We start from the raw sequence: 113,926 nt of genomic DNA on the forward strand, positions 1-113,926 counted from the left end.
AGTTGATGGGGCGCTCCTTCTCGAAGTCTTCGGCAATCTTCTCTAGATTGACGTCCACCTCGGCTTCAGCGAGCCCGGACGTTCGGATCAGCTTTTCGCGGGTTTGAGCATCGACGTCACCCGTCTCACTGCTAACGATCTCGCGAATATTCGTGAAGTCGAAGATTTTCCTGACACGCGACGTCGGCTTCTCGCCGGACGTCATGAACGCGTCGTGATTGTTTTGAATACCGGAATCAAGAACTGCCCAAACGATGTTCTTGCACTGGACGTTGAACAGCGACCTCGCAGCGTCGGCCTTGACCGCTGGCACCGACCGATCGAGCGCGGGAACGGCCGATCGGTTGAGCGATACCTGGAAAATACAAGTTGGTCTCTCTTCCGCCGGCTCGCTCCTGGTATCGACGCCGTCGTTCTGCTGCCGAGCATTCTCGTCCGCTTTGACTACTTCATAAAGTGCGAACATGCCGGAGAGAATCTCGTCAGCATAGTCCCGGTATCGTTCCAATGCCTGCTCAAAGGTCAGTGGCTCCAGTGGTTCGTCCCAACCGACGGGACGTTCCAGCTTGCAAATCCAGTAGATCAATCCGGCGAGCGCGATATACCTTTGGAGCGACGTGGCATTGTCCAATGTGCGTTCGCGCAGCGCGTTGGATCTCTTCGGCCCTTGCTGGAGCAGCTTTTTGATCGTCCCCTGATTATCGCCGGCATCCACGCCTTCGATCCTTTCGGCCACCTTCGGCTCGCGCCACCATTGTGTCCGCGGCACCAGGATGCGCAGCACTTGGTCGAAATAGAGCCGCGCACCGACGAGCCCCTGCAAATAGGCGACCTTGGCCTTTGTTGGAGGCCGGCCAGGCGGCGCAGATTCGACCGGCACTTTCAGCGCGCCTGCGATGGTACGGGCCACGCTCACCGCGGTCGCATTCTTGTGCGGCGTAATCAGAACGTCCTGGGCGATGCCCGGATCGAGAGCGTAAGCCGCCCAGACATCGCCGAGCAGCGGCGAGTCCTGCAGCACGCGCCTGTCGTCGCGGGGACCCAGGAGGATATGTTCGACCACTTCGGGCGGAACGGAGAACTGCTTGGGTCTTCCGTCGGCCGAGACCGGCCAAGTCGGCCCGCGGCTCTTGGGTGTGCCGCTTTGCGGTTTTGCACGCCGCTTACGCCCCTTGTCGTCCGCCATTGTCGTCTTCCTCAGACACCAGACTCCGGATAGGGAAAGGTGGGCGGCGGCCCGACCGCCGCGAGATGCTTGCGCAGGGCTGCATCACACACGGCGTAGCCCCAGTTGATCAGTCTTTCCTGCGTCGTCGCGTCCAACCGCTTCAGACGTGTCGGCACTTCCGCAAGTTGCAATGTACGCTCGAAAGGACACGGCAGAGCATCGGCCAGCCCGTAATTCGCGATGTCGGTGCGGATGCCCCAATAGGCGCCCTTGCGCGTTCCCGATTTGAAGGAGTCGATGACCTGGCGCTTGCGCAGCGAACGCACCTGATTGTCGATCAGATTGAGGATCCGGTAGGAATGCCGCGGCCAGTCCGTCTCCGGCTCCTCCTCAGCCTCGATCTTGCCGCCGGCGTCGCTGACCAGAACGGTCTGGTGGCGCTTCCATGCGGTCTCAAGGCCGAGATTGTCGTAGGCGCCGCCATCGCTGAGAACGACGCGCGTTGTAAATGGAGGCCGCTGCAGGTCGAGCCCGGTACCGGGCACGAAATCGCTGTCCTTGAGGCGCAATTCGAAGGGAGAGAGGACCGGAGGAAAAGCTGAGGACGCCGCCACGGCTTGCGCCAGCAGAATTTCTGGATTCTTCACCTCGCCGACGCGGTAGTCGCGCATATAGGGCTTCATGAAGCGCCAGAGCGCGCCTGACTGCACGTTCGTCGCATTGATCACGAAGCGCGGCTCGTCAGGCATATCCTGCAGAGTTTTGCCGCGAAACAGGTGATCGTCATACGCCTCGGCAATCCGATCGCCGATGCTGCCTGGTAACAGCGCGCCCAGGATGACCGACTCGGCATCGATTGTGATGCCGGCGAAGGCGCGCAACGGCGCGACGAATTTCGGAATGAAATCGCTGTCGACGCTGTCGGGTGTGAAGCTGAGGCCCGGCCACGCCAGCGCCAACATGCCGGCAGTGATCGACCCGCCGGAAACGCTCGATATGCGCCTGACGTTCTTCAGCAGTCCTGTTTCATATAGGCGCCACAGGACGCCGACATGAAACACCATCGCGCGATATCCTCCGCCGGAAAGGCAGAGCGCAGTGGTTGGTTCCAGCGGCTTGTTCTCGTCGTCGGTCGGTATCGGGTGAACCGGATCGGAAATCATGGGGCCCCCAAAAATCCTAGGGTACCTTCAGCAATTCAAAACAACCTGAATATAGCCATAGCAGAATCTACAACCAGCTTAGCACCTCAACCCCTGAATGTGAAGCGCATCTGCATGCGACCGCTGCGCACAGCTGTTCAAGGTCGCTTCTTCAGACGCGCCCGCTTCGGCAAGGTCGCCGGCCATTGCACGATGTGGTCCTCGAGCTCCTCGTCCGGGACCTCCTCCTCGCTGCCCTCCACGCGGCCGCGCACGGAGACGCCGGCTTCGTGCACGGTGTTGGGGTCACCCGAAACCAGCGGATGCCACCAATAGAGGTCGCGCCCTTCGGCGACGAGCTTGTAGCCGCAGCTCGGCGGCAGCCAGTTCAGGGTGCGGACATTGGCCGGGGTCAGGCGGACGCAGTCCGGAACCTTGTCGGAACGATTCGGATAGTCCTTGCAGGCGCAGCTCGTCCCGTCGAGCAGCTTGCAGCCGATATGGGTGAAGTAGATCTGCCCGGTATCCTCGTCTTCGAGCTTGTTCAGACAGCAGCGGCCGCAGCCGTCGCACAGGCTTTCCCACTCGCGCTCCGACATCTGTTCCAACGTCTTGGTTTTCCAGAAGAATCCTTCCTGGCCTTGAGATCGTTTGGGAGCTGCGGTCATGCGCCTCAACAACAGTTCGAAAGAGCTACGGCAACGCCATCTAGGGCGCGCGGCGGCAATGGTGCAAGCGAGGCCCCTTTGAGGCCCGTAATGAACCGGGGGTCAATTAGGCCTGTTGTTCAAAATAGCGAGCGTGGCCATTGGTTTATGAGCCCCGCTCGGCTAGAAGGAACAGCAAGTCCCTCGGATGCTGGCCGGGCGCCTTGGGTTTGCCGCAACATACCCGCAAGACGTCTCGATGCCGCCCCGGCCGGGTGCTTGAACGGTTTCGAAGCAAGCCGCAAGGGTTCTAGGTGCGCCAGATCATACCACCGCATTGGAAGCAGAGGATCCGGAATTTCTTCCTGGATCTCGATGCGCGCATCGACTCCTCGCTGTTCTCCTCGGCCAAGGGCATCCGCGAGCTCTACGAGCGCTACTCGACCTTCATGGACCGCTTCTATGTCGGGCGGTGGAAGCGCTGGGTGTTCATCGAGCCATTCTCGGAGGCCGCAACCCTCGGGCTTGGCGGCCTCGTCGTGATGCTCGCCCTCGCCATTCCGGCCTTCCGCGAGACCGCGGACGAGGACTGGCTGAAGAAGTCCGACCTCGCGGTGAGCTTCCTCGACCGCTACGGCAACCCGATCGGCAGCCGCGGCATCAAGCACAACGACTCCATTCCGCTGGAAGACTTTCCGGACGTGCTGATCAAGGCGACGCTGGCGACCGAGGACCGCCGCTTCTACGAGCATTTCGGCATCGACATCGCCGGCACCGCGCGCGCGCTCGTCACCAACGCGCAAGCCGGCGGCGTGCGCCAGGGCGGCTCCTCGATCACCCAGCAGCTCGCCAAGAACCTGTTCCTGAGCAACGAGCGCACCATCGAACGCAAGGTCAACGAGGCCTTCCTCGCGATCTGGCTGGAATGGCGCCTGACCAAGAACGAGATCCTCAAGCTCTATCTCGACCGCGCCTATATGGGCGGCGGCACCTTCGGCGTCGACGGCGCGGCGCATTTCTACTTCAACAAGTCCGCGCGCGACGTGACGCTGGCGGAAGCGGCGATGCTCGCCGGCCTGTTCAAGGCGCCGACCAAGTACGCCCCGCACATCAACCTGCCCGCCGCCCGCGCGCGCGCCAACGTCGTGCTGGACAACCTCGTCGATGCCGGCTTCATGACCGAGGGCCAGGTGTTCGGCGCCCGCCGCAACCCGGCCTTCGCGGTCGACCGCCGCGACGAGGCCTCGCCGAACTATTATCTCGACTACGCCTTCGACGAGATGCGCAAGCTGGTCGATACCTTCCCGAAGTCCTACACCGAGCGCGTCTTCGTGGTGCGCACCGCGATCGATGCCAACGTGCAGAAGGCGGCCGAAGACGCTGTCGAGAACCAGCTGCGCCAGTTCGGCCGCGACTATCACGCGACGCAGGCCGCGACCGTCGTCGCCGATCTCGACGGCGGCATCCGCGCCATGGTCGGCGGCCGCGACTACGGCGCCAGCCAGTTCAACCGCGCCACCGACGCCTATCGCCAGCCCGGCTCCTCGTTCAAGCCCTACGTCTACACCACCGCGCTGCTGAACGGCTACACGCCCAACTCGATCGTGGTCGACGGCCCGGTCTGCATCGGCAATTGGTGCCCGCAGAATTATGGCCATTCCTATTCCGGCTCGGTGACGCTGACGCAGGCGATCACCCGTTCGATCAACGTCGTGCCGGTGAAGCTGTCGATCGAGATCGGCCGGAAGAACGAGCCCAAGACGCAGAACCCCGCCAAGGTCGGCCGCGCCAAGATCGTCGAGGTCGCGCGCCGCTTCGGCATCAAGGCGCCGCTGCCCGACACGCCGTCGCTGCCGATCGGCTCGGACGAGGTCAACGTGCTCGAGCACGCGGTCGCATACGCGACCTTCCCCAATCGCGGCAAGGCGGTGACGCCGCATGCGGTGCTGGAAGTGCGCACCGGCGCGGGCGACCTGGTCTGGCGCTGGGACCGCGACGGCCCGAAGCCGCGGCAGGCGATCCCGGCTTCCGTCGCTGCCGACATGGCGGGCATGATGAGCCACGTCGTCAGCGAGGGCACCGCGCGCCGCGCCGCGCTGGACGGCATTCCGACCGCGGGCAAGACCGGCACGACCAATGCCTATCGCGACGCCTGGTTCGTCGGCTTCACCGGCAATTTCACCTGCGCGGTGTGGTACGGCAACGACGATTACTCGCCGACCAACCGCATGACCGGCGGCTCGCTGCCGGCGCAGACCTGGCACGACATCATGCTCGTGGCGCATCAGGGCGTGGAGGTCCGGGAGATTCCCGGCATCGGCATGGGCCAGAAGCTGCCGCCGCAGCATGTGAGCAACGCGCAGGCCAACGCGGCGCCGAAGGTGCTGGAGACCAAGCCCGGTCCGCCGCCGGTGCTGACCAAGCGCGGCGCGGACATCCTGGTGCGGGTCGAGAAGCTGCTGGATGATGCGGCAAAGGCCGCGAACAAATCGACGGCGAATGACAGCAAGCCGGCCAGGCCGTCCTCGTCGACGAGCGCGCTCGCCTTCCCGCAGAACTATGCGGAAGACAACGCCAACACCTCTGCCCCGCGCAAGAACTGATCGAAAGCAAGTGCGGCTGATCCTGACCACATTGACGGCGCTTCTTCTCGCGACGGTCGTCGGCGTCGGCGCGACGTGGATGACCACGACGCGCGGCACCGAGATCGGCGCGCTGACCATCGGCCCCTGGACGGCACGGCCGCGCACCGGCACCGCCGACGTCGATCCCTATTCGCGCGCCACCATCGTCCGCAACGGCGAGCTGCCGATCGGCACCGGCGACGGTGTCGCCTTCACCGCCACCACCGACGACAGGAAGAAGGCGCTCGACGGCCGCTGCGACGTGGTCGTCTCCGGCGTGACGCCGCCGGCGCGGTTCTGGACGCTGACGCTCTACGACCGCAAAGGCCATCTCGTCGCCAATTCGCTGCAGCGCTACGGCTTCACCAGCCAGGAGATCGTGCGCTCCTCCGACGGCTCGTTCGAGATCCGGATCGCCTCGCGCTCGCGCGCCGGCAATTGGCTGCCGACCGGCGGCATCGAGCGCTACGCCTTGATGCTGCGTCTCTACGACACGCCGGTCGGCGTTGGAACGCGCACCCAGCGCGATGCGCCGATGCCGAGCATCACCACGGTGGGCTGCTCATGATCCGGCTCGTCTTCACCGTCGTCGCCGGCGTGGTGCTGGGCCTCGTGGTCCATCTCGTCAGCGTGCTGGCGCTGCCGCGGATTGCCACACAGGATGCCTATTCGCGGCTGACGCCGATGACCAGGGTGAACGCCGTCACCCAGCTTCCCCTCGCCGATCCCAACAATTCGCCGATGCCGTTCATGGATCCGGCCTTCGCGCTGGCGATCTGTCGTTATGATCTGTCTGGCGGGCCGATCAAGCTCACCGTGCCGGTGAGCCAGGCCTACACCTCGGTGTCGTTCTACACCCGCAACGAGATCGCCTATTACGCCATCAACGACCGCTCCGCGGGCCGCAAGGTGATCGAGCTCGATCTGATGACGGAAGCGCAGCATAGCGAGCTGCCGGAGGACGAAGAGGTCACCGCGGCCGACCGACTGATCATCGATTCCCCGACCACGACCGGCCTGATCCTGATGAAGGCGCTCGCGCCCGAGCCCGGCTTGATGCAGCAGGCGCAAGGCTCGCTCCAGGCTGCGACCTGCGCCCCGCAGACCGAGCCGCCGGCCAAGGCCGAGGCACCGCGCAGCCGGCGGTGAGCGCGGCCGCCAACAAAAAGTGCGAAAACAACCCCATGCACAGTAGCTGGGCGTTGAAATCATTACGCTCTTCCGCCGACCGCAACGATACCGCCGGGGACGCCTGCGTACCTTTGACTCGTCGGGCAAAACAGGGGCATACTGGCATCATCGAGAGTTGATCACACCCGCACGGAGCCGTCCGTCGCGGGTGTTGTCTTTGGCGCATCTTTCCGTGTCCATGCGAAACAATCCTGCCGCGTTCGGCTCGGGCACAATCATCGGCACTCTGGGCGGCTTGATCGGTCTCGGCGGTGCAGAATTTCGGCTGCCCCTGCTCATCAGCCTGTTCGGATTTCGCGGCCTCGAGGCCGTGATTCTGAACAAGGCGACGAGCCTGATCGTGGTGGCGAGCGCACTGCCGTTTCGCGCACGCGCCGTTCCGTTCGCGGAGATACATGCCCATTGGCCGATCATCCTGAACCTGCTGGCGGGCAGCCTCGTCGGCGCCTATGCGGGGGCATCCTGGGCGACGCGTCTGGAGTCCGGGACGCTCTACAGGATCATTGCCGTCCTGCTGCTCCTGATCGCCGGCATGCTTCTGTTCGCACATGGCAACGAGGCGGCAACCCCACCGGCGCTGACAGGCGTGAGCCTGATCGTCGCGGGCATAGCAGCGGGCTTTGCGATCGGGATCGTGGCATCGTTGCTCGGCGTTGCCGGAGGGGAATTCCTGATCCCCACCCTGATCTTGTTGTTCGGCGCGGACGTGAAGCTCGCGGGCAGCCTCTCGCTCGCGGTGAGCCTGCCGACCATGCTGGTGGGATTTGCGCGCTATAGTCGCGACCAGAGCTTTTCGGTGCTCCGCGCGAATTGGCAGTTCATGCTTGCAATGGCCATCGGGTCGGTCGTCGGGACATTCATAGGCGGCCTGCTTCTCGGCGTCGTCCCGAATTCGATTCTTCTGCCGGGATTGGCCGTGATCCTGGTCATTTCGGCGGTGAGAATCTGGCGGCATGAGTAGGCTGGTTCGAAACAATGCCGCAACCGGCGATGCGCCCTCGATCGGTTCGCAGATCGAGACGGATCGCTAGAGCATGATCCGGAAAAGTGTGAAGCGGTTTTCCGAAAAGATCATGCTTCAAACAATAACCTAATGCGCGATGACGATTCATCCTAATCGCATCGCGCTTTAATGGATGATCTGGCCGAGGAAATCCCTCGCCCGCTCCGTCCTCGGCGCGCGGAAGAAGGTTTCGGGATCGGCTTCCTCGACGATCGAGCCGCGATCCATGAACACCACCCGGTCCGCGATCTCGCGGGCAAAGCCCATCTCGTGCGTCACGCAGACCATGGTCATGCCGTCTTTCGCGAGCTCCACCATGGTGTCGAGCACCTCCTTGACCATCTCCGGGTCGAGCGCCGAGGTCGGCTCGTCGAACAGCATGATCTTCGGCTGCATGCACAGCGCCCGCGCGATGGCGACGCGCTGCTGCTGGCCGCCGGAGAGCTGCCCCGGATATTTGTTCGCCTGGTCGTGGATGCGCACCTTGCGGAGCAGACCGATCGCGCGCTCATGCGCATCAGTGCGGGACAGGCCCCGCACCTTCATCGGCGCCAGCATGCAATTCTCGACGACCGAGAGGTGCGGAAACAGGTTGAAGCTCTGGAACACCATGCCGACCTCGCGACGAACGCCGTTGACGTCGGTCATCCGGTCCGACAGCTCGATGCCGTCGACGACGATGCGCCCCGCATCGTGCTTTTCGATGTGGTTGATGCAGCGGATCAAGGTCGACTTGCCCGAGCCGGAGGGGCCGCACAGCACGATCTTCTCGCCGACCGCGACCGTGAGATTGACGTCGTTCAGGGCCGTGAAATGGCCGAACCGCTTCACCAAATTTTCAACGGTGACGATGGACGCCCGATTCCCCTCAGCGAACTCAAGCATTTTTCCTCTCCAAAGACTGGGATGACCGTGCGCAGCGCTAGCGGCGTAGTCCCGCGATCGCATATCGCTTGCGCAAGGACGCCACGCATTGCGATGCCGCCGAACTGATCGCGAGGTAGACCACCGCAATCACCAGATACATCTCGACCAGACGGCCATTGAGCTGCGCCAGCTTCGAGGCTGCGCCAAGCAGATCGGTGAGCGAGAGCACGTAAACCAGCGAGGTATCCTGGAACAGGATGATGGTCTGGCTCAGGATGATCGGGCTGGCGACGCGAAGCACCTGCGGCAGGATCACGGCGCGATAGGTATCGAAGGTCGACAATGCGAGGGCCTGACAGGCCTCGAACTGACCCCGGTTCACGGCGCGCAATCCGACGCGGATGATCTCCGAGTAATAGGCCGCCTCGAAAAGGCCGAAGGTGATGAAGGCGGTCCAGGTGGCGCCGATCGGGACCGGTCGCCCGCTTCCGCCGAGATGACCGAGCACGATCGGCACCAGGAAGAAGAACCAGAACAGGACCAGGATCAGCGGGATCGAGCGCATCAGGGCGACATAGCCGCGCACGAGCTTGCCGAGCACGGGCACTTCGAAGTGCTGCACGAGGGCCAGGCAGGTGCCGAGGACCAGGCCGACCACGAAAGCAACGGCGGTCAGCGCCAGGGAAAACAGCAGGCCCGACCAGAGGTAAGGCCACGCCTGAAGCACAACGGAGAAATCGAGGCTGGTCACTTCACGACCTCCATCGCGTCAGGCAGGGAATCAAGCGGTTGGATGGCGTGCGTCGCGCCCGGCTTGACTGCATCGTCCGCAGGGCTCGTCCCCGGAATGCGCACGGCCCTGTCGATCAACGCCATCCCCTGATAGGCGATGAGCGCCAGCGCGAGGTAGACAAGCGTCGCGGCGCCGAAAGCGGTGAAGGTCTGGAATGTCGCTTCGCTGATCTGGCGGGCCTGCGCCGTCAGCTCCATCAGCCCGATCGTGAGCGCGACCGAGGTGTTCTTGTAGATGCCCATCACCTCGCTGGTCAGGCTCGGAATGATCAGGCGCAGCGCCTGCGGCACGATGACGTAGCGATAGGTCGGATACCCGCTGAGCCCGAGCGCGCTTGCCGCTTCGACCTGACCTTTCGGCAGGGCCTCGATCCCGGCACGCACCTGTTCGGCGATCCGGGCGGCGGTGTAGAGACCGAGGCACACCAGTGCCGGAAAGAACGATCCCCAGGGCGGCGGAATCTGCTTGATGGCGTTCCCGAGCGAGGCGGGAAGAATCTCCGGCAGGACGAAGTACCAGAGAAACATCTGCACCAGCACGGGGATGTTGCGGAAGATCTCCACATAGAGGCGGGCAAGTGCCGCGACGGCTCGGTTCTGCACAGTGCGGCCGATGCCGACGACGATCCCGACCGCGAAGGCAATCCACCAGCCGAAGAACGCCAGCGCGAGGGTCCAGCCGAGGCCCGACACGAGCCAGTCGATATAGCGCTGGCCGTCTGCGGTCTGTTCAAGAAGCACTGCAAACATGGCGAACCTCAGGGCTCGGTTTGCGGGACACTCTCCGCCGACGTCGCAATTAGTCCACCGCGTCGCTGGGACGCGCGATCCGTTCCGTGAGATCGACCGTCAGCGGAAACGCCAGGTTCTCGTTCTTGGGCGGAATTGGCCTGGTGAACCATTTGGCGTAGGTCTTTTCGAACTGGCCCGATGCCATCTGCTTCGACAGAACGTCGTCGACCAGCGCCTTGAAGCCGGTATCGCCCTTCGTGAACATCAGGCCATAATAGATCTTGGCGTAACCCTCGGGGAGAAATATCAGCGCATCCGGCTTCGGAGCTGCGGCCTTGAGGCCGGCGAGCAGAATGTCGTCCTCCATGAACGCGGCCGCGCGGCCGGTGTTCAGCATCAGGAAGGATTCGGCATGGTCCTTTGCCTGGACGATGTTGAAGCCGAGCTGCTCCTTCGCATTCACGCCTTGCGCGAAGCCGACGGCATTCGAGCCCTGGGTGACGACGATGGTTTTGCCCTTGAGATCGCCGGCCGTCTTCAGGCCGCTGTCCGCTTTGACCAGCCAGCGCGGCTGACTGACGAAGGTGGCGACGGAAAACGAGACCTGCTCCTGCCGCTTCCTGTCGTTGGCCGTGCCGCCGCACTCGATGTCGACGGTGCCGCTCTGGATCAGCGGGATGCGATTGGACGAGTTCACCGGAACGTAATTGACTTTGAGATTGGGTAAGGCGGTCTCCGCCTTGATGCGCTCGACGATGGCCGCGCAGAGGTCGAGCGAGAACCCGATCGGCTTCTGGTCGGGACCGAGATAGGAGAACGGGATCGAGGCCTCGCGATGACCGATGGTGATGGCGCCGTTCGACTTGATCCTGGCCAGCGTGGGGCTGTCGGCGGCAGAAGCGGCGCTGCCGAGGCCGCCAATGACCGACAGAATGCTCAAGACACATGCAAACTTCGTCATGTACGTCTCCTTGCTGGACAGCCTATGCGGCTCTCGATGATGGCTTCACGCCGCGCCGCTGGATGACCTCGATCAGGCGGTCGACGTCGGCAATCGTGTTGAACATCCCGAACGACACGCGAATGCCGTCTCGCTCCGGCGACACGCGGACGTTATTCTCCTCGAAATGGCCGAGCCATTCGGCCGCGGGCAGCGCAATGACGTAGATGTGCGGCGCGCGATGCTGCCGCGTGCGAGGGCCGACCAGGCGAACGCCCAGCACATCGAGCCGGGCGATGAGATGATCGCCGAGATCGAAACAATGGTTCTGGATGTTCTCGACGCCCAGCGCTTCGATCATGTCGAGCGAGGCATCGAGGGCATGGATCGCCGGAAGATTGAAATTGCCGAGCTCGAAGCGGCGCGCGCTCGGGGCCGGATCGAGCCTGTCAGGCCGGGCGATCAGATCGGCCGGGACTTCAGCGAGGCTCGCGGCCGCAAGATAGGTCGGCTCGAGCTCAGCCCTCGACTTGTCCCAATAGAGCAGGCCCAGCCCTTGCGGCACGAGCAGCCCCTTATGGCTGCCCGAACCGATGAAGGTCGCGCGCATGGCTTTCGCATCGATTGGCACGACACCGATCGCCTGCATCACGTCGACGACGAAATGGAGCCCCTTCTCCGCGCAGAGGGCGCCGATGCTTTCGATGTCGAAACGATGGCCGGCATGGAATGTCACCTGCGAGATCGAGATCGCCCTCGTGCTCGCATCGATGTAGGGACGAAGACTGTCGGCGTTCACGATCTCCGTCATCGGCACGAATGCGACGGTCACACCCTTGCGCCGCAGATTGAGGAACGCGTAGGCGTTGTTCGGATGATCGCCGTGGATCATCAGGACCTTGTCACCGGCGCGCAGCGGCAGCGCATTCGCGGCGATGTTCATGCTTTCCGAGGTGTTCTTGGTGAAGGCGATCCCGTCGCCCGATACGCCGAGAAACCGCGCCAGCTTTTCGCGCGTCTGCTCGACGCGATCGAGCCAGACGCTCTTCGGGCCGGCGGTCTCGAGACCTTCGCTCAGAAAACGATCGATCGCCGCTTTGACGGGGCGCGCAAGCGGCGTCTGGAAGCCGGAATCGAGATAGGTGATCCGCTCGGCAGCCGGAAACTCCCTCCGCACGGCATCGACGTCGTAATGGCCTGACATCCCGATCTCCTGAAGCACTTCCCCGGTGGCTCGCACTGCACAAATCCTGTTCACCACCGAGCAGCGCCAACGATATGGGCACGACACAAAAGTGCCTATACAAATTTTCATATTCCAGTATATTTCATTCCGAAAAATGATAATTTGTACTTCGGGTGGAGACTGGCGAAATGCAGCAGCCGAGTACCGACGGGCCATTGGACCGCGCCTTCGCGATCATTGGCTATGTCGCCAGCCAGACCAGAGCAGCCTCGGTCGCGGACATCGCCGCTGCGCTGTCCCTGCCGCTGCCGACTGCGCATCGGCTCATCGGAAATCTGGAACAGCGCGGGCTGCTTCAGAAAGCCGTGGGAACGAAGCGGTACGTGGTCGGCAATCAAATGGTCACGCTGTCGGCCCGCGTCATCGGCGCAGCTTTCCGTACCGCCCGCCGGCACGCGGTGCTCCGCGCCGTCGCCGCCGAAATCGGCGAGCAATGCGAGATCGGCGTCGTGCGGGACAACGTCGTTGCTTACGTCGACAGCGTCCGCGTATCGCAACCTCAAGGCCTGCAATTCAATCCCGGCGAAGCGGCCCCGCTCCACTGCACGTCGACCGGCAAGATCTACATGAGCCGGCTGCCGGAACGCGCGCGCGAGAAGCTGTGCCACGCGCTCACGCTGACGCGATACACCGAAACCACGATCGTGGACGTCGAGCACCTGATGAAGGTGCTCGATGAGACCCGCAAGCGCGGCTGGGCCAAGACCAATGAAGAATATGTGCGAGGCGTGGTCGGCTGTGCCGTTCCCATCCTCTCACCGGATCGCGAGCTGATCGCGTGCCTGGGTGTGTCTGTTCCCGTGGCACGGGTGAGCTTCACCGAGCTGGATCGGTTCATAGCTCCCCTGCAGAAGGCCGCTGCGCTGCTATCGGAGACGATCCTCGCGGACAATGAGGACGGCGTAAGCGAAGCCGTGTCGGCAAGCTGATGCTGCTCGAACGTCGTCCACAGTCACCGAGATTGTCCTCGCCCTGCAAGCCGGATCAGGCCTTGGTCAATATCTCGGGCGGTGCGACTTCGCCCACTCGCGGGCATGTGCGATGGGCTCTTGCGGCGGCAGGATGGCGCGCAGCTTCTGTATCGCCGGCTGGCTCTCCATGGGTCCCGCCATCGACAGAAGGCCGGAAATTTCGGACCCTGCCGGCGCTGTTCCTGCAGGAGCGTCGTCAAAATTCAGGCTCTCGGCCATGGCGTTTCCTCCCATCAGCACAGCCAGCATAGGCGGCCAGGACGAGACCGGCCCGTGCCGACGCCCGCGACGCAAAGGCCAAAGCGGCGCGCATCGTCGGCTGCCCCAACACGTCAGACATTCAATCATTGAAACGCCTCACGGTGCATTTTCTGTGCCTTGGATCAGCTCTTGGTGCTGGCGGTCTTGTCGATCGCCGCGCGCAAGCCTTCAGCAAGCTTGATCGCGTCGTCATTGGCCCAGAAGTGCATGAAGAAGAGTCGCGGCTGTTCGTTCAGCATATGGCTGTGCAGCGCCGTCACCTCGATGCCATGCGTCCGCAGCGCCGCGATGACTGGATTCACCTCGTCGCTGGTCAGCACGAAATCGCCGGTGATGGCGGCCTTGCCGCCGCCGGTCGGCTGGAAATTGATGGCGGTCGCGACGCCCATTGGACCGACGGGGGTTAGCAGCATGCCGTTCTCCGTGATCGGGTCGCGCCGTTTCACATTGAACTGGTAGACGCCGCCATTGCCCTGCCCCTTGACGCCGATGATCTGATCGAGCTTTGCGGTGTCGAGATCGATAGAGGGCGGATTCCCGGCTGCGGCGACCGTCAGGGGCGTCTTGCTTTCGGCGAGCGCATCACGGATTGCCGACGCCAGCTTGATAGGGTCGCCGTGTCCGGCGACGTGCATGTAGAATGTCGCCGGGCTTGCGCGCAGCAGATGGTTGTGCACGGCGGTAATCTCGAGACCGCTCGCCATCATCTTAGCCATCACTGGATTGATCTCGGTCTCAAGCAGCACGAGGTCACCCATGACCATGGTTCCGCCATGCGCAGGCTTGAACGCCAGCCAGCCGCCAAGCGCCAGCGCCGGCTTGATCGTGACGCCATCCAACGTCACGGTGAGATCGGTGCGCGGGAAGCCGTAGCGATGGACATCGTCCGCAACGGTTGGCTTGCGGCCCAGTGCCTCATCGACCTTTTGCCAGTCGATGCCCTGCGCGTGAGCGTTCGTGATGAAGCAGGCAGCGACGCCGATCAGTGCCGAAACCGTCTTATGCATGGATCAGCTCCCTTGAGCTCTGGGTGTGTCCCTGCCCCAATCGGATAAGTGAGGCCGCTCCGGCCGTTCCGCCACACACAGCGGACTCGCCGCGGAGGCGCATGCCATGGCGGTTCGGATGCCGGCAAGCCGAGAGGGTCGTGGAATGGAGTTGCGGTGTGTGAACATGCTGCGCCCTTGGTGATCAGGACGCGATGCTTGGGCATGTCGCCTCGCGGGGAGATCGCACATCCCCGTCGCGCTGACTAAAAACCCGCAGGGCAGAACTGTCAACCGGCGCACGGCCGCGTCACGTCACGAAGAGTTCACCCTTTGAAGGAACCCGCCAGCCGCCATCTTGAAACGACGAGGCGGTTTCACATACATTGTCGGCGTGGGGACGATGCAGACTCCCCGTGAGACCCAGGTCCAAGCTCTGCGCAGCACGCAATTCCGTGGAGCTTGCGCATGGACACCGAACGTCACTCCTCTCCCCTCCGAACCATCGCCATCCTCTCGCGCGGCGACATTGTCGCGCGGCGCGAGGCGACGGCGCAGAACAGCCGCTTCGTCCGCGTCTTCGAAGCGCTCGCCGCCGCGGGCATCGACGCCTTCCCAGTGATCTATGACGAGAGCTTTGCGGGCGCGGTCCGCGACCAATTGCTTGCAGCCGACGGCGTGCTGGTCTGGGTCGATCCGATCCACCAGGGCAAGACCCGCGCCGAGCTCGACGCCCTGCTGCGCGACGTCGCGGCGCAAGGGCCATGGGTGAGCGCGCATCCGGACATCATTCTGAAGATGGGCGTCAAGGAGGTGCTCTATCGGACACGGCATCTGGGCTGGGGCGCCGACACGCACCGCTATGACACCGCCATAAGCTTCCGCAGCCAGTTTCCGGCGCGCCTTCGTGCCAGCGGCCAGCGCGTGCTGAAGCAGAACCGCGGCAATGGCGGCCAGGGGGTCTGGAAGGTTGAGGCCCTGCCCGATACCGAAGGCATGGTTCGCGTGCTGCACGCGCAGCGCGGCAGCACGCCGGAGGACATGCCGATCGATGCGCTGCTCGCACGGTGCGAGCCCTATTTCGGTTGGGGCGGCTGCATCATCGACCAGGCGTTTCAACCGCGCCTGCCCGACGGCATGATCCGCTGCTACATGAGCGGCGCCAAAGTCGCAGGCTTCGGACACCAGAAGATCAAGGCGCTGATCCCGCCGCCGCCGGAGGGACCGGAGGCGCCTGAGGCGCAGCCCGGGCCGCGGATCATGCACGGGCCTGATGCTCCGCCATTCCAGGCGCTGCGAGGAGCGATGGAGGACGAATGGACGCCGCAGATGATGGCAACGCTCGGCATCGATGAGTCGTCATTGCCGGTGATCTGGGATGCGGACTTCCTGTACGGGCCGAAAGATGCGGCCGGCGCAGACACCTACGTGCTCTGCGAGATCAACGCGAGCTCGTGCTTTGCGATCCCCGAGGAGGCGCCGGCTGCGATCGCCCGGACGGTGAAGCAACGGCTGATGCGGACCGAACGTACACGGGCGCGAACTTAGCCTGGTCGCGCTCGTCGGAAATGGCAGCAGCTGTCAGGCGACAGTAGGACGCAATCTCGAATTGGTTGCGTTGTTGAAGCCAAAAGGCTCGAGAGCTATCGATCTGAATTCATCTTCGATCGGAGGAACGCATGAGCAAAATCACGGGCGGCTGTCACTGCGGTGCAATCCGCTACGAGGTCGAGGGCGAGGCGATCGTGCACGCGCTTTGCCACTGCCGCGATTGCCGGCTTCACGCCGGGGCTCCGCTCGTCGGCTGGACGATGTACCCCGAGGGCGCGGTCAAGGTGACCAAGGGCGAGCCGAAGGTTTACCGCTCCTCGGAACACGGGCGGCGGCACTTTTGCAGCGCGTGCGGAACCGGGCTGTTCTACGTCAATGCCAACATGCTGCCGGGGGTCATCGACATCCAGAGCGCGACCTACGACGACCCTGAGGTCGTGCCTGCCACGATGCAGATCCAGGTCGCCGAGCGCCTGCGCTGGATGGAGCATGCGCACGAACTGCCGGCCTTCGAGCGCTATCCGCCGCAGCCGTAGTGATGGCTAGGCGGAATGACCTTAGGTTGAATCGATTGCCACGGGCTCGGTGCAACCTCTCCCGCTTGCGGGAGAGGTCGGCGCGAAGCGCCGGGTGAGGGCTTTCTCCTCTTGGGGATTGTCCCATTGCGGAAGCACCTCTCCCCAACCCTCTCCCGCGAGCGGGAGAGGGAGCGCACCTCCGTCGTTGCGCGATCAGGGCTCATGTCATCGCACTCTAGCCTCGCGCAGCACTCTCAATCAATTTCCTGCGCGCCGATGAAGCGCATGAACGGCTTCTGACCGTCGGCACCGAACAGCACGACCTCGTAACGCTGCGGCTTGCCGCCTTCCATGCCCGGCGATCCGACCGGCATGCCCGGCACGGCTATTCCCTTCGCGTTTGGACGCTCCGCGAGGAGGCGTCGCACGGCCGCGGCCGGCACGTGCCCCTCGACGACATAACCGGCGACCTCTGCCGTGTGACACGCGACCAGGTTCGAGGGGACGCCGAGACGCGCCCGGATCGGCTCGAGGTCGGGAGTCTCCTCCACCTGGGCGGTAAATCCTGCGTCCCGCAGATGCTGCACCCAGCCGGCGCAGCAGCCGCAGCTCGGATCCCGGTGCACCGTGAGCGCGGCTGCGTCGGATGCTGCCGCGGCGGGCCTTGCAAAAGCTGCCGCGGCCATCAGCCCGACAAGGGACCGGCGGGTCATCAGATATGCGCGTTGCTTCATCTTCGGCTTCCTCTTCTGTCACTCCGTCGCCCTGACATATGATCGTGCGTCACGGCTCGCCTCATCCGGCCGGCTCCACGACGCGCAATCTGGCGCCGATCGGCTTGGGCATCTCAGCCGGTTGTTCTCTGTCCTCGCGCGTGGGCGGCAGGCGGACACCCTTCACCAACCCGAAGATCGCCGGGATCACGATCAGCGTCAGCAGCGTCGACGATATCATGCCGCCAATCATCGGCACCGCAATTCGTTGCATGATCTCCGACCCGGTTCCGGTGCTCCACATGATCGGCAGCAGGCCCGCCATGATGGCGACGACCGTCATCATCTTGGGACGGACGCGCTCGACCGCGCCCACCATGATCGCCTCGTGGAGATCCTGCCGGGTGAGGCCCCTGCCCTCGGCGCTGCACGTCGCCTTGATCTCGGCCAGTGCATGCTCGAGATAGATCAGCATCACGACGCCGGTCTCGGCGGCGACGCCGGCAAGCGCGATGAAGCCGACGGCGACGGCGACCGACATGTTGAAGCCGAGCCACCACATCATCCAGATGCCGCCGACCAGCGCGAAGGGCAGCGACAGCATCACGATCAGGGTTTCGGTCATGGCCCTGAAATTCAGGTACAGCAGCAGGAAAATGATCGTCAGCGTCACCGGCACCACGATCTTCAGGCGCGCCGCGGCGCGCTGGAGATATTCGTACTGACCGCTCCAGACCACGTAATATCCTGATGGGAACTGGATGCTGTCAGTCACGGCGCGTTGCGCATCGGCGACGTAGCTGCCGATGTCGCGATCGCGGATGTCGACGTAGACGTAGGTCGCGAGCTGGCCGTTCTCGGTCCGGATCGAGGTCGGCCCGCGCGCCGGCTCGACCTTCGCGACCTCGCCGAGCGGCACCGCGCCGCCTGCGGGCATCGGCACCAGGATATCGCTGGCGATCGCCTTGGGATTGTCGCGCAGGTCGCGCGGATAGCGCATGTTCACCGTGAACCGCTGCCGCCCCTCCACCGTCGTCGTGACGGTCTGGCCGCCGAGCGCCGCCGCGATGGTGTCCTGAACGTCCTGGATCAGGATGCCATAGCGGGCGAGCGCCTCGCGATCCGGGACGATCTCGAGATAGTAGCCGCCGATGCCGCGCTCGGCATAGGCCGATGAGGTGCCCGGCACCGTCTTGATCACCCGTTCGACCTGCTTCGCCAGCCGGTCGATCTCGACGAGGTCGGTGCCCATCACCTTGACGCCAACGGGGGTGCGGATGCCGGTGGACAGCATGTCGATGCGCGCCTTGATCGGCATGGTCCAGGCGTTGGAGACGCCCGGAAACTGCAGCGCCTTGTCCATCTCCGCGATCAGGCCGTCGATGGTGACGCCTTCCCGCCAAAGCTCCTTCGGCTTCAGACTGACCACCGTCTCGAACATCTCGGTCGGCGCCGGATCGGTCGCGGTCGCCGCCCGCCCCGCCTTGCCGTAGACCGATTCGACCTCCGGGAACGACTTGATGATGCGGTCCTGCGTCTGCATCAGCTCGGCCGCCTTGGTCACGGAGATGCCGGGCAGCGTCGTCGGCATGTAGAGCAGCGTGCCCTCGTTCAGCGTCGGCATGAACTCGGTGCCGAGCTGCCGCGCCGGCCAGATCGTAACGGCGAGCACGACCAGCGAAGCCAGGATCACCGGCGTCTTGGCACGCAGCACGCCCTTAATGACCGGGCGGTAGATAAAGATCAGGAAGCGGTTGATGACGTTTTTCCTCTCCGGCACGATCCTGCCGCGGACGAAGATCACCATCAGCGCCGGCACCAGCGTGACGGACAACAGGGCCGCGGCCGCCATCGCGAAGGTCTTCGTGAACGCCAGCGGGCTAAACAGCCGCCCCTCCTGCGATTCCAGCGTGAAGATCGGCATGAACGACACGGTGATGATGAGAAGGCTGAAGAACAGCGCCGGGCCGACTTCGGATGCCGCGTCGATCAGGATCTGGACACGCGACTGACCGGGCTCGGCGCGCTCAAGGTGCTTGTGCGCGTTCTCGATCATGACGATCGCGGCATCCACCATGGCGCCGATCGCGATCGCGATGCCGCCGAGGCTCATGATGTTGGATCCCAGGCCCAGCAGCTTCATGGCGCCGAACGCCATCAGCACGCCGACCGGCAGCATCAAGATCGCGACCAGCGCGCTGCGGACATGGAGCAGGAACACGATGCAGACGAGCGCGACGACGATACTCTCCTCGAACAGCGTGTGCTTGAGCGTGTCGATCGCCGAATAGATCAGGCCCGAGCGGTCGTAGACCGGGACGATCTCGACCGATTTCGGCAGGCTGCTCGCAATCTCCTTGAAACGCTTCCTGACGTTTTCGATGACGTCGAGCGCGTTGACGCCGAAGCGCTGCAGCACGATGCCGCTTGCGACCTCGCCCTCGCCGTTCAGCTCCGCAATGCCGCGCCGCTCGTCGGGTCCGAGCTCGACATTGGCGACGTCCCGCAGCAGCACCGGCGTGCCGTTGCTCGTTTTCAGGACGATGTTGCCGAGATCGTTGATGCTCTTGATGTAGCCCTTGCCACGAATGACGTATTCGAACTCCGACAGCTCGACCGTGCGGCCGCCGACGTCGGCATTGCTGGCACGGATCGCCTCCCGGATCTTCTGCATGCTGATGCCGCGGTCGCGCATGCGCTGCGGGTCGAGCACCACGTTGTACTGCTTGACGAAGCCGCCGATGCTGGCGACCTCGGCCACGCCTTCGGCCTTGGCGAGCGCGAATTTCAGATTCCAGTCCTGGATCGTGCGCGTGTCGGCGAGGTTCAATTCTTTCGACATCACGGCGTATTGGTAGACCCAGCCGACGCCGGTCGCATCGGGCCCGATGGTGGGGGTGACGCCGACGGGAAGCCGCGACGTGGCGCCGTTCAGGAACTCCATCACGCGCGAGCGCGCCCAATAGATGTCGGTGCCGTCCTCGAAGATCACGTAGACGAACGACACGCCGAAGAAGGAGAAGCCGCGCACCACCTTCGATTTCGGCACGGTCAGCATCGCCGTCGTCAAGGGATAGGTGACCTGGTCCTCGATCACCTGCGGCGCCTGGCCAGGATATTCGGTGTAGACGATGACCTGGGTGTCCGAGAGGTCGGGGATCGCATCCAGCGGCAGATGCAGCAGCGCGTAGAAGCCGGCGGCCGCCGCAAAGCCGGTGCCGAACAGCACCAGCAGCAGGTTGCGCGCCGACCAGGCGATGATGCGGGCGATCATTTGTGCTCTCCCGTCGCATGGCCGGCGTCGGAGGCTTGAGGCGCAGCCTCGGCAAAGCCTTTGAGCGCGGCCTTCAAATTGCTTTCCGCATCGATCAGGAAGTTGGCTGATGTGACCACCGCTTCGCCTTCGGCAAGGCCGTCGCGCACCTCGATAAAGCCGCCGCCGCGCCGGCCGAGCTTCACTTCCCGCGGCTCGAAGCGCCCGTCCCCCTTGTCGACGAGGACGGCCTGCCGCGTGCCGGTGTCGAGCACCGCGCTGTCCTGGATCGTCAGGACAAGCGCGCTATCGGCCGTGTCGACGTCGGCATCGACATACATGTCCGGCAGCAGCAACGCTTCGGGATTGGCGAGCTCGATGCGGACGCGAACCGTCCGGGTTTCGCGGTTCACCTGCGGATAGATCACCGCGATCTTGCCGGTGAAGCTTCGGCCGGGGAAGCTGCGCACGCGCACCGCGACGGACTGCCCGACCGCGATGTTGCCGAGATCGCGCTCGGCGACGTCGACCAGCGCCCAGACCAGCGAGGTGTCGGCGATGCGGAACAGCACGTCGCCGGGATTGGCGCGCATGCCTTCGATCGCGTTGCGCTCGAGCACGATCCCGTCGCGCGGCGCCGACCAATGGATGGTGACGGGCGCGACACGCGTTCTCTCCATCTCGGCGATCACCCGCTCGGGAACGTCGAGATTGATCAGCCGTTGCCGCGAGCCGCGGCCGTAGATCTCGACCCCGCCGACGGTCTTGGAGGTGATGGTCGCGAGATAGTCGGCCGCCGCGGAGGCGACCGCCGAGCTGTAGATCTCCATCAGCGGCTGGCCCGCCTTGACGCGGGAGCCGGTGGTGACGTCCGCGATCTTCTGCACGAAGCTCTCGGCCCGCATCGCGATCACCGAGACGCGGCGCTCGTCCAATTGGATCGTACCGGGCGCCTTGACCAGGACTTGGACCGATCGCCGCGCCACCGGCTCGGACTTCACGCCGCTGCGCTGGATCTTGCCGGGCGACAGTTTCACCGTGCCGTCATCGGCGTCGTCGCCTTCGTAGACGGGGACATAGTTCATCCCCATCGGATCCTTCTTCGGCACCGGCGAGGTGTCGGGCAACCCCATCGGATTGCGGTAGTAGAGGATTTTTCGCGATGAAGCCGCCTGCGGTGGCTTCGGCTCTGCCTGGGCGGCCTTGTCGTCATCGTAGACCGGCAGATAGTCCCGCCCGCGGTCGTCCTTCTTTGGCCCGGCGGACCAAAGCGGCGCGCCGCTCGGATCGCGATAGTAGAGCGGAGTCCGGTCCGCTGGCGCCGCAGCCGGGGTCACCTCGGCATGGACCGACCAGCGCCCCTCGTTCGAGAACCAGTACGCGCCAAGGGCGAGGCCACTGCCGAGAGCGAGAGTCGTCAAGAGACGCAACGTCTTCATGGTTGTTTCGCGCGCTCGGAGCGCGCGTCCATGTGAATGGGAAAGAGAAGTTCGGGCGCCGTCCGACGGCGCCCGAAAGCTCACTTGATCGCCTTGACGATGACCTTGCCGGTGACCGTCTCAGGCTCGCCCTGCACCTTCGCCGAGAGCGTGACCTGATAGCGGCCGGCCATCGGCAGGTCCGTCCTGAAGGCGTAGACGCCCGGCTCCTTGGAGGGCAGTGGCGCGACCGCCGATTCCATCTCGGCCATGCCGTCCGGAGCCATGTCGACGCGCGTCTTGAAGATGACGGCGTCGGGCACCGGCTTGCCGGTCTGCTTGTTGGTCAGGCGAACGGCGAGCGTGACGTCGTCGCCCTTCTTCATCTCGGGATTGACCGGCTCGAAAGCGTAATCGCCGGCACCCGCCAAGGCGACTGAAGCGGCGAGCGAAAGGGTGGCGGCAACAGCCGCGGTGCTGAACTTGGAAAGCATTGTCCTGTCCTCATGAATTGATCTCGACCGCGACGCTTGAATGCGCACATCAGTCATCGCCGCGCGGGGCGTGCCCGCGCGCGTCTTGAGAGATCAGATTCGAGGAGGCCGGAAGGGAGGACTGCCGCCGCGCGAGTCGACGACTTGATCGGCAGGAATAGCGGTTTCCGCTGCCGCGACGGCAAGGAATTCGAACGCCAGGGGACGAATGTCCGCCAGTGCGACGGTGCCGCCGACACAGCAGAAGCCCATCCCGCATTGGTAGCCGGTGTCGGAGCCCGTTCCCTTCATGTCGGGACAACAATCGTGCACCGACATATCGTCGTCGCCGCCCACCTGCATGGCCGCCTGCATGTCACCCGATGACATCGCGACGCCGGAAGCGGACACGCCAGCCGGCAGCATCGCCAGGGAGATGGCGATGGCGAATGCCAGGATGGTCCGAACGATCCGCATGAAACGTGCTTTTAACCTTTTGGATACCTTTGGGAACCGCAACGTTGCCTGAGTACCATAGTCTGCGGCCGAATGCATTCTTTGATCAAAGTCAAGCATTCGTGACCGAGGCTCCGAGGCCTGTCAGGCCGACCGCCCGCATCCTGCCTCGCCTATCGCGACTTCGATACCAGCTCGTCGGACCGCGCCGTCCGCGACCATAGCAGCGCGAGCGGGCCGAGCGCGATCCCGGCCGCGAGCACGATGAAGGCCAGCAGCCAGCCCTCTGCACTCTGGGGGCCGCCAGCGGCATCGAGGGCAACCCCGGTTCCCCAGGCTCCGATCGCCGATAGGCCGAACCCGGCGGTCGAATGCAGGGCCAGAGTCGCCCCGCGATGCTCGGAGACAGCCGCGGCCGACATCCCGGCCGTCAACGCACCGGAATCCGCCGGCACTGTCAGGCCATAGATCATCAGCAGCAGCGCCAACACCCATGCCGGAGCCGTCGCATTCAGGCCGATGACGAGGGCAACGCAAGCCGAGGCGATCATCACCACCGTGATCGCCCGATGTCGCCCGAATTTCAGTGCGGCCTCGTTGCCGAGGATGCTGGCCGGCATGGAGATCACTGCAAAGCAGAAGCTCATCAGGACCGGGCTCAGCCATGAGGGCGCACCCTGATGCGCGACGACGTAGGTCCAGAACCCGACCAGCCAGGTGCGAATGCCGTAGAGCTCGAAGCAGTGCGCGCCGTAGCCGAAGATGTAACCGAGCGCCTCGCGGTTGGCGAAGACGGGCGCAAAGTTCAAAAGGCGTCCTGCTCTTGGAGCGGGACGGCGGCTCTCGATCAAGAGACACGCGCCCACCATCGCGATGGGACCGATGCCGGTCACGTAGAAGGCGGTCCGCCATCCCCAGCCGTCGGCGAGGACTTGGGCGATCAGGAACGACAGGCCGACGCCCACCGAGAAGCTCGACGTGTAGAGCGTGACCGCCCGCGAGGTGTCGCCGGTGGGCAACCGGTCGGTCAGTGCCTTGAGCCCCGGCATGTAGGCACCGGCAAAACCAAGGCCGGCCAGCGACCAGATGATGGTCCCCGACCAGAAGCCTTGCGCGAAGATGCCAAAGGCGACGGTCGCAAGTCCGCTGACGACAGAGCCGCCGAGAAGCACGAGCCGAGCGTCGATGCGATCGGTCAGCGTCGTCAGCACGGGCACCGCCAGCATGTAGCCAAACGCGTAGCCGCTCGCCATCATCCCGCCTTCGGCGGCGGACAATCCCCACACCGGCATCAGATGCTGGGCGAGGTTCGCGGACAAGGTCACGTGCGGCAGCAGATTGCCGAGCTGGCCGATACACATCACCGCAATCAACGGCCAGCCGCGCAAGCTACGAATGTTCTCCTCCCGTCGGACAGCGACTCATGTCGTCTGATCCCCACGAAGCAGCAGAAGCGCGAAGAATGCAGAGACCGAGGCCAGCGCGCCGATCCAGAGCGCGCTGCTGCCGAGATGCTCCACCATCAGTCCCAGCGCAAGCGGCGCGAAGGCGCCCGTTGCCCTCGAAGGCAGCGAAATCATCCCGACCCGTCTACCGAACCCGACCGGCCCAAACAGCGCCAACGGCAGCGTACCACGGGCAATGGTGATGATGCCGTTGCCCGCGCCATACAGCACCGTGAAGAGCGGTGCGAGCAAAGGACCGCCCGCGACCAGCGCAAGCACCCCGATCGGATTCATGAGCATGGCGAGCCGCGCCGACAGCAGCGGATGAAACCGGCCAAGCCATCCTGCTTCCAGAAGGCGGGCGCCGACTTGCGCCGGTCCGACCAGTGCTCCCGCCAGCAACGCCTGTGCCGGCGTGGCGCCGAACGCAACCAGCATGGTGGGCAGGATGGCCGAGACGCCGGAGCTGACAAAACTCGCGGCCGCAAACATGTACGCCAGCAATATCATTGCGAAGGTTTCGCTCTGACCGCCGGATTGCTGGCTTGCGCCCGTGCTCGGTCCAGCCTCCTGATGCAACGGAGCGGCACGGGGCAGCGCAAGGTTGAGCGGCAAGGCAAGGCTGATGTGGATCACCGCCCAAAGCTGGCAGGCCGCGCGCCAGCCGTACTCCGTGGCGAGCCAAGTCGTGAGCGGCCAGCCGAGCGTGCTGGCGAAACCGGCGATCAGGGTGATGCCGGTGATCGTTCGTCGCGCATCGGCGCCGTAAATGCGCGCAAGCGTCGCGAACGCGGCTTCATAGAGGCCCATGCCCATGCCGATGCCGAGCAGGATCCAGGCTGCGATCAGCACCGCTATGCCATAGGCCACGGACAGCAGCAGCAAGCCCGCCGCGAAAACGAGGTTCGAGACGGCAAGCAGGCCGCGCCCACCGAACGTATCGATGGCGTGCCCAACGCGCGGACCAAGCAGGCCGGAGATGACGAGCGCTCCCGACAGCGCGCCGAACACGTAAGTCGGCGCAAGACCGAGATCGCCCGCGATCGGCGCGGCCAGGATCGCAGGAAGATAGTAGCTCGACGCCCACGCGATGGTCTGCGCGGTGCCGAGGGCGATGACGACGGTGAGCGGGCCTGCAGTGCCTCGACTCATGAGCAGCCGCACCCCGCACCGCCTGCCTTCTTCGCGGATTCATCGGCGGCACAGCAGGCCGAAGGTTCGGCCTTGGCCGGACCGCCGCAGCATCCCGCCGCGGCGGCGGACGCCACGCTGCCGCGTGTGCAGACGCCGGTCTCCGGCAGCACGAGCTCGACCCGTGCCGCGGCCTTCTTGTCGCCGGCAATGTCGGCGACGATCGAGCGGACCTGCTCGTATCCGGTCAACATCAGGAAGGTCGGCGCCCGGCCGTAGGATTTCATGCCGGCCAGATAAAAGCCCGGCTCATCATGCGCCAGCTCGCGCGCGCCGTGAGGCCGCACCGTTCCGCAGCTATGCTCGTTGGGGTCGATGAGCGGCGCGAGCGCGAGGGGCGCCTCGATCGCCGGATCGAGCCGCAGCCGCAGCTCGGACAGAAACGAGAGATCAGGCCGGAAGCCGGTCGACACCACCAGCTCATCCGCAATCACACTCCGCGCAGCCGAGCCGGCGCCTGCCGAAATCCTGAGGCGGCCTTCGATCTCCGAAATGTGAGTGACAGCGAAGCCGGTCTCGACCGCGATCTTTCCGGCAGTCACGAGCGCGGCGAAGGCTGAGCCCAGCTCGCCGCGCGCGGCAAGCTTGTCGTTGCGGCCGCCGCCAAAGGCCTTTGCCGGATCGTCCCCGCGCAACAGCCAAACGGGCCTGGTGCCGGGCGCCCACTCGGCGAGCTGCGCGAGATCAATCAGCGTGCCCAGCGCGGAATGGCCCGCACCGAGCACGGCGACGGTCTTACCGGCGTATCTGCTGCGAGCGGAGCCGCGCACAGCCGGCATGCCATAGGCGATGCGGCCGGCGCATTCGCGTTCGCCGAGCGCCGGCAGACCGTTGCTGCCGGCGGGATTGGGCGAGAACCACGTGCCGGAGACGTCGATGACGGCATCGGCGCGCAGCACTTCGTCGCCTTTGCCGTTCTGGTAGCGGATTTCGAACGGCGCCTGGTCCCGCCCCTTCGTCTTCGCCTTGTCGAAGCCGGCGCGGCTGATCGCCGTGACGCGGCTCGAGGTCCGGATCGTCTCGCGCAGCGGCGTTCGCGTGGCCAGCGGCGCGAGATAGCGCTCGATCAGCTCGCCGCCGGTGGGATAGGAGCTTGGGTCCGGCGAATTCCATCCCGTCGGCGCAAGCAGGCGCGCTGCGGCCTTGTCGACATTGTATTCCCACGGCGAGAAGAGCTGGACGTGCTGCCATTGCCGCACGGCATGCCCGGCCTCGGGCCCGGCTTCGAGCACGACAGGGGACATGCCGCGTTCGCGCACATGAGCGGCGGCCGCGAGGCCGACTGGCCCCGCCCCGATGATGGCTACCGTCTTGTCCATTCCGAATCCTCCATCTTTCTAGAATTATGGAATAACTGGCCAAATCAATCAGGCTGCGGTCTGCGCAGCCTTGCATCCCGCTTCTTCCGCACAGCACTCCGCGGCCAGGAAATCGACCAGCCCGCGCATGGCGTCAAAATTGGCGCGGCAGATCAGGGTCGTCGATTCCCTGATCTGACTGACCAATCCGACCGAGACCAGCGTCTTGATGTGGTGCGACAAGGTCGACGCCGGAATCTTCAGCTTGTCCTGCAGGCGGCCGACCGGCATGCCCGCGTGCCCGGCCCGGACCAGCGCCCGGTAAATCTGCAGGCGGGTCCGATTCCCCAGGGCTTCCAAGCGTGCTGCTGCGTCGTCGATCTTCATGCGCGACATGATGCGCCTGTGCAGCCCCGCTGTCAAACGATAATTCTAGAATATTGGAAATACGAGGTCGCCTGGATTTCGGGTTGACATGTTGCCGGAAATTTCCATAAATCTGGATATATGGAAACAGAGCAAGCCGTCCTGGCGCTCGCCGCGCTGTCTCAACCGACCCGTCTGGAGGCGTTCCGGACGCTGGTCAGGCACGAGCCTGACGGTCTTGCGGCCGGCGATCTCGCCCGCCTGTTGGAAGTCCCGCAAAACACGCTGTCGGCGCATCTGTCGATTCTGAGCCGCGCCCGCCTCGTGTCCTCCGAGCGGCACAGTCGCTCGATCGTCTACCGCGCCAATCTCGGCGAATTCCGCGACGTCGCGCTCTTCCTGCTGCGCGATTGCTGCGGCGGACGGCCGGAGGTTTGCGAGCCCGTCGTCGAGACCTTGCAATCGTGCTGCTCGCCAAAACGAAAGGAGCGAAGCCGTGTCTGATCACAGGTTTAACGTCTTGTTCCTATGCACCGGCAACTCGGCGCGATCGATCTTGGCTGAGTCGATCCTGCGCAAGGACGGCGGCGGCCGCTTTCAGTCCTTCTCCGCCGGCAGCGCCCCGAAAGGCGCAGTTCATCCGCTGGCGTTGCGCACGCTGGAACAGACGGGCTATCCCACCGACGGAATGCGCTCGAAAAGCTGGCTGGAGTTTGCCGCTCCGGATGCACCGGTGATGGATTTCGTCTTCACCGTCTGCGACAACGCAGCGGGCGAGTCCTGTCCGATCTGGCCGGGCCAGCCGATGACGGCACATTGGGGCATCGAGGATCCTGCCGCGGCAGAGGGTTCAGAACTGGAGAAACAGGCGGCATTCGTCACCGCGTTTCGCTATCTGAGAAACCGCATCGCTACATTCGTGAACCTCCCGCTGAGGAGCATCGACAAGCTTTCGCTCGGCATCAAGCTGCGCGAAATCGGCCGCTCCGAAGGTGCAACCGATTTGGCGCCGAAGGCCGGCTGATGGACAGTTTCGATCTCCCGCGGCGCCTCGCGGCTGAAGCGCTCGGCACGGGTATTCTGGTCGCCACCGTGGTCGGCTCCGGCATCATGGCGGAAACGCTGACCAAGGACGTCGCCCTTGCGCTGCTCTGCAACACCTTGCCGACCGGGGCCATTCTGGTTGTCCTGATCACGGTGCTCGGTCCGATCTCCGGCGCACATTTCAATCCCGCAGTGACGCTCGTCTTCACCGGCAAGCGCGAGCTGCCGGTCAACGAGGCCGCGCTTTACGTGATCGCGCAGATCGCTGGCGGCATCGCGGGAACGCTGGCGGCGCATCTGATGTTCGGCCTGCCGCTGCTCGACCTCTCGACGAAGGTCCGAACCGGAGGGCCGCAATGGTTCGCCGAAGCGGTCGCTGCGTTCGGGCTGGTCGCGACGATCCTGGCCGGCATCCGGTTTCAGCGGACGGCCATCCCCTGGCTGGTCGGCCTTTACATCACGGCCGCCTATTGGTTCACGGCTTCCACGTCGTTTGCCAACCCTGCGGTGGCCATCGCAAGGTCGCTGACGAACACGTTCGCCGGCATTCGCCCCGCTGACCTGCCCGGATTCATCCTCGCGGAACTCTGCGGCGCCTTCGCGGGCATGCTGCTGATGAACTGGTTGCTCGGCCGCTCACGCGCGTCCGCCTCGGTCGCAATCACGGAGACAGTTCGATGACCGTCACGATCTATCACAATCCCGCCTGTGGCACCTCGCGCAACACGCTGGCGATGATCCGGCAGAGCGGCGTCGAGCCTGATGTCATCGAATATCTGAAGACTCCACCCTCGCGGGACAAGCTCAAGGAACTGATCGCGACCATGGGCATTCCGGTCCGCGCGCTGCTGCGCGAGAAGGGAACGCCTTACAAGGAGCTCGGCCTGGACGACCCCAAATGGAGCGATGAGCAGCTCCTCGATGTCATGATCGCCCACCCTATCCTCATCAACCGGCCGATCGTGGTGACGCCAAAGGGCACGCGCTTGTGCCGGCCGTCGGAAGCCGTGGTCGATCTCCTGGACAATCCGGTTGGCCGGTTCGTGAAAGAGGACGGCGAGGTGGTGGAAGCGCGCTAGGCCTGAAGGCGCGCCGTGAGACAGATGCAGTCGAGCTAGCCCAGCAAGCCCTTCAACCCCGCATAGATCGAGCCGATACCGGTCGCAGCAACGCCCGCGAGCGGCCCGACGGTCTGCATGAGATCCTGAATCAAGCGGGCACGACGGCGCAGCTGTTCCTCGCCGACATGCTGCCCGAGCAGCCGCGCCACCCTGAATGCGAAAGCGTTCGGCTTGCCTCCCTGCGTCAGCACACGCGGCAGGATCTGGAAGATCACGACGCTGAGAATGTTGCCGGAGACGAAGGCGAGCAGGATGCTCGCGCCATATTCGAACACTTCACGCCATTCGATCCAGATCGTCGGAAGGATCGGAACATGGTCATGGATCCCCGTAACCGTCAGCATCGATAGGACGCTGACGGCCGCTGCCAGGAACGCCAGCACGAACGCCGTCAGGGCGGACACCCGGTGCAACGGATAGGCCACGAAGCCGAACAGCAGCGGTATGGCGATCGATGCAATCCGGAGCGGGATGGGGGACACGTTGAAGGTGATGGTCACGAGCACGTGCGCGATCACCAGCAGCAGGGCTGGAATGACCACATAGAGCACCGCATGCGTTCCGTAATAGCGCAGCGGATTGTTGTAGCGCTCGAGACGGACGTTGACGCGATCGAGATCCCGCCTGAGCTTGTCCAGCTCGGCAACGATCTCGTCGATCTCGAGGAGCGTCGGTCGCACGACGCGCAAGTCGCGCGAACAATGCTTGCACGCGATGGCTTCGTCCTTGATCGTCTCGGCGCAGAACGGACATTCCATCGCTAGCGCGACTTCCCTCGCCTCATAATGGCTTCGATCTCGCCTCTGGCCCGCTTCAGTTCATCGCGCAGATCCTCGCGCTTGCGCAAGAGATCGTCGCGCTCGGCAAGCAACGTGGCGGGAACGGCGATGTCGCGCCCGCACGAGGCGCAGACCAGCGCACCCTCGGCATTTTCCGACCGGCAGTAGAGGCACGCCACTTGCGAGTTCACCTGCGAGCTCACTTGGGCGCAACCTTCAGGGTGAAGACGGTCGTGCCCGGCCGGCCATCGCTGTCCTTGATGTCGACACGCATCGTGTACTCCCCCGGCGGCAACTCCGCATCCTGCATGTTGATGCCATCTGGCTGCACGAAGGGCCTGACCCGAGGCGTCAGGTCGACGTTCGGCGTTCGGAGGAAGATCACCTTGACCGATTCCGGATCGATCTTGGCCCCGCCATAGGACTGGAATTTCAACACCAGCCGCAGAGGAGAATTCGCGGGAGCGCCCGGCGAGACGAACTCAATTTTCGGGCCGCGCATGATGCCGCGCTGATCGACGGCGACCGCGCCTTTGGGAGGCGGCAGCTTGGCCTCCTCTTCCGTGATCAATGGCGCGGCGAGCGAGGATCCCGCGGCCAACAGACCCGCAACCACCAGAGCCAGTAGAGCATTCCGCTTCATTTTCCTTGCCCCCTTTCCCATTCGTCAACGCAAGCCGCCATCGCCGATGATCGTGTAAGGCGCCCAGAACAGCGGATGCGCATAGGCAAACTCGGTCTTGCCCTCGCTGTTGAGATAGCCGGGACCATCGACAAGAGCCATCGTCGCCTGGCGCAGCGCTTCGCTGCGCGACAGCTTGGGATCGTCGGCCTGCCGCTTGAACAGGTCCGTCACCAATTGCCGCGCCGACTGGGAGTGCACCGACCAGTTCGTCACCAGCAGGGCGCGCGTGCCGGCGTAGAAGAACGCGCGGCCCAACCCGGAGGCCGCCTCGGCCCCTGCGCCTGCGCCGGCGCCGGTATTGCAGGCCGACAGGACGACCCAGTCCGCATCGAGCTTGAGACCGAGAATCTCTTCCATCGTCAGCAGTCCGTCGCCGCCCTCGCCCGTCACCACCGGCGACGACAGAGCGAGCGCCGGCTGCGTCAGCCCGTTGAGTTCGCCCGGGACCAGACCGTGGGTCGCAAAGGCCAGGATCCTGAAGCCGGAGAGATTCATCGTCTTCACCGCGCTCTCGGTCGCGCTCTTGCCGAGGAACAGCACCTTCGAGGGATCCGCCTGCAAGGCCAGCGCGATCGACTTCAACTCATCGGCGGTATCGGGAAGCCGAGGCAGCAGACCGAGTTCGGCGCTATCGACGCCGTCGAGCTTGGGACTGTTGCGCCGCTTCAGCGGCCCGCCGCGCGTGATGTTGCCGCCGGCATCGGCCAGCTGAATCTTCTCACCCGTGCCTTCCGCCTCGGCGTGCTGATCGCTGTTGAAATAGGGATCGCCGAACGCGACGAGGTCGCCGCGGCCGGGCTTGCCCGGCGGCAACTGCCGCAGCGTGCGCAGCGCCGCCGCCGACGGCACCGTCGACACGGCATGGGTTCGCGCCAGCCACGGCACGTTGCGATAACCGACGAAGAGCGGGTCTTCGTCGGCGGCCACCTCCGCCGGTGCCGTCGGCAACAAGGCGAGCGGCAGCAGGCCCAGCGCACCGTTGGTGACAACGATCAGGTTCTTGGCCGGCTTCCAGCCGCTCTCGACCGGCTTGAGCAGCAGCTCGTACAACTCATGGCCGAGCTTGAGATCGAACGGTGGAATGTCCGAGATCATCGCCGCCTGCGGCTCGAGCGCCTCGCGCAGCTTGCGGATCTTGCTCTCGATGTCGCCGATCCTGGCCTGGACGGCGGCGAATGCCACCGGCCCCGACTTCGGCACGGCCCAGACGAAGCTGCCGTTCTGGCCGAAATAGAACGACAGCATGGCCTCGCCGTCGGTCAGCGTCGCGCGGATCTCGGCGACGCTCGGCGGCCTGGGCGAGACGAGATCGGCATAGATCGGGAATTTCTGCTTGATCTCCTGGCGCGCCTTGTCGCGCTGGCCGCGCAACGCCGCGATCGAGGCCTGTATCTGCTGCACGCCTTTCTCGTCGCGTTCCGCTGCGGGAAGCGCGAGCACGTTGTTGAGCGTACCGAGCTGGGCGTTGACCTGCTTGCTCAGATCCTGCTCCTTGCGCACGAGCTCGGCCAGCGCGGGATCCTTTGCCGCCGCACGCGCACTCGAGGCAGCCAGCGCCTGCTGCACCGAGCGGCCGCGGACGGCATCGGCCAGGCTGAATGTCTCTTCGCCGACATTGGTGCCGCCTCCTTCCACCCTGCCGAGCAGCAGCAGATAGCTCTCGACGATGGTCTGCAGCCGCTGGCTGCGCGCGGCCACCACGGTCGTGTTCTCGTCGTCGGCGTTATCGTTGGCGCTCGCCATCATCACCGGAATGGCGGCCTTGAACTCCCTGATCGCGTCGGCATCGCGGCGGGCGCGCATCAATCCGACCGCCAGCGTGCCGCGTGCCGAGGCGGCGTCGAAATGATTCTCCCCCACCCGCGCGATCTGCCTCTTCACGAGCTGCTCCGCGGCGGCAATGCCGGCGTCCAGCTGCCCGGAATCATAGAGGGACAGGATGCGAGAGGGATTGAGCTCGAACACCTGGCGGCGCTGCGGGTCCCAGCCGGCGACGGCCTTTTCTATCCTCGCAAACATTTCGCCCGCTTCGGCGTTCTGGCGGCGAAGCGTCAGGATGCCCGCAAGCTGCGACAGCAACTGCACCGTCGCCTGCGAATCCTCGGGCACACCCACCGTCTTGTTGATGTCGAGGGCGACACGGCCGAGCTTCTCGGCCTCCTCGTAGCGGCCCTGGTCGACCAAAATGCCCGCCATCCCCATGACGAAGCGCGGCGTGACCGGATTGTACTTGCCGGTATCCTTCAGGCGCGACAGCAGCGCGCGGCGCGCATCCACCTCGGCCTCGGCCAGCTTGCCCTGCTTCGCCTTCATGCGCGCCTGGCTCAACACGGTGCCATCGATCGCCTGCAGCAGAAGGGTCTCGGCCGGCGCACTGTCCGACGCCATGATGGCCTTCGTGCTTGCGCGCTTGCGCAGCTCGGCGGTGCGATAGGCGGCCTCGGCATCGGCGAACTGTCCGCGTGCCTCGAAGATCGCGGCGCGAGTGAGCTCCAGCTCGCCTTCCCAGCTCTGGCCGAACTTCGCATAGGCCGCACGCCAATTGGGATGGCCGCTGGTGCGGGCCTCCTGGATCGCGGTCTGGGTGCGGCGGAGATAGGCTTCGGCCTGTGCGAGGTCGCCCATCTGGATGAGAACGACCGCGATCCCACGGTTCGTCACGAACTGAAATCCCTTGGCGCCCGGCATGCTGGCCGATTCGCGCAAAAGTCTCTGCATGATCTCGAGCGCGCGCTTCGGATCGCCCGCGAGCGAGTGTTGCAGGGACTGGAGCTGCAACATGCGCCCCAGCAAATTCGGGCCGACTGCGCCGCGCCCGACCTCCACGGCCTTGTCGGCGTCAGCCATCGCTTCGGCGAGCCGGCCGAGCTGCGCGCGTGCATTGGCGCGATCGAAATAGAGCTGCGCGAGGTCCTGGCGGGACTCCTTGCCCGTGGGCACGGCGTCGGCCTCCGACTTCAATTCCGCGATCATCTTCTCGTTGGGCTTGTCGCCGTCGAGGATCGCCGTGATGTCGGAGATGCTGCGCGGCGGGGCGACGAAATCCTTCGGCAGTGCCGTGCCTGCCTCGAGCTTGGGCGCCGTTTCCTTGGGAAGCTCGACGGCGACATTGGCGCGGCCATTGGCGGCATTGAGCGCCGCCATGACACAGGCCCTGACCTGCGGCGTTGCTTTTGCCCGGCAGGCTTCGAGATTTGCGCCTCCGGCAGGTCCGCCGCCGGCGCGCATGCAGGCCTGCACGATCGGCTTGCCGACCCTCATCCGGCAATTCTCGAGCGCTGCTTCCTTGGTCAGCGCGGCCGCGGAGCCAGTCGATCCGAGCAGAATGGCAACTGCCAACAGGCGGCCCGAGGAAATGTCCAGACGGCTCTTGCGCGGATGCGCGGCGTTTAAGCTCATCTCGAAGGACCTTTGGATAAAATGAATTCGAAGAAACGATGCGATCCTATCCGGCCGGCGCGGAAGGACAAGGGCCATCAATGCGGTTCCCGGAGAACCTCAACCAGGTGGGCGGCGGCAGGCGGCGCACTCCCGTGGAACCGGTCAGGCGGCCCGGGGAATCGGGCCGATCGGCCGCGGGGCGGCCGCGCTCAAAGGGCTGAGGACCCGTGCTTAGCCCTTCGAGACCACCGCGCGACCATAGGGCGGTTGCCCCTGGACCGGCGGATTGGCGGTCTGGGCGGCGAGCTCGCCGATCAGGCGGTCGGCATCGGCGGCCATGCCGTCGGGGGCCTGGATCACCAGGCGCTCCAGCGCCCAGCGATAGGACGAGATGCGCTGCTCCAGGCATTGCTGCACCCACTGGATGATCAGCGAGTTCTCCTGCATGCGCGCGACCGCGTCGTCCCTCTCCCTCGGCGACAGCGCGGAGACACGCGCCATGCTGGCATCGCGCTTCCTGTCGAGATCGATGACGCGGATCGCGGATGCGAAGAACGGCTCGAAGCGGGTGATGTCGTTGCGCACGTCCTCGATCAGCTGCGCATAGCGCGAGGAATGCGAGCGGTGCGGCTCGTCGATCAGGGTGCGCCCGTACATGGTGCGGTCGAACACGACCTTCTGCCGCCACGGCGAGGGCAGCGCCTTGTAGTCGCCGAACACGCTCTTCCATGCGGGGCGCGACAGCGGCGGCTCGATCATGGGATAGGCGAGATCGCGAAGCTGGCGCTCTTCGTCGGTGAGCTGGAATTGCGATGGTCTCAGGCCGACGCTGGAGGTGACCTCCGCACCGAGCCAGCGATGCATGTCGTCGCTGCGCATGCTCTCGCGGGTGCGGCCGAAGTCGCCGCCGCTACACGCCGCGAGCAACGCGCCTAGCAGCGTGAGCAGGACGGCCGATAGGACAGGCCGGATCTGGCGGATGACGTCCGGCATTGCATGAAGCCGAATGTCAGCGGCGGCGACGACGGCGCCCCGGCGCTGTGCCCTGCTCCGGTCCGCGATCGCCGCTGGTTTCGTCCGCCTCGCGCTCGATTCGAATCACGGGAAGGATCAGAACCGTTCCCATGTCCGCGCGCGGAGCGACATCCCCGGACGAGCCCACCCGGCGACCGGCCGGAAATTCGATGATGGTCCCCATGTCAGCTCTCTTCAATTGCCGCGCGACCGAACGCGCCCCAGCAACATGCATTCATTAAGATCAGCTCATGGTTAACGGGGTGTAAACGGGCCGCTTCAACCGTAGCCGCACGGACCGCGCCGCGCCGTCCCGTTGCGGCACGACAACGCCTCAAATTGCAGGGCCGGCTTCACGCCTCGTTTTCCTTAACGAGGCTTTAAACGAAGCTGCGCTAGGCTCGCCCCCAAGTATCTTTCCCGAGTTGCGTACGCCTCCATGACCAAGTCGCTGTTTCCCGGATTCGACGGGCTGATGACCCTGTCCCGTCGCGAAGGTGTCGATGTCCGTCCGACGCTGCTGCGCGTGCTGACCGACCTCTATGTCCAGACGAGCACCCACAGCGACGACGAGCAGCGGCAATTCGTCGAGCTCGCCACGCGGCTGATCGACCAAGTCGACGATGCGACGCGCGCGGCCGTCAAGGCCCGCCTCGCGGTCTATCCGCAGACGCCCGTCCCGATCCTGCAGAAGCTCGGCCTGGTCGCCACCCAGGAGGGCCGCAGGGTTCCACTGGCCCGGGAGATCCCCGCCCCGCCGCGCGCGTCTGCTCCGGCGCGCGTGCCGACCGAGGCCGAGCAACGCATGGCCGCCAACTTGGCGATGCAGCCGAAAGAGGCGGCCGAGATCCACGACATGTTCTTCCGCGCCGGCGCCTCCGAGCGCGCGCTGATCCTGCATAATCTGGCGCAGACCCCGCTGAAAGCCGCCCCCCGTATTCCGACCGTGCGCGCCAAGCGCGCGATCCAGATCCTGGAGATGGCGGCGATCGCGGGCGATATCGAAAGCTTCACCTTCGAGCTCGGCGACAGCCTGATCCTGCCCTCGCGCGTCGCAGCCCAGATCGTCGACGATGCCGGCGGCGAGGCGCTTGCCGTTGCCGCACGCGCGCTCGACATGCCGAGCCCGGTGTTCCAGCGCATTCTCTTGTTCTTCAAGCCGGAGATCGGAACGTCCGTGAACGCCGTGTACCGCCTGTCGCGGCTCTATGACCGTCTCGCCGAGCGATCGGCGCTGGTGATGCTGGCGGCCTGGCGCGGCTCGACGCTCGCGGTCACCCGCGCGAAGTATCAGTCCTCGCTGCATGACGGGGAGCGCCAGCGCGCACGCGCCGGCGCGAGCCAGACGCGGCCGGGCGTGCAGCCCGGCTCGAGCCCGGCGGTGCGGACGGGGACTAATCCGTCGGATCGCTGATTTGCTTACGCCGCCTCAGCGTGCGGCAGCGGTGAGGCACGCAACGAACTCCAACCCCGTCATTGCGAGCAATGACGGTTGAAGCTACGCCTTGGCCAATTCCAGAAAATGCCGGCCCGCGCGATCCTCGGTCTCGACGATCCAGGCATCCGGATCGAAGCGGATTTCCTTGATCAGCCGCTCCTCGATCGTGTGATCCGGCAGAGGCTGCGGCGCGACAGGGACGAAGAAGCGATCGACCGGCCGGCCGTCGTCATAGACGGTCTGCGGCGCCGGCGCATACAGCATCGCGTTGCCGTCGAGCATCGACACCTTCACGAACACCGCGCCCGCCTCCTCGGCACCGCGGCGCCGCACGGCGCCGAACACGCCCTCGGTCTGGCACCGGCGCAAGTAAGCCGCCACCCAAATATTGGATTTCAAACGCATGAATTCGACGATAGGCCAGTGCGAGGCCTCACGCCAGCTTTACGTCTCACGCCTTGCGCGTGCCGTCCTGACCACCGCGAATCTGCGTTGCGATGAAGTATGACAGCGGCATAGCGAGTGCAAATCCTACCGCCACGGCATAGGGGATGTTCCTGATGGCGTCGGCGGCAAAACTCGGGACCATGAGCACCACGATGAGGCTGATGCCCGCCAGCGTCGTGCCGAGCATGATCCAGACGAGAATCGAGACCTTGAACATGACGACCTCTCTTCCTTGATGAGATGAGCCATCTTGTTCCTGCGGCCGCCGGCCGTCATTGATCCCACTCAAATCGCAATCGTATCGGATCCGGTCCATCGTGCCGGCGCCAGCAATTGACCTGCGTCAACGACACTCGACGTGCGGCTATTCGACCGGGCGGCCGATCGCAGCGGCGAGCTCGCGCAGCAGCCGGTCCGAGACCTGGCCGGTGACCTGCATCTTGTGCTCGCGCTCGAACTTCTGGATCGCGGCCTGGGTCTCGCCGCTCATGGTGCCCGTGATTTTCAGATTGCCGTAGCCGTATTCGGACAGCGCGCGCTGCACGCCGGCGATGCGGCGTGCGGCCGGGCTTTGCGCCGGGATCGGCGCCGGCGGACGCAGGGCCGCGGGCGGCGTCGAGGTGGTCGCCTTGACCAGATTGGTCATCGGATCATTCGAGCGCGTCGAGGCGGTCGCCTCGACCGGCTTTTCGGCAGCACGCTCGGCGGGCTTGGGCTCGGCAGGCTTAGGCTCGACACGGAACTCGGTCGCGCGCGGCTCGAGCGGCGAGGTATCGGCGCCGACGGGGCGCGGACGCGGCATGGGATTCGACAGCGGCACGGACGACGGCGCGGGAAGATTGATCACCGTGCCGAACATCGGCGCGGGATGCCGGCCGGTCTGGAGGAACAGCGCATTGGCAACGATCGCGGCGATCGCGGCGACGGCGACGAGGCCGGCCAGCGTGTCCTTGGGGCTGTGCAGCAGCACGCGCATCACGAGGTTGCGCTCGGTCTCGACGTCGACAACCGCAGCTTTGGCGCCACGGCGGCGCGGAGCGGCTTCGTCCTTGGCAGACTTCTTAGGCACTTTTCTTCACCAGAGCGGGTTGGTCCTGAGACTGGTCGTGAGCTTGGTCTTGAAGATCCTGACCTTGAAGTTCTTGGCGCAGCACAGGCGTCAGCGTCGCAATCTTGCGCTCGGCCGGCTTGGCTTGCGGCGGCGTGTAGACGAGCGGCAGCTTGACGGTGACCGCCGTGCCCTCGCCCAACCTGCTTTGTACCGTCAATTCGCCGAGATGCAACGCCACGAGACTCTTCACGATCGAGAGTCCAAGGCCGGTGCCCTCGTGACGGCGCTGATAGGTCGTGCCGGCCTGGAAGAACGGCGCGCCGATGCGCTTGAGATCGTCGGGCGCGATGCCGACGCCGGTGTCGCTGATGCGCAGCGTCAGCTGCGAGCCGGACACCGCGGCCGATACGCAGACCTGACCGCCGCGCTCTGTGAACTTGATGGCGTTGGCGACGAGGTTGAGCACGATCTGCTTGAAGGCCCTGGGATCGCCGGTCATGACGGGCAGGTCCTGCGGCGCGTCGGTGATCAGGTCGATGCCGTTCTCCCGCGCCTTCAGCGCCAGCAAATTGCAGCAATGCAATAGCGAAGCGCGCGGCGCGAACGGCTCGGACGCGATCTCGAAATTGCCCGATTCCATCTTCGACATGTCCAGGATGCCGTTGACGACCGACAGCAGGTGCTGGCCGGAATCGTTGATCAGCTGGGCGTATTCCTTGCGCTGCGCAGCACCCAGCATCAAGGCCTGCTCCTGCGCGATCATCTCGGAGAAGCCGATGATGGCGTTGAGCGGCGTGCGCAGCTCGTGGCTCATGGTGGCGAGGAAGCGCGTCTTGGCGGCATCGGCCGCCTCGGCGGCGCTGCGCGCCTGGTCCAGCGCCTGCTCGAAAAGCTTGCGGTCGGTGACGTCGCGCATCACCGCGACGACTTCGGCTTCGCACGTGACGTCACGCGCGCTGTCCTGATCGAGCGGACGGCAGCGCATCTCGACCCAGATGAAATCGACCTGGCCGCGCTCGGCGGCGGGCTCGCGCCGCAGCCTGAACTCGACGCTGCGCACCTCGCCGCGCGCCGCGTCGGACAGTGCCGTGAGATAGGCCGGCCGATCGGCGACATGGACACGGTCGAACAGGCCGTGGCCGAGCAGTTGCGCCACCTGCGCTCCGAGCATGGCCTCCACCGCCGGCGAGATGAATTGCACCGCACCGTTGCGCTGATGCCGCGAGATGACATCGCTCATGTTGCGCGCCAGCAGGCGGTAACGCTCCTCCTCGCGCGACAACAGCGCGACGCTGGTGCGCGCGAGCGATTCCGCGCCGAAGGCGAGGCCGGCGGCATAAAGAGTGGCAGACGTGACCCCGAAAGCCATCAGCACGCCGCGCTCGGCGGCACTCGGCTCAACCACCGGCAGCCAGCCGAGCTGGCTGACCAGAATCAGCATTCCGGCGCAGGACAGCGCAAGCAGCGAGGCAAACGCCGCGACGCGGCGCGAGGCCGACAGCGCAGCTTCGAGCGGAACCACGATCAGCCAGACCGCGGCGAAGGATTCGATGCCGCCTGTCGTGATCGCGACAGCCATGATCAGGCCGGCGAGCGCCAGCGACGACAGCACGTGTGCGCCCTCGTAACGGCCGGTGCGCGACAGGAACCAGGACAACATGATCGGCGCGATCAGCCAGGCAAAGGCCGCGACCTCGATCGCGCTCGGGGCGCCGCGCATGGCGAGATAGACCGGAAATGCAGCGAAGGCGGCAAGGCTGCCGAGCAGCCGCGGTGCCATGAAGGCGCGATGGCGCGCGCGCATCAGCGCATCGTAGCGCGCGGAGGGATGCAGCAGTGCATCGAGACAATCGCGGATGATACTCAAAACTGTCACGGGTCTCGCGCTTCGGCTCAATCGTCTCTTGGAAGACGCGCCGGAACGCCTCCTTGTCGTTGAGCCACCGTGTCAGAGCGACCTTAAACGAGTGCTAAGGCGGCACAGCGTGTGGCCGGACACCGCGTTATCGCGGAGCTTTTTAGACGATTTGGCGACGTCTTCGCTGCGAATGGTGAACGCAGGGTTTCACCCTGCTCCGCATGGTTTCGAATTGGTGGATGCGGGCGGCCGGCAGAACCATGGGTACGGGCGTCAATCGAAAATTTACCGGAACGTCGCTCCCGAAGAATCTTGCGTCAATTTTCCGCGAATTAAGCTCAAGGCAATCACTTGCGATTTATCGAGGATCGCTAGGTCCGACATCCGCGGGAGATCGCCGCGGCGGAGTCTAACGGACAGGTCGATAAGATGCGCTTTCTGCTCCGCATCACATTCTGGCTCGGGCTGGTGCTGGTGCTCCTGCCGCGGGACAAGACGCCCGAATCGGACAAGCTGCCGCAGATCGGCGCCGCCGATGCGGTGCAGGCCGCGACCGCGGCCGTTTCCGACGTGACCCAGTTCTGCAAGCGCCAGCCGGCGGCCTGCGAGGTCGGCGGCCAGGCCGCGACCATCATCGGCCAGCGCGCCCAGGACGGCGCGAAGAAGCTCTATCAGATCATCAACGACAAGAAAGAGCAGATCACCAACGACAAGAACGACGGCGGCAGGAACGACGGCAGCAAGACCGACAGCAAGAAGGCGCCCGACCATACCGGCTCGATCGCGCTGGCCGGCGAAGGCGATCTTGCAGCGAGCGAGGCGCCGCGCGATACCCTGACCCAGGACGACCTTGCGCTCGAATGGCGCGGACCGGGGCCGGCGAATTAAGCGTCCAGGCCCTATCGATTTCAGGACTTCGCGTCTCTATATAGGCGGTAGGCGGGAACTGCGGGCCGATATGACGACGATTGACGACATCAGGGACAATTTCGAACTTCTGGACGAGTGGGACGACCGCTACCGGTACGTCATCGAGCTCGGCCGCACTCTGGAACCGATGCCGGAGGCGGAACACTCGGCCGAGAACAAGGTGCAGGGCTGCGTCAGCCAGGTCTGGCTGCAGAAGACGGTCGATCGCAGCAATGGCGAGCCGGTCCTGAAATATCGCGGCGACAGTGACGCCCATATCGTGCGCGGGCTGGTCGCGATCGTGCTCGCGCTGTATTCGGGCCGCGCGCCGCGGGAGATCCTCAATACCGACGCGATCGCCGTGTTCAACGAGTTCGGCTTTCGCGATCATCTGACGCCGCAGCGCTCCAATGGCCTGCGCTCGATGGTCGAGCGCATCAAGACCGATGCGAGAGAGGCGCTCGCGGAAGCGTCGTAAGATGCTCTCCTAGGGTGGGCAAAGCGGAGCGTGCCCACCTCCTGTGTATAATGAAAACTCGTGGGCACGGCGCTTTGCGCCTTTGCCCACCCTACAAGACCCCGACTACTTCCGCTTCCGCTGCTGCTGCCCGAGGCCCATCTGCTTGGCCAGTTGCGAGCGCGCCACCGCATAGTTCGGGGCGACCATGGGATAGTCGGCCGGCAAGCCCCACTTCTCGCGGTACTGCTCCGGCGTCATGTTGTACTGCGTGCGCAGATGGCGCTTCAGCGACTTGAAGCGCTTGCCGTCTTCGAGGCACACGAGATAATCGGGCGCGATCGACTTCTTGAGCGAGACGGCGGGCTTGGCCGGCTCCAGCGGCGCAGTCTCGGTGCGGCCTGACGAAACCCGCACCAAGGCGCCATGCACCTGACTGATCAGGTTCGGAATCTCGGCCGCCGGCGTCGGATTGTTGCTGAGATAGGCCGACACGATGCTCGCGGTCAGCTCGATGAAATTCTTCGCCCCCGCATCCGACATGCGCCCTCCCTTGTCCGCTTGTGGCTTACAGGATTGACGACACCGAAGTATTCCCTGTCAAGAATACATTCGGCTGAAACACGATGACTGACGGCGAGGCACTGATTACTGGTGAAAAGCGCCCGTCTACTTGAGCGCGCGGTCGCTTCAACCGCGCTGGTCGAGATGGGCACGGAGCTCGTCGATCGAGGCAAAGCGCATCATGCCCTCCGGCATCTGCGCCTCGATGGAGCCATCGGAATAGAGCGAATACGCCATGCCATCGACGACGCCGGACTTGAGCACCGTCACCGGCGGGGGCTCCACGGGCGGCGGCGGCTCGGGCGCCGGCTCAGGAGCGGTCTCCGCCAAGGTCGACGGCGAGCGCGGCGGCGGCGGACGGCGTTGGGCGGCCGGCGGCTCCGGCGGGCGCGCACGGTCCGGCTTCGGCCAGGCGACGTCAAAGCTCGCAGGGGGCGAAAGGTTCGGGGCCTCGCTGGGCTCCTTGGACGGCGGGGCAGTTTCAGTGGATTTTGCTTCCGCGCGCTCGCGCTCCTTGCGCGAGGTCGAGGCGAACAGCAGGTTGCGCCGGCGCGACGCTTCCGGAGCGGGAGGCGGTGTCGGGGCTTCCGGCTCCTGCTGCGGTGCCTCGGCACGCGGCCGCTCGCGCGCTGCAGCTTCGCTCTGCCACGGCGGCGGACTTGCGGGCGGTGGCGGCGGCGCCGGCTCGGCTCTCACCGCCGCAGCGGGCACCGGCTCGGGCGCGACTACGCCAGGCACAGCGAGGCCCGGCAGCGCGGGCCTGACCCGAACCTCGGATGGCGCGACCGCACCGGCCAGCCGGCGTGCGATGCCCCTGAGCTCGAGCAGCACCAGATGCAGGCCGACCAGTAACATTCCGGAGCAGACGCCAATGGTGCCGGAGACTATGAGAGTCCCACCGAGGCTGAATTCCCTGATCGTCATGCCGAAAATCACCGCGAGGAGACCCGCCAGCACGGCGCAAATCCCCACGATCAGCAATGCCAAATTCATCGAACTCACCCCCGGCCGCGCATCACGCGCGAGAACCGCTACGCCACGATACCGTCATACGCTGTTCCACGCCAACGGCCAATTCTGGGCGGTGTTCCTAAAGGGAAGGAAATCAGGGACTTATTCACATTCCCTTCAGCCGGGGCTCGCTACTGCTAAAGCTGCTCGCAACCTCATCTGAATGGGTGCCAACCGGAATTGCTGCGTCGCATCAGGAATTTAGCCATAATGCCCAATTACTTGGTAATGGAACTGCGCTATAGGGAGTCCGGGGTTGAGGCCCGCGCGCGCCAGCAGGGCCAAAAGGGGATTCCGGGGCACCGATAGCCATGACATCCATCACGACTTCGGCGATCGACACGCCTCAGCGGCGCTCGATCGAACGGACTTGCGACGATCTCGCCATGCTGGTGCTGGCCGCGGTCGCCGTCATTGCAGGCTTGACCTTCCGCGACTACGGGCTCGGCTGGGACGACTACACCCACGCCGAATATGCCGACCTGCTGCTGCGCATGTTCGGTTCCGGCTTCAAGGACACCGCGGCGCTCTCCTTCGCCAATCTCTACATGTATGGCGGCGGCTTCGACATGGTCGCGGCCCTGCTGCACAAGGTCATTCCGCTCGAGCTGTTCGAGACCCGCCGTCTGGTCGGCGCCATCGTCGGCGTAATCGGGCTTGCCGTGACATGGCGGCTCGGCCGCCGCATCGGCGGACCGCTTGCCGGTCTGGCTTCCCTCCTCCTGCTTGCGCTCTGCCCGACCTTTTACGGCCACATGTTCATGAACCCGAAGGATGCACCCTTCGCGGTCGCCATGGTCGTCCTGATGCTCGGCCTCGTCCGCCTCGCCGAGGAATATCCGCAGCCATCGCCGCGCACGATCCTGATCGTCGGCTTGGGGGCCGGCCTTTCGCTCGGCTGCCGTGTTCTCGGCGGACTCGCGCTCGTCTACGCCGTGGTCGGCTTCGTGCCGCTGTTCCTGGAGGAATTGCGCACCGAAGGTCCGCGCGAATCCGTTCGCCGCTTCGCCCATGTCGTCTATGTGTTGCTGCCAGGCCTCGTGCTCGGCTACCTCGTGATGGGCCTGATCTGGCCGTGGTCGATCATGGAGCCAGGCAATCCCTTGGCGGCGCTGACCTACTTCTCGCATTTCTTCGAGAAGCCGTGGAAGGAGATGTTCGACGGTGCGATCGTATCGGTGCCCGACATGCCCTGGTCGTATCTGCCGACGCTGTTCGCCCTGCAGCTGCCCGAGGTGATGCTGGTTCTGATGGGCGGTGCGATCGTCAGCACCTTCGCCATGCTGCCGCGGCGCGAGGTTCCGGCACGCCGCAAGACCATCCTCCTGATGCTGACGCTGGCTGCTACCCTGCCGCTCGCGATCGCGATGGTGAAGCGCCCGGCGCTCTACAACGGCATCCGCCATTTCGTCTTCGTGATCCCGCCGATGGCGGTGCTCGGCGGCGTCGCCTTCGCCTGGACCATGGAGCGCCTGCGGGCCAATCACCGCACCTGGCAGCCGGTCGTGCTCGCCACCTTCTGCTTCGGCCTTGCGCTGTCGCTCGCCGAGATGATCCGGCTGCACCCCTATCAATACACGCACTTCAACCACATTGCCGGCACCGTGCGCGGCGCCGACGACCGCTTCATGCTGGACTATTGGGGCCTCGCCTTGAAGCAGGCCTCCGACGGATTGCGCGAGCAGCTCGTCGAGCGCCAGGAAGTGCCGCCCGGCAACCGCAAATGGAAGGTGGCGGTGTGCGGTCCGCAGCGCCCGGCCCAGGTGGCGCTCGGGCCCGACTTCACCATCGGCTGGGATTCCAACGCGGCCGATTTCGCCATGACGCTCGGCGAGTTCTACTGCAAGGGCCTCACCGCCCCGGTCATGGTCGAGATCAAGCGCGACGACGTGGTGTTCGCCCGCGTCTACGACATCCGGGGGCGCGGCATTTCCAGCCTGCTGTCGATCCCGGCACCGTAGTCATCTCCCCGTAGCCCGCATGGAGCGAAGCGTAATCCGGGACCTGCCGTGTCGCGCGAGCGGCCCCGCATTCGCTTCGCTCCATGCGGGCTACGCTGAACTGCCGCGCTCCCGACGCGCCTTGCTGCCAGCGGCGAGCGGTACTACGCTCCTCCTCCGCAACAACGAGGTTCGGAGAGATCAGCCATGTCGCCAGCAGAAGCCCGCCTGAGGGAAGTCCCCTCCAACATGACGGAGGCGGAGTGGCAGCAACGGGTCAATCTCGCCGCATGCTATCGCCTGGTCGCGCTGTACGGCTGGGACGATCTGGTCGACACCCACATCTCCGCGCGCGTGCCCGGTCCCGACCATCACTTCCTGATCAATCCCTACGGGCTGATGTTCGAGGAAATCACGGCCTCCAGCCTCGTCAAGGTCGACCTGCACGGCAATCAGCTCTCCGAGAGCGAGTACAGCATCAATCCTGCCGGCTTCACCATCCATTCGGCGATCCACGAGGTGCGCGAGGACGCGATCTGCGTGCTGCATCTCCACACCCTCGACGGAACCGCGGTGTCGAGCAGCGCGGAAGGGCTCTTGCCCCTGAACCAGACCGCCCAGCTCGTCACCCACGACCTCGCCTATCACGACTATGAAGGCATCGCGCTCGACCACGAGGAGCGGCCACGGCTGCAGAAGGATCTCGGCGACCACAACCACATGCTCCTGCGCAATCACGGCACGCTGACGGTCGGCCGCTCGGTCGCCTCCGCGTTCGAGCGCATGTACCATCTCGAGCGCGCCTGCTCGATGCAGGTGCGCACGCGCGCGCTCGGCACGCCGGTCTATCCGGTCGAGGAGATCGCGATCGAGAAGAACACCGAGCTGCTCGCCAACCGCGACCGCGCCGAGCTGCGCGCAAACAACCTCGTGTGGCCGCCCTTGCTGCGCAAGCTCGACCGCGTCAATCCCGGCTACCGGTCTTGAGATATTCACGAAATTGAGGTAGTGTTTCCGTCGAACTACCTCTGCACGTATTGGAATGAAACGCCGCCCAATTCCGGGCGGCGTTTTTGTTTCGTGAACTTCGTAGGGTGGATTAGCGAAGCGTAATCCACCTCTTCTCTTGGTGCAGCCCGCAAGAGTTGGTGGATTACGCCTTCGGCTAATCCACCCTACCGCACCGCGCCTATTTCACCTCCGCCAGCGCGGCGAGGATCCTTGCCCAGGAGCGGATGCCCTTCTGGAAGCTCTGCAGGTCGTATTTCTCGTTCGGCGAGTGGATGTTGTCGTCGTCGAGGCCAAACCCCACCAGCAGCGAGTCGAGGCCGAGCGTGCGCTTGAAGTCGGCGACGATCGGGATCGAGGCGCCCGAGCCCATCAGCACGGTCTCCTTGCCCCATTCCTCCGCGAGCGCCTTGCTGGCGGCGGCGAGCGGCTTCATGGTCCAGTCGAGCGCGACTGCGGGCGCGGCGGAATGGTCGCCGAACTCGACCTTGCAGTCGCCGGGAATGCGCGCCGTCACGTAATCACGGAAGGCCTTGCGGATCTTTTGCGGGTCCTGGCCCTGAACCAGGCGGAACGAGACCTTGGCCGAGGCATGCGAGGGGATCACGGTCTTGGAGCCCTCGCCGATATAGCCGCCCCAGATGCCGTTGACATCGCAGGTCGGGCGCGTCGAGGCCTGCTCGACCAACAGCCTGCCCTTCTCGCCAGCCGGGAGCGACAGCCCGACCGGCTTGAGAAAGGTCTCGGGCGTGAAATCGAGCTTCTTCCACTGCTCCAGGATATCGGGCGGCGTGTCCTTCACGCCGTCATAGAAGCCGGGGATGGTGATGCGGTTGTCGTCGTCGAACAGGCCACCCAGGATCTTCGTGAGCAGGCGGATCGGGTTCATCGCGGTGCCGCCGAACACGCCGGAATGCAGATCGCGATTGGCGGCGGTGATCTTGAGCTCTTCATAGAGCAGGCCGCGCAGCGAGGTCGTGATCGCCGGCGTGTTGCGGTCCCACATGCTGGTGTCGCACACCAGCACGTAATCGGCCTTGAACTCGTCCTTGTTGGCCTCGATGAAGGGCACGAAGTTCTTCGAGCCGACCTCCTCCTCGCCCTCGATCAGGAAGGTGACGTCGACCGGCAGCGAGCCCGTCACCTTCTTCCAGGCGCGGCAGGCCTCGACGAACGTCATCACCTGCCCTTTGTCGTCCTCGGCGCCGCGCGCGACGATGATCTTGCGGCCGTCGGCATGATCGGTGACGACGGGCTCGAACGGCGGACGGTGCCAGAGATCGAGCGGGTCGACCGGCTGCACATCGTAATGGCCGTAGAACAGCACGTGCGGCCGGCCGCCCGCGCCGGTCTTGCCGACGACGGCGGGATGACCCGCGGTCGGCCTCACCTCGGTGGCAACACCGAGGCTGGCGATGTCCCTGGCGAGATGCTCGGCGGCAGCCTTGCAATCATCGGCGAAGGCGGGATCGGCCGAGATCGACTTGATCCGCAGCAACGAGAACAGGCGCTCCAGGCTGTTATCGAAATCCTTGTCGATGTGGTCGAGCACGGATTGGAGCTGCGCGTTGGCCATGATTGCTATCCTGATTGTTGAGTCTCAAGAGGTCCGGGTTTTAGCGCCGGTGCGGCGTTAGGGCTAGCCGCAAGCGGCGGATGCCGGATGTGCCAGGCGAGACACCCTGCGAGGATGGCGGTCGCAGCGAGGTTGTTGCCCCAAGCCTGGAAGGCGAGCGGAAACCACGGCAGCGACAACACCATGAGGATGCCGGCCGCACTGAGGGCAAGCCAGGTTCCCAGGCGCACATGCGCTCGCTCTTCGAAGGCGGCCCGATGCATCAACACCGTCACCGGGAAGTACAGCCACATGAAATAGTATTGCCGGGCCAGAGGCGAGGCGACCGTCATGAGACAGAACAAGATGCCGAGCTCTTCGGCATCCGAGCGCGCCGTCCGCCGCGCTTGCCGCGGCATGACCGCAACGAAGCCGAGCCCGAGCAGCGCCGACAGCGCGAGCACGATCCAGTTCGCCGTCCTGTAGTCGACCTCGATCAGATTCATGGTGCGCGGCGGCTTGCTGGGATCGTCCTGATTGTAGTTGATCGGCCGGACCAGCCGATGCGTGACGGCAATGAGGGACTGGTTGACCCACGACCAGTTCTGCTCGTCACGCTGGCCAAAGCCCTTTTCCGAGCTGGTCCCGACCATGCCCTGGTACCAGGTCGCCAGCTCGGCCGCGTTGCGCTCGAAGCCGCGGATCGGTGCCGGCACGACATAGAGAAGAATGCCGGTGAAGACGATCGCGCTGACCAGGGCCGCCCATTTGCGCCGCCAGGCCAGATAGGGCAGCACGGCGATCGGGAACACCTTGATGGCGGCGGCGAGCGCGAACATGAAGCCGGCCAGCCACGATCGCTGATGCCGCAAGCTCCAGAAGCCGTAGAGCATCATCGCCAGAAGGAGGAGGTTCGGCTGGCCGAGGTCGAACATGTCGAACACGAAGGTCACGGTGGCGACGACCGGCAGCGCCTCGAGCCAACGACCCGGCGCGCGGTCCGAGCCGGTCATGACCTGGGAGAACGCCGCGGTGTACCACCACGCCACGGCGTTCAAGATCGACAGGACGACATAGAGCGGGATCTTGCCGAACCAGCTCGGGATCGCCAGCAGGATTGCCGGCAGCGGTGGATAGATGAAATCGAAATGCTCGACGGCCGTGGCAGGATACAGCGGCCCACCCTCCAGGACCTGCTGTCCGGCCCAGTACCAGAGCGAGTAGTCCTTGGTCTTGCCGCGGCCGAAAATCTCGGGGACAAGCACGTCGGCGATCAGGAGGACGCAGCAGAGCAGAAAAAGCAGATCCAGCGGCGCAACCAGCGACGGGCGTCTGGGTGCGTCAGGCTTGGCCAACGGGGCGGGCGGGGTCACGATGTAGTCCTGAGCGGCGACGACACAGGACCTAGCAGACCGGCGAAGGCTTGCAGAGCCCTTCACCTGAATTTGTGCGCCGTGGTAGCTCGGACGAGCAGATATCAGGCGACGGTCAACGTTCTAGAGCTTCACCGCATACGACGACTGCCTCAAACCGGGCGCTCTGCCTAACGCCGTAGCAATCCGCCGAGCGCGCCGCGGACCAGCGTACGGCCGATCGAGCCGCCGAGCTGGCCGCCGAGCGACTTGCCGATATTGGCGGCCATCCCGCCGATCACCTGGTTGGTGACCGATCGCGTCACGTCGCGGGCAATGACCTGGCCGGTCGACAGACGACCTCGCTTGACGTTGGTGCCGAAGATGGTGCCGACGATCGAGCCGATCTGGCCGAGAACGCCGCCGCCTGCGCCGGCTCCACCATCTTGTGCGTCGGCAGGCGCAGCCGTGCCGGCTACGCGCTTCTGCAGCATCTCATTGGCGGACTCACGATCCACCGCGGTATCGTATTTGCCCTTCACCGGGCTCCTGCTCATGATCGCCTTGCGCTCCTCGGGCGTGATCGGCCCGATCCGCGCCGTCGGCGGCCGGATCATCACCCGCTCCACCATCGAAGGCGTGCCGTTGCCCTCGAGGAAGGACACCAGCGCCTCGCCCTTGCCGAGCTCCGTGATCACCTTGGCGGTGTCGAGCTTCGGGTTGGGCCGGAAGGTCTGCGCCGCAGCGGCGACCGCCTTCTGGTCGCGCGGCGTGAAGGCGCGCAGCGCATGCTGCACGCGACCGCCCAATTGGGCCAACACCTTGTCCGGCACGTCGATCGGATTCTGGGTGACGAAATAGACACCGACGCCCTTGGAGCGGATCAGACGAACCACCTGCTCGATCTTGTCCATCAACGCCTTCGGCGCATCGTTGAACAGCAGATGCGCCTCGTCGAAAAAGAACACCAGTTTTGGCTTCGGCAGGTCGCCGGCTTCCGGCAATTCCTCAAACAACTCCGACAGCAACCACAACAGAAAGGTAGCGTAAAGCCTGGGGCTCTCCATCAGCTTGTCGGCAACCAGGATGTTGACGATGCCGCGACCGTCGCTATCGGTCTTCATGAAATCCTTCAGCTCCAGTGCAGGCTCACCGAAGAATTTCGTTCCGCCCTGGTTTTCCAGCACCAGCAGCTGGCGTTGAATGGTTCCAACCGTCGCCTTGCTCACATTACCGAAGCTCTGCGCGGCCTTCCGGATCTCGGCTAAAGGATCTTCCTCAGCATCCGGTCCCTTCTTGCCGCTGGCGGGCACGATCGCATCCAACAGCGATCGCAGATCCTTCATGTCCAACAATGGCAGGCCGTTCTCGTCCGCGACGCGGAACGCGACGTTGAGAACCCCCTCCTGCACCTCGTTCAGGTCGAGCATCCGCGCCAGCAATAGCGGCCCCATTTCGGTGACGGTGGCGCGGACCGGATGTCCCTGCTCGCCGAACACGTCCCAGAACACGGTCGAGAACTGGTCCGGCTGAAACTTGAGACCCATTTCGCTGGCGCGCTTGAGAATGAAGTCTTTGGCCTCGCCGACTTCCGAGATTCCGGAGAGGTCGCCCTTGATGTCGGCCGCGAAGACCGGAACACCGGCGCGCGCAAATCCTTCCGCCATCACTTGCAGCGACACGGTCTTGCCGGTTCCGGTTGCACCCGTGACGAGGCCGTGGCGATTGGCCAGCGCAAGCGTCAGCCAAGCCTGCTCGTCTCCCTTGCCGACGAAGATCTTGTCGTCGGTATCGCCGAGCTTGCTGTCCTGTGCGGTCATTATTCTCTCTGATCTTTCTGCCGAGTTTCGCGTCGCGAAACCCGAATGCACCAATTCCGTAGTTTAACGCATCTCGTGCGCCGATTAAATCGGTTCAGCGGCTCCTGCGCATGCGACATTGTCGGAAACAGACGGACAACATCGGCCGAAAGTCGGAATGGGGCGTTCGCATAGCGGCAATTTTTTGCCGATTCGTTCTAGGCTCTTGCACGGCGGCAACACTTTTCGCGCGTTCGCGACGGCGCCTGCGTTCATCGCTTGTATTTCACGTCACACCGGCTCAAGATCATTTTCGAAAGCAATATTCCGGCATGCAAACCGGCTGAGGGGCGGGGTCTTATGGACGAGCTGATCGGACGGCTGGCGACAAACGCCAGCATAGATGGTGCTGTCGCTGAAAAGACCGTCGGCATTATCCTGGCCTTCCTTCGCAACGAGGGCCCTTCCGACAGTGTGCAGGCCCTGATCGACCAGATCCCCGGAGCGGAAGCTGCGATCGAAGCGTCCAGGAGCGGTGGCGGCCTGTCGCGGCTGATGGGCGGCGGCTTGATGGCCGTCGGCACCCGCCTGATGGGCCTGGGGCTCGGCATGTCCGAGATTCAAAACGTCGCCCGTGAACTTTTCCGCTACGGGCGAGACAAAATCGGAGCGGATCAGATGGGCAAGATCATCGCGGGGACGCCGGGCCTCAGCCAGTTCGCCTGAGCGACGCTTTTCATATCGAGCATCATGACATATCCGATTTCCGAGATTGAGGGCCTGCCGGCCTTTGCCGCCAACAAGTTGAAGGCGCAAGGAATCCGCACCACCGACGCGCTGCTCGAGGCGGCGTCCACCGTGAAGGGCCGCAAGGCGCTTTCGGCCAAGACCGGCATCAGCGAGCAGCAATTGCTGGAATGGGCCAACGTCTCCGACTACATGCGCATCCCCGGCATGGGCAGGGCCAAGGTCGGGCTCGTCCGCGCCGCCGGCGTCACGACGGTGCGGGAGCTCGCCTATCGAAATCCGGCAAGGTTGGCGCAGAGCATGCGCGAGGCCAACGAGAAGAAGAAGCTGGTCCGCGTCCTGCCTTCCGAGAAGTCGGTCGGCGACATCATCGCCAAGGCCAAGAAGCTGCCGCCGAAGATTACGTATTAGCGCTGCGGACCAAGCTGGAGAGGTTGGGGTACCACTGCTCCCAGATCGTCATTGCGAGCACAGCGAAGCAATCCAGAATCTTGCCGCGGTGACAGTCTGGATTGCTTCGCTGCGCTCGCAATGACGGAGGGTGAGCAAGAACATCGCATCCTCTCGGCCGTCTGCACGCATCGGAATGGCCGCGAATGGCCCCAATCCCGTCTTGACTCCCCCTGCCCGACAGCGCAATGCCACGCGCATGAATGCCTCGCCCTCCCCTTCCGTCCCGCCGGCCGGCTCGGCCGGGATCGGCGCACTGCGGACGCTCGTGGGCCGGCGGCTTCCTGCGGTGATGGGCGTGCTCAACATCACCCCGGATTCCTTCTCCGACGGCGGCGAGTTCATCGCGCCAGCGCGCGCGCTGGAGCGGGCGCGGGCGATGATCGCCGCCGGCGTCGACATCATCGATATCGGCGCCGAATCCACCCGGCCCTACAAGGGCGCCCGGCCAGTCACGGCGGCGGAAGAGCTCGCGCGGCTGAAGCCGGTGCTCTCGGACGTCGTGGCGCTCGGTGTGCCCGTCTCGATCGACAGCATGAAGGCGGAGGTGGTGGCCTTCGCGCTCGACCAGGGCGCGGGGATCGCCAACGACGTCTGGGGCCTGCAAAACGACACCGCCATGGCGCCGCTGATCGCCGCGAGGGGCGTGCCCGTCATCGTCATGCACAACCGCGACAGCGTCGATCCCGCCATCGACATCGTCGCTGACATCAAGACATTCTTCCTGCGCTCGCTCGATATTGCCGCGAAGGCAGGTATCGCGCGCGAAAAAATCGTGCTCGATCCCGGGATCGGCTTCGGCAAGACCGCCGAGCAGAGCATGACCGCGCTGGCGCGCTTGCGCGAGCTCGACATGTTCGGCCTGCCGATCCTGGTCGGCGCCTCGCGAAAACGCTTCATCGCCTCGGTGTCGCCGTCGGAACCATCGGAGCGGCTCGCCGGCTCGATCGCCGCGCATCTGATCGCCGCGCAGCGCGGCGCCAAGATCATCCGGACCCACGACGTCGCCGAAACCCTGCAGGCCCTGCGGGTGGCGCAGGCCATCGAGAGCAAGCAATGACCGACACGATCTTCGTCACCGGCCTGTCGATCCATGCCCGCCACGGCGTGATGGATCACGAAACCGAGGTCGGCCAGCGTTTCGTCATCGATCTCGAGCTCTATACCGACCTGTCCGAGCCTGCGCGCAGCGACCGGCTCGCGGACACGGTGTCCTACGCCGATGTCGTGGCGACGACGACGGCGGCGTTCAAGAACACCAATTACAAACTCCTGGAGCGCGCGGCCGGCGCGGTGGCCGATGCCATCCTGTCGCACTTTCCGCGCATCCGCGCCGTGAAGGTCACCGTGCACAAGCCGCACGCGCCGATCGCCGCGATCTTCGACGATGTCGGCATCGTGCTGACGCGCTCGCGGCATCCCTAGCATGGCGAGCGTGCTGATCGCACTCGGCGGCAATGTCGGCGATGTCCGCGCGACGTTCAAGAAGGCGATCGCTCATATCTGCGGCATGGCACAGGCGGCGCTGATCGCGCGCTCGTCCGACTATACGACCCCGCCCTGGGGCGACGAGGACCAGGATCCCTTCATCAATGCCTGCATCGAGATCGAGACCAGCCTCGATCCGCATGCGCTATTGTTCGTGCTGCAGAAAGTCGAGCAGAAGTTCGGCCGCATGCGAACCAAGGCGCGGCGCTGGGGTCCACGCACGCTCGATCTCGACATGATCGCCTATGACGATGTCTCCTTGCAGAAGCCCGACCTGACGCTGCCGCATCCGCGCCTGTTCGAGCGCGCCTTCGTGCTGGTGCCGCTGGCCGAAATCGCATCTGACCGCGTGATCTCGGGCATTCGTGTGCGTGACGGGCTCGCCAGCGTCTCGGCGCAAGGCATTGAGCGGCTTCCGGATACCGGTTAACCAAAAACAACCGTTTGCAGGAACGGTCCGCCGTGGCAATTTCGCCTGCGAATAACAAGACGTTTCGGGAGCCCCGCGCCGCATGACCTCCGTGACTGACGACCTGCCGCTGGCGGCGGATTTTCCCAAGGCCACGCCTGAGGACTGGCGCAAGCTGGTCGACGGCGTGCTGAAGGGCGCGCCGTTCGAGAAGCTGGTCGGCAAGACCTATGACGGCATCAAGATCGAACCGCTCTATCCGCGCGCGAAGGGCGTTGCGCCGGTGATGGGCCGGCCGCCGGCCGCACCGTGGCAGGTCGTGCAGCGGATCGACCATCCCGATGCGGCGCTCGCGAATGCGCAGGCACTGCAGGATCTGGAGAACGGTGCGACCGGGCTCGCGCTGGTGTTCGCCGGCGCCAATGGCGCGCGCGGTTTCGGCCTGGAACCGTCGGCCGAGGCGGTGGCAAAGATCCTGAAAGACATTCACCTCGACGCCGGCATCGGCATCGAGCTCGAGATCGGACCGCAATCGCGGATGGCCGCGATCCATGTCGCGGAATATGTGAAGAGCAACGGCCTCGATCCCGGCGCCTGCAAAATCCGCTTCGGGCTCGATCCGCTCGCGGCGGGCGCGGTGTGGGGCCACAGCCCCTATACCTGGGACGAAATTGCTCCCGCGATTACGGGCGCCATCAAGGGCCTCGCCGGGCTCGGCTTCAAGGGGCCGTTCGCCTCCGCCGACGGCCGCGTGGTCCATGATGCCGGCGGCTCGGAGGTGCAGGAGCTCGCTTTCGTGCTCGCCTGCGGTGTCGCTTACCTGCGCGCGATCGAAGGCGCGGGCATTCCGCTGGAAGCCGCGCAGGACATGGTCTATGCGCGGCTCGCCGCCGATGCCGACCAATTCCTGACCATGGCCAAGTTCCGCGCCCTGCGGCTGCTATGGGCGCGCATCGAGACCGCTTGCGGACTGACGCCGAAACCGCTGTTCATCGCGGCCGATACCGCCTGGCGCATGCTGACGCAACGCGATCCCTATGTGAACATGCTGCGCGCGACCATGGCGGCGTTCGCCGCGGGACTGGCCGGTGCCAACGCCATCAACGTGCTGCCGCATACGCTGGCGCTCGGCCTGCCCGATCCGTTCGCGCGGCGCGTGGCGCGCAACACGCAGCTTCTGCTGCTGGAAGAATGCAACCTCGCCAAGGTCAGCGATCCCGCGGCGGGGGCTGGCGGCATCGAGACGCTGACGGCGCAGCTGTGCGATGCCGCGTGGGCCCTGTTCCAGGAGAGCGAGAGCGCCGGTGGCGCGTTCGCGGCGCTTCAGCAGGGTGTGTTCCAAAGCAAGGTCGCGGCCACGCGCAAGGCGCGCGAGGCCAATATCGCGAAGCGCCGGGACATACTGACCGGCGCCAGCGAGTTTCCGAACCTGCACGAGAGCGAAGCCACTGTCCTGAAGGCAGCGCCGATCGCGCTTCCGCCCTACGGCGGAGAGACCTACAAGTTCGAGGCGCTGCCTCCGATCCGTCTCGCGGAACCGTTCGAGGCTCTGCGCGACAAATCCGACGCGAGTTTGAAGGCTCGGGGCGCACGGCCAAAGGTGTTCCTGGCCAATCTCGGCACGCCCGCCGATTTCACCGCGCGCGCGACGTTCGCGAAGAGCTTCTTCGAGGCGGGCGGCATTGAGGCCACAGGCAGCGAGGGCTTTGCCGATCCGGCCAAGCTGGCTGCGGCCTTCAAGGCCTCCGGCGCCGAGCTGGCCTGTCTGTGTTCCAGCGACAAGGTCTATGCGGAACACGCCGAAGCCGCGGCAAAGGCCCTGCAATTGGCCGGCGGGCGACATATCTACCTAGCGGGCCGGCCGGCCGAGGCCGAGGCGGCGCTGCGAGCCGCCGGCGTCACGGGCTTTGTCTTCGCCGGAGGCGATGCGCTTGCGGCACTGCAGGACGCCTACCGACGGATGGAACAGCGATGACTGACACCAGCAAACCCGTTCTCACCGGCGGCTGCCAATGCGGCGCCGTGCGATTTGCGGTCATGACGGCGCCGACCAGGATTTCGATCTGCCACTGCCGGATGTGCCAGAAGGCGAGCGGCGCGCCGTTCGCCTCTTTGGCCGACATCAACAAGACCGATTTCGCCTGGACCAAGGGCAAGCCGTCGTTCTTCCGCTCCTCCTCGATCGCCGATCGCGGCTATTGCGCCGCCTGCGGCACGCCGCTGAGCTTCGGCCGCATCGACGGCGATCGCATCGAGATCATGACCGGTACCTTCGATCGCCCTGACCGGGTCGTGCCGACGCGTCAGTTCGGCATCGAATCCCGCCTCGGCTGGGTCGTCGGCATCGCCAATTTGCCGAGCCAGACCACGCAGCAGAATTACGGACCGGAGAAGATGGCGACCATCGTCAGCCATCAGCATCCGGATCATGATTGAGCGCTTATGAAATGGTTGAAGCCATGAGCCGCATTCCGAATTTCGCCGGCGTCGCCTTCGAGCGGACCGCAACCGCCGCGCCCACTGGCAGCGCCGAGCCGTGGCTGACGCCGGAGGGCATCCTGGTGAAGCCCGCTTATGGCGAGGCTGATCTGACCGGGCTCGATTTCCTCGAGACCTATCCGGGCATCGCGCCGTATCTGCGCGGCCCCTACCCGACCATGTATGTCAACCAGCCCTGGACGGTCAGGCAATATGCCGGCTTCTCCACGGCGGAGGATTCCAACGCGTTCTATCGCCGCAATCTCGCGGCGGGGCAAAAGGGCCTCTCGGTCGCATTCGATCTTGCCACCCATCGCGGCTATGACTCGGATCATCCGCGCGTCGGCGGCGATGTCGGCATGGCCGGCGTTGCCATCGATTCCATCTACGACATGCGCACGCTGTTTGCAGGGATTCCGCTCGACCAGATGAGCGTGTCCATGACCATGAACGGCGCGGTGCTGCCGATCCTCGCGCTCTATGTCGCCGCCGCCGAGGAACAGGGCGTGCCGCCGGAGAAGCTGTCGGGCACCATTCAGAACGACATCTTAAAAGAGTTCATGGTGCGCAACACCTACATCTATCCGCCGGCGCCCTCGATGCGGATCATCTCGGACATCTTCGCCTACACCTCGCAAAAGATGCCGAAGTACAATTCCATCTCGATCTCCGGCTATCACATGCAGGAGGCCGGCGCGACGCAGGATCTCGAGCTCGCCTATACGCTGGCCGACGGCGTCGAATACTTACGCGCCGGCCTTGCCGCAGGACTCGACGTCGACCGCTTCGCGCCGCGGCTGTCGTTCTTCTGGGCGATCGGCATGAACTTCTTCATGGAGGTTGCCAAGCTGCGCGCGGCGCGCCTGCTTTGGGCGAAGCTGCTCAAGCCATTCAACCCGAAAGACTCGCGCTCGCTGTCGCTGCGCACGCACAGCCAGACCTCCGGCTGGTCGCTGACCGCGCAGGACGTCTTCAACAACGTGATGCGCACCACGGTCGAGGCGATGGCGGCCACCCAAGGCCACACCCAATCGCTGCACACCAACGCGCTCGACGAAGCGCTGGCGCTGCCGACCGATTTCTCGGCGCGCATCGCCCGCAACACCCAGCTGTTCCTGCAGCAGGAGAGCGGCACCACCCGCATCATCGATCCCTGGGGCGGCTCGTATTATGTGGAGCGGCTTACGCGCGACCTCGCCGCCAAGGCCTGGGGCCATATCCAGGAGATCGAGGAGCTCGGCGGCATGGCGAAGGCGATCGAGGCCGGCGTGCCGAAGCTGCGCATCGAGGAGGCCTCAGCCAAAACGCAGGCGCGGATCGACGCCGGCAAGCAGGCGGTGATCGGCGTCAACAAGTACAAGCCGACCGACGAGGACAAAATCGAGATCCTGAAGGTCGACAACACCAATGTGCGCCGGCTTCAGATCGACAAGCTCAAGCGACTGAAAGCCGAGCGCAACCAGCAGGAGGTCGATGCCGCCCTCGCCGCGCTGACGCGCTCGGCCGGCGAAGGCAACGGCAATCTGCTGGCGCTCGCGATCGATGCGGCCCGCGCCAAGGCGACCGTTGGCGAAATTTCTGACGCAATGGAGAAAGTGTTCGGCCGACATCGCGCCGAGATCAAATCCATCACCGGCGTCTATAAGCGGGAGGCGTCCAGCATGGGCACCCAGGTCGAAAAGGTTCAGGCGCTGATCGACGCCTTCGAGGAGGCCGAGGGCCGCCGCCCGCGCATCCTGGTCGCCAAGATCGGCCAGGACGGCCATGACCGCGGCCAGAAGGTGATCGCCTCGGCGTTCGCCGATATCGGCTTCGACGTCGACATCGGGCCGCTGTTTGCCACCGCCGACGAAGCCGCGCGGCAGGCGGTCGAGAATGACGTGCACATTCTCGGCGTCTCCTCGCTGGCCGCCGCCCATCTGACCGCTGTGCCGGAGCTGAAAGCCGCACTGAAGAAGCAGGGCCGCGACGACATCATGATCATCGTCGGCGGCGTGGTGCCGCCGCAGGATTACGATGCGCTCTATGCCGCCGGCGCCGAGGCGATCTTCCCGCCTGGCACGGTGATCGCGGACGCCGCCGAGGAGCTGATCCGCAAGCTGAACGCCCGGCTGGGGCATAGCGAGGCGGCGGAGTAGATGATAGACTGGCCGTGTGACGGCCAGGTGTGTCCATGACGCGTGACGAAATCGTCGCTGCGATACGCAAGAACGCGGATGCCATCAGAGGCAAGGGCGTAGCAAAGCTTGCCATCTTCGGCTCGCGAGCCGGCAACGATTATCGGCCTGATAGCGATATCGACGTGCTCGTCGAGATCGAGCCGGGCACCTCGTTTTCCCTGCTCAACTTGATCGATGTCGAGCACATCATCGAGGATGCGACCGGCTTGCAAGCACAGGCAACTGTTCGCCGCTCCATCTCTCCCCGCTTTGCGGAGCGGATCGCAGACGATATTGTCGAAATATTCTGACGCTCACGCAGGAGCACTAACCTTGAAGTTCATCGCCGGTTTGAGCGTCGCCCTGGCGCTGAGCGCAACATGTGCGTTTTCCGCCCACGCCGCCGATCCCAAACCCGATGCGATCGTCAAGACCAAGAGCATCGAAGCGCGCGTCTTCCTCGGCGACAGGATCAAGGCGGATGCGGCGCTGGCGGCGGACTGCCTCGCGGAGGGCAAGACGTGGCTCGACAAGAATGCCGCGGAAGCCGCTGCCGCGCGCAAAGCGGACCCGCAGTTCTTCAAGGAGGGCGGCTGGGAGTTCGAGCGCAAACATGAAATCCGCTCCGTGGTTGCCGACCGCTATGTCAGCGTCCTGCGCAACGACTACATGAACACAGGCGGCGCGCATCCCAACTCGGACGTGAACACGATCCTGTGGGACAAGGCCGCCAACAAGCGCATCTCGATCCGTCCATTCTTCACCGAAACCGCCGATGGCGGCCCCACCATGAAGGCGATGGTGAAGGCCATCATCGCTTCGCTGACGGACGAGAAAAAAAAGCGCGGCGCCGGAGAGACCGCGACCGACGAGTGGTTCAAGTCCGTGGAGCCGCGCCTCCTCAAGATCGGCGCGGTGACGCTCGCGCCCTCCACCGAGGCCGGCAGGAGTTCCGGCCTCAACTTCCACTATCCGCCCTATGCCGTCGGTCCCTACGCCGAGGGCGAGTATGTCGCTTTCGTGCCGTGGGAGACGCTGAAGCCTTACCTCACATCGGAGGGCGCCCGCATCTTCGGCGGCGCGCGGCCCAAGGGCGACGCGGACGAGCCGTGAGCTGAGGCTAACGGGATCGCAAACGGGTCCGGGCCAATGTCCGCGCGAGGGAATCCGTCCAATCGGGAATCCAGGAGGCAAACAGCGCTTTCCAGCGCTCGGCGTCCGCAGGTTCAGTTTCGAGCGCAACCGACCATTCGATGAAGGTTCGGTTGCCCTCGATGATCGGACACAGATGCATGGTGCCTTGGTATCGCGCCGGCGCCGGACTCGGGCCGTCGTCGTCTTGCGGATAGGGTATCGCTTCGAGACCGGCATAGGTCAGGCTGTGCTGCAGGTCCGAGTGATCGACCAGGCGCTGGCGGATCCAGTTTCCGAGATAGCAGAAGCGCCTGACGGCGCCGACTTCATCGCCGCGCCTGTTGTCTTCGATCTCGCTCTCGCTCACGCCGTCGATATAAGCGGGGTAGTTGTTGAAATCGCGGATCAGGGACCAGACGTCGTCGAGCGGGTGGTCCAGCACGGCGCTGTAATAGGCTTGGGTCATCGGTCGCTTGCCTTTGGTTTCGTTGCGCGCACAGGTTGGCTAGGCGCGCGGACAAAACCCACCCGATTTCCGACCGCCCATTCGACGGGCCGTCTGCTTTCACACAACATGGCGATTCCAGTTGGTAGCGCTACCTTGCGGCGGCGACGTAAAGCCGACTAGAATGCCGGAGTTGACAAGAGCGCCTGACATCACGGGCGCCGCTGGGAGGCATTCAATGTCCAAGATTTCGCGCCGCAGCTTTGCGGCTTCCACCGCCGCTCTCGCGGCCTCCGCCGCTTTCGGCTTCAAGCCCGCGCTCGCACAAGCCTATCCGGCGCGGCCCGTCACCGTGATCGTGCCCTGGGGCGCCGGCGGCGGCACCGATGCCACTGCGCGCATCGTCGCAGCGCTGCTGGAGAAGGACCTCGGCCAGCCCTTCAACGTGGTCAACCGCACCGGCGGGTCCGGCGTGGTCGGCCATAGCGCGATCGCGACCGCGCAGCCCGACGGCTACACCATCGGCATGCTCACGGTGGAAATCTCGATGATGCACTGGCAGGGCCTCACCGACCTGACGCCGAAGAGCTACACGCCGCTGGCGCTGATGAACGAGGATCCGCCGGGCATCCAGGTCTCCTCCTCCTCGCCCTACAAAACGGTCAAGGAGCTCGCCGATGCGATCAAGGCGGCGCCTCCGGGGAAGTTCAAGGCCTCCGGCACCGGCCAGGGCGGCATCTGGCATCTCGCGCTCGTCGGCTGGATGCAGGCGATGGGCCTGCCCGCCAACCAGGTCGCCTGGGTGCCCTCGAATGGCGCGGCACCCGCAATGCAGGATCTCGCGGCCGGCGGTGTCGACCTCACCACCTGCTCGGTGCCGGAAGCGCGCGCCATCATCGAGGCCGGCAAGGCCAGGAGCCTTGCCATCATGGCGCCCGCGCGCAATCCGGTGTTCAAGGACGTGCCGACGCTGAAGGAGGCCATGGGCATCGACTACGCAACCGGCGCCTGGCGCGGCATTGCGGGGCCGAAAAATCTGCCGCCGGAGATCGCAACCAAGCTCACTGCGGCACTGAAGAAGGTCTACGACTCCGCCGAGTTCAAGGACTTCATGAGCAATCGCGGCTTCGGCACCGTGTGGGGCGATGCGGCCCATTTCGCGGGCTTCATGGACAAGGGCGACGCCCAGATGGGCGAGGCGATGAAGGCCGCGGGCCTGAGCAAGGCGTGATCCGCACCTGCGACGCCTTGATCGGGGTGCGAGGAACTCTCCGCAAGTCCATCTCTCACCTCCTCCGCGGAGACTCCCCCTCACCCCAACCCTTTCCCCGCAAGCGGGGAGAGGGAGCGCACCCCCTGTAGGACTCCCCCTATGCGTCTTCCCGACTCCGTCACGGGATCGTTTCTCGTCGCGCTCGGCGCGGCTGCCGCCTATGGCGGCTACATTCTGCCGCCGGTGCCGGGGCAGCCGGTCGGCCCCAATGTATTTCCGCTGGTGATCGGCTGCGGCCTTGCACTGTGCGGGCTCGCGATCGTGTTCGGTATCGGCCGTTCCTTCGAGGAGGAGGAAGAGCTGGTCCCGTTCGAGGACGGCCAGGCGGCTGCCCCGCCACCGCAGGGCAAGCTCTACGGCCTGCGCGCGCTGCTGCCGCCGGCGCTGCTGCTGTTCTACGTTGTTGCCGCCGACCGGCTCGGATTCATCATCACCGCGGCAATCATGGTCTACGTGACCTCGACCGCGCTCGGGGCGAAGTGGAAGCTGGCGCTGCCGCTCGCGATGCTCTCGCCATTCGCCATCCATCTCATCTTCGGCAAGCTGCTCCGCGTGCCGCTACCGGTTGGCCTGCTGCCGACGCCCTGGTGATCGATGTTGAAGACCCTGATTGATGCGTTCGCGCTGATCTCCACCTGGGAGGTCATCATCTCCATGTTCGCAGCCTCCGTGTATGGGCTGGTGATCGGCTCGCTGCCGGGCCTGTCGGCGACGATGGCGACCGCCCTGCTCGTCCCGGTCACCTTCTATCTGTCACCGATCGCGGCGATCGCGACTATCGTCGCGGCGTCCTCGATGGCGATCTTCTCCGGCGACATTCCCGGCGCGCTGCTGCGTATCCCGGGCACGCCCGCATCCGCGGCTTACGCGGATGAAGCCTACGCCATGACGCGCAAGGGCCAGGCCGAGCTGGCGCTAGGGGCCGGCGTCTGGTTCTCCGCGGTCGGCGGCATCGCCGGCGTGCTGTCGCTGATGATCCTGGCGCCGCCGTTGGCCGAGATCGCGCTGTCGTTCTCGACCTTCGAATATTTCTGGTTGGCGCTGCTCGGCCTGATGTGCGCCACCCTGGTGGCGCGTTCCTCGCCCGTGAAGGCGATCGCTGGCATGTTCATCGGCCTGCTCGTCGCCTGCATCGGCATCGAGAATCCCGGCGGCATCCCGCGCTTCACCTTCGGCCTGACCGATCTGTTCGGCGGCATCGAGCCGATCCCGGCCCTCGTCGGCGTGTTCGCGGTGGCGCAGGTGATGCGCGCGATGCTGACGCCCGAACCGCCGCCGCTGCCGCGGCGCAAATTCGGAAGCATCATGGCCGGCCAATGGAAGCTGACCAAGCTCTATCGCTGGCAGATGACGCGCGGGAACATCGTCGGCATCATCATCGGTGTGCTGCCCGGCGCCGGCGCCGACATGGCCGCCTGGGTCTCCTATGCGATGTCGAAGCGCTTCTCCAAGGAGCCGGAAAAGTTCGGCACCGGCCATGTCGAGGGCCTGGTCGAGGCCGGCGCCAGCAACAATGCCAGCATCGCCTCCGGCTGGGTGCCTTCGCTGCTGTTCGGCATCCCCGGCGACACCATCGCCGCGATCGCGATCGGCGTGCTCTACATGAAGGGCCTCAATCCCGGCCCGACGCTGTTCACCGAGAAGGCGTCGAGCATGTACGCGATCTACCTGATGTTCATCATCGCGAATATCCTCATGATCCCGCTCGGCATCGCGATGATCCGCGTCGCCACCTACATCCTGCTGGCACCGCGCTCGGCGATCATGCCGATCATCATGCTGTGCTGCGCGGTTGGCTCGTTCGCGATCGGCAACAACATGTTCGGCGTCGTCACCGTCGCCGCCTTCGGCGTGATCGGCTATGTCATGGAGACGAACGGCTATCCCGTCGCCGCCATGGTGCTCGGCATCGTCATGGGCACCATGGTGGAGCAGGCCTTCGTCACCTCGCTGATCAAGTCGGACGGCAGCATCTTGCCGTTCTTCGAGCGTCCGGTCGCGGCCATCCTCGCCGCGATGGCGATCGGCGCGCTGCTCTGGCCGGTCATGGTGTGGATCTGGCGCAAGGTGAAACAGCCGCAGACCGCCGCGGCAACGACCCGGTGATATCGGGCGGGCGGCCCTCGCCTGACCCGCCGGTGCAGGCCGAGCAGGCCCGCTATCGCTGGGCCGGGCCCTCGCCCTGTGCTAATGTCCGGCCATGACTGAGGTCGCAGAAATTCCACTCCAGACGATTGTCGGGAAGCTCCGAGAGCTTGCTCCCGCCTTGAGGGCTGCGGGCATCAATCACCTGTCCGTGTTTGGGTCCCGAGCGCGCGGCGACGCGCGCCCCGACAGCGACCTCGATGTTTTGGTAGAGACGACTGCGCATGGGGAAGAGCCACGTTTCGATTACTTCAAGGCTGTGAAACTGATCGAGGATCACATCGGCCTCGAAACTCAAATATCGATGCGAAACTTACTAAAGCCCCGCATGGCGGAACGCATCGCCGACGATTTGGTCGAGGTGTTCTGAATGCGGCCCACCGTCGAGGACCGGTTGCGAGACATTCTCGAAGCCATTGTCGAGATCGAGGCGTTGCTTGCGGGCTATGACTTCGCGCGCTTCACCGCCGACAAGACCAGCCGTATGGCCACTGAACGCTATTTGGAAGTCATTTGCGAGGCCGCACGGCGATTGCCCGACGAGATGAAGAAAGATGCGTCGAGCATAGATTGGCAAGCAATGGTGAATTTCGGGAATCGTTTGCGCCACGCCTGTCATGCAACGGATGTTGGGATTGTATGGGCGATCGTTCAAGATCATCTCTCTCCAATGAAATCTTTCGTCGAAGGGCGCATGCGACCGTCCAGTTGACGTGGACTCGCACGCCCATAAGCAACGATGACCAGTCCCAAATCCACCGACATCAAATCCCTCGCCCGTGACCTTCGCGCCGGCAGTCGTGCGGCCCTCGCCCGGGCGATCACGCTGGTGGAGAGCCGGCGCGCCGACCATCAGGCGCTGGCGCGGGAGCTGGTACAGATGCTGCTGCCGGACACCGGCAAGGCGTTTCGCGTCGGCATCACGGGATCGCCGGGCGTCGGCAAGTCGACCACGATCGATGCGCTGGGTACGTATCTGATCGAGCAGGGCCACAAGGTCGCGGTGCTCGCGGTCGATCCGTCCTCGGCGCGCAGCGGCGGCTCGATCCTCGGTGACAAAACGCGGATGGCGCGGCTGTCAGCTTCCGATGCAGCCTTCATCCGTCCCTCGCCGTCCTCGGGCACGCTCGGCGGTGTCGCGGCGAAGACGCGCGAGGCGATGCTGCTGTGCGAGGCCGCCGGCTTCGGCGTCGTGCTGGTGGAAACGGTCGGCATCGGTCAGTCCGAGACCGCCGTCTGCGACATGACCGACTTCTTCCTTGCCCTGATGCTGCCGGGCGGCGGCGACGAGCTGCAGGGCATCAAAAAGGGCCTGGTCGAGCTCGCCGACATGATCGCGATCAACAAGGCCGACGGCGACAATTTGAAGCGCGCCAAGATCACCGCGGCCGATTATCGCGGCGCGCTGCATATCTTGGCGCCGCGGTCCGAGCATTGGCATCCGCCGGTCGAGACCTATTCGGCGCTGACCGGCGACGGCATCGCAAAGATCTGGCAGAAGGTTCTGGATCACCGCAAGGCGATGAACGCCTCCGGCGATTTCGCCGCGCGGCGGCGCGAGCAGCAGGTGAAGTGGATGTGGTCGATGCTGGAGCAGCGCATGCTGGCACGGCTGCGCAGCGAGGCCTCGGTGCGGACCAAGGTTCGCAAGATCGAGGCCGAGGTCGCCGATGGCCATCTCACGCCGGCGCTCGCCGCTGATCAGATTCTGGAGTTGCTGCAATGAGCGACAAGCTCCGCATTCTTCTCACCGGCTTCGGCCCGTTTCCCGGTGCGCCCTATAATCCGACCCAGCCGCTGGTGGCGCGGCTGGCGCAATTGCGCCGGCCCGCGCTCGACGATGTCGTGCTCTCGAGCCACATCTTCCCGGTCACTTATGCCGCGGTCGACTGCCAATTGCCCGACGTGCTCGCTAGGCAAAAGCCCGACGCGCTGCTGATGTTCGGCCTCGCCGCCCGCACGCCTTATCTGCGCATCGAGACGCGGGCGCGCAACGCCGTCACCATGCTCTGGCCCGACGCCGCCAACACCCGCTCGACCAAGCGCGGCATCGCCGGCCATGCCGACGCGATGATGTTCGGCCCGCACACCGCAAGGCTGCTGCGCGCCGCGCGACTCACCGGCATCGACGCGCGTCCCTCGCGCGACGCCGGCGCCTATCTCTGCAACTACTTAAGCTGGCGCGCGATCGAGCGCGTGAAGGCGGGGGGACCCAGGCTTGCGGCGTTCATCCACATTCCGCTGCTCGCGCGCAGCGGCGGCGTGCGCCGCAAGGGCGCAGCCCGCATCACGCTGGAGGAACTGGTGGATGCGGGGGAAGCGATGCTGATGGAGATGGTGCAGTTGGCACGCAAGGCGCGCGCTTCGTAGGGTGGATTAGCAAAGCGTAATCCACCTCATCTCCATCAACGGTTCCGTACACGCGGTGACATGGTGGGTTACGCCTACGGCTAACCCACCCTACGCACCGTCTTTTGCGCAAACATTTAACCCTACCGCGAACAATCCTCACGGTCCTCGCCCTGCTGCGCTACGAAACCGCTGCGGACACCTCCCGCGTCCGCCGGAGGACGCGTCATGAACCTCAATCGCCGTCAACTCATCGGGGCTTCGACCGCGGGCATTGCCGGTGCGCTGGCCATGCCGGCCGATGCCGCGCGCGCCGCGCCGCTGACGTCGCTGCTCGGCCGCGATGCTACGCAATATGGTGTGCGGCCCGGCAGCAGCGAGGACCAGACCCGCGCGCTGCAGCGTGCCATCGACGAGGCCGCGCGGGCGCAATTGCCACTCGCCTTACCACCCGGCGTGTACCGGACCGGTCTGTTGCGGCTGCCGAACGGCGCGCAGCTGATCGGCGTGCGCGGCGCGACCAAGCTCGTCTTCACCGGCGGCGCCTCGGCGATCCAGAGCGACGGCTCCGATGCGATCGGCCTCACCGGCATCACCTTCGACGGCGGCGGCATCCCGCTGCCGACACGGCGCGGCCTGATCCACGCCCTCGGCGGGCGCGACGTGCGCATCAGCGAATGCGCTATCACGAGCTCGGGCGGCAGCGGCATCTGGCTCGAGCAGGTCGCGGGCGACATCTCCGGCAATATCTTCACCGACATCGCGGTGACAGCGGTCGTGTCGTTCGACGCCAGGGGCCTCAGCGTCTGCCGCAACACGATTCTCGGCACCAACGACAACGGGATCGAGATCCTGCGCACCGCGATCGGCGATGACGGCACGCTGGTCGCCGACAACCGCATCGAGAACATCAAGGCCGGCCCCGGCGGCTCGGGCCAGTTCGGCAATGCCATCAACGCCTTTCGCGCCAGCAACGTGATCGTGCGCGGCAACCGTATCAGGAATTGCGACTATTCGGCGGTGCGCGGCAACTCGGCCTCGAACATCCACATCAGTGGCAACAGCGTCAGCGACGTGCGCGAGGTCGCGCTCTATTCCGAGTTCGCGTTCGAGGCCGCGGTGATCGCCAACAACATCGTGGACGGCGCGGCCGTCGGCGTCTCGGTCTGCAATTTCAACGAGGGCGGCCGCATCGCGGTGGTCCAGGGCAACATCATCCGCAACCTGATCCCGAAGCGGCCGATCGGCACCGCGCCCGACGATGATGCCGGCGTCGGCATCTACATCGAGGCGGATTCTTCGGTGACCGGCAACGTGATCGAGAACGCGCCGTCCTACGGCATCGTCGCCGGCTGGGGCAGATATCTGCGCGACGTCGCGATCACGGGCAACGTGATCCGTAAGGCGCTGGCCGGCGTCGGCGTCTCCGTCGTGCCGGGCGCCGGCACCGCGCTGGTCAACAACAACATGATCTCCGAGACGCCGCGCGGCGCCGTGGTCGGCCTCGATCACGCCCGCGCGGTGACGTCGGATCTATCGGCCGAAGGCGCACAACGTTTTGCGCAGCTGGTGGTCGGCGGCAATGCGGTGCGGCGCTAGAACGCGTTCCGCAGCAGCGGGTACTTCGCTTCCAGGCCGTCGAGGCTGAAAGTGAATTCGACGACGCGCTCGGGGGCGGCGACGATTTCCTCGGCGGGCGGGGCGAACTGCGGCAGGAGCGCCGCCATCGCTGCGGGCGCGGTCTTCGGCGGCTTCGCGGCAGGCACGGGCGGCCTCACTTCCGGCGCGGCGAATGGCGCGGTGGCGGCCGGCTCCGCGAGCGGCGATCTCACGGCAGGCGCAGTGAACGGTGCCTTCGCAGCGGGTGCCCTCAGCGGTGGCATCTCGGCAGGCGCGGTGAACGACGGCCAAGCTACGGGCATAGCAAGCGGCGCGATCGAGGCTTCGGTGATCTCCGCGAGCACGTCGGGTTTCGGATCGAGCCTCACCGGCATGACGGTCTCGGGAGCGATGTGAACGGCCTTGGGCTGCATCGTTTGCGCCTGCTGCTCGCGCGGCGCCATGCGAGGCATCGTCGCCGGCGACCAACCGAATGCCGGCGTCACGCTCGCAGCCGCCTCGGCGACATCCGCGCCCGTCGCAAGGGCGCGCCAAGTCTGGACGGCGCGCTTGGCTTCCTGGATGTTTTCGAGGAAGGCGATCTCGGAATGATAGCGGCGCCAGCGGCCGGTCTCGAACATCTCGGAGAGATGTTGCAGGCGCTGCTCGGCGAGAGCGCACCAGCGCGCCGCGATTTGGCGGCTGCCGGCCGCGTCGCGAACGAACTCTTCGCGAGCAAATTCTTGGCGATGTGTCATGAACCAGCCCGTCAGGAGAAAACACGGACGCGGGGGACGCAACGCACACGAATCAATTTAGACGCGACATGAATATTTTGTGGAAAAGTTTTGACTTGTCCAGCAACGACGCGGCATTCGTCGTCAAACACCGTAGTCGTGCGGTGATTTTCCGTGTTTTCGAGTCAAGCTTCGCACAAGCATGACGGAGTTGCGGCGGGACTCGCTCGCGACGGCGACCGAGGCCACGGCGACCTTCAACTGCAAGCTGAACGGATGCGAAGCTTCGAAAAATCGGACGCCAGAATCTTGTCTTGACGCGTTTTCTTCACGCGAACCGGCACCCGCTTCGCTCGAAAACGCTCTGAAAAGAAGAGACCCGTCCGGGGGGACAACCGGACGGGTCGAGCCATATGGGCGCTTGGGGTGGATGGGCGCTCGCGCCTGATATGACTGATGGGGAGGGATGACCGCTCCCACATCAGTTGGTCGGGGCAGCGGGCTGAACGTTCAAATGCGCGGTTTGATTTTTTACCCTTTGGCGTGAGCGTAAAGTTGTCGCAGCGACTATCGCGCCGGCGGCCTATCTGCCTGAGAAACCGCGGATTTATCCTCCGCGCTCGACAGCGAGGTTTGCTCGATCGCGCGTGCGCCGGGCTCCTCGCGACGCTTCGGAGCATCTTCACGTTTTGTTGTACCGGGGGCAGCAGCGACCGGCGTCGCGCTGTCGGCAGGAACAGCCATGACGGCGGCAAACGCGTCGGCCTGGCCGTCGCCGAAGAGGTCGTCGCGCCCGGGAGAGCCGAGGTCGCGTGCGGTCTTCACCAGCGTCATGCGCAGCGCTTCCGGCTTGAGTGCGTGGTTGCGCTCGAGCAGCAGCGCAGCGACGCCTGAGACATAGGCGGCCGAGAACGAGGTTCCCGACGTCACCTGGTATTTGCCGTCCGGTGCCGGCAGGAAGATGTCGACGCCGGGGGCCGCGACGGCGATGTAGTTGCCGCGGTTGGAGGCGGCGAACAGCCTGTCCTGCCGATCCGTCGCACTGACCGCAATCACGTTGGGGTTGGCCGCCGGATAGAGCGGCGGCGATTTCGCCCCGGCATTGCCGGCGGCGGCGATCAGAATGAGACCACGCGCGGCCGTCGCCGCGATCGCGCGCTCGATCACCGCGTCCTTCGGACCGGCAAAGCTCATGTTGACGATCTGCGCGCCGTGCTCGGCGGCGTAATTCAGGGAACGCAGGATGATATAGGACGAGCTCTCTGCACCGCCATTGGCACCGCCGAAGGCGCGGATGGCGATGATGCGGGCCTCGGGTGCGCTGCCCATCAGACGGGCATGGGCCGCGATCGCCCCGGCGATGCCGGTGCCATGGACGTGCGGCCCTTCGGCACTGCCGAGCGCGTCGAAATTGTCGGCGACGGAATTGGCGAGCTCGGGATGCCGGGCGTCGATGCCGGAATCGATTACCGCGATCGTGACGTTGGCCCCATGCGCCAACGTATGCGCCTGCGGCAGGCGCAGCTTTGCCAGCGCGTATTGCGCAGGATCGCCCTCGGTGGCGGCCGACGATTTCTGGTCCTGGAGCACGTAGCGGAAGTTCGGCTGCAGCGAGCGCACGCTGCCGTCGGCCGCGAATTCGCGCCGCACGGTCTCATAGGGCCGGCCGTCGGCGATGCGGAACAGGCCGAACGTGGCTCCGATCAGCGGGAAATTCTCGGAAGCGAGGCGGGTCAGGCCGTGGCGACGCGCCAGCTCGTCGGCCTCGGCCGTCGACAGCGCGCCGTCGATCTCGGCGACGAATTCGCCTGCGAAGCTGCGCGAGGTCAGCACCACCGGCGTGTTGTTCCCACGCCCTTTGCCGGCGCTCTTCTTGCCGGATTTTCCGTTGCCCTCGCCGCCCGCGTTCGGCTGCGCCAGACATTCGCCGTCGGCACTGCGATAGGCTGCGGTGCAGGCCGGATAGAGATTCGGCGAGTAACGCGCATGGGGCAGCACCGGCGTCGTCGGCCGGATGCGCGACGTCGTGGGAATGCTCGCCATCGTCCGCGGGCCGCGGCCAACGCTCACCGCGCGCGCAGCGATGTTCGGGCTGACCCGCGGGGTGATGTTTGGAGAGACGGTCGGCGTGCGCGAGGGAACGCTGATCGTCGGCGTGCGCATGATCGCCTGCGCCTGCGCAAGCTCCACGCCGAAACAGAAGGCGACCAGAAGCGCAACGCCGACAGATGAAGCGCGGGCCCCAGTGCGCACCCTGCTCTCGGATTTGCCCGTCATCGGCTCGGCGGCGCGCCTAGGGCGCCGCGACGGCGAGGTTGACGAACTTCTCGCGCTGCATCCTGCCGAGCAGCGAAGCGAGCTCGTCCTGGCTCATCGCCTTGTCGAACTGGAGGCGGAACATGCCGCCCTTGGCATCGCCGATGATCGAAGCCTGGTAGCTGTCGAGCAGCGCGGTGATGTCGGCGACGCGCGCCTCGGGGGTGAAGCGCACCAGCGCGCGCGCCGGCGCGGCGGCGCTACCAAGCTCGCGCGTGATCGGTGCGCTGGTCGAGAGCGAAGCGGTCTGGAAGGTCGCCGGCTGGTTCTTCATCAGCACGGCGCCGATGATGCCGGCCTGCAGCACGAGCGCGACGGCACCGAGGCTCGCCGACCACGCCAGCGTGCGCGGCGACAAGCTCGCGAAGAAGGTCGAGATACGCGCCGACAGCGGCAGCGAGCCGCTCGCCCTCGCCGGCTCGGCATCGATCGCGGCGAACAGCTTCTGCATCGCGCGCGCCGACGGAGCGCCCAGGCTCTCGTTCAGATGAATGGTCTCTTCGTACTCGCCGCGGATCGCCGCATATTGCTTCGCCAGGTCCGGATCGCGCGCCAGCGCTTCCTCGACACGGCGCGCATCGCGCGCGTTCAGCGTGCCGGCAGCGTGCCAGGGCAGCAGCAGTTCAATTTCACTGGGCTCTTGCTCCAGCATCTTCTTGCTCAAAGCCATCATGGCCAGCCTCGCTCGACGCCGGCTGCCTTCAGCAGTTCGGCCAGTTTCTTGCGCGCATAGAACAAGCGCGTCTTCACAGTGTTCTCCGGTATCCCGACGATTTCGGCCACCTCTTCCACGGACTTCTCGTGGTAGTAGACGAGATCGACGATTTCCCGATGATCCGGCGAGAGGCCCGTCAGACACTCCCGCAACGCCTCACTGGTATCCTTCTTCTGCACCACCGTTTCCGGATCGTCGGACGTATCCTCGATCGCGTTGGCGGCGTCTTCGTCCAGCTCGAAATCCTTCCTGCGCCGGAGCGCAGACAGGGCCTTGAATCGGGTGATTGCCAGCAGCCAGGTGGAAACGGCAGATCGGCCCTCGAATTTGCCCGCTTGACGCCAGACGTCGAGAAACACCTCGCTGATGAGGTCTTCCGCCGCCTGCTCGTCCCGCACGAGCCTCAGCCCGAACCGGTAAACCCTGACATGGTGCCGCCCGTACAGCACCTGCATGGCGAGCCGGTCACCTTGAGCGATCCTGGCGATCAGGATCTCGTCTGAAGCCGCCTGTGTCGCGCTCAATGGCCGTCTCGCAAGGTTGGTCGGGTCGATGCGGTGGCCGGTTCGATGTGGGGGGCAAAATTGTTGAACCTACCGCAGTCATACGGGGGCTTGTGTGAGCTACCCCACATCCGGGCATTTTTCTTGTCCCACCCGTGGTGGTCAGCGTCGCTCATCCGAATCGGTACCATAATACTGCGATATTCCCTGCGGAATGCCTGCCCGGACATAGGCAGCTCCGGTTCCATAGCAGCCCCGCACCACCTTTGTCGCGCCAAGCCTCGCTTCGGCTCGACCGCAGCGCACACGATGCGTGATCATCGGTAAAATTCTCACGCTGGATGATCGCCTTGTTCCCTGCTGCACGGTTCGGATTCGATTTCAAAGGATACCAAACCTAAAGGCTTGCCACGTAGGTTTTTACGCTGACATCCACCATTGGCGGGACCATGGGTACGGCCGCGACGTCCTTTCCGGAGAGGAATGCCGCAGAGGTCGCGGATCTCGTCCTTGCGCCCGAGACGACGGCGCCCGAGGTCAGGGCGCGCCGCGTCTGGCAGCGTCGCCAGATGTATATCGGCCAGGTCGCGAGCTACTCGCTGGGCGGCGCGGTCCTGCTGCTCTACGCCTATGACGGCGCGGTCTCCATGGCCGTTCCGACGCTGTTCTGGCTCGGCGGCCTTCTGATCATCGGGACTTTCACGGTGCTGTCGGAGGCAGGTTTCGGCGACCGTTTCGACGATCATTACCTCACCGTCTATCAGATCTCGCTGCATATGGCGCTGCAACTGGTGTTCCTGCTCGCGGTGCCCACCATCGGGGTCGCGTTCCTTGCCGTATTGTTTCTGATCTTCGCGTTCGGCACGCTGCGGATGACGTCGAGCCAGGCCATGCTCACCTGGGGCCTCGCCACCTGCGGGCTCACCGTGGTTTTCCTGGGATCGGACCTGCCGATCGGACTGCCGGTCGCGACCCGGTTGCAGCGGACCGCCTCGATGCTCTGCTTCGTGCTGGTGATCGGGCAGTGCGCCTTCCTCGGCCTGTTCGGCGCCACGTTACGCAAGATCCTGTACAAGCGCAGCATCGAATTGAAGGCCGCCTATCGACGCATCGAGGAACTGGCCGAGCTCGACGAGCTCACCGGCTCCTACAACCGCCGCTGCATCATGCGGCTTCTCGACACCGAGATCGAAAAGTCGCGGCGGGCATCCACGCCCTTTGCGATCGCGCTGATCGATCTCGACTGGTTCAAGCGCATCAACGACGCTTACGGCCATCCCATTGGCGATGAGGTGCTGCGCACCTTCGCGATCACCATTTTCGCCAACATCCGCCCGGCCGACAGTTTCGGCCGCTACGGCGGCGAGGAATTCCTGCTGCTGCTGCCGGATACGTCGGGTGACGTCGCGCTCCGCACGCTCGAGCGCTTGCGCGGCATCGTCGCCGATCTCGACTGGGGCGCGTTCTCCCCCAGCATGCGGGTGACCATTTCCGCGGGCGTCGTGACGCTGCGCGACGTCGATACTGCCGACACGTTTCTCGCGCGCGCCGACAGCGCGCTCTATTCCGCCAAGGCGCGAGGGCGCAACTGCATTGCAACGAGCTGACCGATCCATTTTCCTCCGGTGCGACGGAAGCCGCTGCCGGGCCGAACGCTCCAGGACAGAGCAATGAGATCCAATTCCGCAAGACCATCCGAAAGCCTGCTCGAGGAATTGCAGGCCGCCCTCTCGCACGGCACCGTCGCGCGCCGGTTGGAGACGCTCCGCCGCGTCACCGATCTCTTCGTGGGCAACGCGGTCGACTATTCCGACGACCATATCCGCGTGTTCGACGACGTGTTCCAGTGCCTGATCGAGCAGATCGAGACGTCGGCCAAGGCGCTGCTCGCCGAGCGGCTCGCGCCGATCGCAGCTGCGCCGCCGCAGATCATCCGCACGCTCGCGCTCGACGAGGTGATCGAGGTCTCCGGCCCCGTGCTGTCGAAGTCGGAGCGGCTGGATGAGGCAACATTGGTCGAGATTGCGCGCACCAGGAGCCAGGCGCATCTCAAGGCGATCTCGCTGCGGCGGACGCTGTCGGAAGCGCTGACCGACGTGCTGGTGGCGCGGGGCAATGAGGACGTGGTGCAGTCGACGGCCGGCAATCCGGGCGCGCGGTTCTCGGAGGAGAGTCTCGCCGACCTCGTCATCCGCGCCGAGCGCGACGACGACCTCGCCGGCTGCATCGGCCTGCGGCCCGACCTGCCGCGCCATCACTATCTGAGGCTGGTCGCCAAGGCATCCTCGAGCGTGCGCAGGAAGCTCGCGACTGCGCATCCCGAGCTCGCGGACGAGGTGTCGAGGGCCGTCGAGGAAGCGGCCCAACGGGTTCGCGCCGTCGCCAGGACGAAACAGACGGAGATGGCTCGCGCGCTGGTGAAGTCGCTGCACGAGGACGGCCGCCTCAACGAGCTCCAGGTCGCCACCTTCGCCGAGCAGGGCAAGTTCGACGAGACGAACGCGGCGCTGGCCGCGCTCGCGGGGATCGCGGTCGAGACGGCGGAGACCATGATGATCGAGAGCCGCACCGAAGGCGTGATGATCCTCGCCAAGGCCGCGGGCATGCAATGGTCGAGCGTGCGCGCCATCATCGCCTTGCGCGAGAAGCTCTCCGGCGGGTCGCAGACCGACATGCTGAAGCTGCGCGACACCTATGAGGCGCTGCGCTCATCGACCGCGCAACAGGTGCTGCGCTTCCACCGCATGCAGTTGCACGCGACGCCGGCGGCATGAAGCCGTGCGCGCTAAAGCGCGATGAGATTTTGAATCGTCATCGCGCTTTAGGTTGTTGGTTGCGCATGATCTTTCCGGAAAACCGCTTCGCACTTTTCCGGATCATGCTTTAATACCGCAACACCCTCGATCCCACCGCCGCGCCGATCGCCGTCACCAGCGCGGTCGCGAGCGTGTACCAGGTCGCGACGAACAGCGGGGAATCGTCGGTGCAGTGCGAGGCATAGAGGGTCGCCGCAAGTCCCGCCGACACCAGCCCTGCGAGCGCTCCGGCGAGCGCGGGACGAGACGGCGCGCCGTGGCGCAGGCCGAACAGCGCCCCCGCAAGCAGCGGCAGCGCCATTGCGGGGATCGCGACCATGCAGACCCTGGAGTTCTTACCCACCAGGCGCATCGTCATCGGCATCGCCGGCGCCATCATCGCCTCGCTGCCAATCGCCACGGCGAGCAGCCCGACGGGAAGCAGCAGCAGCCAGCCCCAGCCGCGCAGCAGGGCTTCGGGACGCGACAAATGAAGGCTGACGATGATGGCGGGGATCGCGAGCGACAACGTCACCGCGAACTTCATGTCGAAGAACGGGTTGCGCATGGCGCTCATGACGTCGGCGCGCACGCCGAAGAACGTCACAAAGATCAGGATCGACAGCGGCGCAGCCACCAGCAGCGCCATGCTCAGCACGGCGCCGACGCGGGGCGCGCGATGCGGATTGTCGGCGGCGAGCGAGCGAATGAGTTGATCGGTGTCCATGATCAATGGTCCCGCAATTTGGCGGTCAGCGCCGCAAGTCCGCGATGCAGCGCGACCCGGACCGCACCCTCGCTCATCGACAACCTTGCCGCCGTATCCTTGATCGAGGCGGCCTCGACCGCGATCGATTGCAGCACGTCGCGCTGACGCTGCGGCAGGGTTCCGAGCTGGGCGGCGACCTCGCCGGCCGAAGCGGTGTCCTGCGGCGCCTCGCCCGGCAGCGTCTCGGCGAAATCGTCGATGTTGACGAACACGCGCCTGCCGCGCCGCCGGAGCGCATCGATCAGCTTGTTGCGGCCGATCGCAAACAGCCAGGGCGCGAAGGGGGCTTCGCTGTCCCAGGTATGCCGCTTCAGATGTACCGCCAACAGAATCTCCTGCACGATATCCTCGGCCTGGTCGGGCGGCTGACCCGCCCGCGCCAAGCCACGCCTCGCGGCGGCCCGCAGCACCGGCGCGACTGCCTTCAACAGACGATGATACGCCGCATCATCGCCAGCCATGGCCGACCGCATCAGGCCGGTCCACTCGTCCTCACGTCCGCGCACGCGCGCCCCTCACCATGCAATTCGGCCGCTCTTTCAATTTGTTACGCGGGCGCCAAACCTATCACGAATTCGTGATCAAGATCCGGGCCGCGCGACCGATGCGGCCGCAAACATCTGCGACGGCTCTTAACACCGATCGGTGCGTCCTGCATCGGGCGGGCGGCTGCCGGAGGGATCTGCCGCGTTTTTGCCCGGTGTAGCCCGAAGATTCCCATTTTCTGCCCCGCTGTCGTCACGCCCCGGGGTCTCTGTTCGCTGCCGGGACGGGCGGAATTGGGGAGATCGTCGACATGATGAAAACCAGCGCGCGCGCGGCCCTGATCGTTTTGGCCGGGCTTGTCTTGCTATCCGGGGGCCTCGCACAGGCGGCCCCGAACTCGGCCGCAGGCAACAAATCGGAGAGCGCCGACAAAGGGGCCGATACGGCCAAGCACCGGCGCCAAGACTCGCGCCGCACCGACAGCAGGAAGACGGGGCAGAAATCCGAGGACAAGGCCGACAAGAAGGACACGGCGGCCAAGCCCGACGAGGCCAAGAACGACAAGACCGACAGTCAGGTCCCGGCCTCAAGCCAGCTGGCCCCGGAGGTCGCCAACGCCAATGCGCAGCTCGCCGCCGACACGCCGACTGCCGCGGCAGCCTCCGCGATGACGAACCGCGCCAACGACAACGTCCAGGCAGCCGCCGATAATACCAGCACCGAGAACCCTCAAAGCCAGGTCGTCGCGCCCGATCAACTCAACGACATCGATCGGGCCTTGCAGGAGACCCCGCCGCCGCAGAAGGCGGTGATCGCCGCAACCGAGGCGCAGCCGCGGCCGGCGCCGGTGATGGCCAGCAGCCAGCAGAGCTCGGCCTGGGACCAGAGCTCCCTGATCGGCAAGATCTTCATCGGCGTCGGCACATTGCTGACCCTGGCCTCCGCCGCGCGCATGTTCATGGCCTGATGGCCGGTTCCGCCGGGACGCGACCCCGCGCGCATCCAGCGTCCGGCCCCCTTGAAGGCATCCGCGCCAGCGGGCACATTGCCCGCTCAATCGAAAGCGTGGGTGGAGCATGAGCACGTTCGAACACATCATCGTCGAGAGCGTCGGCGCGGTCGGCATCGTCAAGCTGAACCGGCCGAAGATGCTCAACGCGCTCTCGTTCGGCGTCTTCCGCGAGATCGCAGCTGCGGTCGACGATCTCGAGGCCGATGACGCCATCGGCTGCATCGTCGTGACCGGCAACGAGAAGGCCTTTGCCGCCGGCGCCGACATCAAGGAGATGCAGCCCAAGGGCTTCATCGACATGTTCTCCGAGGATTTCGCCGCGATCGGGGGCGACCGCATCGCGCGCTGTCGCAAGCCAACCATCGCCGCGGTCGCCGGCTACGCGCTCGGCGGCGGCTGCGAGCTCGCCATGATGTGCGATTTCATCATCGCCGCCGACACCGCGAAGTTCGGCCAGCCCGAGATCACGCTCGGCACCATTCCCGGCATCGGCGGCACCCAGCGGCTGACGCGCGCGATCGGCAAGTCCAAGGCCATGGACCTCTGCCTCACCGGCCGGATGATGGACGCCGCCGAAGCCGAGCGCTCCGGCCTGGTCAGCCGTATCGTACCCGCCGACAAGCTGATGGACGAGGTCATGGCGGCCGCCGAGAAGATCGCCGGGATGTCGCGCCCTGCGGCCGCGATGGCCAAGGAAGCGGTGAACCGCGCCTTCGAGACCACGCTCTCCGAAGGCATGAGCGTCGAACGCAACCTGTTCCATTCGACCTTCGCGCTCGAGGACCGCTCGGAGGGCATGGCGGCGTTCATCGAGAAGCGCAAGCCTGTGAACAAGAACCGGTAGCGCACGAGCCGGTCAGGCCAGTGTAAGGCTCTGGCGCTTTCCCGCGCACAGCCTGTGACGCGCCTGCAACAAGCACGGAATACATGGGAGTTTTGCCCGCGGCAGTTTGCCTGCGGGACCTCGGCTGGCTAAACAGTTAAGAGGCCATCGTCGGCGGGGGCGGACAGCCGGGGTTAAGCGAGATTACATGATTGGGCGTACCGCCAGAGCTGGTCGCGGGGTGACGCGACGTCGATCGAGCGCGGGTCATGCGCTTGCGACATGGACCACGCTGGCGTTCTCGTGCGCCCTTCCCTCCGCGGCATGGGCCGAAGCCCTGCCGGACGCCTTGGCAAAAGCCTATCAGACCAATCCGCAGCTCAATGCCGAGCGTGCGCGCCAGCGCGCCACCGACGAGAACGTGCCGCAGGCGCTGGCCGGCTACCGGCCGCAGATCGTGGCGAGCCTCAGCGCCGGCCTGCAATCGGTGCGCAATCTGTTGCCGGACAACACCATCCAGACCGGCAATCTGAAGCCCTGGATCATCGGCGTCACCGTGACGCAGAGCCTGTTCAACGGCTTCCGCACCGCCAACGGCGTGCGGGCCGCCGAGCTCCAGGTGCAGTCGGGCCGCGAAGCGCTCCGCAACGTCGGCCAGGGCGTGCTGCTCGATGCGGTCACCGCCTACACCAATGTTCTCGCCAACCAGTCGCTGGTCGAGGCGCAGCGCTCCAACGTCGCCTTCCTGCGCGAGACGCTCTCCGTCACCCAGCGCAGGCTCAATGCCGGCGACGTCACGCCGACCGACACCGCGCAGGCCGAGGCCCGCCTCAATCGTGGCCTTGCCGATCTCAACGCGGCCGAGGTCGCGCTTGCGGTCAGCCAGGCCACCTATGCGCAGGTGATCGGCAATGCGCCCTCGCAGCTCAGGCCTGCCGAGGCCGTCGACCGCTATCTGCCGAAGAGCCGCGAGGATGCCATGACGATGGCGATCCGCCAGCATCCGGCGGTGATGGCCGCCAGCTTCGACGTCGATGTCGCCTCCACCAACATCCGCATCGCCGAAGGCACGCTGCTGCCGAGCGCGACGATCCAGGGCAGCGCCAGCAAAAGCCGCAACAACGACCCGGCGCTCAGCACCCTCGCCGAGGACCAGGCTTCGATCGTCGCCAATGTCACCGCGCCGATCTACGACGGCGGCCAGGCCGCGGCGCAGACCCGGCAGGCCAAGGAGATCACGGCGCAGAGCCGGCTCGTGCTCGACCAGGTGCGCAATCAAGCGCGTACGGCGGCGGTCAGCGCCTGGGTTGCCAACGAAGGCGCCAAGATCACGGTCTCGGCCTCGGAGTCCGAGGTGAAGGCGGCCACCGTCGCGCTGCAGGGCGTGCAGCGCGAGGCCGCCGGCGGCCAGCGCACGACGGTGGACGTCTTGAACTCGCAGGCCGACCTGATCCAGGCCAAGGCCCGCCTGATCGGCGCGCAACGCGACCGCGTGATCGCCTCCTACACGCTGCTCAGCGCCATCGGCCATCTCGACGTCAAGACGCTTAACCTGAACACGCCGGATTATCTGCCCGAGGTGCACTACCACCAGGTCCGCGACGCTTGGCACGGCCTGCGCACGCCGTCGGGGCAGTAGCCTCAAATCTCTCTGGTGGAGGCCGATGAAAAGCCGCCGCATCCATCTGATGGGAGCCTCGGGCTGCGGCGTGACCACGATCGGTCGTGCGCTCGCCGGGCAGCTTGCGCTGCCGCATCACGACAGCGACGACTATTTCTGGCTGCCCACCGTGCCGCCCTATCGGACGACCCGCCCGGCCGCCGACCGCCTGCGCCTGATGCACGAGATGTTCTTGCCACGTCTCGACTGGGTGCTGAGCGGGTCCGTCACCGGCTGGGGCGAAGAGCTCGTTTCGTACTTCGACCTGGTCGTCTTCGTGAGCGTGCCGCGCGAGATCCGGATGATGCGACTGCGCGCCCGCGAGGCCGCCCATTTCGGCGCTGATGCCGTCGCGCCGGACGGCTGGCGCCATGGCGAGACCGAAGACTTCGTCGAATGGGCCTCTCATTACGAAGCCGGCGATCGCGAAGGCCGCAGTCTCGCCAAGCACGAAGCGTGGCTCTCGGGCCTGCCCTGCCCGGTCGTGCGCGTGGACGGCTCACGTCCGCTTGCGGAGCTTGTCGAGCAGCTATGCAGCGAAGCGGAGCGGTTGCCCGGTTGATGTGATATTCTCCTCCCACTCGCCGATAAAAAAACAGACCGGGAGAGAAATCGTGCTCAGCCGACGCAGCGTCCTGCTTGCCTCCCTTGCGGCCGGAGTAGCCATGACCAGCAAAGCCCATGCCCGCGCGGCGCAGCCTGCGACGCCGATCAATTTCGATGTGCCGGCGCATGCCTGTGACTGCCACACCCACATTCACGGCGATGTCGAAAAATTTCCGTTCTTCACTGGCCGCGTCTATACGCCGGAACCGGCTTCGCCGGAAGAAATGGCGGCGCTGCACAAGGCGCTGCATATCGAGCGTGTGGTGATCGTGACGCCGAGCGTCTACGGCACCGACAATTCCTCCACACTGTTCGGCATGAAGGCGCGCGGCGCAACCGCGCGCGGCGTCGCCGTGATCGACGACAAGACGCCAGAGAGCGCGCTCGATACGATGCACCAGGACGGCTTCCGCGGCATCCGCCTCAATCTGGCGACCGGCGGCGTCAATGACCCCAATATCGGCCGGCCGCGCTTCACCGCCGCCGTCGAGCGCATGAAGGCGCGCGGCTGGCACGTGCAGCTCTACACCACGTTGGCCATGATCTCTGCGATCAAGGACCTCGTTGAGACGGCGCCGGTGCCGGTCGTGTTCGACCATTTCGGCGGCCTTCACGCTTCGCTCGGGCTGGAGCAGCCGGGCTTCTCCGACCTCGTCGCGCTGGTGAAGTCCGGCAAGGCCTATGTGAAGATCTCGGGCGCCTATCGCTCGTCGAAGCTGGCGCCCGACTATCAGGACATGGTGCCCTATGCCCGCGCGCTGATCGCGGCCAATGTTGACCGCATCGTCTGGGGCACCGACTGGCCGCATCCGGATTCGAGCCGCGTCGAGGGCCGCAAGCCCACCGACATCGCGCCGCTCTATCAGATCGACGACGGCCGCCTGCTCAACCAGCTTCCGGTGTGGGCGCCGGATGCCGAGGTGCGCAAGAAGATCCTGGTCGACAATCCGGCGCGGCTCTACGGGTTCTGACGGTCAGCGCGCGCGGCGGGAGAAGAAGGAGATCAGCACCGGCAAGGTCACCAGAATCACGACCGGCGCCAGCATCATGCCGGTGACGACGACAACCGCGAGCGGCTTCTGCACCTGCGAGCCGATGCCTTCGGACAGCGCTGCCGGCAGGAGGCCGACGCCCGCGACCACACAGGTCATCAGCACGGGCCGGAGCTGCAGCTCGCCGGTGCGCACCACCGCGCTCATGCGGTCCATGCCCTCTTCGATCAGCTGGTTGAACTGCGACAGGATGATGATGCCGTCCATCACCGCGATGCCGAACAGCGCGATGAAGCCGATCGCCGCGGAGACGCTGAACGCGGTGCCCGAGATCAAGAGGCCGAGCACGCCGCCGAAGATCGCCATCGGAATCACGCTCATCGCGAGCAGTGTGTCGGTCATCGAGCCGAAATTAAACCAGAGCAGCACGCCGATCAGCGCCAGCGAGATCGGCACCACGATCGAGAGCCGCCGGATCGCGTCCTGGAGGTTGCCGAACTCGCCGACCCATTCCATGTGCGAGCCCGGCGGCAGCTGCACCTGCGCGGCGATTTTGTCCTGCGCCTCGCGGATCGCGCTGCCGAGATCGCGTTCGCGCACCGAGAACTTGATCGGCAGATAACGCTCCTGCTGCTCGCGATAGATGTAGGCCGCACCCGAGACGAGGCTGATGGTCGCGACCTCGCTTAAGGGGATCTGCGTGACGGTGCCGTTCGGCCCGGGCGCACCGATCCGCAAATTCTGGATCGCCTCGGCGCTGCGGCGGTATTCCGGCGCGAGGCGCACGATAATCGGGAAGTGGCGGTCGCTTCCGGGCTCATAGAGGTCGCCGGCGGTGTCGCCGCCGATCGCAACCTTGATGGTGGCGTTGATGTCGCCCGGCGCGAGGCCGTAGCGCGCCGCCTTGGCGCGGTCGATGTCGATCTGCACGGTCGGCTGGCCCAGCGAGGTGAACACCGCAAGGTCGGTGACGCCTTGCACGGTCGACAGCACCTGTTTGATCTTGTTGGCGGTATCGGTGAGCGCCTGGAGGTCGCTGCCGAACAGCTTGATCGAATTCTCGCCCTTCACCCCGGAGACGGCTTCGGAAACGTTGTCCTGAAGATATTGCGAGAAGTTGAACTCGACGCCGGGAAAGCGATCGTCGAGCTGCTTGAGCAGCTGCGCGGTCAGCTCTTCCTTGTCGCGGGTGCCGGGCCACTGGTTCACGGGCTTGAGCGGCGCAAAGAACTCGGCGTTGAAAAAGCCTGCGGCGTCGGTGCCGTCGTCCGGGCGGCCGTGCTGCGACACGACCGACTCCACCTCGGGCCGGGCGCGGATCACCTTGCGCATCTCATTGACGTAGCTGTTGCCTTCCTGCAGCGAGATGGTCGGCGGCAGCGTGGCGCGGATCCAGAGGTTACCCTCCTCCAGCTTCGGCAGGAATTCGAGGCCGAGCAGCCGGGCGAGCGCGACCGTCATCAGCACCAAACCGACCGCGGCGCCGAGAACAATGTTACGGTTGGCGACCGCCCAATTCAGCACAGGCATGTAGAGCCGGTGCAGGATCAGCATCACCTTGGTCTCGGTCTCCTGGACGTGCACCGGCAGGATGATGGCGGACAGCGCCGGAGTCACGGTAAGGGTGGCAAGCAGGCCTCCGGCCAGCGCATAGGCATAGGTGCGCGCCATCGGCCCGAAGATGTTGCCCTCGACGCCTGAAAGCGTGAACAGCGGCAGGAACGCCGCGATGATGATCGCCGCGGCAAAGAAGATCGATCGCGAGACGTCGGCGGCCGCGCTGAGAATGGCATGGCTCTTCATGCCGAACAGAGTCTCGGGCGACCTGTGCTCGGATTCCGAGATCGGCGTCGTTTGCGTGAGGCGGCGGAAGATCGCCTCCACCATGATGACGGTTGCATCCACGATCAGGCCGAAATCGATCGCGCCGACCGACAAAAGGTTGGCCGATTCCCCGCGCAGCACCAGGATGATCACGGCGAAGAACAGCGCGAACGGGATGGTGGCGCCGACTATCAGCGCGCTGCGGAGATCGCCGAGGAATATCCACTGCAAAAGTACGATCAGCAGGATGCCCACCACCATGTTGTGCAGCACGGTGTGGGTGGTGAGCGCGATCAGGTCGCCGCGGTCGTAGATGCGCTCGATGCGCACGCCGGGCGGCAGGATGCTGGAGTTGTTGATGGATTGAACGAGCTCGTGGACGCGCCTGATGGTCGGCGAGCTCTGCTCGCCGCGCCGCATCAGGACGATGCCCTGCACGATGTCGTCGGAATCGTCGAGGCCCGCAATACCGAGACGTGGCTTCTGACCGACGGTGACGGTGGCGACGTCCCTCACCAGCACCGGATTGCCGCCGGTCTGCGCCACCATGGTGTTGGCGAGGTCGTCGATCGAGCGGATCAGGCCGACGCCGCGCACCACCGCCGATTGCTGGCCGATATCAACGGTGTTACCGCCGACATTGACGTTGGAATTGCCGACCGCCTGCAGCAGTTGCGGCAACGTCAACCCGTTAGCGACCAGCTTGTTGAAGTCGACCTGGATCTCGTAGGTCTTGCTCTTGCCGCCCCAGCCGGTGACGTCGATGACTCCCGGCACGGCGCGGAAGCGGCGCTGCAGGATCCAGTCCTGAATGGTCTTGAGGTCGAGCACGCTGTAGTTCGGCGGCCCGACGAGACGGTAGCGGAATATCTCGCCGATCGGGCTGAGCGGCGAGATCTGCGGCTGCACGTTGCCGGGCAGCGGCGCAAGCTGAGCCAGGCGGTTCAAGACCTGCTGCAACGCCTCGTCATAGGTGTAGGCGAAGGAGAACTGGATCTTGACGTCGGAGAGGCCGTAGAGCGAGATGGTACGGATGGTCGTGACGTTCTTCAGACCGGCAACCTGGGTCTCGATCGGGATCGTGATGTAGCGCTCGATCTCTTCCGCCGACAGGCCCGGGCTCTGCGTCACGATGTCGACCATCGGCGGAGTCGGATCGGGATAGGCTTCGATGTTGAGCCGGTTGAACGCGATCAAGCCGCCGATCAGCACGGCGACGAACATGCCGACCATCAGGAAACGCCGGTTGACGGCAAGGGCAACGAGACGATCCATTCAGGTCTTCAATTTTCTTGGGTCGTCGATCAGCTGCCGGACGCCGCGCGGTCGATGAACAAACTGCCTTTGGTGACGATCTGCTCGCCGGGTTTCAGATTGCTGGTGACCTCGACGAGGTTGCCGTTGATGAGACCGATCTTGATCTGGCGCAGCTCGACCGACTTGTCCTCGCGCGCGACCCAGAGGCGGACCTTGTCGGCCTCGTAGATCAGCGCATGCTTCGGCACCGCCGGCGCGGCGCGGTCGCCGGCCGAATAGATCGTGACGTTCGCGAACATTTCCGGCTTGAGCAGCCCGTCCTTGTTGTCGATCGTGGCGCGGACCTGCAGGCGGCGGGTGGCGGGGTCGATCGCGGCAGCAACGTAGTTGATCTTGGCGCTGAACGGACGGCCCGGCAGCGCCATCACATTGACGGTGATGTCCTGCCCGATGCACACCGCGGCCGCATCGCTCTCGCGCACGAAGGCGGTGAGCCAGACCGTGGAGAGGTCGCCGACCACGAAGACCGGATCGCTGGCGCCGGAATTGACGTATTGGCCCGGGCCGATCTTGCGTTGCACGACCGTGCCGGAGATCGGCGAGTAGATCGTGATCTCCCGATCGATGACGCCCTTTTCCTGGAACGTCTTGGTGGCCTCGTCGGTGAAGCCGAGGATGCGCAGCTTGTTGCGCGCGGCTTCCAGCGCCGCCACAGAGGAGCGCATGTCATTGCGCGCCTGCACCTGGGCCGCTTCCGCCTGCTGGTAATCCTTGAGCGGAATGGCATGGCCCTCGTAGAGGTCCTTGGCGCGCTTGAACTGGATGTCGGAAAGCTCGAGCGCCGACTTCGCCTTGTTCTGCGAGGTCATCGCCGCGATGAAATCGTTCTGGGCCTGCACGGTGTCGGCGGCCTCGATCGTAAACAGCGGTTGACCTTGCTTCAGCGTCTCGCCGGGCTTGGCGAGCAGCTTGGTGACACGGCCTGCATAGGGCGAGAACACCGGCGTCGAACGATCCTCGTCGACCGCGACCTTACCCTCGGTGACATACTCGGCCCGGAAGCTCCTGGCGGCGACCGGCTCGATCGTCAGGGTCGCCCATTCGGACGGTGTCGGCGTGAAGGTCTGCGCATTCCTGCGCGACTGGCTGGAGATCTCGGAGTGCTTCTTTGCCTTCGGGCCCGAAGAGAACAAGCCGCACGCTCCGACACCGGCGCCGGCGAGGGCTAGTAAAACTACGGATGCGATCACCCGTTGTTTTGCAATCACGTGCAATCGCTTGGTAATCTCAACTGCCATGGGGCCCGGTCGTGTCTGCGACGATCTCGGCAAATGATTGCCTCATCGCTCGCGCTAATAGTGCCGAATTGGGATTTCAAACAACCTAAAAAACGCGTCGGCCCTTTCCGTCTGCGTTAAAATTTTGCGACATGTCAGCTTCATGTCAGCTTCGGCCCGGCCATTGTGCCGGATGACTGCCGAGCGGCATCGCCGGACGGCTCCATTGCGCCGGCGTCTTCGACAGCCGAGCGGAATGCTGCACCGCCTTCAACGTGCCGAAGCCAAATTGCATGTGCTCTATGAACGCAGCATGTACGGCCTCTCCCGTAACATCCGGGGTATTCAATCCGCCCTCGAGCCGGCCGAGATTCCACAGCCAGAATGTCGGCGGGGCTCTGCATGGCTGCTTCTCTCCCCGCTCATTTGCTGTACTTTTCGCGACCGTGTCATGATCGCAGAAAGGATTGCAATGGCCGCCATCGATCCCCTCATCGCAGGTGCCGTGTTCATCGCGACGGCGGCCACCGACGCCGTCTATGTCATGTTCACCTCGGCCGTGATCGCGCGCAAGCGCATCCCGGCGGCGAACTGGAGCGCGGTCTGGTACCTGCTCTCCTCTTACGCCGTGATCAGCTACACCGAGAACGTCTTCTACGTTGCCTTTGCCGCAATCGGCTCCTGGGCCGGCGCCTATGCCTCGTTGACCTTCCTGCACCGCCCGCCCGGCGGCCCGCCGGTGGGAGCGGCGCCGGAGTGAAGTCTCTCCGCGTCATTGCGAGGAGCCCTTGCGACGAAGCAATCCAGGATCCTTCCGCGGATGCATTTCTGGATTGCTTCGCGGAGCCTGTCATCGGGCCGCGCTTTGCGCGGATCCGGTGGCTCGCAATGACGACGGGGAGGCTTCTGGGCGCCTCGCGAAACAGCTACACTCGCAGCACCAACAAAAAGGAGCCAACAATGGATCTCGGTCTCAAAGGCAAGAACGCTGTCGTGCTCGGCGGCACGCGTGGCATCGGGCGGGCGATTGCGGCGACGCTGGCCGGCGAAGGCGCCAATGTCGCGGTGTGCGCGCGAAACGCCGATCAGGTTGCGGCCACCGTCGCGGAGCTGAAGGCGGGCGGCATCCGCGCCACCGGCGGCCCCGTCGACGTCACCGACGGCGCGGCGCTGAAAAGCTGGATCGAGACGGCTGCGCAAGAGCTCGGCGGCATCAACATGCTGTTCTCCAATGCCGGCGCAATGGCGCAAGGGCACGATCCCGCATCCTGGGAGCAGAACTTTCGGCTCGATGTGCTCGGCGCCGTGCACGCCTTCGACGCCGCCCGACCGTTCCTCGAGACAAGCGGCGCCGGCAGCGGCGATGCGGCCTTCGTGATCATCTCGTCGATCTCCGCGGCGCAGGCGGACACGGCCAGCTCCTACGGCCCGATCAAGGCCGCGCTGATCCACATGGCCAAGGGACTGGCGCGGCAATACGCGAAGAAGAAGATCCGCGTGAATGTCGTGTCGCCCGGCACCGTCTATTCCAAAGGCGGCGTCTGGGAGATGATCGAGAAGAACATGCCGGAGCGGTACCAGGACGCGATGAAGCGCAACCCGACCGGCCGCATGGCAACGCCGCAGGACATCGCGAGCGCGGCGGTGTTTCTGGCCAGCCCGGTGTCGGGATTCACGACGGGTTCGAATTTCGTCGTGGACGGCGCGATTTCGAACAGGGTGAATTTTTGAGGGCAGCTTGCCGAGCTCTCTCTCCTCCGTCATGGCCGGGCTTGACCGGCCATCCACGCACTGCTGCGCACTCCGAAAGACGTGGATGCCCGGGTCAAGCCCGGGCATGACGACTGAGAATGAGGCGCAATCATCGCAACAAACGTCGGCAGTAGCCCGCGCTCGCTCAATGAAAATCCCGCGAGGGCGGCAGGATACGGACGTTGCGGGGGTGACGGATTTTTTGCGCGGGCATGTCCGTAAGCGCGCGAGGGTCTTCGTTCAGCGGTTCGACCACGGTGGCGCCTGCGGGCAGCGGATGCTTGCGGCCGAGCGCATCGTTGGCCAATCCGACCAGATCGTGCGAGCGGTCGATCATGCGCTGGGCGATGAGATGCGTCACCTTCTCCGGGCTGCTCTGGATGTAGCCTTCGACCAGGATGAGGCGCGCGCCCATCACTTCTTTCCGGTACTGCTCCATGATCTTGGGCCAGACCACGACATTGGCGATGCCGGTTTCGTCCTCCAGCGTCATGAACACGACGCCGCTGGCGCTGCCCGGCCGCTGCCGCACCAGGACCACACCGGCGCAGCGGACGCGGCGCCGCTCGTTCTCATGGCTGATCTCCTTGCAGGCCACGATGCGCTCGCGCGTAAACATCTCGCGCAGGAATTCCATCGGATGGCCCTTCAGCGACAGCCGGATGGTCTGGTAGTCCGCGACCACCTGCTCGGCGCGCGGCATCGCCGGCAGCGGTTTTGCGCCTTCGTCCGGCTGCTCGCGCGCGGTCGCCGCCTCGAACAGCGGTAGCGGCACGTCGTCGGGCAGCCGCCGCACCTGCCACAGCGCTTCGCGGCGGTCGAGCCCGAGCGAGCGGAACGCATCGGCATCCGCCAAGAGGATCAGCGCGCGCTTGGGCAGACCGGTGTCGCGGGCGAAATCCTCCAGCGAGGTGAAGGGACGGCGGTTGCGCGCGGCAATGATGCGGTCGGCCCAGTCCTGGGCTTTCTCGACACCGTCATTCCGGGGCGACGCGTCAGCGTCGAGCCCGGAATCCATTCCTCCGCCAGGCGTATGCGGCGCGATGGATTCCGGGTTCGCGCTACGCGCGCCCCGGAATGACGACTGAGAGCGCTTCAGGCGCTCCTCATCCTCGTCCAGCCAGTGGAATCCATCGATCTGGCGAAAGCCGAGGCGCACGGCGCAGAATTTGCCGCTTCCCTCCTCCAGTGTGTTCTGCGCAAAGCTGTAGGACACGTCGATGTCGCGCACCTCGACGCCGTTCTTGCGGGCGTCGCTGACGATCTGCGCCGGCGCATAAAAGCCCATCGGTTGCGAATTCAACAGACCGCAGCAGAAGGCGTCGGGATGGTAGTGTTTCAGCCACGACGAAATGTAGACCAGCTGTGCAAAGCTCGCGGCATGGCTCTCCGGAAAGCCGTAGGAGCCAAATCCCTTGATCTGGTCAAAGCAGCTTTTGGCGAAGTTGGGATCGTAGCCGCGCGCCACCATGTTGCCGATCAGCTTCTCCTCATATTGGCCGATGGTGCCGACATTGCGGAAGGTCGCCATCGAGCGGCGCAGGCCGTTGGCTTCCTCGGAGGTGAAATGCGCGGCCTCGATCGCAATGCGCATCGCCTGCTCCTGGAACAGCGGGACACCGAGCGTCTTGTGCAGCACCTTGTAGAGTTCGTCCTTGTCGCCATGCTCCGGCGACGGAGACGGATAGCTCACCTTTTCCAGCCCGTTCCGCCGCCGCAAATAAGGATGCACCATGTCGCCCTGGATCGGCCCGGGGCGCACGATCGCGACCTCGATGACGAGATCGTAGAAGGTGCGCGGCTTCAGCCGCGGCAGCATGTTCATCTGGGCGCGGCTCTCGACCTGGAACACGCCGAGCGATTCCCCGCGGCACAGCATGTCGTAAACCCTGGGGTCGTCCTGCGGGACGCTCGCCAGCATAAAACGCTCGCCCTTGTGCTGGTCGATCAGATCGAAACATTTCCTGATGCAGGTCAGCATGCCCAGCGCCAGCACGTCGACCTTCATCATGCTCAGTGCATCGACGTCATCTTTGTCCCATTCGATGAAGGTGCGGTCGTCCATCGCGGCATTGCCGATCGGCACATAGGTGTCGAGCCGGTCCTGGGTCAGCACATAGCCGCCGACATGCTGGGACAGATGGCGCGGGAATTCGATCAACTCGGTCGCAAGCTCGACCGCGAGGTTGATCATGGGATTGCTGGGATCGAGCCCGGCCTGCCGGACCTGCATGTCGTTGAGGCCCTTGCCCCAGCTGCCCCAAACGGTGTCGGCGAGCGCGGCGGTGACGTCCTCGGTCAGGCCGAGCGCCTTGCCGACGTCGCGGATGGCGCTGCGCGGGCGATAATGAATGACGGTGGCGATGATCGCGGCGCGGTGGCGGCCGTAGCGGCGATAGACATATTGCATCACCTCCTCGCGGCGCGAATGCTCGAAATCGACGTCGATGTCGGGCGGCTCCAGCCGCTCCTTGGAGATGAAGCGCTCGAACAAGAGGTCCACCTTGGTCGGGTCGACCGAGGTGATACCGAGCACGTAGCACACGGCCGAGTTCGCCGCCGAGCCGCGGCCCTGGCACAAAATGTTCTGGCTGCGCGCGTAGTGGACGATATCGTGCACGGTGAGAAAGTAATGCGCGTATTTCAGCTCGGCGATCAGCGCGAGCTCCTTCTTCAGGGTCGCGCGCAGCTTGTCGTCGATCTTGCCGCCGAAATATTTGTCGACGCCTGCCCAGGTCAGGTCCTCCAGATGCCCCTGCGCGGTCTTGCCCGGCGGTACCGGCTCGTCGGGATATTGATACTTCAGCTGATCGAGCGAGAACTCGATTGCGTCCGCAAAGCGCATGGTCTGCGCAATCGCCTCGGGAAAATCGCGGAACAGCCGCGCCATTTCACGCGGCGTCTTCAGGAAGCGCTCGGCATTGGCCTCTAACTTCCGCCCAATCGCCTCGATCGTGGTCTTTTCCCGGATGCAGGTCAGCACGTCCTGGAGCGGATGGCGGCGGGGATCGTGATACAGCACCTCATTGGTTGCGAGCAGCGGCACCTTTGCCTTTGCGGCGAGATCATCGAGCCGCAAGAGGCGACGCTTGTCGTCGCCGCGATAGAGCAGGCTCGCCGCCAGCCACACGCCCTCGGCACGGCTCGCCTTCAGCTTTGCGAGGACATCCAGCGCCCGCGCCAGCTCGAGACGATGCGGCAGCGTCAACACCAGGAGCTGGCCTTCCGAGAATTCCAGGAGATCGTCAAGCCTGAGATGACACTCGCCCTTTTCGATCCGCGTGATGTCATCGCCACGCTTGCCCCTCGTCAGGAGCTGGCACAGCCGGCCATAGGCCGCGCGATCGCGTGGATAGACCAGGATGTCGGGCGTGCCGTCGATGAAGACGATGCGGGCGCCGATCAACAGTTTCGGCTTGTGCAGCACCTCGTCATTGTCGAGCTCGTTCCAGGCGCGCACCACGCCGGCGAGCGTGTTGTGATCGGCAATGCCGATCACCGGAATTCCTAAAGCGCTCGCCTGATGCACATAGGCGCGCGGATCCGAGCCGCCGCGCAGGAAGGAGAAATTGGTGGTGATGCCGATCTCGGCATAAGCGGGGCTGTTCATGCGAAGAGACCATGCACATACCAGCCGGGAGACGCCGGCTTGCCGTCACCGTCGAACACCTCGCCTTCATAGAGACCGTCGCGAAAGATCCAGAAGCGCAGGCCCTCGGCATCCTCGATGCGGAAATAATCCCGTGTCAGCTGCTTGCCGTCCTGCCGCCACCATTCCATCGCGATGCGCTCGGGCCCCTCGACCCGCACCACCGCATGCAGTGCCCGCCGCCAGGTGAATTGATGCGGCGGGCCATCGGGCACGGTCGCGAACGGCACCTTGATCGGCTCCGGCTTGTCGAACAGCCGCAAGGGACGCAGCGGCGGCTCGCTCGCGACGCGCGCCGGCCATTCGGCCTGCATGGCAGCAGCGAGATGATGCTGCGCCGATGCGGCCAGCACCGCGCTTTCGGGGATGTGGGTATCCTGCGGCAGGTGCACGACGACACGCCTACCGCCGATCCGCGCGGCGATGCGGTCGATCAGCGCCGCGAGTTCGTCATTGTCGTGGACATGGGCATCGAGATCGCGCTGCTCCTGCACCACGATCTCGGTGCGGCTCGCCGACAACCGCACCATGTCGAAGCCGAAACCGGGATCGAGGGGATCGGCGAGGGCATCGAGCCGCTCGCGGAACAAGCGGTCGACCACGGCGCTTCGCGTCACCGGACGCCCGGTCTCGACCGTAATCGTACGCACCACACCATCGGTGCGGAAGAACGCCGCTTCAAGCCGCCGCGCGCCTTTGCCCTGCTTCTCCATGGACGCGATCAACGTGTCGGCGAGCCGCGACAGCGTCATCGCGATCATGGTGTCGGTTGCGATCGGCTCGGCAAAGCGCTTCTCGACGATGTAATCGGGCAGCGGTTTGCGCGGGCTGATCGGCGCATCACCCTGCCCCAGCGCATGGGCGAGCAGCGTGGAGAAGCGCGCGCCGAACCGCGCCGTGATCTCGGAGGCGCTGCGCGAGGCGACGTCGCCGATGGTCTTCAGCCCGGCACGGCGCAGGCCGGTGGTGATGGCTTCACCCGCACCGAGCGCGGAGACTGGAAACGACCTGATCGCCTCCGCCTCGCCGCCATCGGCCACAATGGTGCCGGATACCTGCCGCGTCAGCGTGCGGGCGCAGACCGAGGTGCCCGCGATCGCCGCGCTGACGGCAAAGCCTTGCCGGTCGAGCGCCCGGACCAATGTCCGCAACAGCGCGGCCTCGCCGCCGAACAAATGCGCACAGCCGGTGATGTCCAGGAACAGCCCGTGCGGCGGATCGAGCGCCACCAACGGCGTGAAGCGGTCACACCAATCGGCGATATCGCTGAGCGTCTTCGCATCGGCCACGGTATCGGCGTCGAACACACGCAAGTCCGGGCACATCGCCCTCGCATTGGCCAGCGGTTGGCCGATATACAGGCCGAGGCGCTCGGCGGCCTCGTCCAGCGCATGGATCACCAGCGCATTGTTGTCCTTGATGACGACAATGCTCGGCTCATGGTTGGTTTTACCCAGCCCGGCGCTGCCAAGGAACCGCTGGATCCTGTCGATGGGCAGGCGCGGCAGCCACAGGCTGAGGATACGTCGACGGTTCACTGAACTGGCACTCATCACAATTCCATTCCATGATCCACCGGCCGCAGGGGCCATGACGATTGCGCAAGAGCTCGGCATCGAACACCGGCGCGCCCCAGGCACTCCACACCGAGTCCGGCGGCGAATGCGCCGCACGCAGCATCCATCGTGTCTCCGCGGTCGAAGGCAGCGGCTGCGCGGCCATCCGCAGCAAGAGGCCGGTGACACCGGAGCCTTGCGCGGCCAGCGTCAGCTTGCGGCTCGCCACCAGATCGAACTGCCTGGTCTCGCCCCAGAGCTCAAGCACGACGGCGCCGAGCGCATCGCAGGCGAGCGCATCGGCCGAGGTGCGCAACGCGCTCTCGACATCGGCGGCGCGCACCATCACCACAGGGCGCGGATCGAGGCCGAGCTCGGCAAGCCCACTCATCGACAACGCACCGGTTTCGAACTCCGAAAAATCCTGCCGCACCCACAATAGCGGCCGGCACGCGCTCACGCGTCGCGCAAGGCCCATGACAAAGCCCGTCGCGGCCGCGCCCTGACGCCCCTCACAAAACACCTCGTGGATCGCCGCGCGCGCGAGCCCGCCCTTCAGCGCGGCGTCGGCCGCGCCATGGCCGAGCGCGATGCGATCGCGCGGATGCACGACCTCCGCCGTCTCGATGCGCTCGATCTGGCTACGCAAGGTCGCAAGCGCGCTCATACGTGCGCCGCTCATGCTCGCCGCTCCTCAGAGGTGATTGCCGATGGCTCTCAAAAAGAGAACCAGCGGCTGGCTCATTTGTTCATGATATGTTCTAATATAAAGCTAACGGCGCCGGCAGAGTCAATCGAATTGGCGCATCCAAAGATTCATGAGTGGAATCAAAGAGATTCAAACATGGACGTACAACGCAAGCTGGAGATTCTGGCGGACGCCGCCAAATACGACGCATCCTGCGCCTCCAGCGGCACCGAGAAGCGGGATTCCACCGACGGCAAGGGCATGGGCTCGACCGCGCCGGGCATGGGCATCTGCCATTCCTACGCGCCGGACGGACGCTGCATCTCCCTGCTCAAGGTGCTGCTGACCAACGCCTGCAATTACGATTGCCTCTATTGCGTCAACCGCGCCTCCTCGAACGTCCCACGCGCCCGCTTCACCATCGACGAATTGGTCAAGCTCACGCTCGACTTCTACCGGCGCAATTACATCGAGGGCCTGTTCCTCTCCTCCGGCATCATCCGCAGCCCTGATTACACGATGGAGCAAGTGGTGAGCGTCGCGCGAAAGCTGCGCGAGGAGCATCATTTCCGCGGCTACATCCATCTGAAGACCATTCCCGAGGCCGACGACGCGCTGATCGCCGAGGCCGGCAAATATGCCGACCGCCTTTCGATCAACATCGAGATGCCTGAGGAGACGAGCCTGCAGCAATTCGCGCCGGAGAAGGACGTGCGCGCGATCCGCCGCACCATGGGCCGGCTGCGGCTGAAGCTGGACGAGGCCGAGGAGAGCCGCAGCGCCAAGACGAAGGCCAAACCGCAGCGCTTCGCGCCCGCCGGACAAAGCACGCAGATGATCGTCGGCGCAGATAGCGCCTCCGATCACACCATTCTCCACACCAGCGCCAATCTCTACGGCGCCTACCGGCTGCGGCGCGTCTATTACTCCGCCTTCAGCCCGATCCCCGATGCCAGCCGCGCGCTGCCCCTGCGCGCGCCGCCGCTGCTGCGCGAGCACCGGCTCTACCAGGCCGACTGGCTGATGCGGTTCTACGGCTTCGACGTTGGCGAAATCGTCGACGACAGCGCGATGCTGCCGCTCGACATCGATCCCAAGCTGGCCTGGGCGCTGCGCCACCGCGACCGCTTCCCGCTCGACGTCAACCGCGCCAGCCGCGAGGAGCTGCTGCGCGTTCCGGGCTTCGGCACCAGGACGGTCGAACGCATCATCGCGACGCGGCGCACCACCACGATCCGCCTCGCCGATCTCGCGCGGCTGCATGTGCCCCGCAACAAGGCGCTGCCGTTCATCGTCCTCAGCGATCACCGCCCCTCACCGCATCGTCTCGATGCCGCCGGGTTGATCGAACGGTTCAAGCCGAAAGCAACGCAACTGGGATTTGGCTTCTGATGCAGTACATCATGCTCGACACCGAAACCGATTTCGACGGCTGGCGCAAAGCCGCGCGCAGCCTCGTGCTCCATCACGTGCCGCCCGGCGCGGTCACCTGGACCGTGCAGGGCCACGAAGCCGAGCTGTTCGCACCGTCCTCGCCGTCTCCGATCCTCGAGGTGAACGACGGCACGTTCACCGTCTCGGCAAAATTCGTCGAGCTTGCCAAGGCGGCGATCCTGCATCGCGACGGCGAGCGCTTTGCGATCCTCTATCGCTTGCTGTTCCGGCTGAAGGAAAATCACGATCTCATCGAGGTCGCGACCGACCCCGATGTCGCGCTTGTCACGGCCATGGCGAAAGCGGTCTATCGCGACGAGCACAAGATGCATGCCTTCGTGCGCTTCCGCGAGATCGGCCGGGAACGCCAGGCGCACTACGTCGCCTGGTTCGAGCCGGAGCATCACGTCGTCGAGCTCGCCGCGCCGTTCTTCGCCAAGCGCTTTGCCGACATGCCCTGGTCGATCCTGACGCCGGACCTCTGCGCGCATTGGGACGGCCATGCGCTCTCGTTCACGCCGGGCGTCAGCAAGAGCGAGGCGCCGGGCGAAGACCGGCTGGAGGAAACCTGGCGGCGCTACTATGCCAGCATCTTCAATCCGGCCCGGCTCAAGGTGAAGGCGATGCAGGCCGAGATGCCGAAGAAGTATTGGAGGAACCTGCCCGAGGCTTCGATCATTAAGCCCTTGATCGAGGACGCCGAGCGCATGACCGGCGCCATGATCGCCAATGCCGCAACCGACCCGCACAAGCCTCAGAAGCGGCCGGAGGCTCCGATGAAACGCAAGTCAACTGCCGACGATCTCGAAACGCTCCGCGAGGAGGCCGCGCATTGCCGCGCCTGCCATCTCTACAAGGACGCGACACAGACCGTGTTCGGCGAAGGGCCTGAGAATGCCAACATCATGCTGGTCGGCGAGCAGCCCGGCGACAAGGAAGACCTCGCCGGCCATCCCTTCGTCGGCCCGGCCGGGCAAATGCTCGATCGCGCACTGGAGGAGGCCGGCGTCGACCGCAAGAAGGTCTATGTCACCAACGCGGTGAAGCACTTCAAATTCGTGCCGCGCGGAAAGATCCGCCTGCACCAGAAGCCGAACACACCTGAAATCCGGGCGTGCCGGCAATGGTATGAGCGGGAAGTTTCGACAATCCAACCGGATCTCATCGTGGCGATGGGCGCCACCGCCGCGCAAAGCGTGTTCGGCAAGATCACCCCCATCGGGAAGAACCGCGGCCGGTTGATCGATCTTCCCGAAGGCCGCAAAGCGCTCGTGACGGTGCATCCGTCCTATCTGCTGCGGCTGCCGGATCCCGAAGCCAAGGTTCTGGAATATCGGCGCTTCGTCGAGGATCTGAAGATCGCCGCCGGCCTGCAGAAGAAGGCCGCACGGGCTGCGTGAATACAGCGGGAAATGGCTTCACGCCGTTGTTGACGATCCGATCTCTCAAATAGACAAGTGCCTGTGGAATGCACGGGCCCTTTCATCTGTGCTTCGGACCCGGTCCTACGACGCCGCGAGCTGCTCCTCGACCAGCTTCACCCAATAGGACGTGCCGTAGACGATCGCCTCGTCGTTGAAATTGTAGGCGGGGTGATGCAGGCCGGCGCTGTCGCCGTTGCCGCAGAAGATGAAGGCCCCGGGCCGCGCTTCCAGCATGTAGGCGAAATCCTCGCCGCCCATCAGCGGCGCCATCTCGTGGACATGGGCCTCGCCCGCGACTTGCGTGGCGACGCGCCGTGCCACTTCGGTCTCCGCCGCATGATTGTTCACGACCGGGTAATTGCGCTTGTAGTGCAGGTCGATCTTGGCGCCCGTGATCTGCGCCATGCCCGCCACGACCTCATGCACGCGCTTCTCGACCAGCTTGCGCACCTCAGGCGACAGCGTGCGGATAGTGCCTCTCAGGGTCGCGGTCTGCGGAATGACGTTGCGGGCGTTGCCGGCGTGGAATTCGCAAATCGATACGACCGCCGATTCCAGGGGATCGACGCTGCGCGAGACGATCGACTGCAGGGCCGTGATCACCTGCGCGCCGACCAGCACGGAATCGATGCATTTGTGTGGACGCGCGGCGTGGCCGCCGACGCCCTCGATCATGATGTCGACCTCGTCGGTCGCCGCCATGATGGGGCCTGGCCTGATCGCGAACGAGCCGACCGGGATGCCCGGGCCGTTGTGCATGCCATAGACCTGTTCGATGCCGAACCGCTCCATCAGGCCGTCCTTGACCATGGCCGCGCCGCCGGCGCCACCCTCCTCGGCGGGCTGGAAGATCACCACGGCATCGCCGGCGAAATTGCGCGTCTCGGCGAGATAGCGGGCCGCGCCGAGCAGCATCGCGGTGTGGCCGTCATGGCCGCAGGCGTGCATCTTGCCGGGGATCTTGGAGGCGTAAGGCAGATTGGTCTGCTCCTCGACCGGCAGCGCGTCCATGTCGGCACGCATGCCGATCACCTTGAGCCCCTCGCCGGTTGGCTTGTTGCCCTTGATTACGCCGACGACGCCGGTCTGGCCGAGACCGGTCACGACTTCGTCGCAGCCGAACTCCCGCAACCGGTCAGCAACGAATGCTGCGGTGCGGTGGACATCGTACAACAGCTCGGGGTGCTGATGGATGTCCCGCCGCCAGGCCTGGATATCGGGTTGAAGGTCGGCGACGCGGTTCACGATGGGCATGGAAGGTCTCGAACTGTTGGAAATGCAGGTCTGTCTACCATGCAAGCGTCGGTCCACCCAACCGCCGGCAATCGGGGTCTAGCCCTGTTCACCCGGCATGGCCGGGCTTGTCCCGGTCGGCTGCGTCTGCCTATTAACGGAAAGCAAAGAGACCATCCGGGTGGAAGCAGAATGCCGAGGCGACTTGAAGGTGAGTTTGACTACATTGTCGTCGGAGCCGGCACCGCGGGCTGCATCGTCGCCAACCGGCTGTCGGCTGTCCCAGGCAACCGCGTTCTCATCCTTGAAGCTGGTGGCGACGACAACTGGATCTGGTTCCATATCCCGGTCGGCTATCTCTTCGCCATCGGCAATCCGCGTTCGGACTGGATGTTCAAGACCGAGGCCGAGCCCGGCCTGAACGGCCGCTCGCTGGCCTATCCGCGCGGCAAGGTGATCGGCGGCTGCTCGGCGATCAACGCCATGATCTCGATGCGCGGACAGGCTGCCGACTACGATCATTGGCGCCAGCTTGGCCTGACCGGCTGGGGCTATGACGACGTGCTGCCGTTGTTCAAGCGCCTCGAGGACCACTTCCTCGGCGCCAGCGAGCATCACGGCGCCGGCGGTGGCTGGCGTATCGAAGCGCCGCGGCTGTCATGGGCCATTCTCGACGCGGTCGGTGACGCCGCCGAGGAGATGGGCATCAAGCGCATCCCGGATTTCAACACCGGCGACAACGAAGGCACCAGCTATTTCCACGTCAACCAGAAGCGCGGCCGGCGCTGGTCCTCGGCGCGCGGCTTCCTCAAGCCGGCCTTGAGGCGCCCCAATCTGCGGCTCGAGAAGCACGTGCTGGTCGACCGCCTCATCATCGAGCAGGGCCGCGCCGTCGGCGTGCGCTTCATCCTGAACGGCGAGATCATCGAGGCGCGCGCAAAGCGCGAGGTGGTGCTCTCGGCAGGCTCGATCGGCTCGGTGCAGGTGCTGCATCGCTCCGGCATTGGACCGGCCGACTGGCTGTCGCCGCTCGGCATCGACATCGTCATGGACAAGCCCGGCGTCGGGCGCAATCTGCAGGATCACCTGCAGCAGCGCGCGATCTACAAGGTCGAGGGCGTGCGCACGCTGAACGAGACCTATTACAATCTGTTGCGCCGCGGCCTGATGGGGCTCGACTACGCTTTCCGCCGCCGCGGCCCTCTCACCATGGCGCCGTCGCAGCTCGGCATCTTCACGCGCTCCGATGCGACGCGCGCCCGCGCCAACATCCAATTCCACGTGCAGCCGCTCTCGCTCGACAAGTTCGGCGATCCCCTGCACCGTTTCCCTGCGATCACGGTGAGCGCGTGCAATCTGCAGCCGACCTCGCGCGGCACCGTGCGGTTGCGCGCGACAGCGCCTGACGAGAAGCCGATCATCGCGCCAAATTACCTGTCGACCGACGACGACCGCCAGGTCGCCGCCGACGCCATTCGCACCACGCGGCGCCTGATGCAGCAGAAAGCGCTGGCCAAATATCGCCCCAGCGAATATCTGCCCGGCCCCTCCGTCGGCGACGACGATGCCTCCCTCGCAAAAGCCGCCGGCGACATCGGCACCACCATCTTCCATCCCGTCGGCACCGCGAAGATGGGCACGGCGAACGATCCAATGGCGGTCGTGGACGAGCGGTTGCGATTCTACGGCCTCGACGGCCTGCGCATCGTCGATGCCTCGATCATGCCGACGATCACCTCGGGCAACACCAACACGCCGACCGCGATGATCGCTGAGAAGGGCGCCACGATGATTCTGGAGGATGCGAAGTAGCATCCCATCGCTCATGATCGATCCGCACCGTTTCTCAATCGGTCCCGCCGACGCAGAGATCGCCATGCTGCAATGGGGCGACAGCGGCAAGCCGCCTGCCCTGCTCGTACACGGCACCGGCTTCGTCGCCGACGTCTGGCACGAGGTCGCGCGCGAGCTCGCATCGACCTACACCGTCTATGCCCTCGACCGACGCGGTCATGGCGCAAGCCACAAACCCGGCGCCTATCACTTCCTTGATTACGCCGACGACATCTGCCGGGTGGTCGATACGCTCGATCTCCGCGACATCTACGGGATCGGCCACAGCGCGGGTGCGACCGATCTCCTTCTCGCGGCGAAACTCCTGCCCGGTCGCTTCGCACGCCTGTTCGTGATGGAGCCGACCGTCATGGACCCGCGCGCGGCGCGCTCCGGAGGATTGAGCGAAGAATCGCTCGCCCGCGTGCAGGGCACGCTACGCCGACGCGCCGAGTTCGACAGTCCCGACGCAGTGTTCGAACGTTACCGCGCAGCACCGGCGTTTGCGGATTGGACCGAAACCTCGCTACGGACGTATGTGCGCCACGGCTTCGCGCCCCTGGATGACGGCCGCGTCCGGCTCTGCTGCACGCCCAAAATCGAAGCCGCGATCTTGCTTCCCATCTACGAGGCGATGGAGCAGGTCTACATTGGGGATGCCCGCGGCAATCCGTTCGCGATGCTCAGCGAGATCGACTGCCCGGTGCGCGTCACGACAGCGGCGAAGTCGGGTCCAATCTACAAGGAGATGGCGCGACGCGCTGTGTCGCTGATCCCGGGTGTGACCACACGGGTTTTCGAGAATGCCGGCCACTGCGTCGCGCAGGAAGTGCCGGAGCACGTGGTGGAAGCCGTGCGCGAGTTTGCCAAATAAGGTTCGGCCGCGGACCGAGGCGGCCTGAGCGAACGTCTCTAAGCCGACCTGCGCACCGCGTTGTCCACCAGCGTCTTGCCGAGCGACCAGATCGCACCGGGGACCTTGTGGCTGCCGGCGATGACGTCGTCGAAGGCGCGCTCGATCCAGGCGCAGTCTTCCTCGGTGATCGTGAGCGGCGGCAAGAGCTTGATGGTGTGGCTGCCGTGGCCGGCGACTTGCGTGAGGATCTTGTGATCCTTGAACAGCGGCACGGTGATGAGCTGGCAGAACAAGCCCTTGTTGGCGGTCTCCAGCACGTTCCAGGAGGCCCGCAGGCGCAGCGACTTCGGGGGGCCGAATTCGATACCGATCATCAAGCCCTTGCCGCGGACTTCCTTGAGCAGCTCGTAGCCTGGCACCATGCGCGTCAGCGCGAGGCGCAGCTCGGCGCCGCGCTTGGCGGCCGCATCGATCAGCTTCTCCGATTCCATGACGTCGAGCGTGGCTATGCCCGCGGCCATCGCGAGGTCGTTCTTGGAGAAGGTGGAGCCGTGCACCACCGCGCGGTCCATCTGGTTGAAGATCTTGTCGAAGATGCTCTTGCGCGTCAGCACGGCGCCGACCGGCACGTGGCCGCCCGACAGCGACTTCGACAGCAGCACCATGTCGGGCTCGACGTTCCAGTGCTCGACCGCGAGGAAGCGGCCGGTGCGGCCCATGCCGGTCTGGATCTCGTCGGCGACGAACAGCGTGCCGTATTTCTTGCAGAGCGCGGCCGCGCCGGGCAGGAAATCGTCAGTGGGCATGTTGACGCCCTTGCCCTGGATCGGCTCGACCACGAAGGCTGCGACCTCGCGCGAGGCCAGCGCCTTTTCCAGCGCCGCCAGGTCGTTGAACGGGATCGCGGTGCAGCCCGGCAGCAGCGGCTCGAAGCCGGTGCGGAAATTGGCATCGCCGGTCAGCGACAGCGCGCCGTAGGTCAGTCCGTGATAGCCGTGCGCGCAATAGACGATGCCGGGACGCCCCGTCGCGCCGCGCGCGAACTTGATCGCGGCCTCGACGCATTCGGCGCCTGAATTGGCGAAGAACGCCTTGTCGAGATAGGGAACGTATTTCAGGAGGCGCTCAGCCAGCACACCTGCGAGCGTCGAGACGTCGAATTGGACGAGGTTGGGCAGGTCGGCATCGAGCACGCTCTTGAGCGCCTCGCGCATGACCGGATGATTGCGCCCGATCGCAAACACGCCGAAGCCGGACAACAGGTCGAGATAGCGCGCGCCCTCACGGTCGTAGAGATACTGCCCATGCCCCTTCTGAAAGCCGACATCGTAGCCGATGGTCTTGAGAACCCGGACGAACTGCTCGTTCAGATACCGGTTATGCAGGGTGCTGCGCTGGGCCTGACGGTCCGCGAATAGCTGAGACATGTCTGGATTTGGGCTGTGCATCCGCTACATACTTCGGTTGAGGGCCGTCTCGTCAACTGAAAACGGACCGTTACTGAAAACGGTCTGTGCGGCCTTTTGCCCTTTTTCGGACCATCTTCGCAAGCACAGCTTTAGACCATGTTGCACTGCCAAGGAACACACATGCGTTTGGCCCTTTACACCGGACTAATACTGGCTGGCGGTTACGCCGGCCTGACGCCCGCGCTGGCCGCGGATCCGACCGGCGACTGGCGGGTCGCCGACGGCGTTGCCAACATTCGCGTCGCCCAATGCTATGGCAGCATGTGGGGCGCGGTTTCCTGGGAAAAACAGCCCGGCGGACGCGACGAGAACAATCCGGACGCCTCGAAAAAGAACAGGCCGACGCTCGGCATGGCAACCCTGATCGACATGAAGAAGAAGCCCGGCGTCGATCAGTGGGAAGGACAGGTCTACAACGCCAAGGACGGCCAGCTCTACAGCGCGACCATCACGCCGGCCGGTCCCGACCAGCTCGAGATCAAGGGCTGCGTCATGGGCTTCCTCTGCGGCGGCGAAACCTGGACCCGGGTCGGCCCGCCGATCCCTTCGAGCCCTGCCAACGCAATGGCCAAGGGCGCAGCGAAATCCAGCGGCACTGCGCCGAAGCCCCAAGGGGGGCAAGCGGGGCAAGGGGCCCAAGCAGCCCAAGCCGGGAGCGGCACCACCACGCCTGCGCCCGCAGCTCCCAAGGCCGCCGGCGCAGCCAAGCCCGGTCAGAAGGGCGCCGCCGACCCGGTCGGCGACATCTGCCTACTCGCTGAGATTGCGGGGTTTGCCCATTAGGGCCGGCTGGAACAGCAGCACGGCGGCGAGCGTCGTCACCAGCGACAGTGCCAGCAGCTTGCCCATGCTGGACGTGCCGGGATGGCTCGACAGCCACAGGCTGCCGAACGCGGTCGCGGTCGTCAGCGCGCTGAAAAAGATCGCGCGCGTCAGGCTGGTCTGGAGCAGGTTCGTCCTGCCCGAGCGCCAGGCCACGACATAATAGATCTTGAAGGCGACGCCGACGCCGAGCAGCAGCGGAAGCGCGACGATGTTGGCGAAGTTGAGCGGCAGGCCGATCAACACGCAGATCTCGAGCGTCACCGCGCCGGCAACCAGCAGCGGCACCAGCGTCATCAGCACGTCGACGAAGCGGCGCAGCGTGATCCACAGCAGCAGCCCGATCACTAGCAGCGCATAGATGCCGGCGTGGATGAACGCCTTCACAACGGTGTCACCGGATTTCAGGATCGAGACCGGACCGCCGATCGCAGTCGGCTCGGCCTGGAGAACCGCCGCCGCGAATTTGCGCAGCGTATCGTTGTCGTTGGGATCGCCCTTGGGCAGCGCCTCGACGCGGATGATGCCGTCCTTGCTCTTCCAGGCGCTGACGAGATCGGGCGGCAGCGAGCTCAGGGTGACGGGACCTGCCTGCATCGCGTTCCTGAGCTGGTCGAACACGATCTTCAATGGCGCGACGAACACGTCCTGCGCCTTGTTGCGCGTGGCCTCGTCGCCGTTGGCGAGCTTCTCGAGCGCGTCGGCAAGACGGCGCGAGGCAACAGCGCCCGGGCCCTTCGCGTCGCCCGCGGTCCGGCGCAGATTGTCGACCGACGATTTCAGCGATTCGACATTCTCCTGGTCTGTCGGTGCCGCATCGATCTGATCGGGGTTGAGCGCGGGATTCAGCACTTTGGCGCCCTGCGCGATGAGCTTCAGCTTCGGCGGCTGGTCCTGCGGCACAAAGCTGTCGAGCGACATCACCCTGAGCACCTCGGGCACCTTCTCCAGCTTCGCCTCGACCTGCCTTGCCTGCTCCTCCGACGTGGTCATCACGTTGATGGCATTGGCACCAGTATTGGGGTCCTTGCGCAGATCGAGGAAGGTGGCGATCGACTCGGCGTGCGGATTGCGCAGGTTCATCGGGTTGAAGTCGAACTTCATGAAGTAGAGCAGCGGCAGGCCGCCGAGCGCGAGCAGCAGCGTGCCGCCGACGATCAGCACGCGGTGCTTCTCGAGGAAGTGGTCGAGCGGCGCCAGGAAGGCGTAGCCGACCGGCTCCGGCTCGCCGGGCGGGTTCAGAAGCTTGAGCAGCGCCGGCAGAACGGTGATCGACGAGATGAACGCCACCAGCATGCCGACGCCGGCGATCTGGCCGAGCTCGGCGATGCCCTTGTAGTCGGTCGGCATGAAGCAGAGGAAGCCCGCGGCCGTCGCCATCGCCGCCAGCGACAGCGGCACCGCCGAGCGCTTGGCTGCCAGCACCAGCGCGCCCGCGAGATCATCGTGCTTGTAGCGCTCCGAGCGATAGCGGACGCTGTACTGGATGCCGAAGTCGACCCCTAAGCCGACGAACAGCACCGCGAACGCGATCGACAGCAGGTTGAACGATCCGACCATCATCAGGCCGGCCGCTGTCGTGATCGCCAGACCGACGAACAGATTGACGAACACCGCGAAGATGATCTTCGACGAATGCAGTGCGAGCCACAGGATGACCAGCACGACGAGAATCGTGCCGACGGCGTTGACGACCGCGCCCTCCTGAACGGTGGCGTATTCCTCATTGGCGATCGGCACCGGACCGGTCAGCCGCACCCGCGCCTGGTATTTGCCAGCAAAATCCAGATCCGCCGCCGCTTTCCGGATCGCGTCGGTCGCATCCTTGCCGGGCTCCAGCGCGTTGTAGTCGAGAATCGGCTTGAACTCGATGAAGGTGCGCTTGTCGGAATCCTTGAGCGGCTCGTCGCTGACGAGTTCGCGCCAGGAGAAGCTGGCGTTGCCCTTGTTGAGCACGGTCTCGACTGTCTGCGCGATCAGGTTGAAGGGCCGCTCGGTGCTGTCGAGCTTGACCTGGCCCCGCTTGACGCCGGCAAGGCCGGTCTCCAGCGCCCCGGTCAGGCCGCGGATCGAGGGATCGCCGGCCATGATCTCGATCAGCGGCGCGGCGGCTTCGAACTGGCCGGTGATCTTGCCGACCTCCTCGGTCGGCAGGAACAACAGGCCGTTCCGCTCGAAGAACGCGCCGCTGCCGAGCTGCTGCATCGAGTGGAAGTTGGTCCTGTCGTCCTTCAGCCTGGCATAGAGCGCGTCTGCCGCGGCGCTCGCCATTTCCGGCGTCCTGGCCTCGACCACAGCGAGGATCATTTCGTTCTGATCGAACGCCTTGTCGAATTGCTGGTCACGCTGCCGCCAGTCCAGATTCTGGGCAATCAGCGAGTTGATATCGGTGTTGATGGCAAAGTGGCGCGCAGCGTAATAGCCCGCCCCCACCGACAGCAGGAGCCCGAGAACGACGACGAGGGAGGCAAACCGGGTGCAGGCCCTGACGATGGCAACGACGACGCTTTGCAGCACTTCTTTTCTTTCTGCGGTTAACAGCTTGCCGGAAACGCCCGCTGTTTATCGGAGTTCCCGGCCGAAACCTATTGCTGTTTTGGGTGGTTCTCGCCGCCAGAAGGTTCGAGGTAAACGGCGGGAGACCGTGGCAAAATCATGCGGGGCGGCCGGTATAGGCAGGGAGTTGAGGCGGGAACGTGACGAAGGACTATGCAGGAATGTCGCGCACGCAGGCACACCGCAATCCCTACTAAAGTACCTCACAGACGCCTCCCTCAGCGGTTCCACCTTCCCCTACCGCCGATTTTTTGACACAAAGTATTGCGCCTCCATGCGCCGGAGCCGTCCACAGGGGTGGGTGGCTACCGCAGGCGCGAACCAATGGTGCGGATATTGCAACTCATTGGTCAGTATCGGAGTGCCGCTTGGGGACTGCAAAGAGCGGATTGGTGCAACTTGCGTGATGGGCGTCCAATGGAAGTTTATCTGGCGCAACCGCGCGGCTTCTGCGCGGGGGTGGTACGAGCAATCGAAATCGTGGAGCGGGCGCTGGAGAAGTACGGCCCGCCCGTCTACGTGCGCCATGAGATCGTGCACAACAAATACGTCGTCGAGAGCCTGAAGGCCAAAGGAGCCATCTTCGTCGAGGAACTCTCCGAGGTACCGCCGAAGGCGGTGACGGTGTTCAGCGCGCATGGCGTCGCCCGCAGCGTCGAGGAAGAGGCCGTCGCGCGCGACCTTCCGGTGCTCAATGCCACCTGCCCGCTGGTCACGAAAGTTCACAATCAGGGGAAGCGCTACATCGGCAAGGGCCGCACCCTGATCCTGATCGGCCACGCCGGCCATCCCGAGGTCGAGGGCACGATGGGCCAGGTCCCGGGGCCGGTGCAGCTTGTCCAGAGCGTTGAAGAGGTTAAGGCGCTGACCCTGCCGGCGGATACGCCAGTGGCCTACATCACCCAGACCACCCTGTCGGTCGACGACACCAAGGACATCATCGCGGCCCTTCAGGCCCGCTTTACAGACATTCAAGGTCCGGATATCCGGGATATCTGCTATGCGACACAGAACCGCCAATCTGCGGTAAGGGACTTGAGCAAGCTGGTCGACGTGATCTTGGTGGTGGGCGCTGCCAACAGCTCGAACTCGAACCGGCTCCGCGAAATCGGCACTGAGGCCGGCGTCGCGAGTTATTTGATTGCCGACGGCAGCGAGCTCAATCCGGAGTGGTTGAAGGATGCCAGGACCGTCGGCGTCACGGCCGGCGCTTCGGCGCCCGAGGTACTCGTGGATGACGTGATCGAAGCGATGCGGCGGATCGGACCGGTAAAGGTCTCGGTGTTGCCGGGCCGCGAGGAAAACATCGAATTCCGGCTTCCGGCCCAACTGGCCGCGAGCTGACCCACCCGAATTGAAAAGCCCAGAAAGAAACCTGTAATGGCTATCCCGTTCTTCAAGGAAATGCGTATCGGCGGCTATTTGCTCAAGCAGAAACTGCTTGGCCGCAAGCGCTATCCGCTCGTGCTGATGCTGGAGCCGCTGTTCCGCTGCAACCTCGCCTGCGTCGGCTGCGGCAAGATCGATTATCCCGATGCGATCCTCAACCGCCGCATGACGGCGCAGGAGTGCTGGGACGCCGCCGACGAGTGCGGCGCGCCGATGGTCGCCATTCCCGGCGGCGAGCCGCTGATCCACAAGGAGATCGGCGAGATCGTGCGCGGCCTCGTCGCGCGCAAGAAGTTCGTCTCGCTCTGCACCAACGCGCTGCTGCTGGAGAAGAAGCTCGATCTGTTCGAGCCCTCGCCCTATCTGTTCTTCTCGGTGCATCTCGACGGCCTGCGCGACCACCACGACAAGGCCGTGTCGCAGAAGGGCGTGTTCGACCGCGCGGTGTCGGCGATCAAGGCGGCCAAGGCGCGCGGCTTCACCGTCAACGTCAACGCCACCATCTTCGACGGCCACCCGGCCGAGGAGATCGCCAAATTCCTCGACCTCACCACCGAGCTCGGCGTCGGCGTCTCGATGTCCCCGGGCTACGCCTATGAGCGCGCGCCGGACCAGGAGCACTTCCTCAACCGCACCAAGACCAAGAAGCTATTCCGCGACGTCTTTGCGATGGGCAAGGGCAAGAAGTGGAATTTCATGCATTCCGGACTGTTCCTGGACTTCCTCGCCGGCAACCAGGAATACGAATGCACCCCGTGGGGCATGCCCGCGCGCAACATCTTCGGTTGGCAGAAGCCCTGCTACCTGCTCGGTGAAGGCTACGCGAAAACCTTCAAGGAGCTGATGGAGACCACCGACTGGGATTCCTACGGCACCGGCAAGTACGAGAAGTGTGCCGACTGCATGGCCCATTGCGGCTACGAGCCCACGGCTGCGACCGCAGCGCTCAACAACCCGCTGAAGGCGATGTGGGTGGCGCTGCGCGGCGTGCGGACGAGCGGCCCGATGGCGCCGGAGATCGATCTCTCCAAGCAGCGCCCGGCGCAATACATCTTCTCCGAGCAGGTCCAGAAGAAGCTGTCGGAGATCCGCAAGGACGAAGCCGCGGCTGCGCAGGCAAAGGCCGCGCAAAAGGCTTCGACGGCGGCGTAAAGCGCAGAGCCCGTAGCCCGGATGGAGCGCAAGCGAAATCCGGGATGGTCTCTCCAAGGCCCCGGATTACGCTTCGCTCCGTCCGGGCTACGAACGTCGAAACAAAAAGGCCCGGACGCCAATGGCGACCGGGCCCTTTCTTTATTCTCAGATCGAAGCCCCCGCTCACGCCGCCTTCGACACCATGACCTCGCTCTCGATGATCTCCGTCCCGATCAGATAGTCCCGGCAACCCCGCAAGCTCCGCAGCGCGCGGTTGAAGTCGATGCCGGTCGAGACCAGGGCATGCAGCGTTGCCGGATTGCGCACGATGCCGCGCAGCACGGCTCCGAGGTCGATCTGGCCGTTCGGCTTGATCGCGGCGCGGGCCAGCGCCGGCAGCGCGCGGTGGGCGGGGTCGCTGATGACGCGGACGGCGGCGAAGGGCAGCCCGGCGTCGGCGGCGTAGGCCGCGGCGATGTGGCTTTCCATGTCGACCGCGGCGGCCCCCGTCTCGGAGTGCAGGGCCGCCTTACAGGAGCGCTTCGTGACCACTTCCTCGGCACCGGCGAGACTACCGCGCACGACGCGGCGGCGGCCGGACGTCAGGCGATCGATCAGATCGTCGCCGAGCGACAGGCCGGCGGCCCAGCGGGTGTCGCCGGAGAGCACCTCGGTCGCCAGCACGACGTCGCCGGAGCGCAAGCTCGGGTCGAGCCCGCCGGCCACGCCGAACGAAATCACACCGCGAATCGTCTCAGGATCCACCACCGTCAGAAGCGCCCGCAACTGGGTCGGGCTGCTGGATGAACAGATGACCGCCATTCCGGGCCCGGCCGCGATGCGGGCCTCCTGAACCAATCCGGTCACGATCAGTATCGGCCGCGGGTCGATGGCCTGACCCGCGGTAACATAGTCCCCCGTCCCCAAAGTCACATTCCGACCCCTACCACCCTGCTGTTGGTGTTCCGCAAGTTCCGATACCGCGCCAACGCCCACAGCGGAAAGAACTTTGGGTAACCATGATAACGTAGATAGAACACGCGGGGGAAGCCTGTGGCGGTGTACCGCTGCTCGTCCCACAGTCCTTTTCTGTCTTGTGTTGCAATCAGGTACTCCACCCCGCGGGCAACGGCCGGGTGATCAACCTCGCCTGCCGCCATCAGGGCAAGCAAGGCCCATGCCGTTTGCGAGGCGGTCGAGGGGGCGGCCTCCCAGCCCTTGTAGTCGAGCCGGTAGCTGACGGCGTCCTCGCCCCAGCCGCCGTCGTCGTTCTGGATCGAGGTCAGCCAGGCCGCCGCCTTGCGGATCATGGGGTCCTTGTGGTCGACGCCGGCCATGTTGAGGGCGCACAGCACCGACCAGGTTCCATAGATGAAGTTCATACCCCAGCGGCCGTACCAGGACCCCTCCGGGTGCTGGGTCTTCCGCAAATAGGCGACCCCGGCGGCCACCTGCTTGCTGGTCTTGGCGGTCTCACCGAGCTGGGCCAGCATCGAGATGCATCGCGCCGTGACGTCCTCAGTCGGCGGATCGAGCAGCGCGCCATGGTCCGAGAACGGGATGTTGTTGAGGTAATATTCGAGGTTGTTGACGTCGAAGGCGGCCCAGCCACCGTCGTCGCTCTGCATGCCCTCGATCCACTCCCGGCCGCGGGCGATCGCGTCGTCATAGCCGGCCGCACCGTGCTCCCGGCGCATGCGGTCCATCGACATCACCACGACGGCGGTGTCGTCGAGATCGGGGTAATGGGCATTGTTGTACTGGAAGGCCCAGCCGCCGGGGCGCACGTCGGGCCGCTTCACCGCCCAGTCGCCCTTCACCTCGAGCTCCTGCCTCGGAATCAGCCAGTCGAGGCCCTGCTTGGCGGCCGGCACCGCCTTGTCACCGCCGGCCTCCAGCAGCGCATGCGCGGTGAGCGTCGTGTCCCACACCGGAGAGACGCAGGGCTGGCAATAAGCTTCGTCGTCCTTGATGACGAGCAACTTGTCGATGCCCCGGCGCGTGATCGCGCGTGGCGGGAAGTTCTCGTCCTTGCCGAGGGCGTCGTACATCATGACGATGTTGGCCATGGGCGGGTAGATCGCGCCCATGCCGTCCTCGCCGTTGAGCCGTTCCTCGGTGAAGGCGAGCGCGGCGTCGATCGCGCGCTTGCGCAGACTCTTCGGAAACAGCGGCTCGATCACGCGCAGGATCGCATCGAGCGAACGAAACAACAGAAACCAGGCCATGCTCTGATGCGGCGCCTTGGCGGTCATGCCGATCGAGCGCGGATCCTGCAGGAACAATTCGTCGATGCCGACGCCCTTCGGATTCCTCGCGCGCGGCTTCAGCGCGGCGATCACCATCAGCGGCACCATCGTGGTGCGCGCCCAGTAGGAGATCTTGTTGAGGTGGAACGGCGACCAGAACGGCAGCAATACGATCTCGATCGGCAGCACCGGCACCGCGCGCCAGGTCACGACACCGAAGGTCGCGAGAAGGAAGCGGGTGAAGACGTTGCTGTTGATCGCGCCGCCGCGGGCATGGATTGCCTCGCGCGCCCGCACCATATGCGGCGCGTCGATGGAGTCGCCGATCATCTTCAGCGCGAAGTACGCCTTCACGCTGGCGCTCATGTCGAACTCGCCGTCATGCACCAGCGGCCAGCCGCCATGGGTACCCTGGATGCGGCGCAGATAGTTGCCGATCTTGGCCTCGAGCACGGTGTCGACGGGCTCGGCGAGATAATGGCGCAGCAGAACGTATTCGGCCGGAATCGTGCAGTCGGCCTCGAGCTCGAACACCCAATGGCCGTCGGCTTGCTGGAAGCCGAGGAGGCCCTGGGTCGCCGACGCAATGCTCGATTCCAAAGCTTCGCGGCTGGTCGCGGTCACGGAATCCATGTCGCTCGATTGCTCCGATAGTCGGTTGAAAGTTGACCGGGACATTTGCCCGTCGGGCCGCCTTTCAGGATCCTTTGGCGGCCAGAACCAGATCGGCGGCGCGGTCACCCGACCGGACCGATCCCTCGATGGTTGCTGGCAATCCCGTAGCAGTCCAGTCGCCGGCGAGGAACAGGTTTTTCAGCGCAGTGACCGGCCCGGGACGCAGGGCGTTCTGGGCCGGCGTCGCCGCAAATGTGGCGCGGCGCTCGCGCACGATCTGCCAAGGAGGCAGCTCACCGGAGACACCGCCCGCCCCGCAGACCTCGTTCCAGATCGTCTGCGCCAGTTCCTCGCGCGGCATGTCGACCAGGCGGTCGCCATTGCTGATGGTCACCGAGAGCCGGTTCGGGAACGCGAACAGCCATTCCACCACGCCGCCGATCACGCCGAGGATGGGCGCCGAGCCCGGCGGCGGCTCAAAGCGAAAATGCGCGTTCACAATGGCGCGGAATTCGGTCGGCGTCTTCAGCCCCGGCAGCAGGTTGGCTGCCGCGCGCGGCGGCACCGCCATCACGACGACATCGCCCGCGCCGAGCTGGATCAAATCCTCGCTGCCGAAATTCAGTGCGGTCACCTTGCCGTCCGTGCTGACGAACGAGCGCAGCTCATGGCCGAGCTGAACGGTGTGGCCACGCTCTTGCAGAAACTTCACGGCGGGCTCGATCAGAACCGCGCTGAGACCATCGCGCGCAATCAGCGGACGGCAGGCCTGCCCGCCCGCAAGCAGCGTCTCCCGCACGATCGCGCCGGCGAGCCCGGCCGAGCCCTCGGGCGGATCGACGTTGAGAGCTGCCAGCAGCAGCGGCTGCACCAGGCGCTGATAGAGGATGCCCTCGGTCGGAATCGACTTGCCGACCAGCGTCTCCTCCGACGCCCAGATCAGCGGCGCCAGCTTGAGATAATCGGAAAGGCCGGTGTCGGGCACGCGGCGGCTTTCGTCGAGCACCCAGGTCGGCCACCGGCCATCGCCGAGATCGATCTGCCAGCGCTGCCCGGTCTTGACATCGACAAACGGAAATTGCGCCCGCTCGGGGCCGACCAGGCCCGCCTCGGTGCCGATCGCGCGCGCATAGGCGCGCGCATGGCTGTTGCCCGACAGCAGCAGATGATTGCCGTTGTCGATGGTGAGATTGGTGGCGCCGTCGAAATAGGACCGGCAGCGGCCGCCGGCCTGGTGCGTCGCCTCGTGCACGGCGACCTTGAAGCCGGCATTGGCGAGCCGCACGGCGGCGGAGAGGCCGGAAATTCCAGCGCCGATGATGTGAGCTGTGTTTTGCATCAGATGAAAGCGTAACGGAGCAGGATCAGGATGCGCGTGATCTTCGACACACGCACCGGCTCGCGCGGCGCGGAGAAGCCGCGCGCGATCAGGAGGTCCAGAATGGAATGGTAGTATTTTGACATGATCCGCGGCGCGCGCACGGCGCGGCGCCTGTTGCGGTTCATGATCTCGTCCGACTTCTCGAAGTGCACCTTGGCGCGCTGCGCCAGCGGCATGCAGACCTTCGGCAGCGCGCGCTCGGCGATCACGCGGTTCGGATCATCAGAGGTGATGCCGGCATGCAGCAGCGCCTCGCGCGGCAGATAGAGCCGGCCAAGGCCGGCGTCCTCGTCGATGTCGCGCAGGATGTTGGTGAGCTGCAGCGCGCGGCCGAGGTGGTGCGCGAGCAGGATGCCGTCTTCCTCGGGCATGCCGAACACGCGCACCGACAGCCGCCCCACGGCGCTGGCGACACGGTCGCAATACAGATCCAGCGTCGCCATGTCGGGCGCACGGATGTCCTGCGGCACGTCCATCTCCATGCCGTCGACGATGGCGAGGAAATCCTCGCGCTTGAGCCCGAAGGTCTTCACCGAGACGACATAGTCCTTCAGCCGCGGCGGCGGATGGCCCTGATAGAGCGCGTCGATATCGTTGCGCCATTCCTGAAGTGCGGCGAGCCGCTCGTCGCGCGGGCCGTCGGAATCGGCGATGTCGTCGACCTGGCGGCAGAAGCTGTAGATCTGAAACATCGCTTCGCGCTGATCACGCGGCAGGATGCGCATCGCGGCATAGAACGAGCTGCCGGATGCGGTCGAGCCGTAATTGGCGCCGGGCGTGGTCGCCTCAAGCGTCATGGGCAGTCCCCGGTCTGGAAATGGCCTTGCGACGGATCGCACGGCGGCCAACTTCGCCGATGATCCCGGCGAGGCTGAAGGCGAGCAGCTCGAATTTGTTCAGATGCACGCGCTCCCGCAAGGGATCGCGTACCTTGAGCAAGCGCACGATGCGGTCGGCATAGGCCTGGATGACGGAGACGTCGACGCCGAGACGGAAATCCCGGATCTCGGCTGCGAGCGACCTGCCCTCTCCGAGCAGCGCCTCGTTGCGTGCGGCGAGGGACTGCAGGCAGGCCAGCATCGCCGGCGGCGACTGCGCGAGACCGAGCTGCTCGACGGTGGCGCCGTGTGCTGCCAGCGCATCGCGCGGCAGATAGACGCGGTTGAGCTCGCGATAATCCTTGCCGCAATCCTGCAGGTGATTGTTGATCTGAAGGCCCGCGCAGAGCGCGTCCGAGGCGGCCCATGTCGAGGTGCTCTCGCCGTGAACGTCGAGCATGAAGCGGCCGACCGGCATCGCCGAGTAGCGGCAATAATGGATGACCTCGTCCCAGGTCTCATAGCGCAGCTTGGTCACGTCCATGCGGAAGGCGATCAGCACGTCGAGCGCATGACGTGGCGCCATGCCGCGCTCGGCCAGCGCGCGGCGCAAGCTGACGGCCTCAGGCTGGGTGTCACCCTTGCCGAGCAGTTCCGCCTCGAGCAGATCGAGATAAGCGAGCTTCTGGTCGGGGGGGAGCGTGGCGTGATCGGCGATGTCGTCCGCGGTGCGGACGAAATTGTAATAGGCCAGGATCAGGGCGCGATGACGCGGATGAATGATCCAGGACGCGACGGGAAAATTCTCGTCGCGGTCACCCTTGCCGGATCGCAATTCGCTCGCAGAGGTCATCGAGGGCTGGTTTACAATCGTTTGGACAGGAAGGGCTTTTTCGCTCGGGCGGGCTCACGCCGGCGACGCCGCCGCGGCCCCCATATAGGGGAATACGGCCGCAAAACCAATCCTGTCCGTCGATGGCTGCCCCTTCGAATTGGGCCCGGAAAAGCGGCCGAGGGCCGCCTTTCTAGGCCAATGGCCGAGTTTATTGATTGTGGTTCTTCAGCACCTGGTCGCAGGCCTGCGAGATCTTGGCCCGGTTCTCCTTGAGGCAGGCCAGGATGGTGAAATCGCCCTGGTCGATGACCGGGCGGCAGAACTTCTGCACATCGCGGGTGCAGGCCTTCTGCTCGGCGTCCGTGCCACGCCCTTGTTGGGCGAACGCTGCCGTCGAAAGGGAGGCCGACAGCAGGGTGAGAGCGACGAGAAGATTGCGCATTGTATTCCTTCATTCTGACGGCAGAATCGCACCGATCCCGGACTGCGCAGGGCGGATGGCCGGAACGGATTGGTTCTGATGGCAAGTCGCCGCTTGTAGCGGCCTCAGGGAAGGCACAAGCACTGGCAAATGCGGCCAAATTGGCGCCGCCCCCGCCGAATCAGGTCTTCCCCGCGCCTTCATTGACAGATGTAAGGGATTGATACTACATCATAATTCGGGAGCATTGCGTTTTAATGCAGACCTGTTGCCGCGCTGCATCTCTTCGCCCGTCCTCGGCTGCCGGAAACATGACGAAGCGCGGCAAATCGCGGCCCCTGGAAGCACGGCGCGGCCGCGTGAACCGCCGTCTCTGGCCGCCGGGCTTTGAACCTGCGACTTGCTCGGAGCACTAAACTTTCGATGTGGCGAGACGTTCTCGATCGAAGCGAACGTCGTTCCAAAGCGGGATATTCGAGATGACATTCTTTTGGCGATCTGGACTGGCAATCAGGGCGGCCGGCATCGGGGTGGCGCTGCTCTTCTCGGCATCGGCAAGCCACGCACAGTCGTCCGGACCGTTTGCCGGCTTCGACGGCGCCTGGACCGGAACCGGCACGGTGTCGCTGTCCGACGGCTCCACCGAGCGCATTCGCTGCAAAGCGGACTATAAGGTCGCCGGCAGCGGCCTCAACTTGA

The 113,926-nt window shown here is 65.1% G+C and carries 106 protein-coding genes and 1 pseudogene (2 of these 107 only partly in view); 51 read left to right on the top strand and 56 right to left on the bottom strand.

Annotated features, from left to right (window positions below; all coding sequences use genetic code 11):
• The 3 genes from I6F20_RS17870 to I6F20_RS17880 all read right to left on the bottom strand — a co-directional run.
• On the bottom strand, positions 1-1,186 hold the 5' portion of the coding sequence (locus I6F20_RS17870; RefSeq protein WP_081492903.1) for a S8 family peptidase. The gene continues 836 nt to the left of window position 1, outside the view; the window shows 1,186 of its 2,022 coding nt (coding positions 1-1,186); the start codon lies at positions 1,184-1,186; its stop codon lies beyond the left edge, outside the window.
• Between the two features lie 11 nt (positions 1,187-1,197).
• Complete coding sequence (locus I6F20_RS17875) at positions 1,198-2,331, bottom strand: patatin-like phospholipase family protein (RefSeq protein ID WP_225127202.1); 1,134 nt, start codon at positions 2,329-2,331, stop codon at positions 1,198-1,200.
• 137 nt (positions 2,332-2,468) lie between these two features.
• Entirely contained in the window at positions 2,469-2,978 is a 510-nt protein-coding gene (locus I6F20_RS17880; protein WP_036042979.1) for a YcgN family cysteine cluster protein, read from the bottom strand.
• A 293-nt stretch (positions 2,979-3,271) separates the two neighbouring features.
• On the opposite strand from I6F20_RS17880, the gene I6F20_RS17885 reads away from it, so the two are divergent.
• The 4 genes from I6F20_RS17885 (at position 3,272) to I6F20_RS17900 (ending at position 7,733) form a co-directional block, all read left to right on the top strand.
• Positions 3,272-5,560 (top strand): transglycosylase domain-containing protein, encoded by a 2,289-nt coding sequence (locus I6F20_RS17885; protein ID WP_128262607.1) that lies wholly within the window; start codon positions 3,272-3,274, stop codon positions 5,558-5,560.
• A gap of 10 nt (positions 5,561-5,570) precedes the next feature.
• A complete protein-coding gene (locus I6F20_RS17890) occupies positions 5,571-6,149 on the top strand; it encodes a DUF1214 domain-containing protein (RefSeq protein WP_036005844.1) in 579 nt (192 codons plus the stop codon).
• Positions 6,146-6,730: a DUF1254 domain-containing protein gene (locus I6F20_RS17895; protein ID WP_036005846.1), complete on the top strand. Its 585-nt coding sequence runs from the start codon at positions 6,146-6,148 to the stop codon at positions 6,728-6,730. Before I6F20_RS17890 ends, I6F20_RS17895 begins: the two co-directional genes overlap by 4 nt.
• Before the next feature lie 220 nt (positions 6,731-6,950).
• Positions 6,951-7,733 carry a sulfite exporter TauE/SafE family protein gene (locus I6F20_RS17900; RefSeq protein WP_036005848.1) on the top strand — a complete coding sequence of 261 codons (783 nt, stop codon included), beginning with the start codon at positions 6,951-6,953 and terminating at the stop codon, positions 7,731-7,733.
• Positions 7,734-7,901: 168 nt separating this feature from the next.
• Here I6F20_RS17900 and I6F20_RS17905 read toward each other — a convergent pair whose 3' ends face one another.
• The 5 genes from I6F20_RS17905 to I6F20_RS17925 are packed head-to-tail and all read right to left on the bottom strand — an operon-like array spanning position 7,902 to position 12,310.
• Positions 7,902-8,660 carry an amino acid ABC transporter ATP-binding protein gene (locus I6F20_RS17905; RefSeq protein WP_036023225.1) on the bottom strand — a complete coding sequence of 253 codons (759 nt, stop codon included), beginning with the start codon at positions 8,658-8,660 and terminating at the stop codon, positions 7,902-7,904.
• Positions 8,661-8,697: 37 nt separating this feature from the next.
• Entirely contained in the window at positions 8,698-9,393 is a 696-nt protein-coding gene (locus I6F20_RS17910; protein ID WP_036005852.1) for an amino acid ABC transporter permease, read from the bottom strand.
• Positions 9,390-10,184, bottom strand: coding sequence for an amino acid ABC transporter permease (locus tag I6F20_RS17915; RefSeq protein ID WP_036023223.1), 795 nt, complete (start codon positions 10,182-10,184; stop codon positions 9,390-9,392). The genes I6F20_RS17910 and I6F20_RS17915 overlap by 4 nt, the downstream gene beginning before the upstream one ends.
• Positions 10,185-10,233: 49 nt before the next feature.
• Entirely contained in the window at positions 10,234-11,127 is an 894-nt protein-coding gene (locus I6F20_RS17920; protein WP_225127204.1) for an amino acid ABC transporter substrate-binding protein, read from the bottom strand.
• Positions 11,128-11,149: 22 nt separating this feature from the next.
• On the bottom strand, positions 11,150-12,310 hold the full coding sequence (locus I6F20_RS17925; protein ID WP_225127600.1) for an aminotransferase class V-fold PLP-dependent enzyme: 1,161 nt from the start codon (positions 12,308-12,310) through the stop codon (positions 11,150-11,152).
• Positions 12,311-12,480: 170 nt separating this feature from the next.
• On the opposite strand from I6F20_RS17925, the gene I6F20_RS17930 reads away from it, so the two are divergent.
• Positions 12,481-13,281, top strand: a complete 801-nt coding sequence (locus tag I6F20_RS17930; RefSeq protein ID WP_036005860.1) for an IclR family transcriptional regulator — start codon at positions 12,481-12,483, stop codon at positions 13,279-13,281.
• Positions 13,282-13,347: 66 nt separating this feature from the next.
• On the opposite strand, the gene I6F20_RS17935 is transcribed toward I6F20_RS17930, so the two are convergent.
• Complete coding sequence (locus tag I6F20_RS17935; RefSeq protein WP_225111727.1) at positions 13,348-13,542, bottom strand: hypothetical protein; 195 nt, start codon at positions 13,540-13,542, stop codon at positions 13,348-13,350.
• Positions 13,543-13,706: 164 nt separating this feature from the next.
• Complete coding sequence (locus I6F20_RS17940; protein ID WP_036023215.1) at positions 13,707-14,591, bottom strand: DUF1259 domain-containing protein; 885 nt, start codon at positions 14,589-14,591, stop codon at positions 13,707-13,709.
• A gap of 447 nt (positions 14,592-15,038) precedes the next feature.
• Between I6F20_RS17940 and I6F20_RS17945 the strand changes: the two genes are divergently transcribed.
• The gene (locus I6F20_RS17945) at positions 15,039-16,118 is read left to right on the top strand and encodes a Cj0069 family protein (RefSeq protein ID WP_225127205.1); all 1,080 of its coding nucleotides are present in this window, start codon (positions 15,039-15,041) and stop codon (positions 16,116-16,118) included.
• A 131-nt stretch (positions 16,119-16,249) separates the two neighbouring features.
• Positions 16,250-16,657, top strand: a complete 408-nt coding sequence (locus I6F20_RS17950; RefSeq protein ID WP_225127207.1) for a GFA family protein — start codon at positions 16,250-16,252, stop codon at positions 16,655-16,657.
• Between the two features lie 236 nt (positions 16,658-16,893).
• Here I6F20_RS17950 and I6F20_RS17955 read toward each other — a convergent pair whose 3' ends face one another.
• From I6F20_RS17955 to I6F20_RS17995, 9 genes are all read right to left on the bottom strand, one after another.
• Positions 16,894-17,373, bottom strand: a complete 480-nt coding sequence (locus I6F20_RS17955) for a DUF411 domain-containing protein (RefSeq protein ID WP_036005872.1) — start codon at positions 17,371-17,373, stop codon at positions 16,894-16,896.
• 61 nt (positions 17,374-17,434) lie between these two features.
• Entirely contained in the window at positions 17,435-20,626 is a 3,192-nt protein-coding gene (locus I6F20_RS17960) for an efflux RND transporter permease subunit (protein WP_225127209.1), read from the bottom strand.
• Entirely contained in the window at positions 20,623-22,044 is a 1,422-nt protein-coding gene (locus I6F20_RS17965; RefSeq protein WP_036005877.1) for an efflux RND transporter periplasmic adaptor subunit, read from the bottom strand. Before I6F20_RS17965 ends, I6F20_RS17960 begins: the two co-directional genes overlap by 4 nt.
• An 80-nt stretch (positions 22,045-22,124) precedes the next feature.
• The gene (locus tag I6F20_RS17970; RefSeq protein ID WP_036005880.1) at positions 22,125-22,517 is read right to left on the bottom strand and encodes a FixH family protein; all 393 of its coding nucleotides are present in this window, start codon (positions 22,515-22,517) and stop codon (positions 22,125-22,127) included.
• Positions 22,518-22,610: 93 nt separating this feature from the next.
• Positions 22,611-23,072 carry a hypothetical protein gene (locus tag I6F20_RS17975; RefSeq protein WP_346276206.1) on the bottom strand — a complete coding sequence of 154 codons (462 nt, stop codon included), beginning with the start codon at positions 23,070-23,072 and terminating at the stop codon, positions 22,611-22,613.
• Between the two features lie 53 nt (positions 23,073-23,125).
• Positions 23,126-24,313 carry an MFS transporter gene (locus tag I6F20_RS17980; protein ID WP_225127602.1) on the bottom strand — a complete coding sequence of 396 codons (1,188 nt, stop codon included), beginning with the start codon at positions 24,311-24,313 and terminating at the stop codon, positions 23,126-23,128.
• A gap of 60 nt (positions 24,314-24,373) precedes the next feature.
• A complete protein-coding gene (locus I6F20_RS17985) occupies positions 24,374-25,549 on the bottom strand; it encodes an MFS transporter (protein WP_249787848.1) in 1,176 nt (391 codons plus the stop codon).
• Positions 25,546-26,907 carry an NAD(P)-binding domain-containing protein gene (locus I6F20_RS17990; RefSeq protein WP_225127212.1) on the bottom strand — a complete coding sequence of 454 codons (1,362 nt, stop codon included), beginning with the start codon at positions 26,905-26,907 and terminating at the stop codon, positions 25,546-25,548. The genes I6F20_RS17985 and I6F20_RS17990 overlap by 4 nt, the downstream gene beginning before the upstream one ends.
• A 48-nt stretch (positions 26,908-26,955) precedes the next feature.
• Positions 26,956-27,273: an ArsR/SmtB family transcription factor gene (locus I6F20_RS17995; protein ID WP_036005951.1), complete on the bottom strand. Its 318-nt coding sequence runs from the start codon at positions 27,271-27,273 to the stop codon at positions 26,956-26,958.
• Between the two features lie 120 nt (positions 27,274-27,393).
• On the opposite strand from I6F20_RS17995, the gene I6F20_RS18000 reads away from it, so the two are divergent.
• The 4 genes from I6F20_RS18000 to arsC are packed head-to-tail and all read left to right on the top strand — an operon-like array spanning position 27,394 to position 29,375.
• Positions 27,394-27,756 (top strand): ArsR/SmtB family transcription factor, encoded by a 363-nt coding sequence (locus I6F20_RS18000; RefSeq protein ID WP_225127214.1) that lies wholly within the window; start codon positions 27,394-27,396, stop codon positions 27,754-27,756.
• A gap of 52 nt (positions 27,757-27,808) precedes the next feature.
• Positions 27,809-28,276 carry an arsenate reductase ArsC gene (locus I6F20_RS18005; protein ID WP_249781831.1) on the top strand — a complete coding sequence of 156 codons (468 nt, stop codon included), beginning with the start codon at positions 27,809-27,811 and terminating at the stop codon, positions 28,274-28,276.
• Positions 28,276-28,977 (top strand): aquaporin, encoded by a 702-nt coding sequence (locus tag I6F20_RS18010; RefSeq protein WP_036005890.1) that lies wholly within the window; start codon positions 28,276-28,278, stop codon positions 28,975-28,977. The genes I6F20_RS18005 and I6F20_RS18010 overlap by 1 nt, the downstream gene beginning before the upstream one ends.
• On the top strand, positions 28,974-29,375 hold the full coding sequence (arsC, locus tag I6F20_RS18015) for an arsenate reductase (glutaredoxin) (RefSeq protein ID WP_225127217.1): 402 nt from the start codon (positions 28,974-28,976) through the stop codon (positions 29,373-29,375). Before I6F20_RS18010 ends, arsC begins: the two co-directional genes overlap by 4 nt.
• 35 nt (positions 29,376-29,410) lie before the next feature.
• Here arsC and I6F20_RS18020 read toward each other — a convergent pair whose 3' ends face one another.
• From I6F20_RS18020 to I6F20_RS18045, 6 genes are all read right to left on the bottom strand, one after another.
• Positions 29,411-30,175, bottom strand: coding sequence for a hypothetical protein (locus tag I6F20_RS18020; protein WP_036005895.1), 765 nt, complete (start codon positions 30,173-30,175; stop codon positions 29,411-29,413).
• Positions 30,176-30,177: 2 nt separating this feature from the next.
• Positions 30,178-30,387, bottom strand: coding sequence for a hypothetical protein (locus I6F20_RS18025; RefSeq protein ID WP_036005954.1), 210 nt, complete (start codon positions 30,385-30,387; stop codon positions 30,178-30,180).
• 8 nt (positions 30,388-30,395) lie between these two features.
• Positions 30,396-30,839, bottom strand: coding sequence for a hypothetical protein (locus tag I6F20_RS18030; RefSeq protein ID WP_036023194.1), 444 nt, complete (start codon positions 30,837-30,839; stop codon positions 30,396-30,398).
• A 24-nt stretch (positions 30,840-30,863) separates the two neighbouring features.
• Positions 30,864-34,280, bottom strand: a complete 3,417-nt coding sequence (locus I6F20_RS18035; protein ID WP_225127219.1) for a CHAT domain-containing protein — start codon at positions 34,278-34,280, stop codon at positions 30,864-30,866.
• 213 nt (positions 34,281-34,493) lie between these two features.
• Complete coding sequence (locus I6F20_RS18040; protein WP_036023191.1) at positions 34,494-35,255, bottom strand: hypothetical protein; 762 nt, start codon at positions 35,253-35,255, stop codon at positions 34,494-34,496.
• 16 nt (positions 35,256-35,271) lie between these two features.
• Positions 35,272-35,460, bottom strand: a complete 189-nt coding sequence (locus tag I6F20_RS18045; RefSeq protein ID WP_036005903.1) for a hypothetical protein — start codon at positions 35,458-35,460, stop codon at positions 35,272-35,274.
• Between the two features lie 255 nt (positions 35,461-35,715).
• Between I6F20_RS18045 and I6F20_RS18050 the strand changes: the two genes are divergently transcribed.
• The gene (locus I6F20_RS18050) at positions 35,716-36,690 is read left to right on the top strand and encodes a DUF2336 domain-containing protein (RefSeq protein ID WP_036005905.1); all 975 of its coding nucleotides are present in this window, start codon (positions 35,716-35,718) and stop codon (positions 36,688-36,690) included.
• 84 nt (positions 36,691-36,774) lie between these two features.
• Here I6F20_RS18050 and I6F20_RS18055 read toward each other — a convergent pair whose 3' ends face one another.
• The 4 genes from I6F20_RS18055 to I6F20_RS18070 form a co-directional block, all read right to left on the bottom strand.
• Positions 36,775-37,119 (bottom strand): DUF1491 family protein, encoded by a 345-nt coding sequence (locus I6F20_RS18055; protein WP_225127221.1) that lies wholly within the window; start codon positions 37,117-37,119, stop codon positions 36,775-36,777.
• Between the two features lie 46 nt (positions 37,120-37,165).
• Positions 37,166-37,378: a hypothetical protein gene (locus I6F20_RS18060; protein WP_024339804.1), complete on the bottom strand. Its 213-nt coding sequence runs from the start codon at positions 37,376-37,378 to the stop codon at positions 37,166-37,168.
• A 147-nt stretch (positions 37,379-37,525) separates the two neighbouring features.
• A complete protein-coding gene (locus tag I6F20_RS18065; protein WP_036005910.1) occupies positions 37,526-38,230 on the bottom strand; it encodes a peptidoglycan-binding domain-containing protein in 705 nt (234 codons plus the stop codon).
• On the bottom strand, positions 38,223-40,088 hold the full coding sequence (locus I6F20_RS18070; protein WP_057027184.1) for a sensor histidine kinase: 1,866 nt from the start codon (positions 40,086-40,088) through the stop codon (positions 38,223-38,225). Before I6F20_RS18070 ends, I6F20_RS18065 begins: the two co-directional genes overlap by 8 nt.
• Before the next feature lie 411 nt (positions 40,089-40,499).
• Here I6F20_RS18070 and I6F20_RS18075 point away from each other — a divergent pair, with 411 nt between their 5' ends.
• Both I6F20_RS18075 and I6F20_RS18080 read left to right on the top strand, forming a co-directional pair.
• The gene (locus I6F20_RS18075) at positions 40,500-40,958 is read left to right on the top strand and encodes a DUF5330 domain-containing protein (RefSeq protein ID WP_036042942.1); all 459 of its coding nucleotides are present in this window, start codon (positions 40,500-40,502) and stop codon (positions 40,956-40,958) included.
• Between the two features lie 70 nt (positions 40,959-41,028).
• Positions 41,029-41,457: a SufE family protein gene (locus I6F20_RS18080; protein ID WP_225127222.1), complete on the top strand. Its 429-nt coding sequence runs from the start codon at positions 41,029-41,031 to the stop codon at positions 41,455-41,457.
• A gap of 105 nt (positions 41,458-41,562) precedes the next feature.
• On the opposite strand, the gene I6F20_RS18085 is transcribed toward I6F20_RS18080, so the two are convergent.
• Positions 41,563-41,979 (bottom strand): Ros/MucR family transcriptional regulator, encoded by a 417-nt coding sequence (locus I6F20_RS18085; protein ID WP_036005917.1) that lies wholly within the window; start codon positions 41,977-41,979, stop codon positions 41,563-41,565.
• Positions 41,980-42,126: 147 nt separating this feature from the next.
• Positions 42,127-42,993 carry a DUF308 domain-containing protein gene (locus tag I6F20_RS18090; RefSeq protein WP_225127224.1) on the bottom strand — a complete coding sequence of 289 codons (867 nt, stop codon included), beginning with the start codon at positions 42,991-42,993 and terminating at the stop codon, positions 42,127-42,129.
• A gap of 329 nt (positions 42,994-43,322) precedes the next feature.
• On the opposite strand from I6F20_RS18090, the gene I6F20_RS18095 reads away from it, so the two are divergent.
• Both I6F20_RS18095 and I6F20_RS18100 read left to right on the top strand, forming a co-directional pair.
• Positions 43,323-44,972, top strand: coding sequence for a glycosyltransferase family 39 protein (locus I6F20_RS18095; protein ID WP_074447486.1), 1,650 nt, complete (start codon positions 43,323-43,325; stop codon positions 44,970-44,972).
• Between the two features lie 186 nt (positions 44,973-45,158).
• Positions 45,159-45,938 (top strand): class II aldolase/adducin family protein, encoded by a 780-nt coding sequence (locus tag I6F20_RS18100; RefSeq protein WP_036005973.1) that lies wholly within the window; start codon positions 45,159-45,161, stop codon positions 45,936-45,938.
• A 202-nt stretch (positions 45,939-46,140) separates the two neighbouring features.
• Here I6F20_RS18100 and I6F20_RS18105 read toward each other — a convergent pair whose 3' ends face one another.
• The 3 genes from I6F20_RS18105 to I6F20_RS18115 form a co-directional block, all read right to left on the bottom strand.
• Positions 46,141-47,535, bottom strand: a complete 1,395-nt coding sequence (locus I6F20_RS18105; protein ID WP_128262629.1) for a M20/M25/M40 family metallo-hydrolase — start codon at positions 47,533-47,535, stop codon at positions 46,141-46,143.
• 5 nt (positions 47,536-47,540) lie between these two features.
• On the bottom strand, positions 47,541-48,887 hold the full coding sequence (locus tag I6F20_RS18110) for a glycosyltransferase family 87 protein (protein ID WP_225127226.1): 1,347 nt from the start codon (positions 48,885-48,887) through the stop codon (positions 47,541-47,543).
• 170 nt (positions 48,888-49,057) lie between these two features.
• Complete coding sequence (locus tag I6F20_RS18115) at positions 49,058-50,686, bottom strand: helicase HerA-like domain-containing protein (RefSeq protein WP_225127228.1); 1,629 nt, start codon at positions 50,684-50,686, stop codon at positions 49,058-49,060.
• A gap of 339 nt (positions 50,687-51,025) precedes the next feature.
• On the opposite strand from I6F20_RS18115, the gene I6F20_RS18120 reads away from it, so the two are divergent.
• The 10 genes from I6F20_RS18120 (at position 51,026) to I6F20_RS18165 (ending at position 59,509) form a co-directional block, all read left to right on the top strand.
• The gene (locus tag I6F20_RS18120) at positions 51,026-51,391 is read left to right on the top strand and encodes a DUF2267 domain-containing protein (RefSeq protein ID WP_128262632.1); all 366 of its coding nucleotides are present in this window, start codon (positions 51,026-51,028) and stop codon (positions 51,389-51,391) included.
• 24 nt (positions 51,392-51,415) lie between these two features.
• Entirely contained in the window at positions 51,416-51,823 is a 408-nt protein-coding gene (locus I6F20_RS18125; protein ID WP_036005985.1) for a DUF4332 domain-containing protein, read from the top strand.
• Positions 51,824-52,061: 238 nt separating this feature from the next.
• Entirely contained in the window at positions 52,062-52,922 is an 861-nt protein-coding gene (gene folP / locus I6F20_RS18130; protein WP_225127230.1) for a dihydropteroate synthase, read from the top strand.
• On the top strand, positions 52,919-53,287 hold the full coding sequence (gene folB / locus I6F20_RS18135; RefSeq protein WP_036005989.1) for a dihydroneopterin aldolase: 369 nt from the start codon (positions 52,919-52,921) through the stop codon (positions 53,285-53,287). The genes folP and folB overlap by 4 nt, the downstream gene beginning before the upstream one ends.
• Position 53,288: 1 nt before the next feature.
• Positions 53,289-53,780, top strand: a complete 492-nt coding sequence (folK, locus tag I6F20_RS18140) for a 2-amino-4-hydroxy-6-hydroxymethyldihydropteridine diphosphokinase (protein WP_225127232.1) — start codon at positions 53,289-53,291, stop codon at positions 53,778-53,780.
• A gap of 82 nt (positions 53,781-53,862) precedes the next feature.
• A complete protein-coding gene (locus I6F20_RS18145; protein WP_225127233.1) occupies positions 53,863-55,734 on the top strand; it encodes a methylmalonyl-CoA mutase family protein in 1,872 nt (623 codons plus the stop codon).
• Positions 55,731-56,195, top strand: a complete 465-nt coding sequence (locus tag I6F20_RS18150; RefSeq protein ID WP_057027174.1) for a GFA family protein — start codon at positions 55,731-55,733, stop codon at positions 56,193-56,195. The genes I6F20_RS18145 and I6F20_RS18150 overlap by 4 nt, the downstream gene beginning before the upstream one ends.
• Before the next feature lie 23 nt (positions 56,196-56,218).
• Positions 56,219-58,375, top strand: coding sequence for a methylmalonyl-CoA mutase (gene scpA / locus I6F20_RS18155; RefSeq protein ID WP_225127235.1), 2,157 nt, complete (start codon positions 56,219-56,221; stop codon positions 58,373-58,375).
• Positions 58,376-58,410: 35 nt separating this feature from the next.
• A complete protein-coding gene (locus tag I6F20_RS18160) occupies positions 58,411-58,707 on the top strand; it encodes a nucleotidyltransferase family protein (RefSeq protein ID WP_036006001.1) in 297 nt (98 codons plus the stop codon).
• Positions 58,708-58,738: 31 nt separating this feature from the next.
• Positions 58,739-59,509: an RsiV family protein gene (locus I6F20_RS18165; RefSeq protein ID WP_518513061.1), complete on the top strand. Its 771-nt coding sequence runs from the start codon at positions 58,739-58,741 to the stop codon at positions 59,507-59,509.
• A 7-nt stretch (positions 59,510-59,516) separates the two neighbouring features.
• Here I6F20_RS18165 and I6F20_RS18170 read toward each other — a convergent pair whose 3' ends face one another.
• Positions 59,517-59,996 carry an SRPBCC family protein gene (locus tag I6F20_RS18170; protein WP_225127237.1) on the bottom strand — a complete coding sequence of 160 codons (480 nt, stop codon included), beginning with the start codon at positions 59,994-59,996 and terminating at the stop codon, positions 59,517-59,519.
• A 217-nt stretch (positions 59,997-60,213) separates the two neighbouring features.
• Between I6F20_RS18170 and I6F20_RS18175 the strand changes: the two genes are divergently transcribed.
• From I6F20_RS18175 to I6F20_RS18210, 8 genes are all read left to right on the top strand, one after another.
• Entirely contained in the window at positions 60,214-61,206 is a 993-nt protein-coding gene (locus I6F20_RS18175; protein ID WP_036006004.1) for a tripartite tricarboxylate transporter substrate binding protein, read from the top strand.
• 141 nt (positions 61,207-61,347) lie between these two features.
• Positions 61,348-61,839: a tripartite tricarboxylate transporter TctB family protein gene (locus I6F20_RS18180; protein ID WP_109144402.1), complete on the top strand. Its 492-nt coding sequence runs from the start codon at positions 61,348-61,350 to the stop codon at positions 61,837-61,839.
• A gap of 3 nt (positions 61,840-61,842) precedes the next feature.
• Positions 61,843-63,354 (top strand): tripartite tricarboxylate transporter permease, encoded by a 1,512-nt coding sequence (locus I6F20_RS18185; RefSeq protein WP_036023147.1) that lies wholly within the window; start codon positions 61,843-61,845, stop codon positions 63,352-63,354.
• Between the two features lie 94 nt (positions 63,355-63,448).
• Positions 63,449-63,763, top strand: a complete 315-nt coding sequence (locus I6F20_RS18190) for a nucleotidyltransferase family protein (protein ID WP_036023146.1) — start codon at positions 63,449-63,451, stop codon at positions 63,761-63,763.
• Positions 63,764-64,105: a HepT-like ribonuclease domain-containing protein gene (locus tag I6F20_RS18195; RefSeq protein ID WP_225127238.1), complete on the top strand. Its 342-nt coding sequence runs from the start codon at positions 63,764-63,766 to the stop codon at positions 64,103-64,105.
• Positions 64,106-64,132: 27 nt separating this feature from the next.
• The gene (meaB, locus tag I6F20_RS18200; protein ID WP_225127239.1) at positions 64,133-65,119 is read left to right on the top strand and encodes a methylmalonyl Co-A mutase-associated GTPase MeaB; all 987 of its coding nucleotides are present in this window, start codon (positions 64,133-64,135) and stop codon (positions 65,117-65,119) included.
• On the top strand, positions 65,116-65,763 hold the full coding sequence (locus I6F20_RS18205) for a pyroglutamyl-peptidase I (RefSeq protein WP_225127240.1): 648 nt from the start codon (positions 65,116-65,118) through the stop codon (positions 65,761-65,763). Before meaB ends, I6F20_RS18205 begins: the two co-directional genes overlap by 4 nt.
• A gap of 207 nt (positions 65,764-65,970) precedes the next feature.
• On the top strand, positions 65,971-67,341 hold the full coding sequence (locus I6F20_RS18210; RefSeq protein ID WP_225127241.1) for a TIGR03808 family TAT-translocated repetitive protein: 1,371 nt from the start codon (positions 65,971-65,973) through the stop codon (positions 67,339-67,341).
• Here I6F20_RS18210 and I6F20_RS18215 read toward each other — a convergent pair.
• The 4 genes from I6F20_RS18215 to I6F20_RS18230 all read right to left on the bottom strand — a co-directional run bounded on the left by I6F20_RS18215 (position 67,338) and on the right by I6F20_RS18230 (position 71,633).
• Positions 67,338-68,099, bottom strand: a complete 762-nt coding sequence (locus I6F20_RS18215) for a TIGR03809 family protein (protein ID WP_225127242.1) — start codon at positions 68,097-68,099, stop codon at positions 67,338-67,340. The genes I6F20_RS18210 and I6F20_RS18215 overlap by 4 nt on opposite strands.
• 546 nt (positions 68,100-68,645) lie before the next feature.
• On the bottom strand, positions 68,646-70,355 hold the full coding sequence (locus I6F20_RS18220; RefSeq protein ID WP_225127243.1) for a S8 family serine peptidase: 1,710 nt from the start codon (positions 70,353-70,355) through the stop codon (positions 68,646-68,648).
• A 16-nt stretch (positions 70,356-70,371) separates the two neighbouring features.
• Positions 70,372-71,067 (bottom strand): hypothetical protein, encoded by a 696-nt coding sequence (locus tag I6F20_RS18225; RefSeq protein ID WP_036006022.1) that lies wholly within the window; start codon positions 71,065-71,067, stop codon positions 70,372-70,374.
• Entirely contained in the window at positions 71,064-71,633 is a 570-nt protein-coding gene (locus I6F20_RS18230; RefSeq protein WP_036006024.1) for a sigma-70 family RNA polymerase sigma factor, read from the bottom strand. The genes I6F20_RS18225 and I6F20_RS18230 overlap by 4 nt, the downstream gene beginning before the upstream one ends.
• A 428-nt stretch (positions 71,634-72,061) precedes the next feature.
• Between I6F20_RS18230 and I6F20_RS18235 the strand changes: the two genes are divergently transcribed.
• Together I6F20_RS18235 and I6F20_RS18240 are read left to right on the top strand one after the other, a co-directional pair.
• Complete coding sequence (locus I6F20_RS18235) at positions 72,062-73,219, top strand: GGDEF domain-containing protein (protein WP_225127245.1); 1,158 nt, start codon at positions 72,062-72,064, stop codon at positions 73,217-73,219.
• Positions 73,220-73,282: 63 nt separating this feature from the next.
• Positions 73,283-74,386: a DUF2336 domain-containing protein gene (locus tag I6F20_RS18240; protein ID WP_225127246.1), complete on the top strand. Its 1,104-nt coding sequence runs from the start codon at positions 73,283-73,285 to the stop codon at positions 74,384-74,386.
• Positions 74,387-74,495: 109 nt separating this feature from the next.
• On the opposite strand, the gene I6F20_RS18245 is transcribed toward I6F20_RS18240, so the two are convergent.
• Positions 74,496-75,134 carry an NrsF family protein gene (locus I6F20_RS18245; protein ID WP_109144411.1) on the bottom strand — a complete coding sequence of 213 codons (639 nt, stop codon included), beginning with the start codon at positions 75,132-75,134 and terminating at the stop codon, positions 74,496-74,498.
• A 2-nt stretch (positions 75,135-75,136) separates the two neighbouring features.
• Positions 75,137-75,682, bottom strand: coding sequence for a sigma-70 family RNA polymerase sigma factor (locus tag I6F20_RS18250; protein WP_036006032.1), 546 nt, complete (start codon positions 75,680-75,682; stop codon positions 75,137-75,139).
• Between the two features lie 290 nt (positions 75,683-75,972).
• Between I6F20_RS18250 and I6F20_RS18255 the strand changes: the two genes are divergently transcribed.
• The 5 genes from I6F20_RS18255 to I6F20_RS18275 all read left to right on the top strand — a co-directional run bounded on the left by I6F20_RS18255 (position 75,973) and on the right by I6F20_RS18275 (position 80,734).
• Entirely contained in the window at positions 75,973-76,629 is a 657-nt protein-coding gene (locus tag I6F20_RS18255; RefSeq protein ID WP_225113498.1) for a hypothetical protein, read from the top strand.
• 109 nt (positions 76,630-76,738) lie between these two features.
• Positions 76,739-77,518 (top strand): enoyl-CoA hydratase, encoded by a 780-nt coding sequence (locus I6F20_RS18260; RefSeq protein WP_225127248.1) that lies wholly within the window; start codon positions 76,739-76,741, stop codon positions 77,516-77,518.
• 187 nt (positions 77,519-77,705) lie between these two features.
• Positions 77,706-79,136, top strand: coding sequence for a TolC family outer membrane protein (locus I6F20_RS18265; RefSeq protein WP_085972056.1), 1,431 nt, complete (start codon positions 77,706-77,708; stop codon positions 79,134-79,136).
• Between the two features lie 25 nt (positions 79,137-79,161).
• Positions 79,162-79,719, top strand: a complete 558-nt coding sequence (locus I6F20_RS18270) for a P-loop NTPase family protein (protein ID WP_225127250.1) — start codon at positions 79,162-79,164, stop codon at positions 79,717-79,719.
• 52 nt (positions 79,720-79,771) lie between these two features.
• Positions 79,772-80,734, top strand: a complete 963-nt coding sequence (locus tag I6F20_RS18275; RefSeq protein WP_225127251.1) for an amidohydrolase family protein — start codon at positions 79,772-79,774, stop codon at positions 80,732-80,734.
• Between the two features lie 3 nt (positions 80,735-80,737).
• Here the strand turns inward: I6F20_RS18275 and I6F20_RS18280 are convergent, their stop codons facing one another.
• The 3 genes and pseudogenes from I6F20_RS18280 to I6F20_RS18290 all read right to left on the bottom strand — a co-directional run.
• A complete protein-coding gene (locus I6F20_RS18280) occupies positions 80,738-83,854 on the bottom strand; it encodes an efflux RND transporter permease subunit (RefSeq protein WP_225127253.1) in 3,117 nt (1,038 codons plus the stop codon).
• Between the two features lie 29 nt (positions 83,855-83,883).
• Entirely contained in the window at positions 83,884-85,134 is a 1,251-nt protein-coding gene (locus I6F20_RS18285; RefSeq protein ID WP_225127255.1) for an efflux RND transporter periplasmic adaptor subunit, read from the bottom strand.
• 145 nt (positions 85,135-85,279) lie between these two features.
• Positions 85,280-85,495: pseudogene (locus I6F20_RS18290) on the bottom strand (CoA transferase); the annotation flags it as partial.
• Positions 85,496-85,585: 90 nt separating this feature from the next.
• Between I6F20_RS18290 and I6F20_RS18295 the strand changes: the two are divergent.
• Together I6F20_RS18295 and I6F20_RS18300 are read left to right on the top strand one after the other, a co-directional pair.
• Positions 85,586-85,873, top strand: coding sequence for a hypothetical protein (locus I6F20_RS18295; RefSeq protein ID WP_036006055.1), 288 nt, complete (start codon positions 85,586-85,588; stop codon positions 85,871-85,873).
• 200 nt (positions 85,874-86,073) lie between these two features.
• Positions 86,074-86,844: an SDR family NAD(P)-dependent oxidoreductase gene (locus I6F20_RS18300; RefSeq protein ID WP_225127257.1), complete on the top strand. Its 771-nt coding sequence runs from the start codon at positions 86,074-86,076 to the stop codon at positions 86,842-86,844.
• A 166-nt stretch (positions 86,845-87,010) separates the two neighbouring features.
• Here I6F20_RS18300 and I6F20_RS18305 read toward each other — a convergent pair whose 3' ends face one another.
• The 3 genes from I6F20_RS18305 to I6F20_RS18315 are packed head-to-tail and all read right to left on the bottom strand — an operon-like array spanning position 87,011 to position 92,752.
• Positions 87,011-90,475, bottom strand: a complete 3,465-nt coding sequence (locus tag I6F20_RS18305; protein ID WP_225127259.1) for an error-prone DNA polymerase — start codon at positions 90,473-90,475, stop codon at positions 87,011-87,013.
• Positions 90,472-92,067 carry a Y-family DNA polymerase gene (locus I6F20_RS18310; RefSeq protein WP_225127261.1) on the bottom strand — a complete coding sequence of 532 codons (1,596 nt, stop codon included), beginning with the start codon at positions 92,065-92,067 and terminating at the stop codon, positions 90,472-90,474. Before I6F20_RS18310 ends, I6F20_RS18305 begins: the two co-directional genes overlap by 4 nt.
• A complete protein-coding gene (locus I6F20_RS18315; protein ID WP_225127263.1) occupies positions 91,964-92,752 on the bottom strand; it encodes an ImuA family protein in 789 nt (262 codons plus the stop codon). The genes I6F20_RS18310 and I6F20_RS18315 overlap by 104 nt, the downstream gene beginning before the upstream one ends.
• 162 nt (positions 92,753-92,914) lie before the next feature.
• On the opposite strand from I6F20_RS18315, the gene I6F20_RS18320 reads away from it, so the two are divergent.
• Both I6F20_RS18320 and I6F20_RS18325 read left to right on the top strand, forming a co-directional pair.
• Positions 92,915-94,150: a putative DNA modification/repair radical SAM protein gene (locus I6F20_RS18320; protein ID WP_225127265.1), complete on the top strand. Its 1,236-nt coding sequence runs from the start codon at positions 92,915-92,917 to the stop codon at positions 94,148-94,150.
• Positions 94,150-95,592 (top strand): UdgX family uracil-DNA binding protein, encoded by a 1,443-nt coding sequence (locus I6F20_RS18325; RefSeq protein ID WP_225127266.1) that lies wholly within the window; start codon positions 94,150-94,152, stop codon positions 95,590-95,592. The genes I6F20_RS18320 and I6F20_RS18325 overlap by 1 nt, the downstream gene beginning before the upstream one ends.
• A 105-nt stretch (positions 95,593-95,697) precedes the next feature.
• Here I6F20_RS18325 and I6F20_RS18330 read toward each other — a convergent pair whose 3' ends face one another.
• Positions 95,698-96,870, bottom strand: coding sequence for a M20 aminoacylase family protein (locus tag I6F20_RS18330; RefSeq protein WP_036006072.1), 1,173 nt, complete (start codon positions 96,868-96,870; stop codon positions 95,698-95,700).
• 171 nt (positions 96,871-97,041) lie between these two features.
• Here I6F20_RS18330 and I6F20_RS18335 point away from each other — a divergent pair, with 171 nt between their 5' ends.
• The gene (locus I6F20_RS18335) at positions 97,042-98,661 is read left to right on the top strand and encodes a GMC family oxidoreductase (protein WP_225127268.1); all 1,620 of its coding nucleotides are present in this window, start codon (positions 97,042-97,044) and stop codon (positions 98,659-98,661) included.
• Positions 98,662-98,674: 13 nt separating this feature from the next.
• Positions 98,675-99,556: an alpha/beta fold hydrolase gene (locus tag I6F20_RS18340; protein ID WP_036023102.1), complete on the top strand. Its 882-nt coding sequence runs from the start codon at positions 98,675-98,677 to the stop codon at positions 99,554-99,556.
• Between the two features lie 38 nt (positions 99,557-99,594).
• Here I6F20_RS18340 and hpnO read toward each other — a convergent pair whose 3' ends face one another.
• Positions 99,595-100,986 carry an aminobacteriohopanetriol synthase HpnO gene (hpnO, locus tag I6F20_RS18345; RefSeq protein ID WP_225127270.1) on the bottom strand — a complete coding sequence of 464 codons (1,392 nt, stop codon included), beginning with the start codon at positions 100,984-100,986 and terminating at the stop codon, positions 99,595-99,597.
• Between the two features lie 141 nt (positions 100,987-101,127).
• Here hpnO and I6F20_RS18350 point away from each other — a divergent pair, with 141 nt between their 5' ends.
• Positions 101,128-101,790 (top strand): DUF2147 domain-containing protein, encoded by a 663-nt coding sequence (locus I6F20_RS18350; protein WP_036006080.1) that lies wholly within the window; start codon positions 101,128-101,130, stop codon positions 101,788-101,790.
• Here I6F20_RS18350 and hpnN read toward each other — a convergent pair.
• A complete protein-coding gene (gene hpnN / locus I6F20_RS18355; protein ID WP_109144425.1) occupies positions 101,758-104,346 on the bottom strand; it encodes a hopanoid transporter HpnN in 2,589 nt (862 codons plus the stop codon). The two genes, I6F20_RS18350 and hpnN, sit on opposite strands and share 33 nt — an antisense overlap.
• A gap of 456 nt (positions 104,347-104,802) precedes the next feature.
• Here hpnN and ispH point away from each other — a divergent pair, with 456 nt between their 5' ends.
• Together ispH and hpnH are read left to right on the top strand one after the other, a co-directional pair.
• Positions 104,803-105,729: a 4-hydroxy-3-methylbut-2-enyl diphosphate reductase gene (gene ispH / locus I6F20_RS18360; protein ID WP_036006084.1), complete on the top strand. Its 927-nt coding sequence runs from the start codon at positions 104,803-104,805 to the stop codon at positions 105,727-105,729.
• Between the two features lie 36 nt (positions 105,730-105,765).
• Positions 105,766-106,926 (top strand): adenosyl-hopene transferase HpnH, encoded by a 1,161-nt coding sequence (gene hpnH, locus I6F20_RS18365; protein WP_036006086.1) that lies wholly within the window; start codon positions 105,766-105,768, stop codon positions 106,924-106,926.
• A 165-nt stretch (positions 106,927-107,091) separates the two neighbouring features.
• Here the strand turns inward: hpnH and I6F20_RS18370 are convergent, their stop codons facing one another.
• The 6 genes from I6F20_RS18370 to I6F20_RS18395 all read right to left on the bottom strand — a co-directional run bounded on the left by I6F20_RS18370 (position 107,092) and on the right by I6F20_RS18395 (position 113,248).
• Positions 107,092-107,841, bottom strand: a complete 750-nt coding sequence (locus I6F20_RS18370; RefSeq protein ID WP_225127271.1) for a phosphorylase — start codon at positions 107,839-107,841, stop codon at positions 107,092-107,094.
• Positions 107,838-109,790, bottom strand: coding sequence for a squalene--hopene cyclase (gene shc, locus I6F20_RS18375; protein WP_225127272.1), 1,953 nt, complete (start codon positions 109,788-109,790; stop codon positions 107,838-107,840). Before shc ends, I6F20_RS18370 begins: the two co-directional genes overlap by 4 nt.
• Positions 109,791-109,854: 64 nt before the next feature.
• Complete coding sequence (gene hpnE, locus I6F20_RS18380; protein WP_225127273.1) at positions 109,855-111,111, bottom strand: hydroxysqualene dehydroxylase HpnE; 1,257 nt, start codon at positions 111,109-111,111, stop codon at positions 109,855-109,857.
• On the bottom strand, positions 111,111-111,950 hold the full coding sequence (gene hpnD / locus I6F20_RS18385; RefSeq protein ID WP_225127274.1) for a presqualene diphosphate synthase HpnD: 840 nt from the start codon (positions 111,948-111,950) through the stop codon (positions 111,111-111,113). Before hpnD ends, hpnE begins: the two co-directional genes overlap by 1 nt.
• A complete protein-coding gene (hpnC, locus tag I6F20_RS18390; protein WP_036023092.1) occupies positions 111,940-112,824 on the bottom strand; it encodes a squalene synthase HpnC in 885 nt (294 codons plus the stop codon). The genes hpnD and hpnC overlap by 11 nt, the downstream gene beginning before the upstream one ends.
• 190 nt (positions 112,825-113,014) lie before the next feature.
• Positions 113,015-113,248, bottom strand: a complete 234-nt coding sequence (locus I6F20_RS18395) for a hypothetical protein (protein WP_025035011.1) — start codon at positions 113,246-113,248, stop codon at positions 113,015-113,017.
• A gap of 458 nt (positions 113,249-113,706) precedes the next feature.
• Between I6F20_RS18395 and I6F20_RS18400 the strand changes: the two genes are divergently transcribed.
• Positions 113,707-113,926 carry the 5' end (the start) of a hypothetical protein gene (locus I6F20_RS18400; RefSeq protein ID WP_036006098.1) on the top strand. Its footprint extends 278 nt past the window's final position, so only the first 220 of its 498 coding nucleotides appear in the window; it begins with the start codon at positions 113,707-113,709; its stop codon lies off the right edge, out of view.

This window comes from Bradyrhizobium sp. IC3123, assembly GCF_020193625.1.
GTDB lineage: Bacteria > Pseudomonadota > Alphaproteobacteria > Rhizobiales > Xanthobacteraceae > Bradyrhizobium > Bradyrhizobium yuanmingense.

Coding starts and splice junctions, on each gene's coding strand:
- I6F20_RS17925 (WP_225127600.1), bottom strand. CDS start 12,310: ATGTCAGGCCATTACGACGTCGATGCCGTGCGGAGGGAGTTTCCGGCT.
- I6F20_RS18170 (WP_225127237.1), bottom strand. CDS start 59,996: ATGACCCAAGCCTATTACAGCGCCGTGCTGGACCACCCGCTCGACGAC.
- I6F20_RS18245 (WP_109144411.1), bottom strand. CDS start 75,134: ATGGACACCGATCAACTCATTCGCTCGCTCGCCGCCGACAATCCGCAT.
- I6F20_RS17965 (WP_036005877.1), bottom strand. CDS start 22,044: ATGAAGACGTTGCGTCTCTTGACGACTCTCGCTCTCGGCAGTGGCCTC.
- I6F20_RS18175 (WP_036006004.1), top strand. CDS start 60,214: ATGTCCAAGATTTCGCGCCGCAGCTTTGCGGCTTCCACCGCCGCTCTC.
- I6F20_RS18280 (WP_225127253.1), bottom strand. CDS start 83,854: ATGGATCGTCTCGTTGCCCTTGCCGTCAACCGGCGTTTCCTGATGGTC.
- I6F20_RS18085 (WP_036005917.1), bottom strand. CDS start 41,979: ATGTCGGATGCGGGGGCGAAGAATTTCATCGAGCTGACCGCGAGCATC.
- I6F20_RS18220 (WP_225127243.1), bottom strand. CDS start 70,355: ATGACGGGCAAATCCGAGAGCAGGGTGCGCACTGGGGCCCGCGCTTCA.
- I6F20_RS17990 (WP_225127212.1), bottom strand. CDS start 26,907: ATGGACAAGACGGTAGCCATCATCGGGGCGGGGCCAGTCGGCCTCGCG.
- I6F20_RS18150 (WP_057027174.1), top strand. CDS start 55,731: ATGACTGACACCAGCAAACCCGTTCTCACCGGCGGCTGCCAATGCGGC.
- I6F20_RS18105 (WP_128262629.1), bottom strand. CDS start 47,535: ATGGCCAACGCGCAGCTCCAATCCGTGCTCGACCACATCGACAAGGAT.
- I6F20_RS17960 (WP_225127209.1), bottom strand. CDS start 20,626: ATGATCGCCCGCATCATCGCCTGGTCGGCGCGCAACCTGCTGCTGGTG.
- I6F20_RS17900 (WP_036005848.1), top strand. CDS start 6,951: ATGCGAAACAATCCTGCCGCGTTCGGCTCGGGCACAATCATCGGCACT.
- hpnD (WP_225127274.1), bottom strand. CDS start 111,950: ATGACGCTTGAGGCGACCACGCCCGGCGCCAATTACGGCTCGACCGCA.
- I6F20_RS17950 (WP_225127207.1), top strand. CDS start 16,250: ATGAGCAAAATCACGGGCGGCTGTCACTGCGGTGCAATCCGCTACGAG.
- I6F20_RS18100 (WP_036005973.1), top strand. CDS start 45,159: ATGTCGCCAGCAGAAGCCCGCCTGAGGGAAGTCCCCTCCAACATGACG.
- arsC (WP_225127217.1), top strand. CDS start 28,974: ATGACCGTCACGATCTATCACAATCCCGCCTGTGGCACCTCGCGCAAC.
- meaB (WP_225127239.1), top strand. CDS start 64,133: ATGACCAGTCCCAAATCCACCGACATCAAATCCCTCGCCCGTGACCTT.
- I6F20_RS18300 (WP_225127257.1), top strand. CDS start 86,074: ATGGATCTCGGTCTCAAAGGCAAGAACGCTGTCGTGCTCGGCGGCACG.
- I6F20_RS18260 (WP_225127248.1), top strand. CDS start 76,739: ATGAGCACGTTCGAACACATCATCGTCGAGAGCGTCGGCGCGGTCGGC.
- folB (WP_036005989.1), top strand. CDS start 52,919: ATGACCGACACGATCTTCGTCACCGGCCTGTCGATCCATGCCCGCCAC.
- I6F20_RS18225 (WP_036006022.1), bottom strand. CDS start 71,067: ATGATGGCTTTGAGCAAGAAGATGCTGGAGCAAGAGCCCAGTGAAATT.
- I6F20_RS18030 (WP_036023194.1), bottom strand. CDS start 30,839: ATGAAGCGGAATGCTCTACTGGCTCTGGTGGTTGCGGGTCTGTTGGCC.
- I6F20_RS18330 (WP_036006072.1), bottom strand. CDS start 96,870: ATGCCCATCGTGAACCGCGTCGCCGACCTTCAACCCGATATCCAGGCC.
- shc (WP_225127272.1), bottom strand. CDS start 109,790: ATGGATTCCGTGACCGCGACCAGCCGCGAAGCTTTGGAATCGAGCATT.
- I6F20_RS18010 (WP_036005890.1), top strand. CDS start 28,276: ATGGACAGTTTCGATCTCCCGCGGCGCCTCGCGGCTGAAGCGCTCGGC.
- I6F20_RS18000 (WP_225127214.1), top strand. CDS start 27,394: ATGGAAACAGAGCAAGCCGTCCTGGCGCTCGCCGCGCTGTCTCAACCG.
- I6F20_RS18335 (WP_225127268.1), top strand. CDS start 97,042: ATGCCGAGGCGACTTGAAGGTGAGTTTGACTACATTGTCGTCGGAGCC.
- ispH (WP_036006084.1), top strand. CDS start 104,803: ATGGAAGTTTATCTGGCGCAACCGCGCGGCTTCTGCGCGGGGGTGGTA.
- I6F20_RS18265 (WP_085972056.1), top strand. CDS start 77,706: ATGATTGGGCGTACCGCCAGAGCTGGTCGCGGGGTGACGCGACGTCGA.
- I6F20_RS18180 (WP_109144402.1), top strand. CDS start 61,348: ATGCGTCTTCCCGACTCCGTCACGGGATCGTTTCTCGTCGCGCTCGGC.
- hpnO (WP_225127270.1), bottom strand. CDS start 100,986: ATGCACAGCCCAAATCCAGACATGTCTCAGCTATTCGCGGACCGTCAG.
- I6F20_RS18185 (WP_036023147.1), top strand. CDS start 61,843: ATGTTGAAGACCCTGATTGATGCGTTCGCGCTGATCTCCACCTGGGAG.
- I6F20_RS17920 (WP_225127204.1), bottom strand. CDS start 11,127: ATGACGAAGTTTGCATGTGTCTTGAGCATTCTGTCGGTCATTGGCGGC.
- I6F20_RS18205 (WP_225127240.1), top strand. CDS start 65,116: ATGAGCGACAAGCTCCGCATTCTTCTCACCGGCTTCGGCCCGTTTCCC.
- scpA (WP_225127235.1), top strand. CDS start 56,219: ATGAGCCGCATTCCGAATTTCGCCGGCGTCGCCTTCGAGCGGACCGCA.
- I6F20_RS18310 (WP_225127261.1), bottom strand. CDS start 92,067: ATGAGTGCCAGTTCAGTGAACCGTCGACGTATCCTCAGCCTGTGGCTG.
- I6F20_RS17945 (WP_225127205.1), top strand. CDS start 15,039: ATGGACACCGAACGTCACTCCTCTCCCCTCCGAACCATCGCCATCCTC.
- I6F20_RS18325 (WP_225127266.1), top strand. CDS start 94,150: ATGCAGTACATCATGCTCGACACCGAAACCGATTTCGACGGCTGGCGC.
- I6F20_RS18040 (WP_036023191.1), bottom strand. CDS start 35,255: ATGCCGGACGTCATCCGCCAGATCCGGCCTGTCCTATCGGCCGTCCTG.
- I6F20_RS18270 (WP_225127250.1), top strand. CDS start 79,162: ATGAAAAGCCGCCGCATCCATCTGATGGGAGCCTCGGGCTGCGGCGTG.
- I6F20_RS18305 (WP_225127259.1), bottom strand. CDS start 90,475: ATGAACAGCCCCGCTTATGCCGAGATCGGCATCACCACCAATTTCTCC.
- I6F20_RS18190 (WP_036023146.1), top strand. CDS start 63,449: ATGACTGAGGTCGCAGAAATTCCACTCCAGACGATTGTCGGGAAGCTC.
- I6F20_RS18295 (WP_036006055.1), top strand. CDS start 85,586: ATGGCCGCCATCGATCCCCTCATCGCAGGTGCCGTGTTCATCGCGACG.
- I6F20_RS18020 (WP_036005895.1), bottom strand. CDS start 30,175: ATGGAATGTCCGTTCTGCGCCGAGACGATCAAGGACGAAGCCATCGCG.
- I6F20_RS18315 (WP_225127263.1), bottom strand. CDS start 92,752: ATGAGCGGCGCACGTATGAGCGCGCTTGCGACCTTGCGTAGCCAGATC.
- I6F20_RS17980 (WP_225127602.1), bottom strand. CDS start 24,313: ATGTGTATCGGCCAGCTCGGCAATCTGCTGCCGCACGTGACCTTGTCC.
- I6F20_RS17995 (WP_036005951.1), bottom strand. CDS start 27,273: ATGAAGATCGACGACGCAGCAGCACGCTTGGAAGCCCTGGGGAATCGG.
- I6F20_RS18320 (WP_225127265.1), top strand. CDS start 92,915: ATGGACGTACAACGCAAGCTGGAGATTCTGGCGGACGCCGCCAAATAC.
- I6F20_RS17955 (WP_036005872.1), bottom strand. CDS start 17,373: ATGAAGCAACGCGCATATCTGATGACCCGCCGGTCCCTTGTCGGGCTG.
- I6F20_RS18090 (WP_225127224.1), bottom strand. CDS start 42,993: ATGAATTTGGCATTGCTGATCGTGGGGATTTGCGCCGTGCTGGCGGGT.
- I6F20_RS18240 (WP_225127246.1), top strand. CDS start 73,283: ATGAGATCCAATTCCGCAAGACCATCCGAAAGCCTGCTCGAGGAATTG.
- I6F20_RS18285 (WP_225127255.1), bottom strand. CDS start 85,134: ATGGCAGTTGAGATTACCAAGCGATTGCACGTGATTGCAAAACAACGG.
- I6F20_RS18095 (WP_074447486.1), top strand. CDS start 43,323: ATGACATCCATCACGACTTCGGCGATCGACACGCCTCAGCGGCGCTCG.
- I6F20_RS18075 (WP_036042942.1), top strand. CDS start 40,500: ATGCGCTTTCTGCTCCGCATCACATTCTGGCTCGGGCTGGTGCTGGTG.
- I6F20_RS18145 (WP_225127233.1), top strand. CDS start 53,863: ATGACCTCCGTGACTGACGACCTGCCGCTGGCGGCGGATTTTCCCAAG.
- I6F20_RS18055 (WP_225127221.1), bottom strand. CDS start 37,119: ATGCGTTTGAAATCCAATATTTGGGTGGCGGCTTACTTGCGCCGGTGC.
- hpnH (WP_036006086.1), top strand. CDS start 105,766: ATGGCTATCCCGTTCTTCAAGGAAATGCGTATCGGCGGCTATTTGCTC.
- I6F20_RS18060 (WP_024339804.1), bottom strand. CDS start 37,378: ATGTTCAAGGTCTCGATTCTCGTCTGGATCATGCTCGGCACGACGCTG.
- I6F20_RS17905 (WP_036023225.1), bottom strand. CDS start 8,660: ATGCTTGAGTTCGCTGAGGGGAATCGGGCGTCCATCGTCACCGTTGAA.
- I6F20_RS18120 (WP_128262632.1), top strand. CDS start 51,026: ATGGACGAGCTGATCGGACGGCTGGCGACAAACGCCAGCATAGATGGT.
- I6F20_RS18050 (WP_036005905.1), top strand. CDS start 35,716: ATGACCAAGTCGCTGTTTCCCGGATTCGACGGGCTGATGACCCTGTCC.
- I6F20_RS18080 (WP_225127222.1), top strand. CDS start 41,029: ATGACGACGATTGACGACATCAGGGACAATTTCGAACTTCTGGACGAG.
- I6F20_RS18350 (WP_036006080.1), top strand. CDS start 101,128: ATGCGTTTGGCCCTTTACACCGGACTAATACTGGCTGGCGGTTACGCC.
- I6F20_RS18340 (WP_036023102.1), top strand. CDS start 98,675: ATGATCGATCCGCACCGTTTCTCAATCGGTCCCGCCGACGCAGAGATC.
- I6F20_RS18210 (WP_225127241.1), top strand. CDS start 65,971: ATGAACCTCAATCGCCGTCAACTCATCGGGGCTTCGACCGCGGGCATT.
- I6F20_RS17985 (WP_249787848.1), bottom strand. CDS start 25,549: ATGAGTCGAGGCACTGCAGGCCCGCTCACCGTCGTCATCGCCCTCGGC.
- I6F20_RS17940 (WP_036023215.1), bottom strand. CDS start 14,591: ATGCATAAGACGGTTTCGGCACTGATCGGCGTCGCTGCCTGCTTCATC.
- I6F20_RS18395 (WP_025035011.1), bottom strand. CDS start 113,248: ATGCGCAATCTTCTCGTCGCTCTCACCCTGCTGTCGGCCTCCCTTTCG.
- hpnC (WP_036023092.1), bottom strand. CDS start 112,824: ATGACCTCTGCGAGCGAATTGCGATCCGGCAAGGGTGACCGCGACGAG.
- I6F20_RS17930 (WP_036005860.1), top strand. CDS start 12,481: ATGCAGCAGCCGAGTACCGACGGGCCATTGGACCGCGCCTTCGCGATC.
- I6F20_RS17935 (WP_225111727.1), bottom strand. CDS start 13,542: ATGGCCGAGAGCCTGAATTTTGACGACGCTCCTGCAGGAACAGCGCCG.
- folK (WP_225127232.1), top strand. CDS start 53,289: ATGGCGAGCGTGCTGATCGCACTCGGCGGCAATGTCGGCGATGTCCGC.
- hpnE (WP_225127273.1), bottom strand. CDS start 111,111: ATGCAAAACACAGCTCACATCATCGGCGCTGGAATTTCCGGCCTCTCC.
- I6F20_RS18255 (WP_225113498.1), top strand. CDS start 75,973: ATGATGAAAACCAGCGCGCGCGCGGCCCTGATCGTTTTGGCCGGGCTT.
- I6F20_RS17970 (WP_036005880.1), bottom strand. CDS start 22,517: ATGCTTTCCAAGTTCAGCACCGCGGCTGTTGCCGCCACCCTTTCGCTC.
- I6F20_RS17880 (WP_036042979.1), bottom strand. CDS start 2,978: ATGACCGCAGCTCCCAAACGATCTCAAGGCCAGGAAGGATTCTTCTGG.
- I6F20_RS17915 (WP_036023223.1), bottom strand. CDS start 10,184: ATGTTTGCAGTGCTTCTTGAACAGACCGCAGACGGCCAGCGCTATATC.
- I6F20_RS18125 (WP_036005985.1), top strand. CDS start 51,416: ATGACATATCCGATTTCCGAGATTGAGGGCCTGCCGGCCTTTGCCGCC.
- I6F20_RS18115 (WP_225127228.1), bottom strand. CDS start 50,686: ATGACCGCACAGGACAGCAAGCTCGGCGATACCGACGACAAGATCTTC.
- folP (WP_225127230.1), top strand. CDS start 52,062: ATGAATGCCTCGCCCTCCCCTTCCGTCCCGCCGGCCGGCTCGGCCGGG.
- I6F20_RS17975 (WP_346276206.1), bottom strand. CDS start 23,072: ATGCTTGACTTTGATCAAAGAATGCATTCGGCCGCAGACTATGGTACT.
- I6F20_RS17875 (WP_225127202.1), bottom strand. CDS start 2,331: ATGATTTCCGATCCGGTTCACCCGATACCGACCGACGACGAGAACAAG.
- I6F20_RS17895 (WP_036005846.1), top strand. CDS start 6,146: ATGATCCGGCTCGTCTTCACCGTCGTCGCCGGCGTGGTGCTGGGCCTC.
- I6F20_RS18235 (WP_225127245.1), top strand. CDS start 72,062: ATGGGTACGGCCGCGACGTCCTTTCCGGAGAGGAATGCCGCAGAGGTC.
- I6F20_RS18215 (WP_225127242.1), bottom strand. CDS start 68,099: ATGACACATCGCCAAGAATTTGCTCGCGAAGAGTTCGTTCGCGACGCG.
- I6F20_RS18035 (WP_225127219.1), bottom strand. CDS start 34,280: ATGAGCTTAAACGCCGCGCATCCGCGCAAGAGCCGTCTGGACATTTCC.
- I6F20_RS18195 (WP_225127238.1), top strand. CDS start 63,764: ATGCGGCCCACCGTCGAGGACCGGTTGCGAGACATTCTCGAAGCCATT.
- I6F20_RS18045 (WP_036005903.1), bottom strand. CDS start 35,460: ATGGGGACCATCATCGAATTTCCGGCCGGTCGCCGGGTGGGCTCGTCC.
- I6F20_RS18160 (WP_036006001.1), top strand. CDS start 58,411: ATGACGCGTGACGAAATCGTCGCTGCGATACGCAAGAACGCGGATGCC.